This window comes from Amycolatopsis palatopharyngis, assembly GCF_003385185.1.
Taxonomy (GTDB): domain Bacteria; phylum Actinomycetota; class Actinomycetes; order Mycobacteriales; family Pseudonocardiaceae; genus Amycolatopsis; species Amycolatopsis palatopharyngis.
Window position 1 is genome coordinate 112503 of the sequence record NZ_PQHZ01000007.1, and the last position, 101801, is coordinate 214303.

The following is a 101801-nucleotide window of genomic DNA, read 5'->3' on the forward strand; positions in this document are numbered from 1 at the left end:
TGGCCGGCCTGGCGCGGCTGTACCCGGCCACGACCCGCGCCCTGGTTGGCGGGCGACGCACCTCATCCCTGCGTGCGGGCGTGGTTGTCCTCGGACCCACCACCGGTGCGGGCTCGAAGACGGGACGGCGAACTCGGCCACTTACGGGCACCCGACTCGGGCGCGCACGGTGCACGAGAACCGACATGACGGAACCTCCTCCAGGTTCAACTCCGCGCTCGACACGACCACTCGGATGCCGCCTGCCCCGCCCGCCAGCCGGCAGACCTGACTCGAACACCCGTTCTATCGAACGCCCGTGCGAATGTGTACCACCCCGGTCCGACAAAATCGAGTACTCGCGGCGTGTCGTTCGAACAGATGTTTGAAATCCCCCTGGTGGAGGGCTAACGTCGTTATCGGCACAGATCAACAAGTACTGCTGGCACACACCGCTGGCACACACCGCTGGCACACACCGCGGTGGGAACCGCGACAACGAACTTCGATGGCCTGGAGGAAGCACGGTGGCACGCGAGACGACACGGCAGAGCAAGAAGGAGCCGGCCGGAAAGGCAGGCGGTGCCACGCGGTCTCCGAAGGCCGAGGCCGGCCGGGAGGACCCGGGCGGCGCTGAGGCCGTAGCCGTCGTGCGTTCACTGCCCGAGGTGGAGGACGCCGACGATCGGCTCACCGCACGGCAGGAGCAGGTGCTGGAGGTCATCAGGGCGTGGGTGGAGCGGTTCGGCTACCCGCCGAGCGTGCGGGAGATCGGCGAGGCCGTCGGACTGAACTCCACGTCGTCTGTGTCGCACCAGTTGCGCGCCCTGCAGCGCAAGGGCTACCTGCGGCGGGACGCGAACCGGCCGCGCGCCGTCGGCGTGCTGACCGCCGCGGTGGATCCCGCTGCCGTGTCGGCGGCCGCGGAGGAGCTCGAGCAGCTGCCCAAACCCGCGTACGTGCCCCTGGTCGGCCGGATCGCCGCGGGCGGGCCGGTTCTGGCCGAACAGGCGATCGAGGACGTCTTTCCCCTGCCGAGGGACATCGTCGGCGAGGGTGATGTGTTCCTGCTGCGGGTCGCCGGTGACTCGATGATCGATGCCGCGATCACCGACGGCGACTGGGTCGTGGTCCGGCAGCAGCCGACGGCCGACAACGGCGAGATCGTGGCGGCCATGATCGACGGCGAGGCGACGGTGAAGACGTTCAAGCGCAAGGATGGGCACGTCTGGCTGATGCCACAGAACGAGGCGTACGAGCCCATCGCCGGTGACGAGGCGAGCATCCTCGGCAAGGTCGTGGCGGTGCTGCGCAGGCTCTGATCACGGCGTTGAACGGCTCAGCGCTCAACCAGTCAGCGCCGCTTCCTGCGCCTGGCGAGGCTGCCGGTGCCGAGTACCGCCACCGCCGCAACGGCGACGGCTATAGCGATTCCGGGCAGCACCGGCAGTCCGGAGGACTCCTGTCCCTCAGCGGACGCATCCGGGTCCGACCGGTCGGGGTCGCCCGCGGCCGTATCGCCTTCCGGCGCGGAGCCGTTCTCCCCCTGCGGTACGAGTCCGGTAGCGCCCGGTACCGCGCGCACCGGCTGCGCGGTGCCCTCGCCGGCCGAAAGCAGGGTGCCGCCGGGCTCGAACGCGATCGCCTCGCCCTGGTTCTCCCCCGGCAACGGCACCCGGACCGGCGCACCCTGAAGTGCCGCCGCGATGTCGCCGCCGGGGACCCGGTAGAGGTACGCGTCGGTGTAGGTACGCAGGGCCACCACGGTGCCGTCCGCGCTGACCGCACCTCCTGTGACCAGTACCGAGCCGGTACCTCCCACGGGGCCGCCCTTGGTGTCGGTCGACTCGAAGCGCAGCGAGCCGACGTTCTCCAACGGGGTGGGTCCCGGGCTGGTCAGCGGCCCGGCGGGGCGGTAGACCTCGGAGGTGCCCAGGACGTTCTTGGTGATCACGTACGGAACCCCGGCCGGGTCCAGCAGCAACGCCTCGGCGTCGTGTGGCCCGTCGGGGTAGGTCAGCCGGTAGAGGGTGGCGCCACCGTCCGGACGGACCTCGTGCAGCGCCACTGTGTCCCGCCGCTTGCGGTTGTCACCGGTGTCGGCCAGCCAGAGCGTGCCGTCGCCGGCGCGCGCCATGTCCTCGACGTCGTACGGATCGATGGGATCGGTGATGGTCCGCTCGACCGAGCAGTCCCGGTTCAGCACGAAGACCTGGATCCGCGTTCCGCCGTCGCTCACCGCGTACCAGTGCTCGTCGTCCGCGGCCAGGCCGGAGAGTTCGGCGAGCCGCTCATCCGAGATGGAACAAAGCGTCTCCGGCGCGGGGACGTCCACCGCTCCTGCTGACGGGGCCAGGACCACCGGACACAGCACCGTCACCAGTGCCGCGGCCGCCGCGCGTACGCCGAGAACTGCCGACCGGAGCCTGATCACGGCTCCACGCTACTGATCACGGCGGGGCCGGTGAGTCACCGGCCCCGGCGACCTCGCGATCCAGTCTTCTCGCCACGTCCGTTCAGGGCTCTAGTTGATCAGCCTCGCTCCGCTCGGCGTGCAGCGGGCTGAACGGTGTCTTACGTAATCGCCTCACCAGCGCGCATCCGACCGTTCAGGCCGAACCGTTCGTCGCGTACTGCTCCAGCGCGGCGGCGAGGTCCGGATGCACGCGAGCGCGCAACCTGGTTCCCTCCGCCACATGCTCCTCGGAGACCACCTCGCCGTCGGCGTGCGTCCTGGCCACCAGTTCGCCCCTGGTGTACGGCACCATCGCGTCCACCACGACCTGCGGCCTCGGCAGACGCTCGGCGATCGCCGCGATCAGTTCTTCCACACCCGTACCGGTACCGGCCGAGACCACCACGGCGCCCGGCAACAGATTACGAAGGCGGGCGAGTGAGAGCTCGTCGGCGATATCCGCCTTGTTGATCACCAGGAGTTCCTGGGGCAGCGGCTCGGACCGGCGCTCGGTGATCTCGGCGAGCACCTCGCGCACGGCGTTGACCTGTTCCTCGGGCGCGGGGTCGGATCCGTCGACCACGTGCACCAGCAGATCGGCGTCGGCGGCCTCGTCCAGCGTCGAGCGGAACGCGTCCACCAGCTGGTGCGGCAGGTGCCGGACGAACCCGACCGTGTCGGTGAGTGTGTACGTATGCCCGTCCGGGGTCTCGGCGCGGCGCGTAGTCGGGTCCAGCGTGGCGAAGAGTGAGTCCTCGACGAGGACGCCCGCGCCGGTGATGGCGTTCAGCAGACTCGACTTGCCGGCGTTGGTGTAGCCCACGATGGCCACACTCGGTACCTCGTTGGCCACCCTGCGCCCACGTTTGGTCTCCCGGATCGTGTCCATGGACGCGATTTCCCTGCGCAGCTTCGACAGGCGCTTGCTGATACGACGCCGATCGGTCTCCAGCTTCGTCTCACCAGGGCCACGCAGACCCACACCGCCGTTGCCGCCACCAGCGCGGCCACCGGCCTGCCGGGACAGCGACTCACCCCAGCCCCGCAGGCGGGGAATCAGGTACTGCAGCTGGGCGAGTTCGACCTGCGCCTTGCCCTCGCGGGACCGGGCGTGCTGGGCGAAGATGTCGAGGATCAACGCGGTCCGATCGACCACCTTGACCTTGAGTTTGGCCTCCAGCTGACGCAGCTGACCAGGCGAGAGTTCACCGTCGCAGATCACGGTGTCCGCTCCGGTCGCGCGAACGACATCCGCCAGCTCCAGCACCTTGCCGGAGCCAATGTAGGTGGCGGGGTCGGGGCGCTGCCTGCGCTGGACCAGCCCTTCCAGGACCTCGGATCCAGCGGTCTCGGCCAGTCTGGCCAGCTCGGCCAGGGAGGCCTCGGACTGGGCCGCGGTTCCCTCGGTCCACACCCCGACGAGCACAACGCGCTCCAGCCGGAGTTTCCGGTACTCGACCTCGGTGACGTCGTCCAGTTCGGTGGACAGCCCCGCGACCCTGCGCAGTGACGCACGGTCCTCGAGCTCCAGCTCACCGGTCGACAGTTCTTCGTCGAGCAGATCATTGTGTGTCAGTTCTGTCATCGTCCTTCCATCGTCCCACGATTCGCCCGGAACACCGAACGAGTTATGCGGCCGTCATCGGCTGGGATAGAGAGCCGTGTACACGGCCACGCTCGATTCACCCGGTTGCGGGGACCGGTTCTTGAACTCCTCGAGCAGGCCGTAGAGCCTGCGCTCGAACTCGGCGTGCTCCGCGGGGTGCAGTCGCAGCACGAGCCTGCTCTGCCGTAGTGCATCAGGGCCGACCTCGGCGACCTCGGCGAGATAGGCCTCGAGCATCGCCTCGGAGATTCCCGAGGTCGCCCCGGCATCGTCGAGTTCCCAGGACAAACCCGTCGACAGGTAGGGGATCTCCTTCGCACCCCGCGTACCTCTCCGCTCGGGCAGTGCCCTGAGGAATCCGGTGTCCACCAGCTTGCGGACGTGATGCAGGGTCGTCGCGGGATCACGGCCCAACCGCCGCGCGAGTTCCTTGTTCGTCAGCGCTTCGGTATATGTCAACCGAATGATGCGCAGGCGTATTCCGGAGGCCAGCGCGTTCGCCTCGGCCTCGGTCGCCCTCCGTCGCTCTGCCGTCACGGCGCCAGCCTACGACCGGGGAGTGATTGACACTTTCCAATCACTTACGCCACGATCTCCTCCATGGCGCGCGACTCCCTGTGGTTCCATCGCGATTTCCGCCGGTTGTGGTCCGGTGACACCGTCAGCCAGTTCAGCACCTTCGTCAGCATCACGGTGTTGCAACTGCTCGCCGTGACCGTGCTCGGGGCCGCGCCGTTCGAGATGGGCCTGCTCACCGCGGCCGAGCACGCGGCGTTCCTCCTGATCGGCCTGCCGGCGGGCGTGTGGGTGGACCGGATGCGCCGGAAGCCGCTGCTGATCAGTGCCGACCTAGCGCGCGGGCTCCTGCTGCTGACGGTGCCGATCGCCTGGTGGGCGGGCCTGCTGACACTGACCCAGCTGCTGGTCGTCGCCCTGCTGGTCGGTGTGTGCACACTGTTCTTCGACGTCGCCTACCAGTCATATCTGCCGTTTCTGGTCGGGCGGGGCAAGCTCGTCGAGGGCAACGCCAAACTGCAGGCCAGCCAGTCGGTCGCGCATGTGACCGGCCCAGGTATCGGTGGCGCGCTCGCCCAGCTCGCCGGAGCCGCCAACGCGGTACTCGCCGCGGGACTCGGCTATCTGGCCTCGGCCGCACTGCTGCTCCGCATCAGCGTCGCGGAACCGGTGCCGCGGCGAGCCGAGACCAGGAACCTGCGCGCGGAGATCGCCGAGGGTCTGCGCTTCGTGTTCGGCAACTCCACCCTGCGCTCGATCACCCTGTGCACCGCGACCGGGAACTTCGCGGGCGGAGCGTTCGCCGCCCTCCAGGTGCTGTTCCTGACCAGGGAGCTCGGACTGCCCGCCGCAGGGGTCGGGCTCGTGTTGGCGATCAGCGGCGTCGGCGGCATCCTCGGCGCTTTCACCGCATCCTGGTGGAGCCGCCGTATCGGCCAGGCCAGGGCGGTCTGGCTCGTGCCGCTGCTGACCTGGCCTGCCCAGCTGCTCGTGCCACTGGCCGTGCCGGGCTGGCGCGTCGGGCTCGCCGTGTCCGGCTTGGTGATCGTCAGCTACGGCATCATCGTCTACAACGTCGCGCAGGTGAGTTACCGCCAGGCCATCTGCCCGGACCGCCTGCTCGGCCGGATGAACGCCAGCGTGCGCAGCGTCGTGTGGGGCGCGATGCCAGTCGGCAGCCTGCTCGGTGGCGTGCTCGGCGAGTGGCTCGGTATCCGGGGTGGGGTCTGGGTGGCCACGACGGGGATGACTCTCGCCGTGCTCTGGGTGCTCTGCTCACCGCTGCGCACGATGCGCGACATGCCCGGCTCCGAGGCACGACCGCAGCCCGTCTCGAGCTGACCGAAAGGGGTCAGCCTTGGCCCGCGGCGGACCACCAGGCCTCGTCGAGCTCGCCTCGCGCCACGATCTCCGATGGCCCGGTCAGTGTCGACTCCCCTGGAGCGACGGTGACCGTGACCCTGCCGCCTGGAATGTCCACCACCGACTCACCGGTGTCCGTGCCCGCCAGGTGCAACGCGGCGGCCACGACGGCGACGGTGCCGGTGCCGCAGGCGCGCGTCTCCCCGACGCCTCGCTCGTGCACCCGCATCCGCAACCTGCCCGGCTCGAGCCTGTTGACGAACTCCAGATTCACCCCGGACGGGAAGACGTCACGGTCGAACGGAGGCTGTGTATCGAGATCGAGTTCGGCGACGTCGGAATCGACGAACGAAACCAGATGCGGGTTGCCGACGTCCACGGCCACCCCGGACAGCTCCCTGCCCGCCACCGCGGTGACCGAGCTGCCCGCGATCCGGGCGGGCCCCATGTGCACGGTCACCGAACTGTCGGGATGCACCCGCACGCCCCGATCACCCGCGCGGGTGCCGATGACGAACTCCGTCCCGTCCACCAGTCCCGCGTCAACCAGGTAGCGCGCGAAGACCCGTACGCCGTTGCCGCACATCTCGGCGATCGAGCCGTCGGCGTTGCGGTAGTCCATGAACCAGTCCCCCGTGGACTCCAGTCCGGCGGCCGCCGTACGAACCACTCGCAACACGCCGTCGGCACCGAGCCCGCGCCTGCGGTCGCACAGTGCCGCCACCCTGGCGGGGGTCAGATCCAGCCTGCCCTCGGGATCCGGCAGCAGGACGAAGTCGTTCTGTGTGCCGTGCCCCTTGAGGAACTCAATGCCACCCATGGCTTCAGATTACGGGGTGAGCGTGGCGAGCACCCGTTCGGTCAGGCCGGGGTCGGCACCGTCGAACCAGCGGATCCGGGTGTCCCGCCGGAACCACGAACGTTGCTTGCGCACAAACCGCCGCGTCGCCTGCGCCGTGGCGGCCGCGGCGGTGGTCAGATCGCCGTCACCGTCGAGGGCGGTCAGCACCTGCTGGTACCCGAGGGCGCGGGACGCCGTCCTGCCCTCGCGCAGTCCCCTGCGCTCCAGCTCCCGCACCTCCTCCACCAGTCCCGCCTCGAACATCCGCCGCACTCGCAGGTCCACCCGCTCGTCGAGGTCGCCGACGTCGCGGTCGACGCCGACGAGGACGGTGCCGTAGCGCGGCTCGCCGGGTGTGGGCAGGTTGGCCGAGAACGGCTGTCCGGTGATCTCGATGACCTCCAGTGCCCGCACGATCCGGCGCACGTTGGACGGCAGGATGGACGCGGCGGCCACCGGATCACGTTCGGCGAGCCGGGCGTGCAACGGTTCGGCGCCTCGCGCCGCTGCCTCGGCCTCCAGCTTCGCCCGAAGCTCCTGGTCGGTCCCGGGGAACCGCAGGTCGTCCAGTACGGCCTGCACGTACAGCCCGGACCCGCCGACGAGCACCGGCGAACACCCCCGCTCGAGCAACGACTCGATCCGCGCTCGCGCGTCCCGCTGATAGGCGGCCACCGACGCGGCCTCGGTCACGTCGAGCACGTCGAGCAGGTGGTGCGGTACCCCGCGCCGTTCCTCCGAGGTGGCCTTCGCGGTGCCGATGTCCATACCGCGGTAGAGCTGCATCGCGTCCGCGTTGACCACCTCACCGCCGAGTGCGAGCGCCAGTTCGACGGCGAGTGCGGTCTTGCCGGTCGCCGTGGGTCCCACAACGGCGACCGAGACAGCGGGCCTGTTCGTCATTCGCGCTCCCAAACGGCCACGTGGTAGCGCACCCCGAACGGCGCCGCGGAGTACAACATCCGCGCGCTCCAGCCGTCCGTTCCGGCGAAGGCCGCGAGCACCCGCCACGGCGCCAAGCCGCTCACCCCGAGTTCGGCGCCGAGTTCGGGGTCGAGGGTCCGCAACGCGTCTGTGTCCGCCGCCCCCAGCGCGGCGGCGACCGCGTCGTCGAACGCGGGTGCCCGGTCGTCCTGGCTGCCGGGGGACCGAGCGCCGTGGCGGTTCGATCCGTCCCCGAGGACGAGCAGTCCGACGCTGTCCTCCGCGCGGTCCAGCTCGGCCAGCCCGGCGACCGCGTCCGCCATCTCGCCGGTCTCCCGGGGTACCAGCCGGACGCGCACCGAGGCCGCACCCGCGCGCTCCCGGAGCCAGCCCGCGGTCAGCGCGGGAAGCGGCAGGTCGGCCCGCTCACCCCGCGCGTCCTTCGACAGCGCTACCGCGACGTCGACGCCGTAACCGGCATACGACCCCCTGACCTGCGCCTCGACGACGTGGGAACGCGGGCCGGGACCGATGGCGAACCACCGGTCGGTGACCGCCGCGAGTTCGCCAACAGCGGCAAGACACGCCGAACGCACGGCCTCGGTCGATTCGACCGAACCGGGCACCAGCTCGGGCACGAGCAGGGGAGGATGGGGTAGCACGACGGCACGCGCGATCACACTGCTCGACGTTACCGCGCGTACCGGAAGGGGCCCCGAACGAGGCATGGAGTTCCACCTGGGGCGCTGACCTGTTTGAATGCCGCGAGGGACGGACACCGCCGCGGCGGTGAACGCCCCCACCTCGAGCATCCGCTAGACCCGGCCCCACCGATGGTGGGGCGCCCGCCGGAGGACAGATCCGGCGGGCCGACAGGCGAGAAGGAGCCGGCCATGGCCGACCACAGCACATCCCACGGCGCGGACGTCCCGACGCCCACCGCGGTACCCCACGCGCACGCCCCCGCGAACGCCGCCCCCGCGGTGCCCCATGCGGAGTCGAACCCAGGGCGGTGGGGGCGCGTCGACGAAGAGGGCAACGTCTACGTCCGCACCGCCGACGGCGAGCGGCTTATCGGCGTCTGGCAGGCGGGCACGCCGGAAGAAGGGCTGCAGCACTACGCGCGACGATTCGACGACCTGCGGACCGAGGTGGAACTGCTGGAGACCCGGTTGCGTTCCGGCGCTGGTGACCCCAAGCACGCACTGAGCAGTGCCACCCAGCTGCGGGACGGACTCGCCGAAACGGCCGCCGTCGGCGATCTGGAGGCGCTGCGCTCCCGGATCGAAGAAGTGATCGCCCACGCGGAGCGGGCGCTGGCGACCGCGCGCGAGGAGCGAGAGCAGGTTCGGACGGCAGCGATCGCGCGAAAGCAGACGCTGGCCGAGGAAGCCGAGACGATCGCGGCGGAATCGACCCAGTGGAAGGCCGCGGGCGACCGTCTGCGGGCCATCCTGGACGAGTGGAAGACCGTCAAGGGCGTCGACCGCAAGACCGACGACGACCTGTGGAAGCGGTTCTCCAAGGCTCGGGAGGCGTTCAACCGCCGCCGGGGTTCACATTTCGCCGATCTGGACAAGCAGCGGGCCGCGGCCAAGACGCGCAAGGAGGAGTTGATCGCCGAGGCCGAGGCCCTCAGCGATTCCGAGGACTGGGGTCCCACAGCGGGCAGGTACAAGGACCTGATGGCGGAGTGGAAGGCGGCGGGGCGCGCCCCGAAGGACGCCGACGACGCACTCTGGCAGCGCTTCCGAGCGGCGCAGGACGCGTTCTTCGCCCGCAGGTCCGCGGTGTTCTCCGAACGGGACGCGGAGTTCGCGAGCAACGCGGCGCGGAAGGAGGAACTGCTCGCCGAGGCGGACAAGATCGACCCCGCCGCCAACCTCGACGCCGCGAAGGCTCAGTTGCGCAAGATTCAGGACGCCTGGGACGAGATCGGCAAGGTGCCGCGGGAGCGGATCCGCGAACTCGACGGCAGGCTGAAGGCCGTGCAGGACCGGATCCGCTCGGCTGAGGACACCAAGTGGCGGCGCACCGACCCCGAGGCACAGGCCAGGGCGGCGCAGTTCCGCGAGCGGGTGGAGCAGTTCGAGTCGCAGGCGGCGAAGGCACGGGCGGCAGGCGACGAGCGCCGCGCCAAGAAGGCCGACGCGCAGGCGGCGCAGTGGCGCGAATGGATGCAGGCGGCCGAGCAGGCCGTCGCGGAGCGCTAACCCGAACGGCCTAACGGGGAGGCTCGGCAGGATGTCCCCAATGTGGCATTGGGGACGTTGGAGTACCCCAATGCCACATTGGGGAACTCACACGGGCGGGAGGGATCAGCCGCGCGACCAGGCGGCGCTCATCCAGTTGCCCGCCAGGATCACCGTGGCGACTACGGCCAGGATCATTCCGGCTCCCGGTCCTTCGCCTGCTACGCCGGTGGCCGGCGTCGACTGCTGGGACCAGATGGCCAGCACCCCGTCGACGCTGGCGAACCAGCCACCGACCGCGCATACCCAGGCCAGCCACCATCGCTGGGTGGCCAGAGCGAGCGCCGAGACAACGATGCCGATCAGGGTGGACGTCGCGGCGAACAGCCGGGGGATGGCACCGCCGTCACCGGCCAGCACGCGCCAGCCCGCGACGTCGCCGACCCAGGGCAGGAGCAACGCGACGATGAGGGCGAAGATCGCCACCGCGATCACGAACCCGCGCCTGCCCAGGTCCACGGTTCGTGCCGCCCTGCTGACCACCGCGTCGACATCGGCGGCGAGCTCGTCCACGTTCCTGCCGTCCTCGGCACCATCAGCGTGCCCGGCCTGCCCGCTCACAGCCCACACCCGCCGGATACGGCAGCGGGCTGCTCGGGTGGCGTACCGAACGCGGGCAGTCCGAGCGTGACGCCGTTGGTCTTCGGCCGCAGCCCTGCCTCGGCGTTGTCGCCCGCGCGGGTGCGGCGGTGCGAAAGCAGGTCGCCGTCCGCGACCAGGTGGTGCGGTGCGCCGTAGGTGATGACGGCTTCCACGATGTCGCCTGGTCGCACGCTCCGGTCCACTGCCTTGCCTGACGGGGTGAAATGCACGAGCCTGCCGTCGCGCGCCCGGCCGCTCATCCGGTGCGTCGCCGCGTCCTTGCGACCCTCACCGCTGGCGACAAGCAGCTCCACCGTGCGCCCCACGAGCTTCTTGTTCTCCTGCCAGGCGACGTCGTTCTGCAGCTCGACCAGCCGGTCGTAGCGCTCCTGCACGACCTCCTTCGGCACCTGGCCCTCCATCTCGGCGGCGGGCGTTCCGGGGCGCTTGGAGTACTGGAAGGTGAACGCGCTGGAGAAGCGGGCCTGCCGGACGACGTCGAGGGTCGCCTGGAAATCCTCCTCCGTCTCGCCGGGGAACCCGACGATGATGTCGGTGGTGATGGCGGCATCCGGCATCACCGCGCGGACCTTGTCCAGGATGCCGAGGAAACGGGCCGACCGGTACGAGCGCCGCATCTCCTTGAGGACCCGGTCGGAGCCGGACTGCAGGGGCATGTGCAGCTGGTGGCACACGTTGGGGGTCTCGGCCATGGCGTCGATTACGTCGTCGGTGAACGCGGCGGGATGAGGCGAGGTGAACCGCACCCGCTCCAGCCCCTCGATCGAGCCACAGGAGCGCAACAGCTGCGAGAACGCATCGCGCTCGCCGAACTCCACGCCGTAGGAGTTCACGTTCTGCCCCAGCAGGGTCACTTCCAGCACGCCCTCGTCGACCAGCGCCTGCACCTCGGCCAGGATCTCTCCTGGCCTGCGGTCGCGCTCCTTGCCACGCAGTGACGGAACGATGCAGAACGTGCAGGTGTTGTTGCAGCCGACCGAGATGGAGACCCAGCCCGAGTAGGCGGAGTCCCTGCGCGCGGGCAGGGTCGAGGGGAAGGTCTCCAGCGACTCGAGGATCTCGACCTCGGCCTCCGCGTTGTGCCGCGCGCGATCGAGCAGCGTCGGCAGCGAGCCGATGTTGTGGGTGCCGAACACGACGTCCACCCAGGGCGCCCGGTTAACGATCTCGCCACGATCCTTCTGCGCCAGGCATCCACCTACGGCGATCTGCATGCCGGGATTAGCCTGTTTGGTGGGTCGCAGTTGCCCCAGATTGCCGTACAGCTTGTTGTCCGCGTTCTCCCGGACCGCGCAGGTGTTGAACACGACGACGTCCGGCGTGGCCTCCGGGGCCGCGGCGACGTAGCCCGCGTCCTCCAGCTGCCCCGCGAGCCGCTCCGAATCGTGGACGTTCATCTGGCAGCCAAAGGTGCGGATCTGGTAGCTCCGGGTCACCCAAACTCCTGGTCGCGTGCGGTTGCAATGCTGAGACCACCAGGGTAGGCCGAGGGGTCGGGACACCCGCGACGCGGGCTAGCGGGACCTACCCGGGCAGTGTGCGCGGAGGGTCACTAGAGTCTCGGCCACGGTTCGCGCGATCACCTGAATGGAGGCTGGTCACGTGCACCTAAGTTGCGTTTTGACCCAAACAGTGTCACTTATGGGCCGCTTCGGTGTTAGATCCCGTTGTTGCCCGTAGAGCCAGGTACCGAGCAGACCGCCAGCGATGGAGGCCCGATGACCGCTGCGACGCCCGCGCCGCCGATGATCAAGGCGGAGGCCGTGAACAAGTACTTCGGCGATCTGCATGTGCTGAAGGAAATCAACTTCGAAGTCCCGAGAGGACAGGTCGTCGTGGTGCTCGGCCCGTCGGGGTCCGGGAAGTCGACGCTCTGCAGGGCGATCAACCGGCTGGAGCCGATCAACTCCGGCGAGATCGCCATCGACGGAACCCCGCTGCCGGCCGAGGGCAAGGCGCTCGCCGCTTTGCGCGCCGACGTCGGCATGGTCTTCCAGCAGTTCAACCTCTTCGCGCACAAGACGATCCTGGAGAACGTCACGCTGGCCCCGCAGAAGGTCCGCAAGGCGTCCGCGGCCGAGGCCCGCAAGACCGCGATGGAACTGCTCGACCGGGTCGGCATCACCGACCAGGCCGGCAAGTACCCGGCTCAGCTCTCCGGCGGCCAGCAACAGCGGGTCGCCATCGCGCGGGCGCTGGCCATGCAGCCCAAGGTGATGCTGTTCGACGAACCGACCTCCGCGCTCGACCCCGAGATGGTCCAGGAGGTCCTGGACACGATGGTCGGCCTCGCCAAGGACGGGATGACGATGCTGGTTGTCACCCATGAGATGGGATTCGCGCGTAAAGCAGCACACCGGGTGGTGTTCATGTCCGATGGTGAGATCGTCGAGGACTCAACCCCCAACGACTTCTTCACCAACCCGAGGTCGGATCGGGCGAAGGACTTCCTCGGCAAGATTCTGACGCACTAGCTCCAGAATGCGACGCCGCTGCGTCGCACCGATGAAATAAGTCAGGAGAGGAACTCATGAGGTTTCGCACCCTCGCCGTAGGCCTGCTGATCAGCGGGCTCGCGTTGTCCGCTTGCGGCAAGGAAGGCGCTCCCACCGACTCCGGTAGCGGGGAAGGCAACGGCAGTGCCGCCCCCGAGATGCCGACGTACGAGGTCGCCAAGGACGTCAAGCTGGAAGGCTCCCCGACCTTCGACAAAATGAAGAGCGTGGGCCACCCGATCGTCGGTGTGAAGGAAGACCAGCCCGGACTTGGCTACAAGGACCCGACCACTGGCAAGTACAGCGGATTTGACATCGAGATCGCCAGGTACGTCGCGGCGAACCTCGGCTTCGAGCCGGAGTCGATCGAATTCAAGGCGGTTCCGTCCGCGGGACGCGAGCAGGCACTGATCAACGGTGACGTCCACTACTACGTCGGCACCTACACGATCAATGACAAGCGTAAGCAGCAGGTCTCCTTCGCGGGCCCGTACTTCGTCGCCGGTCAGGGCCTTCTCGTGCAGAAGGACAACACCGACATCAACGGCAAGGACGACCTGAAGGGCAAGAAGGTCTGCTCGGTGAGTGGTTCCACGCCGATCCAGAACGTGCGCGATCAGGGCATGACCGACCAGATCGTCGAACTGCAGACTTACTCGCAGTGCGTCAACCAGCTCGCCCAAGGCCAGGTAGACGCTGTCACCACTGACGACGCGATCCTGAAGGGCTACGCCGCGCAGGAGCCGGACAAGTTCAAGGTCGTGGGTGACACGTTCTCCGAGGAGCCGTACGGTATCGGACTGCCGAAGGACGACAAGGTCCTGCGCGACAAGGTGAACGACGCTCTGGAAGCATCCCTCGAAGAGGGCGGCGCCTGGCAGAAGATCTACGACGCCACACTTGGCAAGTCGGGATCGACCGCCGAGAAGCCGGCCATCGAACGGTACTGACATATCGCGCGGCCGGCGGTGGCATCTCATGCTGCCGCCGGCCGCGCCGTACCGCACCACCCGTCGCCGACGAGAGCACGTGGCGCCCGTCCGCGCCCTGTCGCTATGACCGCGGCCGGGCGCTCACAAGCACACTCCAAGGAAAACGATGGACGTCCTACTCGACAACCTTGACCTCTACGGTCCCGGGTTCCTCAACACCATCAAGCTGTTTCTCATTTCTGCGTTCGGCTCTCTGGTGCTGGGCACGATTCTGGCGATGCTTCGGGTGAGCCCCGTGCCGATCCTCAGGGCTGCGGGCACCACATACGTCGTGCTGTTCCGCAACACACCATTGACACTGATTTTCTTCTTCTTCGCGTTCGCTTTTCCGCTGCTGGACATCGTCGACATCTCGTTCTTCACCTCGGCGGTCGTCGCCCTGACGCTGTACACGACGGCCTTCGTCTGTGAAGTGGTGCGCTCCGGCATCAACACCGTGCCAGTAGGGCAAGCAGAGGCGGGGCGTGCGGTAGGCCTGACCTTCGGACAGATCCTTGGCAGCATCGTTCTCCCGCAGGCGGGCCGTTCGGTCGTTCCGCCGATGATGAGCACGATGATCGCGCTGTTGAAGAACACGACCGTGGCCGCAGGATTCTCCGTGGTCGAGGCCGGCGCAATCCAGAACTACCTGTCCGAGCGCGGATACAGCGTGATGGTCGGGCTGCTCTGGGTCGCTCTCGGTTTCGTGATCCTGGTTATTCCCATGACACTGTTGCAGCGCAGCCTCGAGAACCGATGGAGCGTCGCCCGATGAGTTCTGTCCTGTTCGACGTCCCCGGGCCGAAAGCGCGTCTGCGCCACCGGGGATACGCGGTGCTCGGTGTTGTCGCCGTCGCCGGATTCATTGCGTTCGTGGTCTACCAGTTCGCTTCCGAAGGCCAGTTCGAAGCCGACATGTGGAGCTGGATCCAGTACGAGCAAGTTCAACTCGAACTGCTGGCAGCCCTCGGCAACACCCTGAAGGCCTTCGCGGTCGGATCGGTGCTGGCGCTCGTATTCGGCGCGATCTTCGCGGCAGGCAGGTTGTCGGACCACGCGATATTCCGGGTTCCGTCGATCGCCATCGTCGAGTTCTTCCGCGCCGTGCCGCTCGTGGTGATGATCTTCTTCTTCCACTTCGGAATCAGCCTCGGTGCCCCGTTCTACTCCGTCGTTCTCGGGCTCACCCTCTACAACGGCTCGGTGCTGGCCGAGGTCTTCCGCGCTGGCGTACTTTCACTGCCAAAGGGGCAGAGCGAGGCCGCGTACGCGGTAGGGATGCGCAAGACCCAGGTCATGCAACTGGTGTTGCTGCCGCAGGCATTGCGGGCCATGTTGCCCGCGATCATCAGTCAGCTGGTGGTGCTGCTCAAGGACACGGCCCTCGGCTTCCTGATCACGTACGAGGAACTGCTGCGGTACGCCCGCTACCTCGGCGGCATCGTCGAGTTCGGCCGCCCCCTGGTGCCGATAACGATCGTCGTGGCCGCCATGTACATCACGATGTGCCTCGCGCTGGCCGGTGTCGCGAAGTACCTCGAAAGCCGCAACCGCCGGAACAAGAAGGGTGACCCCGAGGTCGCCCGGACGACGGAAGAGGTCGTGCGCGTGCACGAGCCGCTGGAGTGAGCCGAAGCTGAGCCGACAGCGGCGCCCACCTACTTAGGCGGGCGCCGCTGTCGTACGGGCTGCTATCCCCGCTTGAACAGTTTGTTGCCCAGCCAGACGATCGGGTCGTAGCGCTTGTCCGCCACGCGCTCCTTCATCGGGATGAGGGCGTTGTCGGTGATGTGGATGTTCTCCGGGCACACGTCGGAACAGCACTTGGTGATGTTGCAGTAGCCGAGCCCGTGTTCGGCCTGAGCGGCGTCGCGGCGGTCCGCGACGTCCAGCGGGTGCATCTCCAGCTCCGCGATCCGCATCAGGTACCTCGGCCCCGCGAAGGCCTCCTTGTTCTCCTCGTGGTCGCGGATCACATGGCACGTGTCCTGACAGAGGAAGCACTCGATGCACTTGCGGAACTCCTGCGAGCGCTCGACGTCCACCTGCTTCATCCGGTACTCGCCGGGGGCGAGATCCTTCGGTGGCGTGAAGGACGGGATCTCGCGGGCCTTCTGGTAGTTGAACGACACGTCGCAGACCAGGTCGCGGATCACCGGGAACGTCCGCATGGGGGTCACCGTGATGACCTCGTCCTCGGTGAACGTGGACATCCTGGTCATGCACAGCAGCTTCGGCCTGCCGTTGACCTCCGCCGAGCAGGAACCGCATTTGCCCGCCTTGCAGTTCCAGCGCACCGCGAGGTCGGAACACTGGGTGGCCTGCAGGCGGTGGAGGATGTCCAGGACGACCTCCCCCTCGTTCACCTCGACCGTGTAGTCCTGCAGTTCGCCGGACTCCGCGTCGCCGCGCCAGACGCGGAAGTTCGCCTTGTAGGTCATCTCAGGCCTCCTTCCGCGCGGGGTGCCCGCTGAGTTCGCCGCCGGTGTAGTACTTCTCCAGCTCCTCGAGTTCGAAGAGCTCGACCAGGTCCTGACGCATCGGCAACTGCTCCTGCACGGCGACCGTGATCGCCGGAACGGCCGAATCGCTGTCGGTGTCACTGACCGAACACACCAGCAGCTTGTTGCGCCACTCGGCGTCCAGCTGCGGGTAGTCGTCGCGGGTGTGCCCGCCGCGGCTCTCCGTTCGTTTCAGCGCCGCCTTGGCCACGCACTCGCTGACCATCACCATATTGCGCAGGTCCACCGCCAGGTGCCAGCCGGGATTGAACTGCCGGTGTCCCTCGACGGTGACGTTGCGGATCCGCTTCTTGATCTCGCCGATCTTGCCGAGTGCCTGCTCGATCTCCTCCGCCTTGCGGATGATGCCGACCAGGTCGTTCATCGCCTGCTGCAGCTCCACCTGCAACGTGTAGGGATTCTCCTCGATCCCTTCCTCCGGCGGATCGAACGGGGACAGCGCCAGCTTGGCTGCCGAGTCCACCGCGGCACCCGCCACGGCGGGCCGATCGGTCAAAGACTCCACATAGGACGAGGCGCCGAGACCGGCCCTGCGGCCGAACACGAGCAGGTCGGACAGGGAGTTCCCGCCGAGTCTGTTGGACCCGTGCATCCCGCCCGAGCACTCACCAGCGGCGAACAGGCCTGGCACACTCGACGAAGCCGTGTCCGGGTCGACCTCGATACCACCCATCACGTAGTGGCAGGTGGGACCGACCTCCATCGCCTCCTTCGTGATGTCCACATCGGCCAGTTCCTTGAACTGGTGGTACATCGACGGCAGCTTGCGCTTGATCTCCTCGGCGGGCAGCCGGCTAGCGATGTCCAGGAACACGCCACCGTGTGGCGATCCCCGGCCCTCCTTGACCTCGGAGTTGATCGCCCTGGCCACCTCGTCACGCGGAAGCAGGTCCGGTGTGCGCCGGTTGTTGTCCGCGTCGGTGTACCAGCGATCGGCCTCCTCCTCGCTGTCGGCGTACTGTCCTTTGAAGACATCCGGGACGTAGTCGAACATGAACCGGGATTCCTCGGAGTTCTTCAACACTCCCCCGTCACCGCGCACGCCCTCGGTGACCAGGATTCCCTTGACACTCGGCGGCCACACCATGCCGGTGGGATGGAACTGGACGAACTCCATGTTGATCAGCTTCGCGTCCGCCCGCAGTGCCAGCGCGTGTCCGTCCCCCGTGTACTCCCAGGAGTTCGAGGTCACCTTGAACGACTTGCCAATTCCGCCAGTCGCGAGCACGACGGCAGGTGCCTCGAAGAGGATGAACCGCCCCGTCTCCCGCCAGTACCCGAACGCACCGGCGATCCGGCCTTCTTCGGTGATCAGCTCGGTGATCGTGCACTCGGCGAAGACCTTGATCTTCGCCTCGTAGTCACCGTGTTCGGCGAAGTCCTCCTGCTGCAGCGACACGATCTTCTGCTGCATCGTGCGGATCAGTTCGAGGCCCGTGCGGTCGCCGACGTGCGCGAGCCGGGGATAGGTGTGCCCGCCGAAGTTGCGCTGGCTGATCCGGCCGTCCTCGGTACGGTCGAACAGCGCGCCGTAGGTCTCCAGCTCCCAGACCCGGTCCGGCGCTTCTTTGGCATGCAGCTCGGCCATCCGCCAGTTGTTCAGGAACTTGCCGCCCCGCATGGTGTCGCGGAAATGCACCTGCCAGTTGTCGCCGGAGTTCACGTTGCCCATCGAGGCAGCGCACCCACCCTCGGCCATCACCGTATGCGCCTTGCCGAACAGGGATTTGCAGACGACGGCGACGCTGAGGCCACGCTGACGTGCCTCGATCACCGCTCGTAGGCCCGCGCCGCCGGCACCGATCACCACGACGTCGTAGCCGTGCCGTTCGACCTCGGTCATGAATTGCCACCTCGAAGACTTCGTTGATTGAGTCGGGTTGAAGACGAGCGATCAGGGAAGGGCCGGCCGGCGTCAGTTGATGAAGCGCAGATCGGTGATCGTGCCACTGGCGACGAGCCACACGTAGAGGTCCGTGAGCACCAGCGTCCCGAGGGTGATCCAGGCGAACATCATGTGCCGGTCGTTGATTTTCGTGACCTGCGTCCACATCCAGTACCGCACCGGATGTTTCGAGAAATGCTTGAGCCTGCCGCCGACCGCGTGCCTGCACGAGTGACAGGACAGGGTGTAGCACCACAGCAGGACGACGTTGGCGAGCAGGACGATATTGCCCAGCCCGACGCCGAAGCCGGCTTCGCCACCGAACGCGAGGATCGCGTCGTAGGTGTTGATCAGGGTGATCACCAGCGCCACGTAGAAGAAGTAGCGGTGCGCGTTCTGGATGATCAGCGGCAGCCTGGTCTCCCCGGTGTAGCGCGAATGCGGCTCCGCCACAGCGCACGCGGGCGGCGACAACCACACCGAGCGGTAGTAGGCCTTGCGGTAGTAGTAGCAGGTGAGCCGGAAGCCGAGCAGGAACGGCAGCACGAGGAAGCCGAGCGGGATGAACCCGGGAAGTTCGCCGAACGGCGTGCCGAAATGGCTCGAGCCCGGGACGCAGGAGTCACTCAGGCACGGCGAGTAGAAGGGCGTCAGGTAGTGGTGTTCGGCGACCCAGTAGGACTCGCGCATGAAGGATCGGATCGTGGCGTAGATGACGAAGGTCGCCAGCCCGAGCGTCGTGAGCAGCGGGGGCAGCCACCATCGGTCGGTGCGCAGGGTCCGAGCGCCGATGCGGGCCCTGTTCGGGCCGCCGACACCGGCCGCTGTCCGGCTGGCCACGCTGCTAGCCGGGCGGCTCACCGCTGGTGACGCTGGTAGCCGCCGACACCCTCGTCATCTGCGCCCTGCCAGAGCGCGGGGTCGTACGGCGTGTCCGGCACCACCACGACGTTCGTGCGGTCTTGTGGCGTGTGCTGGGCGGGCACCGGCGGCGTCTGGTCCAGTTCGCCCGCGTCGATGTCCAGCCGCTCCACGTCGTTGACCAGTCGCCGGACCCCCGGCGCCTCGCCATACCTGGCCCGCAGCGCGCCCACGCACTGCCGCAACTGGCCGATCGTGCGCCGAAGTTCGGACATTTCGCTGGTGGTCATCGGATACCTCCGAGTCAGTTCGTTCGGCTGCGCCGAGTCGGGCGGTGGCGGCCTCGGCACCGCGTCACCGCCGACTCTGCCTTGCCGTGTGCAGTGTGACAAGTAGCACACCCTGCGTTTCGGCCGTGATCGGGGTCACTCCGAATGATCTTCTTGATCGATTTTGATAAGGCCGGGGTCTCGATGTACTGTGTCCGGAGTCACGACCGCGCGACGTCAGTGCCGCCGTACGCCGGGCCACCACCTCCTGATCCGACCGGAGAGGCCGTATGAGCGTTACCCGCACTGACCCTGACGTCCACCCCACCGTCGCCGAAGTGACCGCGCGGATCGTCGCCCGCAGCGCCCACACTCGTAGCGCCTACCTCGGCCGGGTCCATTCCGCGGCCGCCGAGGGCCCTGCCCGTGCCGGGATGGCCTGCAGCAACCTCGCACACGGTTTCGCCGCCTGCGAAGGCTCCGACCGGCTCGCCATCCGGGGGCTGCGCAAGCCGGGCATCGCCATCATCTCCGCCTACAACGACCTGCTCTCGGCGCACCAGCCGTTGCGGGAATTCCCCGAATGGATCAAGCCCGCGACCCGCGAGGCGGGCGGGGTCGCCCAGTTCGCGGGCGGCGTTCCCGCCATGTGCGACGGCATCACCCAGGGCCGGGCGGGCATGGAGCTGTCGCTGTTCAGCCGCGAGGTGATCGCCATGGCGACCGGCGTGGCGCTCTCGCACGAGATGTTCGATGGTGCGCTGCTGCTCGGTGTATGCGACAAGATCGTGCCGGGCCTGTTGATCGGTGCGCTCGCCTTCGGGCACCTGCCCGCGATCCTCGTGCCCGCGGGACCGATGAGCTCGGGGCTGCCGAACAAGGAGAAGGCGCGGATCCGCCAGCTCTTCGCCGAGGGCAAGGCCACGCGGGAGGATCTGCTGGACGCGGAGTCGGCCTCGTACCACTCGGCGGGGACCTGCACCTTCTACGGCACCGCGAACTCCAACCAGCTCGTGGTCGAGGTGATGGGCCTGCACCTGCCGGGCGCCAGCTTCGTCCACCCGGGCACGCCGATGCGCAAGGCGCTCACCGAGGAGGCCGGGCGGCGCATCGTGGAGCTGTCCAGGGGTGAGCAGTACACCCCGATCGGCGAGGTGATCGACGAGCGCGCCGTGGTCAACGGCCTGGTCGCGCTGCTCGCGACCGGTGGTTCCACGAACCACACGCTGCACCTCGTCGCGATCGCCGCGGCAGCCGGAATCCAGCTGACGTGGGACGACTTCGCCGACCTCTCGGCCGTCGTGCCACTGCTCGCCAAGGTGTATCCGAACGGCAGCGCGGACATCAACCACTTCCACGCGGCGGGTGGTGTGCAGTTCCTGGTCGGCACCCTGCTCGATGCCGGGATGCTGCACCCGGACGTGCGCACGGTGGCGGGAACCGGCCTGCACCACTACCGCAGCGAACCGGTGCTGGACGGGGACAAGCTCGTCTGGCGCGAGGTCGAGACCCGCAGCCTGGACGAGGACGTGTTGCGGCCTGCGGACAATCCGTTCGCCCCGGACGGCGGCCTGCGCATGGTGTCCGGCAACCTCGGCAGGGCCGTGATCAAGGTGTCGGCCGTGGAGCAGGCGAACCGGACAGTGCGTGCGCCCGCGCGGGTGTTCACCACGCAGCAGCAGTTCGACGACGCCTTCCGGGCGGGCGAGTTGGATCGCGATGTCGTCGTGGTGATCCGCAACCAGGGTCCGCAGGCCAACGGGATGCCCGAGCTGCACGGACTCACCCCGGCGCTGGGCGTGCTGATGGATCGCGGCCATCGCGTCGCACTGCTGACCGACGGCCGCATGTCCGGCGCGTCGGGCAAGGTTCCCGCCGCCATCCAGGTCACCCCGGAAGCGGCGACCGGCGGCCCGCTGGCGCGGGTCGCGGACGGCGACCTGATCACCCTGGACGCCGAGGCCGGACTGCTGGAAATCGCGGTGGAGGCCACCGAACTGGCGGCAAGGCCACTACTCGACGGCCCGCCCGACGAAAGCGAATGGACTGGAACGGGCAGGGAACTGTTCGGCGCGCTGCGCCGGGCGGTCGGCCCGGCCGACCAGGGGGCGAGTGTGTTCGGCGGGATGACGTCGGCCCACTTCTCCGCGCGGACCGACCTGACGGAGGTGCGAGGATGACCACGAGCGCCGAACTGCTCGAACTTTCGCCGGTGATGCCGGTGGTGGTCGTGGACGAGGTCCGCCACGCGGTACCGATCGCCGAGGCACTGCTCGCCGGCGGTATCGGCGTCATCGAACTGACCCTGCGCACCCCGGTCGCACTCGAGGCCATCGCGGCGGTGGCGGCGGAAGTGCCGGGAATCGTGGTGGGCGCAGGTACCGTCACCACACCGGAGCAGGCCGCTCGCGCGGCCGAAGCCGGCGCGGGCTTCCTGGTCACCCCGGGTTGCACCGATGCCGTGCTGGACGCCGCCTTCGCCACCGGGCTGCCGTTCCTGCCGGGCGCCTCCACTGTTTCCGAGGCGATGCGGCTGGCCGAGCGCGGGCTGGACACCCTGAAGTTCTTTCCCGCAGAGGCCGCGGGGGGTACCGCTTATCTGAAGTCCATCGGCGGTCCGCTACCAGGACTACGCTTCTGCCCTACGGGCGGAATCACCGCGGACAATGCGGCGGGCTACCTCGCGCTGGCGAACGTGGGTTGCGTCGGCGGTTCCTGGCTCACACCGAAGGACGCCGTGGCCGAGGGTGACTTCGTCCGGATCGAGGCGCTGGCGAAGGAGGCCGCCGCGCTGCCCCGGTAAGCACGAGGAGTACCTGCGGTGGGATGGGACTGGTTCGCCGACCCGGACTACTGGGCATCACGGCTGGTCTTCCAGCGGCTGCTGGCGGCCATCTACCTCGTCGCCTTTGTGTGTGCGGCGAACCAGTTCCGCGCCCTGCTCGGCACGAACGGCATCACGCCGATCCCCCGCTTCCTGGAGAAGACCTCGTGGCGCCGGTCGCCGAGTGTCTTCCATCTGTACTACTCGGACCGGTTCTTCGCCGTGTTGGCCTGGACCGGTGTGGCGATCTCGGTGGCGCTGCTGTTCGGTGCCGCCGACTCGGCGCCTGTGTGGGTCACGCTGCTGATCTGGGCCGTTCCTTGGGCGCTGTATCTGTCGATCCTCAACGTCGGTCAGGTCTGGTACGGCTTCGGCTGGGAATCGTTGCTGGTGGAGGCCGGGTTCCTGGCGATCTTCCTCGGGCCGGCCGATATGGCACCACCGGTGATCGTGCTGTGGTTGCTGCGCTGGCTGCTGTTCCGGGTCGAGTTCGGTGCCGGACTGATCAAGATGCGCGGTGACCGGTGCTGGCGGGACCTGACCTGTCTGAACTACCACCACGAGACACAGCCGATGCCCGGACCGCTGAGCTGGTACTTCCATCATCTGCCCCGGCCACTGCACAAGGTCGAGGTGCTCGCGAACCACGCCGCCCAGTTGGTGGTCCCATTCGCCCTGTTCGCTCCGCAGCCGGTGGCGACCGTGGCTGCCGCCATCGTGATCGGCACCCAGGGCTGGCTGATGCTGAGCGGCAACTTCTCCTGGCTCAACGCGCTCACGATCACCCTCGCGGTTCCCGCCGTCGACGGCAGGTTGCTGGAAGCGGTGCTGCCCGGCGACCGCCCCGAACTCACGCCGATCCCGTCCTGGTACGGCGCGGTGGTGCTCGCGCTAACCGTTCTGGTGCTGGCTCTGAGCTATCTGCCGGTTCGCAACCTGGTCGGGAAGCGACAGCTGATGAACGCCAGCTTCACGAGTCTGCGGCTGGTGAACACCTATGGCGCTTTCGGCACGGTCACCCGCACCAGACATGAGGTCGTGCTGGAAGGCACCGACGCGCCCATCCCCGGTCCCGGCGCCGAATGGCGGGAGTACGAGTTCAAGGGCAAGCCGGGCGACCCGATGCGCCGTCCGCGTCAGTTCGCGCCGTATCACCTGCGGCTGGACTGGATGATGTGGTTCGCAGCCCTCTCCTCGCGCTATGGCGCTTCCTGGCTGCCCGGCCTGGTCGCGAAGCTGCTGGCCGGTGACCGGCGGACGATCCGCCTGTTGCGCACGGACCCTTTCGCCGGAACCGCACCGACCTTCGTGCGGGCCCGCCTGTTCTCGTACCGGTTCTCCACTGCTCGGGAACGGACGGAGACCGGCGCCTGGTGGGTGCGCGAACCCGAACACACGGTCATCCCACCGTGCCGGCTCGCCGAGGACGGCACGGCGCAACGGGCCTGACCGCACGTCTCAGGCGGGCATGTGCGACCGCATCCCTGCGCTGCCGATCAGTCGGCCTGGGCGTCATCCAGCATCGTCGCCTCGGCGCCCGCGATCCGCAGCTCGTCCCGGATCACTGTGTAGGCGAGACCCTGCGGATAGCCCTTACGGCCGAGCATGCCGAGGAGCCGGCGAATCGCGGTCTGCTCCTCGACGTTGCTCATACTCCGCAACCGCTTGCGGACCAGCTCCCGCGCCCGTTGTTCCTCGGAATCGTGATCGACCTCCTCGGCCGCCTGTGCCGCGACCTCGCCGTCGACGCCTTTGCGCCGCAGCTCCGCGACCAGCGCCCGCCGCGCCAGGCCCTGATGAGCGTGTCGCGAGCGGACCCAGGATTCCGCGAACGCCGTGTCGTCGACCAGTCCGGCGTGATCCAGCTTGGCGAGCATGGTCTCCCGGGTCTCCTCGTCGAAACCCTTGCGGCGCAAGGCCTGACGCAGCTCGTCCTTACTGCGCGGCCGGACCGCGAGCAGGTCGAAGCAGACCTCCTTGGCCGCTTTCCTGGCCTCATCGGGCGACAACTCGTCCGGATTCAGCTTGGGCACGGTTCCACCTCGGACACAGTTCTCTCCTCACGCTGAGCCCGCACGCGCTCCCGAACTACCAAGTCGGGCGCCGAAACTGCCAACTCGGCCGCCAGAACTGCCAAGTCGGGTGCGAAACCTAGAACTCGACCGGAGCGGGGGCTACCGCCTCTGTCTCGTCGGCGTCGAGCTTGGCGCCGATCCCGAGTTTGTCCTTGATCCGCTTCTCGATCTCGTTGGCGATGTCCGGGTTGTCGCGCAGGAACTTCCGCGCGTTTTCCTTGCCCTGGCCGAGCTGGTCGCCCTCGTAGGTGTACCAGGCACCGGACTTGCGCACGATGCCCTGGTCGACGCCCATGTCGATGAGCGAACCTTCGCGGGAGATGCCGTGCCCGTAGAGGATGTCGAACTCGGCCTGCTTGAACGGCGGCGCGACCTTGTTCTTCACGACCTTGACGCGGGTGCGGTTACCGACCGGCTCGCCACCGTCCTTGAGCGTCTCGATACGACGGACGTCCAGCCGGACCGAGGCGTAGAACTTCAGCGCCTTTCCACCGGTGGTGGTCTCCGGCGAGCCGAACATGACGCCGACCTTTTCGCGGAGCTGGTTGATGAAAACCGCGGTTGTACCGGAATTGTGCAACGCACCGGTGAGTTTACGCAGCGCCTGGCTCATCAGCCGCGCCTGCAGACCCACGTGCGAGTCCCCCATCTCGCCCTCGATCTCCGCGCGGGGCACCAGTGCCGCGACGGAGTCGATGACCAGAATGTCGAGCGCGCCGGAGCGGATCAGCATGTCCGCGATCTCCAGTGCCTGCTCACCGGTGTCCGGCTGGGAGACCAGCAGCGCGTCGGTGTCCACCCCGAGCGCCTTCGCGTACTCCGGGTCCAGCGCGTGCTCCGCGTCCACGAACGCGGCGATGCCGCCCGCCCGCTGCGCGTTGGCGACCGCGTGCAGGGCGACCGTGGTCTTACCGGAGGATTCCGGACCGTAGATCTCCACCACCCGGCCGCGGGGCAGACCGCCGATACCGAGCGCGACGTCGAGCGCGATGGCACCGGTCGGGATCACCGCGATGGGCGCGCGCCCCTCGTCCCCGAGGCGCATCACCGACCCCTTGCCGTACTGCTTGTCGATCTGGGCAAGGGCCAGGTCGAGTGCCTTGTCCCTGTCCGGTGCTGCTGGAGCCATGAGAATCCACCTCGTTGGTCGGAAGCCTGTGGGGCTGCTGTGCTGTTTTCGAGTCGGGTCCGACGCTACGGGCGGGGACCGACAGTTCCAGGACTCGATGGCAATCTGTGGATCGTTCGCCCCGGCGCGAACAACACCATGCTTTATTCAAGAGTCGGGTGATGCACAGTCGCTGGTTCGCCTGCCCTTGGTGTCCCACCTGCATGCGCCCGCCACGAGCTGGCCTCCGCAAGCTCCGGCCAGCCCCTGTCGACCGCATTGTGCATAACCCTCATCGTAGCCGAACAAGTGTTCGAGCTCGTGAGCGACACGCCCTTGTCGCGGGATTCAGCGTCGTTCCGCGGGAATCCCGAAATCCGCGCACACCACCTGCCAGATCTGTTTCGCCTGGACACCTGCCTTGAGCGCCTGTTCGACCGTGCGCCCGTCGAGGCCGCTGAACACATGGTCGCTGACCAGCATCTCGGCACGTACCGAGCCGAACTCCTCCGCCATCTTCTGCCGGAACACCGTGGTACGCATCGTCAGCCAGCGTAGCCGGGCCGTCCGGTCGTATCGTGGAGGGATGTTGCTCACCCAGATGGAGATGCCCTCATGGGGCCCGACCGCGCTGACACTCGCCTCGATCGCGGTCGTGACCTCCGCACTCGTGGTCCTGGTGCGATTCTGGTGGTTCAACAACCGGCGTTGAATGCCGGTGCACCCGGATCCGCCGATCACTCCCCCGGCTGGATGTGCTGTTCGAAGTAGTCGGCCAGTTCCGCAGGTGCGGTCGCGGATTCCTGCCCGGTGCTGTTGACCTGGTAGATGAAGCCGGCGAGGGGACGGTCCGGCACCGAGAAGACCAGGACCGACGAATCCCGTCCACCCGCGGCCGAGTAGCTGCCCTCCAATGCGTTGCCGCGCCACCGCGCCCGCACCATGTCCGCGCCGCCTGTCCGGTTGAGCAGGCCGCTGGTGTAGCGCTCGAGCTCCGCGGGGGAACTGCCGTGCAGGTAGGTCACCTGTGCCCCGGCCAGACCCGGCGCCGAACAGGTGACCGAGACGCCGAGGCTCTCCTGGTCCGCCGCGGCGGCCGGACCCGTTCCCATTCCCGGCGTGCACGCGTTGTTCTCGGCGACCGCACCCGCCAGTTGTCGCAGGCAGCCGGTGAATCCCGCGTCGTCGACCTCGCCGGGCTGCCCGCACTCCTGGGCGGAGTAGGTCCGCACGGAGGGGGACCGGCTGAGCAGGTAGGTCGCGCCCGCCGCGACCAGCACCAGCAACACGGCCGCGATGCCGGCGAGCACCTTCCCCCTGGAACGCCCCGGTCCGGCCTGCCGCGGTGCCGGATACGCCGGGAAGGCACTGTGAGCCTGCTGCTGGGCGAGCGCGGGCCGCGGCCCGCTTGGCGGGAAACTCTGTCCTGATCCCGGCGGGCCGAGGTGGCCCCGCGCGCCGTACGGTCCGTGTGGTTGCCCCGCAGACGCGCCCGGTGGTGCCCCGCCCTGCCGGTGCTGGGTGGGGGCGCCGGACGCCGCCACCTGCCCCTCCACGTTCTGTGTCCGCATGCTGAGGCCGTCGGCCGAGACGTGGTGCGCACCGAACGCCACCGCGGTCTCCGGCTGGTCGAGACTCGTCGGCAAGACGCCCAGTTTCTCCGTGATCATCGTGGCCACGAGCGGAAGCCTGCTCGATCCGCCGACCAGGTAGATGCCGCCGAGGTGACTCGGCGAGACCCCGGCCGAGTGCAGTGTCCTGGTCACCAGCTCCACGCTGCGCAGCAGCGCGGGCCGCACGAGCGCCTCGAGTTCGCCCCTGGTGACCAGCACGTCGGTGAACGGCTCCGGCATCGGCACCTCGGTCTGCGGATGCCGGGACAACGCCTCCTTCGCGGCCCTGACGTCCTCCTGCAGGGCACGCCGGGTACGACGGTCCGCCGTGGACTCCGGCCGGAGCAGCCGTTGCCAGCGCTGCGGATCGCGGTGCGAGACCTCCCTGCCTACGTGCACCAGCAGCGCCTGGTCGACGTCGAGCCCGCCGAGATCGGGCAGCCCGTCCTCGGCCAGTACCGCGAACCCCGACCGCTCCGGGCCGAGAGCGCCGACGACAGCGACGTCGAACGTGCCCGCACCGAGGTCGTAGACCGCGAGTGCCTGCCCCTGCGCGAGGCCCTTGCCGGGGAAGGACGCGAAGTGGGCCGCGGCGGCCACCGGTTCGGGGACCAGCGAAAGGCCACTGTTCGCGCCGGCGAGCCGCGCCGCGGACAGCAGCACGTTGCGCCGCACCGGCCCCCACTGCGCGGGATGGGTCAGGCGCACCTCGTCGGGCTGATCGCCGCCGAGCTGGCGGGAGGTTTCTTCGAACACCCGGCGCAGCACCGCGGCCAGCGCCTCGGTCACCGGGACGATGTCGTCGCCGAGTAGCAGGGTCTGCTCGTCGACCCGGCGCTTGGGATTCGGCTCGAACCGGGTGGGATCGAGCCGCGCCCTGCGTTCGGCGTCCCTGCCGACCATGAGCGTGCCGTCGGAGTCCGCGAACACCGCGGAGGGCATGGTCGCCGAGCCGTCCACCTCGACGACCCTCGGCGGACGGCCGTGCGCGGACAGCACGGCGACGGTGTTCGACGTCCCGAGATCCACCGAAAGGATCCGCACAGCTCTCCCTGTCGCCCTGTTCCCACCCTGCTGGTATCCGCCGCAGATGCTGCCATGCCGGGCCGGGACCTGCGGACGGACCATCACAGATCGGGTCCCCGGGCTGAGAATGTCGGTACCTGGACCGATGATGGACCAGTGGGCGACGTACTTGACCTCTTCTCCCCCGCGACCAGGGACTGGTTCGCGGGGGCCTTCGCCGCACCCACCGCCGCCCAGGAGGGCGCGTGGCGTGCGGCGCACGGGCGGCAGCACGCCCTCGTGGTCGCACCGACCGGGTCGGGCAAGACGCTCGCCGCGTTCCTCTGGGCGCTGGACCGGCTCGCCGTGGAAGGGCCTCCCGAACAGGCCGCACACCGCTGCAGGGTGCTCTACGTCTCCCCGCTCAAGGCGCTCGCGGTGGACGTCCAGCGCAACCTGCGCGCGCCGCTGGCCGGAATCTCACAGGCGTCGCGGCGACTCGGGCTCGAACCGCCGGACATCACCGTCGGCATGCGCACCGGCGACACCCCGGCCGCGGAACGGCGTTCGTTCACCCGCACGCCGCCCGACGTGCTGGTGACCACCCCGGAGTCGTTGTTCCTGCTGCTCACCTCCGCCGCGCGGGAGTCGTTGCGCGGCGTCGAAACCGTGATCGTCGACGAGGTACACGCGGTCGCGGGCACCAAACGCGGCGCGCATCTCGCACTGTCGCTGGAACGCCTGGACGAGTTGCTGCCGAGGCAGGCACAGCGGATCGGGCTCTCGGCCACCGTCCGGCCGGTGGACGAGGTCAGCTCGTTCCTCGCAGGCGGCAGGCCGGTCACCGTGGTACAGCCGGAGACCGCGAAGACCATCGAGGTCAAGGTGGAGGTCCCGGTCGAGGACATGGCCTCGCTCGACGCGCCGTCGAGCGAGGCCGACCAGGAACTGGCGGAGACGCCAGGAGCCGAGGTGCGGCGGCCCTCCATCTGGCCCGCCGTCGAACAGCGAATACTCGAACTCGTCCTCGCGCATCGCTCCACCATCGTCTTCGCCAACTCCCGCAGGCTCACCGAACGACTCACGGCCCGGTTGAACGAGCTCGCGGCCGAGGCGGCCGAGATGTCTGCCGGGGCCGAGGCAGGCGAACAACGGGACCGGTTCCCCGCCGAAGCCGTCGGCCAGTCCGGGGTCAGCACCGGGGCCGCGGCCACCGTGGCCAAAGCCCACCACGGGTCCATGTCCCGCGAGCAGCGCACGCTCGTCGAGGAAGAGCTGAAGTCCGGCAGGCTGGCCTGCGTCGTCGCCACCTCGTCCCTGGAACTGGGGATCGACATGGGCGCGGTCGATCTCGTTGTGCAGGTCGAGGCGCCGCCCACCGTCGCCTCCGGCCTGCAGCGGGTCGGCAGGGCCGGCCACCACGTCGGTGCCGTGTCATCCGGGGTGATGTTCCCCAAGTTCCGCGGTGACCTCGTCTCCTGCGCGGTGGTGGCGGAGCGGATGGCCGCGGGGCGGATCGAGTCGCTGAAGTACCCTCGCAACCCGCTCGACGTGCTGGCCCAGCAGGTCGTGGCCATGGTCGCGCTGGAGCCGAGAACGGTGACGGATCTCGCGGCCACGGTCCGCAGGGCCGCGCCGTTCGCCGCACTGCCGGACGACGCGCTGCAGGCCGTGCTGGACATGCTGGCCGGGCGCTATCCCAGCGAGGAGTTCGGTGAACTGCGTCCGCGGATCACCTGGGACCGGGTCACCGGAGAGCTGAACGGGCGCCCCGGCGCACAACGCCTCGCGGTCACCTCCGGCGGCACCATCCCGGATCGGGGACTGTTCACGGTCATGACACCGGGCAGCGAGGGCAGGCCGGGCAGCCGGGTGGGAGAACTCGACGAGGAGATGGTGTACGAGTCCCGGGTCGGGGACACCGTGCTGCTGGGAACCTCGTCCTGGCGGGTCACCGACATCACCCACGACCGCGTGATCGTGGTGCCCGCGCCGGGCGAGCCGGCCCGGATGCCGTTCTGGAAGGGCGACACCATCGGACGCCCCCTCGAACTGGGGCGCGCACTCGGCGCCTTCGTCCGCGAGGTGTCCGATTCGGACACCGAAACCGCGATGCGCAGAGCCGCCGCGGCCGGCCTCGACGAACGCGCGCAGCGCAACCTCGTCAGCTACCTGGACGAGCAGCGCACCGCGACCCGGCACGTGCCGCACGACCGCACGATGCTGCTGGAGCGGTTCCGCGACGAGCTGGGCGACTGGCGCGTCGTGTTGCATTCGCCGTTCGGCGCGCAGGTCAACGCCCCCTGGGCGCTGGCGATCGCCGCGCGCCTGCGGGAGAACCGGGGAGTCGATGCCCAGGTGGCGCACTCCGACGACGGGATCGTGCTGCGCGTGCCGGACGCACTGGACCCAGACGGCGCCGAGGTCGTGATCGGCGCGGACGACGTGCTGCTCGACCCGGAGGAGGTCGAACAGATCATCGTCGCGGAGGTCGGCGGATCGGCCCTGTTCGCGGCCCGCTTCCGCGAGTGCGCGGCGCGGTCTCTGCTCCTGCCGCGACGGAACCCTGGGAAACGAAGTCCACTGTGGCAGCAGCGCCAGCGCTCCGCGCAGTTGCTCGGCGTCGCGTCGAAGTACGAGCGGTTCCCCGTCGTACTCGAGGCCATGCGGGAGTGCCTGCAGGACGTATACGACGTCGGTGGGCTGCGCGAGCTGATGTCCGATGTCCGCGCGCGCCGCATCCGGGTGGTGGAGGTCGAGACGCAGGCCGCTTCGCCCTTCGCGCGGAGTCTGCTGTTCGGCTACGTCGGCATGTTCCTGTACGAGACGGACGCACCGCTCGCGGAACGCAGGGCGGCGGCTCTGGCACTGGACTCAGCCCTGCTGGCGGAACTGCTCGGCACCGAGGCGATCCGCGAACTGCTCGACGCCGATGTGGTCGCTTCGGTGGAGCGCACACTGCAACGGCTGGAACCCGACCGCCACGCGCGCGACGCCGAGGACGCCGCCGACTTCTTGCGGCTGCTCGGCGATCTGACGGTCACCGAGGCCGCGGAGCGCGGGGTGGCCGAGGAGTGGCTGCTGGAGCTGGAGGCGACACGCCGGGCCATCCGGGTGCGGATCGGGGGCGAGGAACGTTTCCTCGCGATCGAGGACGCCGGCCGGGTACGCGACGCCCTCGGCACCGCGCTGCCGGTCGGCGTGCCGGAGGCGTTCACCGAGCCCGTGGACGACCCGCTCGGTGACCTGCTGTCCCGCTATGCCAGGACCAGGGCGCCGTTCCCCGCGGCGCGGGCCGCCCGGCGATTCGGCCTCGGCACCGCCGTCGTGGCCGGGGTGCTCGACCGGCTGACGGCGGAGGGCAGGCTGGTCAGGGGCGAACTCAGCCCGGTGAGTCACGAGCAGATGCCGGAGTCCGGGACCGAGTACTGCGACGCGGGGGTGCTCCGTCGGTTGCGGCGGGCATCACTGGCGCAGCTGCGGGCCGAGGTGGAGCCGGTGGAACCGGCCGCGCTGGGCCGGTTCCTGCCGAGCTGGCACGGCATCGGTGCGCGTGTGCGTTCGGCGCCGACCGCCGACGATGTACTGTCCGTTGTGGACCAGCTGGCCGGCGCCCCGCTGCCCGCCAGCGCGTTGGAGTCACTCATCCTGCCCAGCAGACTGCCGGGATACGCTCCGGCGCTGCTGGACGAGCTGACCACCGCGGGGGAGGTCACCTGGTCCGGGTGTGGCGCGCTGCCTGGCGGTGACGGCTGGGTGGCGCTGGCCGGTAGCGACATCGCCGATCTGCTGCTGCCCGAACTCGAGGAACCAGCGCCCGCGAGCCCGTTGCACGACGCCATCCGGTCCACACTGGAGGGTGGCGCGCTGTTCTTCCGGCAACTGGCCGATCGCGTGACGCCGTTGCTGGAATCCGCACCGGACGACGGGGATGTCGTCGCCGCACTGTGGGATCTCGTATGGGCCGGTGAGGTCAGCGGCGACACACTGGCGCCGTTACGTGTGCTGGTCTCCGGGCGCGGCGCGGCACACAAACCGCGACGTTCGGCGCCACGCGGCCGCTACGCGCGGATGCGGGCGGGCAGGCCCGCCATGCCGTCGCGCACCGGCCCGCCGACGGTCGCGGGCCGCTGGGCACTCACCCCGCGCCGGGAGAGCGACCCGACCCGGCGCACACACGCCAGGACAGAGGCGTTCCTCGAACGCCACGGCGTGCTGACCAGGGGCGCATTGGAGACCGAGCGGGTCGCCGGGGGATTCTCCGGGATCTACAAGGTGTTGCGCGGCATGGAGGACTCCGGGCAGGTGATCCGTGGGTACGTCGTCGAAGGACTCGGTGCCGCGCAGTTCGCGGCGCGGGGGGCGGTGGATCGGCTGCGCGCGGTGTCCGACACCGGTAGCGGAAGGCGCAACAGCACCCCGGCAGTGGTGCTGGCGGCGACCGATCCGGCGCAGCCCTACGGCGCCGCGCTCGCCTGGCCCCCGGTCGTCGGCGGTACGAAACACCGGCCCGCGCGCAAGGCCGGAGCACTCGCCGTGCTGGTCGACGGCTCCCCCGTGCTGTACGTGGAACGCGGCGGGCGCTCGCTGCTGTCGTTCACCGAGGACGAGGCCGGCCTGCGGGAAGCGGCGCACGCGCTGTCCACGGCCGTGCGCGAAGGCTGGCTCGGCCAGCTGTCGGTGCAGCGGGCCGACGGCGAGCAGGCACTGACCTCCGCCCTGGCCGAAGTCCTGCGTGACGCCGGTTTCCGCGCCACCCCCAAAGGCCTGCGCCTACGCGCCTAACCCCCGAGTTTGCAGTTCCCGTGCCCGACTTGGCAGTTCCGGTGCCCCGACTTGGCAGATCCCGCGCCCGACTTGGCAGTTCCGGCGCCCGAGTTTGCAGATCCCACAGATCAGTAAGCTGCCCGTGTCCCGCGGAAAGGATTTGGCGATCATGGCCCTGCGCGAACTGCGCTATTTCGGTGACCCAGTACTGAAGACCGTCGCCGACCCGGTGACCCGATTCGACAAGTCGCTGGAGGCCCTGGTTCAGGATCTGCTCGACACTGTCGAGCCGCAGGGCCGCGCCGGCCTCGCCGCGCCGCAGATCGGCGTCGGTCTGCGGGCGTTCAGCTACGACGTGCACGGCGAGCACGGCTACGTACTGAACCCGGAGATCGTGGAACTCTCCGAGGAGACCCAGGACATCGACGAGGGTTGCCTGTCCGTTCCGGAACTGTGGTTCCCGACCCCGCGTGCAGCCTACGCGGTGGTGCGCGGGGTGGACCTGCGCAACGAGCCGGTCACCGTGATGGGTAGCGGTGTCATGGCGCAGTGCCTGCAGCACGAGACCGACCACCTCGACGGAGTGCTCTACCTCGACCGTCTCGCCGCCGAACGGAAGCGGCAGGCAATGCGCCACGCACGGCAGAAAGACTGGTTCTGGAAGCGCTGATCGTGTCCGCATAACACTTCGCCGGACTGATGGCAATGGGCAGAAAGTCGGGTCTCGATGTCGAAACAGAACCCGCAATAGCTCGGTTGGACGCTAGCCAATATCCACATCGTCGATAACACTCCGTCACAGCCCGCTGCGCGTTCACCTGAACGGGGACGCGTGGCTGGCCGTTGCCTTCGGAGAGCCCTGTCGGGGCGAAGCGGGTTCGCCGAAGTCGCTCACCAACCCGTCGAGGAAGGACGTGGTATGACCCCACGTGGATGGCGCCGGCGCGGCCGGGCCGCCTTAGGGATGGCACTCAGCGCGGCGGTAGCCGGCGCGGTGCTCACCAGCCTGCCGGTCACGGCAGCCGCCGACCCGGCCCCGGCTGAAGAACCCGGCATCAGCAAGAAGGACGAGGAACTGCTCGCCAAGGCGAAGCAGGGCGGCAAGCGCACCGTCAGCGTGCTGGTCGCGACCGAACCGGGCCAGGCGGCCCGCGGCGCCGACGAACTGACGCGCGCAGGCGCCAAGGTGGAGTACCGGGCCGACGAGCTCGGCTACGTCCGCGCCGAGGTGCCGGTGGACGACGTCAAGCGAGTCGCGGCACTGTCCAGTGTCGACGCGCTCGACGTGGACGACGAGGTGCCGCTGCCCGACCCGCGCCCGGAGGGCGAGGTTCCCCCAGCGCCGCAGCCACAGCCCGGCGCGGACACCCCGAAGAACAACCCGTACATGCCGACCGGTGACACTGGCGCCGCCCAGTTCACCGACAAGCACCCGGCGTGGGACGGCCGCGGCACGACCGTCGGAATCATCGACACCGGCGTCGACCTCGACCACCCCTCGCTGAACACCACGAGCACCGGCGAGCGCAAGATCACCGACTGGGTGACCTACACCGACGGCCGGTTCACCGGGGGCGTCAACAACGACAACGACCCGACGTGGGTCAACATGAACACTGAGGTCGCGGGCGGTGCCTTCAGCGCGGCCGGCCAGGAGTACAACGCCCCCTCGGGCGACTACCGGTTCGGCGTCTTCGACGAGCGCGACCCCCGTCTCGGCGGCGAGGTCGGCAACGACGTCAACCGGGACGGCAACCCGGCGGGCAGCTCCGGCACCTTCGGCGTGCTCTGGGACTCGGCCACCGGAACCGTCTGGGTGGACGCCAACCAGAACCAGGACTTCACCGACGACAAGCCGATGACCGACTACAAGGTCAAGCACGACGTGGGCACGTTCGGCACGGACAACGAGGCCACTCCGGTTCGCGAGGCCATGCCGTTCGTGGTCCAGACCGACCCGGCCAACAACGTCGTCAATATCGGCATCGTCTCCGGCGCGCACGGTTCGCACGTCGGCGGCATCGTCGCGGGCAACAGCATGTTCGGCGGCGAGATGAGCGGCGCGGCTCCCGGCGCGAAGCTGGTGTCGGTGCGGGTCTGCCTGTTCGTCGCGGGCTGCACCAGCCACGCACTGCTCGAGGGCATGATCTACGCCGCGCGCGACGCGAACGTCGACGTGATCAACATGTCGATCGGCGGCCTGCCCGCGCTCAACGACGGCAACAACGCCCGCGCGGAGCTCTACGACCGGCTGATCGACACCTACGACGTGCAGATGTTCATCTCGGCCGGCAACTCCGGCTCCGGGGCGAACACCGTCGGCGACCCTTCGGTCGCGGGCAAGGTGATGAGCGTCGGCTCCTACATCAGCAAGTCCACCTGGCAGCGCAACTACGGCTCGGATTCCGCCGCCGTGGACAACCTGCACAGCTTCTCCTCGCGGGGGCCGCGGGAGGACGGTGGCTTCAAGCCGAACATCATCGCACCGGGATCGGCGATCTCGCCGGTGCCGACCTGGCAGGCAGGTGGTCCGGTCCCGGGCACCTATGCCCTGCCGCCGGGTTACGCCATGTTCAACGGCACGTCGATGGCCTCCCCGCAGGCCGCTGGCGCAGCGGCGCTGCTCGTGAGCGCAGCCAAGGCTCGCGGCGTGGAGCACAAGCCGGCGCAGCTGCGCTCGGCGATGAGTGGCACTGCCCGGTTCATCGACGGCTACCAGGCCTACGAGCAGGGCAACGGCCTGATCGACGTGAAGAAGGCGTGGAACCAGCTCAAGGCAGGCGTGGACACCGTCGACATCAGCTCCTCGGTGCCGGTGAACACCTCGCTGTCGGATTTCCTCGCCACTCCAGGTGTCGGCGTCGGCATCCATGACAGGGAAGGCGTCAAGGCGGGCGACCGTTTCGTCCGCGAGTACACCTTGACCCGTAACTCCGGCCCGGACCACCCGATCACCTATCGGGCGAACTGGGTGGGTAATGACGGCACGTTCAGCTCACCGAACACCGTCCAGCTGCGCAAGGGATACGCCACCAAGTTCAGGGTCACGGTGAATCCGCGTTCGGAGGGTGCCCATTCGGCGATCCTGAACCTGGACAGCCCGACCACGACCGGGCGGGACTTCCAGACGCTGAACACGGTGATCGCGGCGCAGGACTTCACCGCGGCCAACGGGTTCTCGTTGCGGCACGGCGGTGAGATCGGTCGTAACGAGACCAAGAGCTTCTTCGTCAGGGTCGAGCCGAACACCCCCGCGCTGAAGATCGACCTGGACGCGGGCGGTACGACGCCCGGTGCCGGACAGGTGCGCTTCCTGCGGTTCCACCCCTACGGTGTCGGCGTTGACAGCAACTCCTCGCTGAGCTGCTACAACCCGGTGGTCACGCCCAACGGGAGCTGTGCGGGCAACCCGACCAGCCGGACCGTCAGCAACCCGACTCCTGGTGTGTGGGAGATCGTGGTGGAGGCCCGCCGGACCTCCGACACCGCGTTCGCGCCCTACAGCCTGACGACGTCGGTACTCGGTGCCTCGGTATCGCCGAGCCCGGACACGATCGAGTCCGCGACGCTGGGCTCGCCCGTGGCACGGGAGTACACGCTGAAGAACCAGTTCGGCCCGATCACCGGCAGGGCGACCGGGACGAACCTGGGCAGCGCGAAGGTCGCCACCCCGAGCATCGGTGATGGCGAGCAGCAGCAGTACCAGGTGGCGGTGAAGGCGGGCGCGAGCCAGCTGAAGGCGCGCATCGGCAGCACCTCCGACGTCGGCGCGGATCTCGACCTGGCCGTGTACAACTGCACCAGCGGAAGCTGCAGCCTGGCCGGCCAGAGCGCCGACGGCGACTCGGAGGAGCAGGTTGTGATCAACAACCCGGCCGCCGGCAACTGGATCGTCCTTGTGCAGGGCTACGCGGTCCCCGCGGGCACCACCACGTTCTCCTACCTCGACGTGTTCAGTGGCGAGGCGTTCGGGTCGATCGCGGTGGACGACTCCGACGCACTGCGTCCCGGTGGTTCAGAGTGGACGGTGACCGGCACCGTGACGCCGAAGACGACGCCATCAGCGGGACGTGTCCTGCTCGGCAACGTCGAGGTGCGGACCGACGAGAACGTGCTCGTCGGTTCCGGTGACGTCATCGTCGAGAACGTCACCGCGTAGCGGTAGGCGCAGAACGCGGTACGAGTACGACCAGAACGGGGCTCCGCCGATCAATCCCGGCGGGGCCCCGTTCGTCGTCTCGCACTTTCCCGGGAAAGTGCGAGGCAGCCGGGATCAGGCGAGAAGGACGATGTCGTTGCCCTCCGGGTCCGCCGAGCCGATCGCGTCGTCGGTATCCCCGGCCAGCAGGACAGGGCGCAACCGGTTGCGTCCCTGCCGTACGGCGGGATCCCGGACGAACTCCAACCATGGTCCGCGCCCACTCGGCGCCCTGAGTCCCGCATAGTCGGCCGAGGCGTGCTCGATGGACCAGCCGAGCAGCGCGGCCCAGAATTCGGCCGCACCACCCGGATCGGGAACGTCGATCTCAATTTGCGCGAACCGGCTGGGCACGAACGGACCCTACCGGGTCGCCAGCCGCAGCAAGGCCCACAGCTGACCCGCCGCGTCGTAGTCACCGTCCACAGAGTCCAGTGACCACGGCCCTGCCCTGCCCCAGAGCCACAGGTAGACCTCGGCAGGCCGACCAGTGACGACGACGTCCGCGTTCTCCGTCTCCCGTTCCGAACAGCGCCAGGCGAGCGTCTCGGTAGTTCCGGCACGGGCGATCCAGCTGTGCCCCGCCGTTCGCACGGCGACCGTTCCGGTGCGGGTCCCGGTCATCCCGAGCATCGGCAGCCGCTGCCCGAACCACAGACAGAGCATCTCGTCCACCCCGTCGACCGCGACGTCATCCGGAATGTCGTCCGGTGTGTCCGCGAAGGGCGTCGCGGCGGCCCGTTGCAGATCGATCCGGTGCACGGTGGTCTCGTGTGCCATCCGCCTGCGCCAGAAGCCGTAGGTGGGGTCGGCAGGCCACCAGGACGCGGCCCGCTCGGCCGGGTCGTGCCGCTCCAGCTCGGCTCGCAGTGCCGCCAGCCCCTCCCGCAGGTACTCCTCCGCCGGCTGGCCTTCACCCGGCTCCCGCTGCCATCGCCGCGGACGCGCTCCCTCGGCGAGCCAGGCCAGCGTGGCCCGGTAAACGCTGCCCACGTGTCTGGTGAGTTCCCCCGTCGTCCAGCCGGGGCAGGCGGGCACGGCGGTGCCGTCCGGAGTCCGGTGGGCGAGATCGGCAAGCAGTTCGCCCTCGATACCGAGCACCTCGAGCAGCCTGCCGTGCTCGATCACTGACTGACCTGACATGTCTAGCCCCGCGTTCGCCTTCGCCCTGGTGCGGGGCACGGGGCGTTCCTGACCTGCTCGGCGGAACGCTCCGTTGGCTCCGGGTACACCGCGCGCCGTGCCAGTTCGAGGAACTGCCGTGTGCGCTGCACCAGCTCGTCGGCCAGTTCCTCGGTGACCTTTCGCGTGTTGCCCGCCTGCGCGGCCGCCTGTGTCGCCGAGTTGGCGGCGAAGTAGGTGGCCCACTCGCCGAGTTCGGGTGCCTCCGCCTCGAGCAGCACCCACACACTGGCCGGTCGGGCGCGGCCACGATGCGGGCGTCCCTTTGCCGAGAGCACCGCTGCCGCGGCACGCAGGGCGGAAAGGTACGAGGAGATGAACCGGTGGACCGGATCGGTCTCGCCGACGGCTTCGGCAAGACCACGCTGCGCCTGGGTCAGCAGGGACACCGCCGCCGGTGAGACAGGCGGCTGCCAGCGCATCGGAAGCGCCGGCTGCACAGCGCGGCCGGGGTGACCGGCACGGCCGGAACGACCGAGTTGCTCACGGGCCGTGATCGCGACGGACATGGCGGCCTCCTCCTGTTCGGCCTGCGCACCCTTGGCGGAATGCGCGGCGAGCACCGGGACGGTGAAGGGGCCCGGGGCAGAGACGCTTCCCCCGCCCCTGCCCCGGGCGCCCGACCAGTGAGCACTCACCGTACGTCGAACGTATGTTCGAACATAGCCAGACTAACCCGGGATCGCCCCGGACTCAACCCCGCGTCCATGCGATGCACATCGCACCCGCAGCGGTGTCCGTGGTCTCATAACCTCATGAGCACGCTCGACCATCCCGCCGTCGCGAAGGTCGCCGCCGCACTGGCCGAGGCCGGACAGCACGAGGCGGCAGAGGGAATCCAGATCCTGCCTGCCGAAGTACGCACGGCGGTGCAGGCCGCCGAGGCACTGGGCGTCGAACCGGGCGCTATCGCCAACAGCCTCGTGTTCCGGGCCGAGGGAGCCGCCGGTGAGTTCCCGCTGCTGGCGCTGACCTCGGGCGCCCACCGCGCGGACACCGGCGCACTGGCCCTGCTGGCCGGCGCCGACACGGTCGGCAAGGCCGACCCGGCGTTCGTCAAGGCCCACTCCGGTCAGGTGATCGGCGGAGTCGCCCCCGTGGGACATCCGCACCCCATGAAGACCCTCGTCGACAACGCACTGGAGCAGTACGACGTGGTCTGGGCCGCCGCGGGGCACGCCAAGTCCATCTTCCCGACCACCTACCGGGCGCTGCTGGAACTCACCAACGGCACGCCCGCGGACGTGGCGGGCGCCGCAGGTCTCGCGGCTGGCACGGACGGTGCGCGGCGGTGACCGCGATGCCGTCCGAGCGCACTCGGCTGGTCGAACTCTCGGCCGAGGACTTCCGGGTACGCCTGCGCGAGGCGCTGGGGCTCTACGTCGCGGCGATGAACTATCCGCAGGGCACAGCCGAGCAGCGGGCGCCGATGTGGCTGACCCACGTGCTGCGCGAGGGCTGGCGCTGTGTCGCGGCGCTGGACGGCGAGGGCAGGATGACCGGTCTCGCCTACGGCTACCGGGGCAGTCCCGGCCAGTGGTGGCACGAGCAGGTGCGGCGTGGCCTCGCGGAGGCAGGCAGCGCGGCCTCAGCGGGCAACACGGGCACGGCGGACCCCGACTGGCTGGATGACTACTACGAGCTCACCGAGATCCACGTGCATCCGGAGAACCAGGCGCGAGGCATCGGCGAGGACCTCCTGCGCATGCTGATGGAGGACGTGCCACACCGGCACGTGCTGCTGTCCACCCCGGAGGGCCCGACCAGAGCCTGGAAGCTGTACCGCAGGCTCGGGTTCGTCGACGTCCTGCGCAACTACCACTTCGTCGGGGACCCCCGCCCGTTCGCGATTCTCGGCCGCACTCTCCCACTCGACTGATCGGCCCTGCGACGCCTGGGCGCAGGGCGTGATGTCCCCAATGTGGCATTGGGGACGTTCAAGTTCCCCAACGCCACATTGGGGACATACCGGCACCAACCGTGAACCGTCTGCCGCGCAGCGGAGTGATCCGTGCGGGATCCGGAACGCGAACGGGCGTGTCCTTCGTTGGTCGCTGCATGACAGGCACAGAGACCACTCGCGTTGACCCGGCCACCTACGACAGGGTGGCGGTGCGGATCGAACGCCGCTCACTGCTGGTGGTCGGTGGCCTCCCCGGCGCGGGCAAGAGCACCTTGCTGCGCGGGCTGGAGGCGGATGTGCCGGTCACCGTCCTCGACGCCGACCAGGTACGGGCCCGGCTGCGCCGGCTGTTGCCCGCCGGGACGCCGTACTCCTGGTACCGCCCGTTCGTGCACCTGCTGCAACTGGCCCGGCTGGTGGCCGGGGCCTTCGGCGCCGCGGGGCCGCTCGTCGTCCACGATCCGGCCACCGGCCCACTGGCCAGGACGGCCTTTCGCGCGCTCGGCGCACTCACCGGCCGCACCCGCCACCTGCTCTGGCTCGACTGCACCCCGGAAGCCGCACTGGCCGGACAGCGCGCCAGGGGCCGGGTGCTGCTGGGGTGGTCGTTCACCCGTCATGCCCGCAACGCACCGCGGCTGCGGGGGCGGTTACTGGCGGGCGACACACCCTCTGGCTGGCACAGCGGCTCGATCATCGACAGGGCGGCGGCCCGCCGGGGTCTCCGGCTCCAGGTCCGCGAAGGCGTATCCGGAACCGGAGACCCGGCCCGCTCAGTGCCGCGGCCGCCAGTAACTCACCGCAAGGGCGAGAACCAGTAGCCCGGCACCGCACCACCCGGTCACACCGAGCCGCTCGTCGAGCAGCACCGCCGCCAGCAGGGCGGCGGTCAGCGGCTCGAGCAGGGCGGCCAGTGCCGCGAGTACCGGGTGGGCGCCGCGCAGCCCCCCGAAATACGCCGCATAGGCCAGTGCCGTCGGTACCGCACCGAGATAGAGCGCCAGTGCCACCACTTCGGGATCGACGGGCAACCACATCCCGAGCCACAGGGCGAACGGCAGCAACAGCAGGCCACCGGCGAGGCAGCCGAAAGCGGTGGTGCGCAGCGGATCCAGCCCGGCCACCGCATGCCGGGTGAACAATGTCAGCGCGGCGAACCCGCCACCTGCCAGCAATGCGAACACCAGCCCGGCCAGCAGCTGCGCCTGGTCGCCCGCCGCACCGGGCGACCAGGTGAGCAGCACCAGGCCGAGCAGTGCGGCGAGCAGGGAAGCGATGGCCGAGTTGGCCGGCCTGCGCCGCTCGGTCAACGCCGTGGAGACCGCGACGAACACCGGCACACTGCCGATGGTGACCATGGTCGCGACGCTCACGGAGGTCAGGACCATGGCGATGAAGTAGCTCGCCTGGAACACGGCGAGCAGTGAGCCGGCAAGCAGGATCCGGCGCAGGACCTCCGGGGTACGGACCAGCCCGCGCAGCCCACCGGTGGCGGCCAGCAACAGCACGGTGAGGAAACCGCCGAGCAGCAGGCGGTAGGTGGCGATCGACAGCGGATGCAGGCCGCCACGGGCGGCCAGCAGGGAACCCGCGAGACCACCTGTGCCCCAGAGCACCCCGGCGGCCAGCAGCATCGCGGCGGATTTCGCCTCGGGACGTGCGGATACAACGACAGCAGACATGAATGAACGCTCCAGCGTCGAAGGAGGAAAGGACTACGACGACGCGGGGCGTCCGCGGGTGAAGGATCACCGAAACGCCGTGCGGCATGGACGCCGCACGGCGGACTCACACAGCTACGCCCCGCTCAGGAGCGTGGCGGTGGGGTGGAAAGAAAAACTCGGCGCATGTTCCGCACTCTACCCAGGTCACGGTCCGTGCCCGCCGTCGGCGAACCACCTCGGGCGGGCACGGACTTCTCGTTCGGCTGGCTCCTACCTCATTCCAGCTCGGCTAGCTGCTCTCGCAACGTGTCCAGCCCCATCCCGCCGAGCCGGAGCGCCCTGGTGTGGAAGTCCTTGAGGTCGAAGGAATCCCCGGCCCTGTGCTCCGCCTCGTCACGCGCCGCGAGCCAGATCCGCTCACCTAGCTTGTACGCGGGCGCCTGGCCAGGCCAGCCGAGGTAGCGATCGATCTCGTCGCGCACATGGTCCGCGTCGGTGATCGTCCTGGTCAGCATGAACTCGAGACCGAGCTCAGGGGTCCACCGCTCGCCCTCGTGGAACCCGGTGCCCTCCGGGATCTCCAGTTCCAGGTGCATGCCGATGTCCACGACGACCCGTGCCGCGCGGAACAGGTGCGCGTCGAGCATGCCCAGCAGGTTGCCGTCGTCACCGAGGTAGCCCAGATCCTGCATGAGCCGCTCGGCGTAGAGCGCCCAGCCCTCGGCGTGCCCCGAGGTGAAAGCCATCAGCCGCTGGAACTTGTTCAGCGTCGCCGCCTGGTGCACGGAGGTCGCGATCTGCAGGTGATGACCTGGCACACCCTCGTGATAGACCGTGCTGACCTCCCGCCAGGTGGAGAACTCCTCCTTCTCCGCCGGAACCGACCACCACATGCAACCGGGACGGGAGAAGTCCTCGTTCGGCCCGCTGTAGTAGGCGCCGACGCCACCGCCGGGGGGCGCGATCTTGCATTCCAGCGCCATCAACTCGTCGGGAATGTCGAAGTGGGTTCCCCGCAACGACTTCAGCGCGTCGTCGGAGAGGTTCTGCATCCACTGCTCGAGTCCACGCTTGCCGTGGACGCTGTACCGGTCGTCGGCGTCGAGGGCTGCGGCTGCCTCGGCGAGGGTCGCTCCCGGTTTGATCCGCTCGGCGACCTCCTTGGCCTCGCGCTCGACCCTGGCGAACTCGGCCCAGCCCCACTCGTAGGCCTCCCGGAGATCGAGAGCGGCACCGGTGAAGTAGCGCGACCACAACCGGTAGACGTCCTCACCGACGGCGTCCTTGGTCGGAGCGAGCGGCGCGAGCTCGGCCCGGAGGAACCCTGCGAGCTCGGCATAGGCCTCCTGTGCGGCACCGGCTCCCGCGCGCAACTCGGCGCGCAGCGAGTCCGGCACGTCCGACGCACCCGAGACGAGATTGTCGAAGTAGCCGGTCGCACCATGCAGGCCAGCCCAGGTCTCGGCCTGCTCGGCGACCTTGCTCACCTGCCGCAGCGCGGGTGCGGTTCCGGCCTCCGCGGCTGCGAGCAGGGAAGCGCGTACCCCGTCCAGCGCCTCAGGCACCTTGCCCAGCCGTGCGGCGACGTTGCCCCACTGCTCGGCGGTGTCCAGGGGCATCAGGTCGAAGATCATCCGGATCTCCTGCACCGGGCTGGCGATCACGTTGAGCGAGCCGATTTCCAGCCCGGCCTCGTGGATCTCCACCTGGAGTCCGACCCGCTCGGTGAACACCGCCTTCGCGGCGCGTTCACCCGCGTCCCGCGGCTCGACCCCCTCGATCGCCCGCAGCGCGCGCTTGGCCAGCGCGGCGCGTGCGGCGTAGCCCTCCGGCGAGTAGTCGGTGAGCTGGTCGTCGTAGCCCGCGACGCCGATCGACGTCGCCGCGACGGGGTCTGCCGCCGCGTAGTCGTCGACGAACCGGTCGCAAATGTCGTGTACGCCCTCGGTAGAAGCCATATCGGCACGCTACCGCGCGCCCCCGCGCGAGCGCCCGCGAGTTACGCGCGAGCGGGCACCAGGCCCAGCCTGCTCACCAGTTCCCTGGTCGCCTTCGACCGGTTGAACGTGTAGAAGTGCAGATCCGGCACTCCCTCGGCGATCAGCCGCTCGCACAACTCGGTCACCGCGTCGAGTCCCTCCGCACGGAACGCCTTCGGATCGTCGGTGAGCGGCTCCAGCCGGTTCAGCAGGGCGGAGGGCGCGCTGGCCCCGGAAAGCTCGATTGTCTTGCGGAGCGTGCGGGGCGTGGTCAGCGGCATGATTCCGGGGATCAGCAATGCCTCACACCCGGCCGCGGCTACGCGGTCGCGCAGGCGCAGGAAATCCTCCGGCTCGAAGAAGAGCTGCGCGATCGCGAAGTCCGCGCCTGCGCGGAACTTGCGCACCAGGTGCAACGTGTCGGTGTCCAGGTCGGCCGAACGCGGGTGTCCGTAGGGAAAGGCCGACACGCCGACGCAGAAGTCGCCGAGTGAGCGCACCAGCTCGACCAGTTCCTCGGCGTAGTTCAGCCCGTTCGGATGCGGTACCCATTCCCCGTACGGATCTCCTGGCGGATCGCCGCGCAGCGCGAGAATGTTGCGCACGCCGACCGCGGCGTACGAACCGATCACGTGGCGCAGTTCGGCCACGGAGTGGCCCACCGCGGTGAGGTGGGCCATCGGAACCAGTGTCGTCTCAGTGGCGACCCTGGCGATGCTGCGGACGGTGCCGTCCCTGCTGGACCCGCCCGCGCCGTAGGTGATCGACATGTACGCCGGGTCGTACGGTTCCAGCTCCCGGATCGACCGCCAGAGGATCTCTTCGTCAGCGGCGTCCCGCGGTGGGAAGAACTCGACCGAGAACACGGTCGCGTCTCCCCGCAACCGATCCACCACCGTTGTCATATCGCTCATCGTAGTCGGCGGTCCGGTTACTGAGACACCGCTCCCAGCAGCTGAGAGCAGGAGGGCGGCGTCACAATCCGGCCATCAGATCCGTCTCGGTGATCCCCGGTCCCTGCCCCTCCCGGATGAACCATTCGGTGCCGAAGGCTTCGGTGAACGCGTCGTCCGGCATCGCGAGGAAGAACGACTGCTCGCTGATCTGGCTGGCGTGTGCGCGCATGGCGGCGCGCTTTTGCTCGGTGAAAGCCCGGACATCCACCGACGCGGTGAGCTCCGCCTCCGGCTTGCCGAACTCCTGGCCCTCGGCCTCGTCGAAGTCGGGCAGTTCGATTCCGGCCGCCGCGGCCGACTTCGCGAACTCGGCCATCCCGCGCAGCATCTTGTCGCGGTTCATGGTGCCCTGGTACACCCGGGGCGTTCCGGCGATCTCGGCGGCACGCAAGCCCACGCGGTGCACCTGGATGTGGTCCGGATGCCCGTAACCGCCGTTGTCGTCGTAGCAGGTCAGCACATCCGCCTGCTCCTCGCGCAGGATGGCGGCGAGCTTCTGCGCCGCCTCCTCCACCGACGCCGTCCAGAACGAGCCCGGCGCCTCGTTGGTCGGCTCGCCCATCATCCCGGAGTCCACATAGCCCAGGAACTCCACGCGCTTGGCGCCCAGAATCTCCGCCGCGGCCTGGGTTTCGGCGACCCGCCGCTGCCACAACTGCTCCCCATCGGTGAGAAAGCCCTCGTCCACCTCACCGTGCTCGCCACGGGTCGCGACGACGAGCACCACCCGATGCCCGTCCTCGAACGCCTTGCGCATGACACCGCCACAACCGATGCACTCGTCGTCGGGATGGGCGTGAAACGTGACCAGAGTTCCCATGCTCACGAACCTACGCGAATCCACCGACAGAATCCGCCGCGTGCCAGGTATCGCACTTTCCCGGGAAAGTGCGAGCTCCAGTCCCGCACTTTCCCGGGAAAGCGCGGGCTCTGGTGACGTTTCCGCCACATGCGCCCACCCCGAGATCGCGTCCCGCCAGCACAACCGTGACGATAGGGACATGACTGTGCCGGACTACGACGCCGACCTGCCCGTTCACGTCGAACGGGTCCTCGACGACTTCGTGCGCGAGGCCGGTGCGGCCATCCGGGACACCGAACCGGCCTTCGAGCCCGGCCTCGACGCCCTGTCCGCCTTCGTCCTCGGTGGCGGCAAGCGCCTGCGCCCGACGTTCGCCTGGTGGGCCTGGCGAGGAGCAGGCGGCGATCCGGCAGGGCCGCACGCCGAGGGAGTGCTGCAGGCCGTCGCCAGCCTGGAGCTGATCCAGGCGTGCGCGTTGATCCACGACGACGTCATGGACTCGTCGGACTCCCGCCGTGGCGCCCCGACCGTGCACATGGCCTTCGCCAAACGGCATGCCGACGCGGGGCTGCTCGGCTCGGCGGCCACCTTCGGGCTCTCGGCGGCGATCCTGATCGGTGACCTCGCACTGGCCTGGGCCGAGGACATGTTCGCAGGCGCGGCACTGCCCGCGGAGACGCTCACCGCGGCGCGGCCGGCATGGCGGGCGATGCGCACCGAGGTGATGGCCGGGCAATACCTCGACGTGCACACCCAGGCCGTCGGTGACACCTCCATCGAAGCCGCACTGCGGATCGACAAGCTCAAGACAGCCGCCTACACCGTGCAGCGGCCACTGCACCTGGGCGCGGCCCTCGCCGGGGCCGGCGAAACCACGGTCCGCACACTGCTGAACCTCGGCGGTGACCTAGGGATCGCCTTCCAGTTGCGCGACGACCTGCTGGGTGTGTTCGGCGATCCCTCCGTCACCGGCAAACCCGCCGGTGACGACCTGCGCGAGGGCAAACGCACCCTGCTGCTCGCACTCGCTTTGCGTGGTGCCGACGAACAGGGGCGAGACGCCGAGGGCAAACTCATCGCCGCGTCCGTGGGCAACGCGGAACTGACCGAGTCCGACGTGGACGACGTCCGGCAGGCACTCCTCGACGTCGGCGCCGTCGACGCCGTCGAACGGCGGATCACCGAACTCACCGACACGGCGCTGACCACTTTGGAGCAGGCCGCACTCACCGAACCGGCGGCCACCCGGCTCGCCGAACTCGCCGCGCGTGCGACCCAGAGGAACTACTGACCATGGCACGATCCGTCAGGGGGCGCACCGACCATGTGGTGGTGATCGGTGCTGGCCTCGCCGGACTGTCGGCCACCCTCCACCTGCTGGGTGCGGGCAGGCAGGTGACCCTCCTGGAACGTGAGCCGCATCCGGGCGGCCGGGTCGCACAACGCGACGGTGCCGACTACTCCGTGGACACCGGCGCCAGCGTGCTCACTATGCCCGAACTGCTCGACGAGGCGTTCGCCGCGGTCGGCGAGAACACTTCGGACCGGCTCCGGCTGACCCGGCTCGACCCGGCGTACCGCGCCCACTTCGCCGACGGCAGCACCATCCGGCTGCATACGGGGGCCGAGGCGATGGAGACCGAGATCCGCGCGGTCGCCGGAGCACGGGAAGCCGAGGGCTACCGGGATCTGCGGCGCTGGCTGAGTGCGCTCTACGCCGCCCAGCGCGATCACTTCATCGGAGCCAACTTCGATTCCCCGCTCGATCTGGCACGCCCGGAACTGGCCAAGTTGGCCGCTCTGGGCGGGTTCGGCAGGCTCGGCCCGCATATCGGTCGCTTCCTGCGGGACGAGCGGCTGCGCCGGTTGTTCTCCTTCCAGTCGTTGTACGCCGGACTCGACCCGATGCGGGCGATCGCCGCGTACGGCGTGATCTCCTATATGGACACCGTCGGCGGGGTCTACTACCCAATGGGTGGCATGGGCATGATCGCGCGAGCCATGGCCGCGGCCGCGGAAGACGCCGGTGCGCGAGTACGTCTCGGCACATCCGCCGCGTGGCTGGAGCGGATCTCGTCCCGGGTGCGTGCGGTTCGCACGGCAGCGGGCGAACGAATCGAGTGCGACGCCGTCGTACTGGCCACCGAACTCGCCACGGCACATCAACTACTCGGCGTCCGTCCCCGCAGGGCGCGCCCACTGAGGTACTCCCCATCGGCCGTCGTACTGCACGGAAGTACGGCACACAGCTGGCCCGAGCTGGACCACCACACGATCTTCTTCGGTGCGGCGTGGCGAAGGACCTTCGCCGAGATCATCCGGGACGGAACCCTGATGAGCGATCCCTCGCTGCTGGTGACCCGGCCAACCGCCACCGACCCGGGTCGTGGCGGGAACGGGCGTCAGTCGATCTCGGTGCTGGCCCCCGCACCGAACCTGATCACCGGCCGGATCGACTGGGCCAGGGTGGGGCCTCGCTACCGGGAGGAACTGCTTGGCACACTCACCGCTCGCGGTCTGACCGGCTTCGACTCGGACCTCGATGTGGACGAGGTCGTCACGCCCGCGAACTGGGCCGAGCGCGGGCTCAGCGCGGGCACCCCGTTCTCCCTGGCCCACACGTTCGCCCAGACCGGCCCCTTCCGGCCGCGCAATCTGGTTCGCGGCGTGGACAACGCGGTACTCGCCGGTTGCGGCACGACCCCGGGGGTCGGCATCCCGCCGGTACTCATCTCCGGCAGGCTCGCCGCTGCCCGCGTCACCAACTGAGCCACCGCATCGACCGGCTGAACCCACGCACACTCGATACCCTGCGCTCATGACCTCAGCAGGCAACAGGCCGATCAGAATCGGCCTGCAACTTCAGCCACAGCACGCCGACTACGCCACGATCCGTCGCGCGGCCGCGGAAGCCGAGGAACTCGGCGTGGACATCCTCTTCAACTGGGACCACTTCTACCCACTCTCCGGTGAGCCAGAGGGCAAGCACTTCGAGTGCTGGACGATGCTCGGGGCGTGGGCGGAATCGACCAGTCGAGTCGAGATCGGCGCTCTGGTCACCTGCAACAGCTACCGCAATCCCGAACTGCTCGCCGACATGGCCCGCACGGTCGACCACATCAGCGATGGCAGGCTCGTCCTCGGCATCGGCGCGGGCTGGTTCGAGAAGGACTACGACGAGTACGGCTACGAGTTCGGTACCGCGGGCAGGCGGATCGACGATCTCGGCGAGGCGCTGCCGCGAATCGAGAGCAGGTTCGCCAAGCTCAACCCGCCGCCGACCCGCAAGATCCCGGTGCTGATCGGCGGAAGCGGCGAGAAGAAGACCCTGAAGCTGGTCGCCAGGCACGCCGACATCTGGCACGGCTTCGGTGAGGTGGAGACCGCCACCCGCAAGGTGCGGATCCTTGACCAGCACTGCGCCGACGTCGGGCGCGACCCGGCCGAGATCGAGCGTTCGGTCGGTGTGGAGGGCTCCCCGGAGAAGTCCGCGGCGCAGCTGCACGATCTCGGGATCACCATGTTCACCGTGGCGACCGGCGGTCCGGACTACGACCTCGGCCAGCTGCGCGAATGGCTCGCCTGGCGCGACGAGCAGAACGGCTGAGGCACAGGGGGACCCGGCGAGCAGCAGGACGTCAGGTCCCCCGGCCTGGAAAGGTCCCGACGTACAGCGGGATGACACCGTGTGCCGGGCCAGCCAGACTGTCGCCCATGGTGGCCACCGGGATGGACACGCAGGCCGATCCGCCGCCCACTGTCCATGGCCGCGCTCCCCAGCTCGCCGGACTGACCGGCCGGCTCGACCTCGCCCGCGAAGGGCAAGGTAGCGCCGTCGTGATTCTCGGCGAAGCGGGAGCCGGGCGTACGACACTGCTGGACGCACTGCGGTCGGCCTGGCCCTCGGCGCGCCTGTTCGGCACCTGCGGGGCCGAATCCGAGTCCGCGTTGCCGTTCGCCGGATTGCATCGGCTGCTCCGGGCCGCACCGGCGGACATCGCGCGGCTGCCGGTCGCACATCGGACCGCTCTCGCTCCCGCGCTCGGCCCCACCTGCCCTGCCGGACCCGTCGTCAGCAGTGGCGATCTCGGCATGCACGCCGCCGTCCACCACCTGCTGACCGAAAGCGCGACAGCGCCGGAAGCCGCTGTGACCGTCTGCCTTGTCGACGACGCCCAACTGCTCGACCACGCGTCGCTGTCGGCGCTGGCGTTCACCGCCCGCAGGCTCGAGGGCACCCGGACGGTTCTCGTGTTCACCGCCGAGCAGGGCCCCGAGTGGCCCTGCGCCGACCTGCTGGACCGGATCCCCCGTGTCCACCTCCGGCCACTGGACGACGACGCGGCGGAGGCGATCCTGCGGGACCGTCTCTGCCGTGACCTCGGTACCGAGCGCAGTGGACAGCTGATCGACCTGTGCTGTGGGAACCCGCTGGCCCTGACCGAGGTCGCCGAGGCGCTGGGCGTCGAGGGCCCGGACGCATTCGCGGCCCTGCCCCGATCCCTGCCCGCGACCAGCAGGTTGCGCCGCTCGATCCGGCGCAGGCTGGTCCGGCTCTCCGCTGGTGCCCGCAGGATCGTGGCGATGACGGCCGTCGACGGTGCACTCGGCCTCGACGTCCTGCTCCGGGCCTGCGCCAGTGCGGGAATCGCACCGGACGGGCTCGACGAGGGACGGCGGGCGGGGCTGCTGGTGGTCACCGACGGGGTCGCCCGGGTACGCGGGCGCCTGCTGGACGGCGTACTCAGGGCGGAACTCGACCTTGGCGAGACACAGGAGGCGCACCGCCTGCTCACCGAAGTCACCGATCCCGAGACCGACAGGTACCGCTGGACCTGGCACAGGGCAGCGCTGGCGAATGAGGACACCAGGAGGATCGCGGCGGAACTCGACCACGCGGCCGCGTTGGCGCGACAGTCTCGCGACTATCTCGCGTCGTCCAGGGCGAGCGAGCGCGCGGCTGTCCTCGGCGCACCCGGCGAGGACAGGGCGCGGCGGCTGATCACGGCGTCGGCCGACTACTGGGCAGCGGGCCGTCCGCGCCGTTGCCGCGCACTGCTCACCGAGGCCGAACCCCTGGCCGGATCGGCCGAGCTGCGCGGCGCCGTCTCGCTGCTCAACGGCGAGATCGAACTACGCAGCGGGTTCCCAGCGGCCGCTGCCAGCGAGCTGCTCGTCATGGCACGGCAGTTCGCTGACACGCACCGCTCGCTGGCCGTCGAAACGCTCGTGCTCGCGGGCGAGGCGAGTTGCGTGGCCGGGGACAACGCGGGATATGTCGCCACGGCCGAGGACGCGGCGCGGCTGCGCACCGCCGAGCAGACACCGGCGACGGGACTGGTGCTCGACCACTTCGCGGGAATGGCGTCGACCTTCCGTGGCGAGCACGGCAAGGCCGAAGCGGCGCTGCGCAGGGTCGTCGCGTTCGCCGGTGTCACCGAGCATCCCGTCGCGAAGATCCTCGCGAGCCAGGCCGCCTACACCCTCGGCGAGTCCTCGACCGCACACGAACTCGCCCTGCGCGCCGTGACCCACGCACGAGCCAGCGGCAATCAGACCCAGGTGCCGTGGGCGATGGTCTACGCCTCGATGGCGGCGATGCTCGCCGACCGGTACTCGGCAGCGGTCAGCAGCTCGCTGGAGGGCCTGCGCACCGCACAAGCGCTGGGACAGCGCAACTGCGCGATCGACCACCTCTGCATCCTCGCACTGCTGTCCGCGATGCGGGGTGACCACGAGACCGCCACGATCCGGCTCGACGCGGCCGCGCACGGTGTCGCCGAGCGGGGGCTGGGCAGGCCGAGCGCGTTCGGTTCCTGGGCCGCGGCCTGCGCCGACCTCGCGGTCGGCCGTCCCGCCGACGCACTGGACCGGTTACGCCCGCTTTCCTCCGGCGAGAACCACCGCTACTCCTCGATCAGGGCGATGGCGGTACCGCAATTCGTCGAGGCCGCGGTGCGCTGTGGTCAGCGGCGCAGAGCGGAGCGCGCACTCGGCTCGTTCGACCGCTGGGCCAGCAGTACGGGAGGACCCGCGCGACGCGCGCTCGCGCACCGTTGTCACGCCCTGCTCGCGAACACCACAGCGGAAGCGACGGAGCACTACCTCGAGGCGATCCAGTTGCACCGCGAATGCGATACGAGTTTCGAACTGGCCAGAACCGAACTCTTCTACGCACATCAGTTGCGCCGGGACCGGAAACCGGGACAGGCGAGGGAGTATCTGCGGGAGTCACTGAAGATCTTCCAGGGAGCGGGTGCGCGGCACTGGGTCTCGCGCACCAAGGCGGAACTGCGGGCGTGCGGCGATCCCGTACGTGGCGAGAGTTCCACCGGCACCACCGAACTGACCCCGCAGCAATCGGAGATCTCCCGCCTTGTCGCCGAGGGCGCGACCAACAGGGAGATCGCGACCCAGTTGTTCATCAGCCACCGCACCGTCGATTACCACCTGCGCAACATCTTCACCAAACTCGGTGTCCGGTCCCGCGTGGAACTGGCCAAGCTGTTCCGCTGATACCTGCCGGAAGGCCGGGACTGGTGGTTTCACCGATACGCGCCTGCGGTGCTCCTGCGCAGAATCGGAAGCTCCCGGTGCTGGCACCCGCTCCCCCGCCGCTCCGGGTTGTCATGTCCCCTGTGAACAGGAGTACAACGACGTGTCTCCACGGACCACTTTCGCGGACCGAGTCCGCTCGTCCCGCCCCTCCCGCGGCACCAGAATCGTGGCCGCCATGTCCATGGCACTCGCCGTGGCAGGCGGCAGCCTCGCCGGCGCCTCGACGGCGCAGGGCGCCGAGAACCCGCACGAACGTGGCCCGGCTCCCACGGAGTCCAGCATCGAGGCTCCTCGCGGCCCCTTCGCCACTTCCGAGACCCGTGTCTCGTCGTTCTCCGTCCGCGGTTTCGGCGGCGGCACGATCTACTATCCGACCAGCACGAGCCAGGGCACGTTCGGCGCGGTCGCGATCGCCCCGGGCTTCACCGCGAGCCAGTCCAGCATGAGCTGGTACGGCCCGCGCCTGGCGTCCCAGGGCTTCATCATCTTCACCATCGACACCAACAGCCGTTACGACCAGCCCGGCAGTCGCGGCGATCAGTTGCTGGCCGCGCTGGACTACCTCGTTGAGGACAGCTCGGTCCGTGGCCGGATCGACGCGAGCAGGCTCGGCGTCATGGGCCATTCGATGGGTGGCGGCGGCTCGCTGGAGGCCGCGTCCGACCGGCCCAGTCTGCAGGCCGCCATCCCGCTCACGGCGTGGAACACCGACAAGACCTGGGGTGAGGTCCAGGTGCCGACCCTGATCGTCGGTGCCGAGAACGACTCCGTCGCCTCGGTGCGATCGCACTCGATCCCGTTCTACAACAGCCTTCCGTCCAGTTTGGACAAGGCGTACCTCGAACTGGACGACGCCAGCCACTTCGCGCCGAACTCGTCGAACACGACCATCGCGAAGTACAGCATCTCCTGGCTCAAGCGCTTCATCGACAACGACACCCGCTACGAGCAGTTCCTCTGCCCGGCCCCCGACGACCGCACCATCTCCGACTACCGCGACACCTGCCCGCACTCGGGCTGAAGCCGAACGCGATCAGCGCGGCCCACCGCCTTCCCTGCGGTGGGCCGCCACGCGTTCCCGGGTCGCACAGCGGGCGGAGCAGTAGCGGCGCGGCCCACCGCTGCCGGTGTCGACGAACGGCCTGCCGCAGCGCGGGGAGGCACACAGGCCACCCGGCACCTGCTGTCGTTCGGCGAGCAGCACGGCGAGCGCCAGGCTGGACGAGGTCAGAATCCATTCGTCCATCGGCGCGTCGTCGGTGCTGTCGACGTGCAGGTGCCAGGCATGGCTTCCGCCATGGCTGGTCAATCGGGGCGGGCACGCCCGTGCCAGCAGCGAGTTGAGCACTCGGGCCGCCTCGTCGGCGCCGGCGGCCCCGAACACCGGCAGGAGCTCCCGCGCGGTCGCCCGCAGGCGGACGATGTCGGCGGCGGCCAACTCCAGGGGCTCCCGCTCACCGTGGCTGAGCAGGACCTGCCGCACCGACTCGGCGGAGGTCTCCTCGAACAGCAACGCGCCGATCAGGTCCACCGCTCGCCGCGCGGTCGCGCGGGCCGTGCGACCGGACAGGAATTCTCCGGCAGGTTCGGGCATGCGGACAGTGTAACGTGCTGTTGATGATAGGCCGTTACAGGCTCGGGCAGTATCTGACGGGTGCCACGGCAGCGCGCACCGGCGACGAGTTGTCCGGTCCCGCGCTGCTTCTGCTGGGCCTCGCGGTCACCGGGTCCGTCGCCACCGCTGCCCTGCTGCTCGCCGCGTTGACCGTGTCCGCCGCGCTGGGCGGCCCCTTGCTCGGCGCGTTGCTCGACCGCAGTCCCAGGCCAGGACGACTGCTCGCCATGGCGCTGGCGGCCTACGCCACCGGACTCGCCCTGATCCTGCTCGGCACCGGGACCGTCCCGGTGCAGGTCGTGGTGACCGTCGCTGTCGTCACGGGACTGCTCAACCCCGCACTGTCCGGTGGCTGGACGGCACAGCTGCCCGCGGTCGTCCGGCCCGAGCGCTTCGCCAGGGCGAACGCCCTCGACGCGCTCACCTTCGGCGCGGCCAGCCTCACCGGCCCCGCATTGGCCGGGCTCATCGGCGGTCTCGCGGGCGCACCGGCCGCGATGGTCGTCGCCATCGTGCTGATCGCGGCGGCGATCCCCGTCGCGGTCAGGCTGCCCGGGAGCGGTTCACCGGCACCACGTGCCCGGACCTCACTGATCGCGGACCTGCGCGCCGGAGCCGTGGCGATCGGGTCCAGCAGGACCCTCCGCGCGGCCACGGCAGCCTCGACCGTGTCCTTCGCGGGGATGGGAATGCTGGTCGTCTGCGTGCCGTTGCTCGGCGCCCGGGATTTCGGCGACGCCAACCGCGGGGCGCTGCTGCTGTCCGTCCTGGCCGCGGCCGCGCTCGGGGCGAACGCGCTGCTGGCGCGCAGCCCGAGCCTGTTGTCCCCGGACACGATCGTGCTCGCCAGCACGCTGGTGATCGGGGTGGGTGTCCTGTGGGCCGCGCAGGCCGGTGGGGCCTTCGCCGCCGTGGCTGCCGTCGTCGTGGTCGGGATCGGGGAAGGGCCGCAGCTCACCGCCCTGTTCGCCATCCGCCATCGCGAGGCACCCGAGGGACTCAGGTCCCAGATCTTCACCACCGGCGCCAGCGTGAAGATAACCGGCTTCGCGGCGGGTTCCGCACTAGCCGGGCCACTGGCGGCGCGATCAGTCGGCACCTGCCTGCTCGTGGCCACATTCGTCGAACTAGCGGCCGCGCTGGTCTTTCTCGCCTGCCGTGGTCGCGCGGAGGGCGCCCAGAAGGCCCAGAAGGTCCAGAAGGCCTAGAAGGCCATTGCCTGCGCGCGCCGCTTGACCTCGGTGCCGTGGTTGGTGCGCAGCGCGTTGATCGGCGTGGTGCCGGGCAGCGTGTCATCGGCCTCGAAGAGCCAGCGCAGCATCTCGGTCCGGCCGTATCCGGCGTCGGACAGCACGGTCACCGTGCCCGCGAGGCCCTTCACCAGCCCGTCCTTACCGAGATTGCCCTCCATGAAGAAGTCGGCGGGTACGTACAGCTCACCGGCACGACGGATCGCGATCAGCTGACCGTCCCGCAGCAACTGCCGCACCTTGTTCATTGAGAGACCGAGGACCGTGCCCACCTCCGCCAGCGAAAGAACCGCGACGTCGGAGTCCAGCACATCATCAGCGACAGGGATCGCACTCACGGCTCCTACCTTGCCATATCCGGCCGCCATCGACCGAGTCGCGCTCCGCGGGCGGCCATGAGTCCTGCGCGCGTCGCTCGCCGTGCCAGGTCGGGTCCACAGATCCCGCCTCCATCCGTAGGATTCGCCCTGTGACACGCACGGACACGAGCCTGATCGGGGCCCTGCTGGACCGGCGCTACCGGGTGGACAGCCTGCTGGCCCGCGGCGGGATGTCCGCGGTGTACCGCGGCGTGGACACCCGGCTCGACCGGCCGGTGGCCATCAAGATCATGGATCGCCAGTTCGCCGACGACCGGTCGTTCGTCGATCGTTTCGAACGCGAGGCCCGTTCGGCCGCTCGCCTGCACCACCCCCACGTCGTCGCGGTGCACGACCAGGGCGTGGACAGTCCGGGCGGCTCGGAGCCCGCCCCGGACGGCGAGGGCTCGAGTCGCGCTTTCCTGATCATGGAACTGGTCGATGGCGGCACCCTGCGCGACCTGATGGACGATCAGGGCCCGCTTGACCTCCACCTGGCGCTGAGCGTCATCGAACCGGTACTGGCAGCGCTGGGCGCCGCGCACGCGGCCGGACTCGTGCACCGGGACGTGAAGCCGGAGAACGTGCTGATCGGCCGTTCGGGCACCACGGAGTCTGGCGTGGTCAAGGTCGGCGACTTCGGCCTGGTCCGCGCGGTGGCCAGCGCCGGAACCACGAGTTCCAGCGTCATTCTCGGCACCGTCGCCTACCTCTCCCCTGAGCAGGTCACCACCGGCTCCACCGGCGCGCGTGGCGACGTGTATTCCGCCGGAATCCTGCTCTACGAGATGTTGACCGGACAGGCGCCCTACACCGGCGACACCGCCATCTCCGTCGCCTACCGGCATGTCAACGACGACGTTCCGGCACCGAGCACCGTGCGTCCCGGCATCCCACCCGCGGTGGACAGCCTCGTGCTGCGCGCGACCCGCAGGGATCCGCAGTCCCGGCCAGCCGACGCCGCCGCCTTCCTTTCCGAGGTGAACCGCGTCCGGACCGAACTCGGCATCACGCCCGTGCCGGTCCCCGTGCCCGCGTCCGCGGAGGCACAGACGGTCACCGCCGCACCGGCGACACAGGCCGATCCTGAGGCCACCACCATCACCCCTGCGATCACACCGGACACCGAACGGACAATTCCCGCGTTCACGCCCGTGACGCGGCAGCCCGAGGCGGCGGGACCGCGCGGCACGATGGCGCTGAGCAGGGCTGAGGACGGCTTGCCCCCGGCGAGCCCGGCGACGCGGGAACACCGGGCACAACAGGCCACGCCGTCCTCCGGCGACACCAGGACCGAGGACCGCCCGCGCAGGAGGAACCGCTGGATCGCCCTCTGGGTGGTCGTCGGCCTGCTGCTGGTCGGTGGAATCGGGACCGGCATCTGGTGGTTCAACGGCGGTCGCTGGGTCGCCGTACCCGAGGTCGTGGGTATGCAGGAGGCAGCGGCCGAGAGCGCGATCCGCGATGCCCAGCTGGTCCCGACCATCAGCAGGCAGCGGCACAACACCGCACCGATCGGCACGGTCGTCCGCACGGACCCGGAGACCGGGACCGACGCGCTGATCGATGACACGGTCACCCTCGTGGTCTCCGCGGGACGGCCGACCGTGCCCGCCATCGAGCCGGGAACGCCACCCGAACAGGCCGAGCAGGCGATCCGCGAGGCGCAGCTGGAACCGCGCAAGGACCCGAACGCCGACGCTTACAGCGCGGACGTGCCGGCTGGCACGGTACTGACCCTGTCGCCGAAACCCGGCACCCCCGCCAACATCGGTGACTCCGTCACCATCGGCCTGTCCAAGGGGCCACCCCCGACACCGGTGCCGGACGTGCGGGGGCAGAGCAAGGACGATGCCTTCAAGGCCCTCAAGGACGCCGGGTTCGAACCGTTCGAGGCTGGCAAGGAGTTCTCCGAGGACGTGCCCGCGGGCAGTGTCATCCGGACGGACCCCGGCCCCGGCACGACCGGCGAACAGCGGGTCGGGGTGTACGTGTCCAGCGCGGTGGAGGTGCCCATGGTGCTGGGCCGGTCGCTGGAGGACGCGGTACGGATTCTCGGCGACGCCGGTCTCGAGCCCGAGGTCAAGGGCAGGGGCAACCGGGAAGGCAGAGACCGCAGGGACTTCGGTTTCGTGGTCGGCCAGGATCCGTCCCCCGGCAAGATGGTCAAGCAGGGCAGCAAGGTGAAACTCCGCACCATCCCGTAACTGCGACTGGTTGCGCGAACGGTAGCGCGCTCCCGTTCGGGTGAAACGAGCCGACGTTAGCTGGGAGGTAACACGGCGACCACGTTACGGTCATCTGGTTCTGTTGCAGTGAGGGAGATTCCTGGCGCCGCGGCCGAACATTCAGATACCCCTCCCGGAGGCCCGACGATGCACGGTGAGCGATTGAGCCCGTTGGACGTGGCGTTTCTGTGCATGGAAAGCACGACCACGCCCATGCACATGGGCGCGGTCGCGGTGTTCCGGTCCCGCGAGCAGGTCGACCCGGAACGGTTGTCGGCGTTACTGACCGCACGAGCGATGCGGATTCCGCGGTTACGCGTACGGGTGAAGCACAGCCGCTCACCCATTGGCGGGGCCAGCTGGGCCGACGATCCCGGGTTCGACCCAGCGCAACACATCGAGACCCACCGGCTGTCCACTCTTTACGAGGAGGACCCGCTGGCCGCACACGCCGCGCGCTGGCTTGCGACACCGCTGGATCTGAGCCGCCCGCTGTGGCGGCTACAGCTGGTCACGGGGCTGCCCGGCGACTCGTTCGCGCTGCTGCTCAAGCTGCACCACGCGCTCACCGACGGCACCGGCGCCGTGGCGGTGGCACTCGGCCTGCTCGACGATGTCCCCGCGCTGAGCCGTACGTCGACGGCCGAGCGCGAGCCGGCCAAGCGGAAATCCTTTGTGGACCACCTGCTGGAGAATCCGTGGGCAAGGGCTTCGTCGACGATGGGCAAGGCCGCCGAGTCCGCGGGCATCGCGAGCTCGGTACTGCTCGCCGCACGGCCGTACCCGATGTCACCGATCGCCACCGCCAACTCGACGAGCCGCGAGCTCGGATTCACCACCATCGACTCGGCCGACGTCCGTCGGGTTCGTAGCGTTCACGGCGGGACGACCAACGACGTCGTGCTCGCCGTGCTCGCGGGAGCGCTGCGGACGTGGATGCGCAACCGAGGCAGGCGCCCGGAGAACGGGCCGCTGCGCGCACTCGTGCCGGTCAGCGTCCGAGCACGCGAGGGCGGCGGACAGGGCGGCAACCTGCTTTCCGGATACCTGACCGACCTGCCCGTGGAGCTCGACGATCCGGTCGAGCGGCTGTGCGCCGTCCGGCGCTCGATGGACCGGAACAAGGCAGCGGGCTCGGTCCGGGGAGCCGGTGCGCTGCCCGTACTCGCGGGTCGCGTCCCCGCAGGGGTGCACAAGCTGGCCACACGGTTCGCCGGGCAAGCGGCACCACTGCTGTTCGACACAGTGGTGACCAACGTCCCCCTGCCGGGGATCTCGCTCACTCTCGACGGGGCGAGGATGCGGCAGATGTACCCGTTCGTGCCACTCGCACCGCACCATTCGGTCGGTGTGGCCATCTCCAGTTACCGCAAGTCCATCCACATCGGACTACAGGCGAACGGCGACGCGGTGGCCGACATCGGCTCGCTGACCGACGCGGTCGGCAAGTCCCTCGCCGAACTCCTCGGCACCTGCCCCTGACAGCGCTCCGTATCGCACTTTCCCGGGAAAGCGCGGGGGGTGGGTCAGGCGCGCAGCATCTCCGCGACGAGGAAGGCCAGCTCGAGGGACTGCTGGGTGTTCAGCCTGGGGTCGCAGGCGGTCTCGTAGCGGCCGGACAGGTCCAGGTCGGAGATGTCCTGCGCCCCGCCGAGGCATTCGGTGACGTCCTCACCGGTGAGCTCGACGTGGATGCCGCCGGGGTAGGTACCCAGCTTGCGGTGCACCTCGAAGAAGCCCTGCACCTCGTCCACGATCCGGTCGAAATGCCGGGTCTTGTAGCCGGTGGAGGCCTCGTGGGTGTTGCCGTGCATCGGGTCGCACTGCCAGATGACCTTGTGCCCCGAACTCTCCACCTTCTCCACGATCGCGGGCAGCACCTCGCGCACCTTGCCGTTGCCCATGCGCGAGATCAGCGTGAGCCTGCCCGGCTCGTTACGCGGGTCGAGCCGCTGCACGTACTCCACGGCCTGCTCGGGCGTCGTGGTCGGGCCGATCTTCAACCCGATCGGGTTGGACAGCAGCTCGGCGAACGCGATGTGCGCTCCGTCGAGCTGGCGAGTGCGCTCCCCGATCCAGAGGAAATGCGAGGAGAGGTTGTACAGCTTCGGGTTCGCCGCGTCCGCGTTGTCCAGCCGCAGCATCGCGCGCTCGTAGTCGAGCAGCAGCGCCTCGTGGCTGGAGAAGATCTCGGTGGAGTGCAGGGACGTGTCCGTGACTCCACAGGCGGACATGAACCGCAGGCCCCGGTCGATCTCCCCCGCCAGCGCCTCGTAACGCTCACCCGCCGAGGACGTCGCGACGAAGTCCTTGTTCCAGTCGTGCACCTGCGCAAGGTCGGCCATGCCGGCACCGGTCAGGGCACGGACGAGGTTCATCGCCGCGCCCGCGTTGGCGTACGCCCGGATCATCCGGCCCGGGTCGGGCACGCGCAGCGCCGGCTCGGCGGCCAGCGAGTTCACGATGTCACCTCGGTAGACCGGCAGGCCGAGCGCATCGGTGGTGTTCGATCGCGGCTTGGCGTACTGGCCCGCGATCCGGCCGACCTTGACAACCGGCAGGCTCGCGCCGTAGGTGAGCACGACCGCCATCTGCAGCAGAGTGCGCAGGTTCGCCCGGATGTGCGGTTCCGTGTTGGACTCGAACGTCTCCGCGCAGTCGCCGCCCTGCAGCAGGAAGGCCTCACCACGGGCGACCATGGCCAGCCGGTCGCTGAGCCTGTCGATCTCCGGCGGCACCGTGATCGGCGGCACACTCTCCAGCACCGTGCGTACACGGGCGGTGGCATCTGCATCCGGCCACTCCGGCTGCTGCGCGGCAGGCCTGGACAGGGCATCGTCCAGGCGCGTGCGCAACTCCGGCGGCAGCGGCGGCAACTCGGGAAGGGCATCGATGGGGACGTCCACAGTCCAGTTCACAGGACCCAGGATAGGGTGCGTCCCCCATCACCGGTGACTGGGACGCACCTCCCAGTGGGTGGACGCCGAAACCGCGCCGGGCGGCCTACGCCACCTGCGCCTCCTCGTAAAGATTCTGCGCGTCGGCCCCGAAGTAGGGACCGAACATCACACCGGGCAGGAACGTGTACCCGAAGCTGTTCACCGAGTTCTGCATTCCGGTGCCCGTGGCCTCGTCGAAGCCGAGAAACCACGGTCCGCCACTGGAGCCGCCGGTCATGTCGCAGTCCATACCGTGATCCTGGGTGAGCAGGAAATCGGTGAATGTACTGCCACTGCAGTAGATCAGCCGAGATCCGTCATAAGGATCAGCCGCGGGATAGCCGAAGGTGTACATGTCCTGGTTGCGTTGCTGGTTGAACGCGATGCCCTGCGCACCCACCACGTCGGTCAGGTACGCACCGTCGAGCGGGTTCAGCACCGCGGCCCCGACGTCGTAGTTCATGTCCTCGCTCGCCTCCCACTGCGGGGTGGTGAGCGTGCTGGCCGCCGCCCACTCGCCGAACGGGGCCGCGCCGTTGTCATATCCCGGAACGAAGATCCAGTTCGTGTGCCAGCTGCCCTGGTACTTCACGCAGTGCCCCGCCGTCATCACCACACTGCGGTTGGCGCTGGTCACGGCGTTACCGCTGCAGGAGGCCCGTTGCCCGTCGAAGCTGAAGAACACCCGGCCCGCCGTCGACGTCACGGCCCCGCCACCGGTCCACTGGTCGCCGGTACTCGGCATCGCCGCGGCACCCGCGCTCGCGGGGGCGGCGGTCGGCCGCACAGTCGCGGCCGGGCCTCGGGCGACCTCGCTCAGTTTGCCCACCGCAGAGGACAACAGCTGCCGCATCGGTATCGCGGAACGCATGTCCTCCGCGGTCCAGAAGTCGGTCGCCGCCTGTGCCGTCGCGGCATCCGGCGCCGCGCTGTGCACCACCGGCCCCGCCACCTCAGCGGCGCCGGCAGCGGGAACGAGAACGGTGCTCGCCAGGGTGGCCGCCGCCAGCGCGGCCAGTGATGCCCGGAACGGTCGCTTCATGACGCCTCACCTCTGACCGGCACCACGATCACCGCCGGCCGATTGCAGGGAAAAGTGAATTGTCGAGAGTCGGGATCTACTGACCGTAATTAACCGACTACCGACGAACAATCGGCCATTTGGCAGCTCAATCGCGTCCCGGACTGCGCCGGACGGACCAACGCGAGCTCCGGAACTGCGAACTCGGGCGCGGAATCTGCGAACTCGGGCCCCGGAACTGCCAAGTCGGGCGCGGGAACTGCCAAGTCAGACGACGGCTAGGGGGAGGGCTGTGGGGTGGACCGGGGACGGGAGGTCTGTCGTGCCGGTCAGGTGGCGGTCTACGGCCGCGGCTGCCGAACGGCCCTCGGCTATCGCCCAGACGACCAGGGAGGCGCCGCGGTGGGCGTCGCCACAGACGAAGACGTCCGGTGCGCTCGTCTGCCAGTCGGTGCCGCAGGAGAGGGCGCCCCTGGTGGTCGTCGACAGGCCGAGATCGTCGAGCAGGCGCATCCGCTCGACCCCTTCGAAACCGATGGCGAACAGCACCAGGTCGGCGGGCAGGACCTCGACCTCGTCGCTGACCGGAACCACCTCGCGCAGTCCCGTCGCCGGGTCCTTTCGCACACGCACGTGCTGCAGCTCGATCGCGCGTACGCGGCCGTCCTCGTCGCCGACGAACCGCTTCACCGCGACCCCGAAGACGCGCTCCCCTGCCTCCTCGTGCACCGGGTAGGTGCGCAGCACGTACGGCCACGTGGGCCACGGTGACCGCTCATCGTCCCGTGTGGACGGCGGCAGTGGGTACTGGTCCAGCTGTGTCACGGAAAGGGCGCCCTGCCGGATCGCCGTGCCGTAGCAGTCGGCGCCGGTGTCCCCGCCGCCGATGATCACCACATGCTTGCCCTCGGCGTCGATCGACGGCGGCCCGTCCCCCTCGCACATCTTGTTCGCCGGAACGAGGTGCTCCATCGCCAGGTGGATCCCCGCGAGCTCGCGGCCCGGTGTGGTGGTGTCGTCGCGCCCGCGCAAGGCGCCGACGGCCAGCACCACCGCGTCGTACTGGGCCCGCAGGTCCTCGACGGTGAGATCGACGCCGACCTCGCAGCCGGTGACGAACCGGGTGCCCTCCTCCCGCAGCTGTGCCAGCCTGCGGTCCAGCACCTTCTTCTCCATCTTGAACTCGGGAATGCCGTAGCGCAGCAGCCCGCCGAGCCGGTCGTCCCGTTCGAACACGGTCACGTCGTGCCCCGCCCGCGTCAGCTGCTGTGCGGCGGCGAGCCCGGCGGGCCCCGAGCCGACCACGGCGACACACTGCCCGGTGGACAACGACGGCGGCTCAGGACGCACGTCACCGGATTCCCACGCCTGATCCGCGATCGTCGCCTCGACCCGTTTGATCGCGACCGGCCCACCTGACTCCGGCGAGATCGACAGCACGCACGCGGCCTCACAGGGGGCGGGACAGAGCTTCCCGGTGAACTCCGGGAAGTTATTGGTGGCGTGCAACCGGTCCCCCGCCGCCGTCCAGTCGCCGCGACGCACCAGATCGTTCCACTCCGGAATCAGGTTGCCGAGCGGGCAACCCGCGGAATCGGAGTGACAGAAGGGAATTCCGCAGTCCATGCACCGCGTCGCCTGCACCCGTACGGATTTGTTCCGCTCGGCCGGATCGAGCTGGGCGTAGACCTCGCCCCAGTCGCCGACGCGTTCGTCCGTGGGCCGCTTGGGTGGTTCCTGCCTGTCGTGCGCGAGGAAGCCGGTCGGGTCAGCCACGAGCGGCCTCCATCATCGCCTCGTCGACGTCACGACCAGCCGCCCTGGCCGCCGACGCCGCGGCCAGCACCCGTTGGTAGTCGCGGGGCATGACCTTGGTGAACCGCGCGCCACGCCGTGTCCAGTCGCCCAGCAGGGAGGCGGCAACGGCAGAGCCGGTCTCGTCCCGGTGCCGTTCGACGATCTCCTTGAGCCAGATCAGGTCCTGGGCCTCGGGAGTGAGTAGCTCGACCATCTCCCCGTTCACCTGACCGGGATCGAGTTCGAGCACGTAGGCCACACCGCCGGACATCCCGGCCGCCAAGTTTCGGCCGGTCGGGCCGAGCACGACCGCCCTGCCGCCGGTCATGTACTCGAACGCGTGGTCCCCGACGCCTTCGGCGACAACCACCGCCCCGGAGTTACGGACGCAGAACCGCTCGCCGACCTTCCCGCGCAGGAACATCTCGCCGCTGGTCGCCCCGTAGGCGATCGTGTTGCCCGCGATCACCTGCTGTTCGGCCGCGAAGGGGGCCCGCGGGTCCGGCCGGACGATGACCCGGCCGCCGGAGAGGCCCTTGCCGACGTAGTCGTTGGCGTCGCCGATCAGATCCAGGGTTACCCCCGGTGGCAGGAACGCCCCGAGAGACTGGCCTGCCGAGCCGGTGAGCGTCACGCGGATGGTGTCGGTGGGCAACCCGGCACTGCCGAATCGCCGGGTGATCTCCGACCCCAGCAGCGTCCCCACCGTCCGGTTGACGTTGCGCACGGGAAGTTCGACGGTCACCGGGTGGGCATCCTCCAGTGCGGCCTCGGCCAACTGGATGAGCGTGCGATCCAGCGCGTGGTCGAGGCCGTGGTCCTGCGCCCGCACTCTGCGCCGGGATCCGCCGTAGGGGCTGGCAGTCGGCAGGTCGAAGATCGGCGCGAGGTCCAGGCCCTGGGCCTTCCAGTGCTCGACGGCCTCGTCGATATCGAGTACGTCCGCCCGCCCGACGGCCTCGTCCAGGCTGCGGAATCCCAGTGACGCCAGGGTTTCGCGGACCTCCTGGGCAACGAAACGGAAGAAGTTCACCACGTGCTCGGCCTGCCCGGTGTAGCGCTTGCGCAGGTCGGGGTTCTGTGTGGCGACACCGACGGGGCAGGTGTCGAGGTGACACACCCGCATCATGATGCAGCCGGCGACGATCAGCGGCGCGGTGGCGAAGCCGTACTCCTCGGCCCCGAGCAGCGCCGCGACCACCACGTCCCGCCCGGTCTTCATCCCGCCGTCGACCTGGACGGTGATGCGGTCCCGCAGCCCGTTGAGCAGCAGGGTCTGCTGCGTCTCGGCGAGACCGATCTCCCACGGGGTACCCGCGTGTTTCAGCGAGTTCATCGGCGAAGCCCCGGTACCGCCGTCGTGTCCGGAGATGAGCACGACATCGGCGTGCGCCTTGGACACCCCGGCCGCCACGGTGCCAACGCCGAGCGAGCTGACCAGCTTCACGTGGATCCGGGCCTGCTCGTTCGCGTTCTTCAGGTCGTGGATCAGCTGCGCCAGGTCCTCGATGGAGTAGATGTCGTGGTGCGGCGGCGGGGAGATCAGGCCGACACCAGGTGTGGAGTGCCGGGTGCGGGCGATCCACGGGTACACCTTGTTCGGCGGGAGCTGCCCACCCTCACCCGGCTTGGCGCCCTGAGCCATCTTGATCTGGATGTCGTCGGCGTTCACCAGGTACTCGCTCGTGACTCCGAACCGTCCACTCGCGACCTGCTTGATCGCGCTGCGCCGCTGCGGGTCGTAGAGGCGCTCCGCGTCCTCTCCGCCCTCGCCGGTGTTGGACCGGCCGCCGATCTGGTTCATGGCGATGGCCAGCGTCTGGTGCGCCTCCATCGAGATCGATCCGTAGGACATGGCACCGGTGTTGAACCGGCGGCAGATCGATTCCACCGACTCGACCTCGTCCACCGGGATCGGCGGACGCTGACCGGTACGGAAGGAGAACAGCCCGCGCAGGGCCCCGCCCTCCCGGTTCAGCCGATGCACCTCGTCCACATAGGCCCGGTAGGCCTCGTCCCGCCTGGACTTACTCGCGTGCTGCAGGAGGAACACGGTTTCCGGGGAGAACAGGTGCAGTTCTCCCTCTCGCCGGTAGGCGTACTCGCCACCGGTCTCCAGTCCGCGATACGGGCGGGAACCCGGATTGTCGGAGTAGGCCACCCGGTGGCGCCGCGCGACCTCCTCGGCCAGCACCTCGAGGCCGACGCCGCCGAGCTTCGAGATCGTGCCGGTGAAGTACTCGTCGAGCACGTCCTGCGCGAGCCCGAAGGACTCGAAGGCCTGCGCGGCGGTGTACGCCCCGACCGTCGAGATGCCCATCTTCGACATGATCTTCAGGACACCCTTGACCAGTGCCGTGACATAGTTGCGGATCGCCTTGCCCGCATCGATACCGGTGATCGCATCCTGGGCGATCAGGTCCTCGATGGACTCGAACGCGAGGTAGGGGTTCACCGCGGCGGCGCCGTAACCGAGCAGCAGGGCGATGTGGTGCACCTCGCGGGCGTCACCGGTCTCCACCACGAGCGCGACCCGAAGCCGTTCCTTGGTCCGTACCAGGTGGTGGTGCACGGCGGAGACGAGCAGCAGCGAGGGGATCGGCGCGAGCCGATGATCGGAGTCCCGGTCGGACAGGACGAGTATGCGGGCACCGCCCGCGATGGCCTCGGAAGCCTCCCGCCGGATCCGTTCTACCGCCGCGGCCAGTGCCTCGGCTCCACCATCCACTTCGTACAGTCCAGGGAGCACCGCACAGGAGAAACCGGGCAGATCGCCGTCGTCGTTGATGTGGATGAGCTTCGCGAGGTCGTCGTTGTCAATCACCGGGTACGGCAGCTGGATATGCCTGCAGGATGCCGGAGCCGGCTCGAGGAGGTTCTGTTCCGGACCCATGATGCGGCTCATCGAGGTGACCAGTTCCTCGCGGATCGCGTCCAGCGGCGGATTGGTCACCTGGGCGAAATGCTGTTTGAAGTAGTCGTAGAGCAGTCGCGACCGCTTGGACAGCACGGCGGGTGGCGTATCGGTGCCCATCGAGCCGATGGGCTCGGCGCCACGCTCGGCCATCGGCCCGAGCAGGATCTTCAGTTCCTCCTCGGTGTAGCCGAAGGAAAGCTGACGGCGCAGCACCGAGGCGTGGGTCTGCACGATGTGGTCGCGCTCGGGCAGTTCGGACAGGGAGAGCAGCCCGGCGTGGACCCACTCGTCGTAGGAGCGCTCCGCGGCGAGGCCCGCCTTCACCTCGTCGTCGTCGACGATGCGGCCCGCCTCGGTGTCCACCAGGAACATCCGGCCCGGCCGCAGCCTGCCCTTGGCGACCACGTCGCCCGGCTCGATGTCGAGTACACCTGCTTCGCTGGCCAGCACCACCCGATCGTCGGCGGTCTGCCACCAGCGTGCGGGGCGAAGGCCGTTGCGGTCGAGTACGGCGCCCACCAGAGCTCCGTCGGTGAAGGTGACACAGGCGGGGCCGTCCCAAGGCTCCATCAGGCTCGCGTGGAACTGGTAGAACGCCCGGCGGCCCGGGTCCATCGTGGCGTGGTTCTCCCACGCCTCGGGGATCATCATCAGCACGGCGTGAGGCAGCGACCGGCCCCCGAGGTGCAGCAGTTCCAGTACCTCGTCGAAGGACGCGGAGTCGGACGCCTCCGGCGAGCAGATCGGGAACAGCCTGTTCAGGTCACCGGGAATCCATCCGGAGGCGAGCAGTGCCTCCCTGGCCCGCATGCGGTTGCGGTTGCCACGGATCGTGTTGATCTCGCCGTTGTGCGCGACGAACCGGAACGGGTGGGCGAGCGGCCACGACGGGAACGTGTTGGTGGAGAACCGGCTGTGCACCAGGGCGATGGCACTGGTCAGCCGGTCGTCGCCGAGGTCTGGGAAGAACCTGGCGAGCTGAACCGGCGTCAGCATGCCCTTGTAGACCAGCGTCCTGGCCGACAGCGAGGGGAAGTAGACACCCTCGGCATGCCCGCCCGCCCTCGGTGTGCCCGGCAGCTCCGCGTGCTCGACCCGCTTGCGCAGGCAGAAGGCCAGCCGGTCCAGTTCGAGGCCGGCCGGGCGCGATCCGTCGGCCCCCGGTGCACCCGCGACGAACAGCATCGCGAAATGCGGCATCACGGATCGGGCGGTGGGACCGATGTCGGCACCCTCGGTGTCGGTCGGGACATCGCGCCAGCCGAGGACGTCGAGTCCCTCCTCCCCGGCGATGCGTTCCACCAGCTCGACGGCCGCGGCGCGCAGTTGCTCGTCGGCGGGCAGGAAGGCGATACCCGCGGCGTAGGAGTGCGACCCTGCGTCGTCCGGCTCGGGCAGGTCGAACGGCACCTCGGCGCGCAGCAGGGCGTCCGGCAGCTGGAGCAGGATGCCCGCACCGTCACCGCTGGTCGGTTCGGCTCCGGAAGCCCCGCGGTGGTCCAGATTGATCAGCGCCGCAAGGCCGTCGACCACGATCGCGTGTGACCGGCGGCCGCGAACATCGGCCACCATCGCGACACCGCAGGAATCCTGTTCGGTGCCGGGATCATAAAGGCCGCGCCTGCCCGGGTTCGCGGAGAAGATCATAGGGACCTCCTGCGTCGTCTTCGTGCTCGTTCCACTGTGCACGGGACGACGATGGCCCGCTCGTGAGCGCGACCTTAACACCCCGGAAACACAGCGGCACCTACTCAGACTACGGATTCAGCCGCGTGATCTGTAACGATCTGGATCGCTGGTAGCGTCCACCTGACGCGAAACGGCAGCGAAGTCCGGTGTGACTCCGGCGCTGTCCCGCAACTGTGATGCCCCGGCCACCCTTCGTGAGCCAGGGCCGAGCCAGGTCGCCTGCCGTTCGCCGACGCCACCCGCCTCCGGCGCAGGGGTGCGGCGTCCAGGACCGTTTCGACGGTAGGGCGCGGTCCCGCGCCACCGATCAGTCGAGGTCACCATGCCTGTTTCCGTTCCGCGAAGGCGCATGTTCCGGCAACGTCCGCACGCGGCCGCCGCACTCGCCGCGCTCCTGCTCGGTGTGACCGGCCTCGCCGGCTGCGCCGACCGAGAGGACAGCGCCCCTCAGGAGGCGGCGGACAGCAGCTTCCCCGTCACCGTGCAGGCCGAAGGCGCACCCGCGGTGACCATCGAACAGCGCCCCGAGCGGATCGTCTCGCTCTCGCCCTCCGCCACCGAGACGCTGTACGCGGTGGGCGCGGGAGAACAGGTCGTCGCGGTGGACGATCAGTCCACCCATCCGGAAGAAGCCCCGCGCACCGACCTCTCCGGGCTGAACGTGGATCCGGAGGCGATCCTCACGCACAATCCGGACCTCGTCGTGGTCTATGCCGATGCGGACAACAAACTGACCGAGACACTGGGCAAGGCGGGAACGCGGACGCTGGTGCTGCCCGACGCAACCTCCCTGGACGACGCGTACGCGCAGTTCGAACTGGTCGGCAAGGCCACCGGACACGCGGCGGAAGGCACCGAACTGGCCGCGCGAACCAAGGAGGATCTCGAAAAGATCGTCGCGGACACCCCGAAACCCGAGCAGCCCCTGACCTACTTCCACGAACTGGACCCGACCTACTACACCGTCACCTCGGCGACCTTCATCGGCGGCGTGTACGAGAAGTTCGGTCTGGTCAACATCGCCGATGGTGACGACCCCACCGCGTCGAGCGGTTATCCGCAACTGTCCGCCGAGACGATCGTCGAGGCCAATCCCGACCTCGTCTTCCTCGCCGACGCCCAGTGCTGCGGCCAGACCCCGGAGACGGTCGCTGAGCGGCCCGGCTGGGACACGCTGAGCGCCGTGCGGAAGGACCGGGTCATCGTGCTGGACGCCGATGTCGCCTCGCGCTGGAGCCCGAGGGTCGTCGACTTCGCCCGCACGGTGTCGGCGGCTATCGCTCCGGCGAGCAACTGACTTGAGTTCCACCCGCGCTCGCACCACCACCCGGCTGCGGCCACGGACCCTGCTGATCGGCCTGCTGGTCCTGGTCGCGGTCATGCTGCTGGCGCTACTGATCGGCGCGGGCGATCTCGGTTGGCGCAGGGTACTGGCCGAGATCGTCGCCCAGCTCAGCGGCGGCACATCGCCGCTGTCCGAGCGAGAGGCCGCGATCGTCTGGCAGATCCGGTTGCCGCGAGTGGTGCTGGCCGGGCTGGTCGGCGCCGCACTGGCGAGTTCCGGAGCGGCCTTCCAGGGCGTGTTCCGCAATCCGCTGGCCGATCCGTACCTGCTCGGTGCCGCGGCGGGAGCCGGGATGGCGGCGACCATGGTGGTAGTCCTGGCTCCCGCCGTGAGCGACTGGGTGATCGGACCACTCCAGCTGGCCGCGTTCGCGGGTGCGCTCGGCGGCGTGGGGCTGAGCTGGATGCTCGGGCGTTCCTCCGGTGGCACCGGCACGGCGACGCTGTTGCTCGCCGGGGTGGCCGTCGCCTCGTTCCTCACCGCCGTGCAGACCTTCGTGCAGCAGCTCAACACCGAGACGATCAGACAGGTCTACACGTGGACGCTCGGCGGGCTGAACATCAGCAGCTGGCATGAGGTCTGGCTCGCGCTGCCTTACATCGCCGCATCCGCGGTCGTGCTCTGCGTGTGCGCACGCCTGCTGGACGTGCTGACCCTCGGCGACGCCGAGGCTTCCTCGCTGGGGGTACGACCTGGCCGGGTGCGATTGCTGCTGCTCGTGGCCGCGTCGCTGGCGACAGCAGCGGCGGTGTCGGTGAGCGGGCTGATCGGGTTCGTCGGCATCGTCGTACCTCACCTCGTGCGCATGCTGGCCGGCGCCTCCTACCGCGTCATCATCCCGATGTCGCTGATCGGAGGCGCCGCCTTTCTCGTCGTGGCCGACCACGTCGCCAGGACGATCATGCCCGGCGAGCTCCCACTGGGCGTGGTGACCGCGTTCGCCGGTGCGCCGTTCTTCGTGCTGGTGCTGCGCACAGCCAAGGTGAGGTCGCTGTGACCGCGCTGCGGCTGCGGGGCGTACAGGCGGGCTACTCCGGAAAACCTGTGGTGCGCGGGGTTTCCCTGGACGTTCCGGTCGGCGGCTGGCTCGCGATCATCGGTCCGAACGGCGCGGGAAAGTCCACTTTGCTCAAGGCGATCGCGGGCATCGCGGACTTCACGGGCGACATCGTCCTGCACGACAAACCGGCAGCCGAGCTGTCCCACAGGGAACGGGCTCGCGAGGTCGGCTACTCGCCGCAGAACCCAGCGCTGCCCGACGGCCTGACCGTCACTGACTACGTTCTACTCGGTCGCACCCCGCACCTCGGCAGACTCGCAAGGGAATCCTCCCACGACCTGTCCACTGTGGACGAAGTTCTGCATCGGCTCGATCTCGGCGACCTCGCGGGACGGCCGCTGCGCACACTGTCCGGCGGGGAACGGCAGCGTGCCGTTCTGGCACGGGTACTCACCCAGCAGACCAGGCTGCTGCTGCTCGACGAGCCGACCACCGGGCTGGACATCGGTCACGCGCAGGCGCTACTGGAGCGTCTCGACCGGCTACGCCGCGAGGACGGGAGCACGGTCGTGACCACACTGCATGACCTCACGTTCGCCGCGCAGTACGCCGACCAGTTGCTGTTGCTCGACGGTGGTGACGTGGTGGCGGCAGGGCCACCGGCCGAGGTGCTCACCGCCGAGCGGCTCGCCCGGCATTACGACGCTACGGCGGAGGTGCTGACATCCGGCCATGGCCATCCAGTGATCACCCCCGTTCGCCCCTTCCATAAAAACTAGAACCTGTTACATTTCCAGGCATGATCCTGGACCGTTTCCGGCTCCCCGGCTCCGTCGCCGTCGTCACCGGTGCCGGGCGCGGCATCGGCGCGGCGACCGCGATCGCCCTGGCCGAGGCGGGCGCGGACGTCGTGCTCTCGGCTCGCACCGAGGACCAGCTCGGCGAGGTGGCCGAACGCATCGCCGCCACCGGCCGCAAGGCCCACGTCGTGGCCGCCGACCTCACCGACACCGAGGCCGCAGCCGGGCTCGCCGACGCCGCGATGAGCGCCTTCGGCAGGCTCGACGTGGTGGTCAACAACGTCGGCGGCAGCATTCCGTGCCCGCTGGCAGACACCTCTGTGCAGTACCTGGAAGAGGCCTTCCACTTCAACGTCTCCACCGCGCACGCCCTGACCAAGGCCGCCGTGCCACTCATGCTCGATGGCGAACGGCCCGGCGGTTCGGTCGTGAACATCTCCTCGGTCATGGGCCGGGTGGCCGGACGCGGCTTCCTCGCCTACGGCACGGCGAAGGCCGCGCTCGCGCACTACACGCGGCTCGCCGCGGCCGATCTCGCGCCCCGAATCCGGGTCAACGCCATCGCGGTCGGCTCGGTCGCGACCTCGGCCCTCGACGTGGTCCTGAACAACGACGAGGTGCGCACCAAGATGGAGTCGTCGACGCCGATGCGCGCCATCGGTGAACCGGAGGACATCGCGGCGACCGCGGTGTTCCTCGCCTCCCGAGCGGGTGGCTACCTCACCGGCAAGGTGCTGGAGGTCGACGGCGGCCTGCAGGCACCCAACCTCGAACTGGGTCTGCCCGATCTGTAGGAGGTTTCGTGACAAAGCCCTATCGAGTGGTGCAGTGGAGCACCGGCAACGTCGGCCGCAACGCCATCGCCGGTATCGATGCCCGGCCCGATCTCGAACTGGTCGGCGTGTGGGTATCGGATCCGGCCAAGGCGGGCAGGGACGCGGGTGAGCTCGCCGGGCTCGGTCGCGATCTCGGGGTGCCGGCCACCGACAACGCCGACGAACTGCTGGCGCTGCGGCCGGACTGCGTCGTCTACACCGCTATGGCCGACGACCGGATTCCCGAGGCGATCGAGGATCTGCGACGCATCCTGCGCGCTGGAGTCAACGTCGTGTCCAGCAGTCCGGTGTTCCTGCAGTTCCCGGATGGCGTCGTACCGGACGAGGTCAGCGGGCCGGTCCGGGACGCGGCAGCCGAGGGCGGCGTGTCCCTGTGGGTGAACGGAGTGGACCCCGGGTTCGCCAACGACTGGCTGCCGCTGGTCCTCACTGGAGTGTGTGAGCGCATCGACGAGGTGCGCTGCCTGGAGATTCTGGACTACAGCACCTATGACAACGCTACGCCTTACGAGTAGCACCAGGGTTGACCTGCGGTGAGGGAGTCAGACTAGCGGCGCGCATCGTCGGGAGACAGAAGCGCCGCCGCTCCTCACCGAGGAGCCCCCCATGCGCATCCGCGCCTACCTGTGGCCCGCCGCTGGCCAGTCAACCCACGCCCGCGTCGTCGACTCTCGCGGTTGGCGAATCGCCCGCATCTTCGCCTACCCGATCCTCGCCGGTCTCGCCGTCGTGATCTTCACGGGCTTCATCAACCCCACCCTGATGCACTCGGACGTCACGCCCGAGGGCGCACAGGTGGTGGAGGTCCGATGATCGAGGAAGAGTACGCGCGACTGGCTGGCCAGGTCGCTTTCCTGGTCGGGTACTACGACTACCGGGGGTCTGTGCCTGTCGAGCTGCTCCAGGTGGCGCTCAACGATGGCGACGTGCGCCAGGCAGTGAAGGACCACGCGAAGGCGGAGGGCACATGATCCGCCGGTTCTTCCGCACCGTCGCCGACGTGGTCGTGACGATCGGCGTGCACCTTGGCATCGTCCGCTGGCCACGGGAGAGGCCACGGTGGCCACGCTCCGACCACGACAGGCGCTGAAACGAGAGCGGCCCCCTGGAGTGTGTGTCCAGGGGGCCGCCGCATTGGTGTGGCTAGGCGCGCTTCACGCTCGCAGTGAACGATCGCCAAGCGGCCGATGTGAGCGCCAAGGAGCCACCGGTACGGTCCTTCGTGTCGCGAACCATGGCGGAGTGGCTATATGCGACCTCGACGCAGTTGGTTTCGGTGCTGCTGTAACTCGACTTGCGCCACGTGTCGGGGTCGCGCGGTATGGTCATGTCGTCGTCTCCAATTCAGTGATGACATCGGCGATGAGCCCCTTGGATGCGGTGGGGCTCATCGCCACTTCTTTCACCCTATCCACGGCATCCCGGTACGCGTTCACGTCGTCCGGTTCGTGGAAGAACAGTCCAGCGCGGCGGTTCTCGAGGTGCACGATCGGCGGCTGGTGATCAGAGTCGACCAGCACGAACGGGCCCTCGACTGCAGGCGACCATCCCGCGGTGGCGGGCACCACCCGCAGGTCCACATTCGGCAGGTCCGCGAACTTCACCAGATGGTGCAGCTGGTCGAGCACCACCAGACGTCCGCCGATCTCCTGCCGAAGCGCGGCCTCACCGATGAGCGCCAACAGCCTCACCGGGTCGCGGCGGGTCAGCACTTCCCGCCGGCCGACGCGCACCGCTACACGCGTCTCGATCTGGCTCGACGCGACACCACCGGCGATCATGATGGCCCGGGCGTAGTCCGCGGTTTGCAGCAGCCCGGGGATCAGCAGCGGGGACACGTCGGTGATCTGGGTGGCGGTGCGTTCGAAGTCCAACAGTGCCGCCATTTGCCGTTCACGGTCCGCGCTCCTGATCGACAGCCAGTGCGGGTCGTCGCTACCGCGGGCCAGCTCCAGGAGCTCGGCGCGCTCGTCGCCGTTGACACCCAGCACTCCGAGGACGGAGGCGACGTCTTCGGTTTGAGGTGAGCGTGAGCCGGTCTCCCACCTAGACAGCGCACTGTGGGAGATGCCCATCTGCTCGGCCAGGCCACGCACGGAGTAGCCAGCGGCTTCGCGCTTTTCACGGAGTCTCGCTCCGAGCGCGCGGGCCTTCGGGGTGCCAGTGGTGCCAGACATGCACCACATCATAGGGGAACCGAAACCAGGTGGTTGCGTGTCACTCGGATGGTGCATTGCCCTGCACGGTGACAGCGGTGACACTAGTGTGGCACCGCGGCACCACTGGTCAGCCAGAGACAGCCTACCGGGGAGGCGATCACATGGGCACACCAGAGTGGAAGTCCTTCACGGTCACCAACGCGCGCACCGGATCCGGGCGACGTATCGCGATCAAGACCGGTGTCGCCGTAGTCGGCAACGCGGAGCATTTCGCGGTCGCGATCGACGACGCACCCCCCGTCCTGGTCGACCTGGAAGACGGGAAACGTCTGGCCGCGAACATCTATGTGGGGCTGGCCGAGAAGGACAAGCGCGACCGGGAGCAGCGATGACTCTCCGATGGCAGCAGGCCGAAGGCAAACGGCACGCACTCGACATCAACAGTGGCCACCCCCAGCCAGGCGTGGAGTTCCGGGCACTGTGCGGAGCGGAGGTCACCCCGAAACGGGGGGACTGCCACCGAGCCCGGCGGGAAGTGGTTGGACCCCACCTGCTGGGACTGCGACCGGGTGTGGCGGGAGATAGAGCACTTCCCGAAGTTGGTGGCGCCATGAGCGTGTGGATCAACGACAAGGGCGAGGTCCGCGACATCGACGCGTCCGGGTGGCCCATCGAAGACGAAGACGACTAGATCTCCCGGTCGGCGCGGGTGAGCGCCGCCAGCCTCCAATCCCCCAGAGCTGGCAGCGCATTCCCCTCCCCCGCCCCCGCGCCGACCGGGGTACCAGCCTCACCCCGAGGGACCGGTCACGCGCCGCCGGTCAGGAGCCCCGGAGCAGCCTCCCTTCCCGCAGGAGGCGCCCGGGGCTCCCCTATGACCACCCCGTTACAGAAACGGGGCGAACCAACTACCATCCGACACACACAGGAGGACCGCCCATGTACCGACGTCTACTCGCCCTGCTCCGTTACGACCACGCCTGCGTGCCCAGCAAGAGCGGCTCCGACCACTTCTGCCAGGTGTGCGGCTCGCCCTGTCACTGCTGATGGCACGCCGCTACCGCACCGCACCCCGCCGGAACTGGCGCCCGTTCATCATGTTCGGCACGTGGGGTCTGTTCTTCGGCGGGATGATCGTGGCCTCACTCATCGCCCAGTGGACCCAGGACCCGGCGGCGGTCATCGAGAAGCTCAAGTCGCTCGGGTACGGCGGCACGTTCCTACTCGTGACCCTCGGGCCGTACTTCTGGTGGCTGCAGTACCGGCACCCCGACGAACTCTGACTACCGCTACGCCAGACGGGTGACAAATCCGGCGCGAGATCACAACCCAGCATCGTGCGTTACGACACAACAGACCGCGACGATGCTCACAAAGAACAGCGCGCCGCAATGTCACGAGTCAGTATCGAACTGTAGTGGAGGGTTATGTCGCCGGAGAAACCTGCCGATCCTGAGTTGCCCAGCGTCCTCAACCAGACCACTGCCGTGAAGCTCCTGAAGCGGCACGGATGGGAGAAGACGCAAGGCACGAGGCACATCAAAATGATCAAACCAGGACACCGGCCCATCACACTTCCGCGTCACACGAAGGACTACTCAGTACGGCTCAGCAGGGCGATAATGAAACAAGCGGGCATCATCGCCGGAGGGACACCATGAGCGATCAGGAGACAGTGAAACTAACCGTCCGTATCCACCCAGACTCGGACGGGCTGTGGGCCGAAGTCGTCGAGCTTCCCGGATGCTTCGCGACGGGCGACGACCTCGACGAGCTGTGGCAGTCCGTGGAGGAGAACATCAGCCTCTACCTCTCCGACGACGACAAGCAGGTGTCCGCCCACATCGAAAACGACGGCGACGTGCTCGAGGAGCCGCGCGAGTTCCGACTCTGCAGCGCCTGACCCCCCGCACGCAAAGGAAGCCCCCCGCTCAACCATCCATCAGGACGGGAGCGGGGGGCACTTTATGTGATCCCGTAAAGTTGCTGGTCAGCGCATGGTTCTACCGTTCCTGCACATGGATGGTGATGGACCGATCGTCGGTGCGGCCGAGGTTGGTGGTGACGCGGTTCGTCACCCGGTACTCCTGGCCGACCGTGCCACCAGACAGCCAGATCGTGGCATCCGTGGTGGTGTTCGACGGCGCTGGCGTGGCCTGAACAATGCCGTCCGGGACAATCCACGTCGACGTGGAAATGGTCTCGGCTTCTTCCAGCCACTTCGCCCACGACATGCGGTAGTCCAGTACAGCGTTCGGGTCGTGCACATACGACGACACAGAGTTCCCCCCTCAATCCACGGACAGTGTTCGTTCCCCAGCGGGGACGCTTGTGGCTCGTGACTCGGTAGCCACGGTTGTGGTGCGGATGCTGGCAGGCACGATGTGCGTCCTCGTCTCGGCAGGGACCGTGTGGGTGCGTTCGAGAGGTGTGACAGCGATCTGCCCGCCAGTAACCTCGACGGTGCCGAACACTTCACCGGAAACAATTCCCTCAGGGGTGATGCTCGCCCCGCCCACTGTGAGCGTGGGTGCGCCGAACGTCTCCGACGACCCGATACCCGCAGGATGCAGGGTGAGGACGAGTGTGGGTGTGCCCCACTGCTCCCCTGATGTGATGCTGTCGGGTGCGATGGTGGCGCCGCCACTGGACACCACCGGAGTCCCGAACGCCTCGACTGAGGCGATAGCCCCCGGCGAGACGGCGACCTCTCCAGGGGAGAGCGTGGCAGCGCCGAACACCTCGCCCGTGGCAATCCCCGCGGGCTGGATGGTGAGGCTCGCCGAAACCGCAGGGTTCCCGAACGCCTCAGCTGAGGCGATGGAGGTGGGCGTGACGACCTGTGCGCCGCCACCACCGGACGGAGCGTCATCGGCCACCACTGTGTCGACGTAGAACGTCGTGCCAGCGGTGTTGTCGCCGGTGATCTCGCAGTACAGCCTGGTCGTGGTGGCGGGGGAAGTGGATAGCTTCGCCGCCGACCTCCACTCGAGCTGACTCGTGGAGATGGCCATCGGCTCCTCGAGCAGTACTGTGCCACCGTCATTGCGCCACATGAACGTCAAGGTCGCGGTTGACCCGGTCAGGGGTCCGCCTTTGACGTTCCATTCCAGCCCGTAGTCGTGGCTGGCGACCACGCCAGAGGACCAGCCGGGCCAGTTGTTGAGGTTGACGCCCCACGCGCCCCCGGAACAGCTGATCTTCAGCGACCCGGTGCCGAGGTTGGCGTCTTCCGTGGTCTTGGCGACGGTGCAGCCGTACCAGGCGGCCCAGTTGCCCGTCCCCGCATCCTCGAGCTCGGCTGATTGGGCCGGGATGATGTTGGCCACGGCTCACCTCCGAGCAGGTAGAGCGGTCAGAGCTTGAAGATGAAGTTCGGAGATCCGCCCCACGCCACGGTTATGTCGCCACCATTCGGGGTGACCGGAAGGCCTGTGGCTGAGTCGATGTAGGCCACCAGGCGGGCCGACGTTTCCGCCAGCGCCGCCCCACCCACCGTCAACGCGTGCTGGTAGATGACCAGCGCCTCCGACGGATCCCCCGACACCGCGGTGAACGTGATGTCGGCGGCGTCCGCCACTCCTGCGGTGACGGTGGTTGATCCCAGCGCCGCCGAGGTGGCGACACGGGCAGCGGCAGGAACCGCAGAGAGGAACTGGTCCGTCGCGAGGTTCACCGCGTAGTCGAGGGTGTCGACCAAGATCACGCGGAACTCGTGGGTGTTCCAGTCCAGATCACCGGCGAGGAACGACTCCCTGGCCTTGTCGTACAGGGCGTTGGCCACGGGTTACTCCTTTGCCAGCGACGCGGTGTTCGGGTCGCCTACCTTGCGGGCGGCCAGGGCCTTGAGTAGCGACACCAGTGCCGTGCCACCGCCGACACCGAGAGCGGCTTTCCAGTCCAGGGTGAGGACGTTCACCGCGTCCAGGCCGGTGACGGTGAGAGCGCCACCAGCGAACGACGCGATGACCCGCTCGGTGAGGTCCTTGAAGTAGGTGTTCATGCTGTCTGTCCTTCCGGTCCGGTGATGTCGATGTCGACGGTGACGGTGCCCTCAGTGAGGGCCTTGCGGGTGCCGCGCTCGGCGGCTGCTGCGACGGCGTCCAGGTCCCGGGCCTCCCCGGCCTCGTCCTGCCTGTGTGCCTCTTCGAGGCCGGCGACCATGCCCCGGGTGGCGAGGGCTTCGGTCTTGGCGTCGGCGAGCTCTTGGATGGCGGGGATGTGCTTGCCGTCGCGGAACACTTTCCGGTCGATCCACACGGCACGCTCAACCCACGCGCGCACCTTGTCGTCCATGAGTGCCTTCAGGACGCCGTTCTTCACCCAGAACTCGAACTCCTGACGGTCGGGCATGTCGTCCTCCTGTCCAAACCCCGCCTTGATGCGGGGGATCACGATGTCGACCAACTGCCGGATGCGGACGTCACCGGGGCAGGTCTTGCCCAGGGACCGGGACCAGCGGCGCCCACCGGGAACGCGCCACGCGTCGTACGGCCAGCCACGGGGCCGGTACGAGCTGGAGTGGTCGCAGCCCTGCCGGTGGTAGCCGATCCCCCGCCGACCCGGTTTGGTGTCGGGAATGAGCACGGGCGGGATGCCGTATTCGAGGCACACCCAGATCCCGAGCTCGACCAGCGAGTCGATCTGCTTCGGCGACCACGGCTGGTCCGAGTCGGCACCATCCGAGGTTTCGATGGAGATGACCTCGTGCTTGCCGTCCAGGTTGGCGTCCGCGCCGTAGTCGGTGTCCTGCCACTGGATGACATGCCCATCTCGGGCACCGTCAGAGCTGCCCCCAACCCCGAAGTGGGATTCGGTGCCGTAGTAGCCGTCGTCGTCGAAGTAGTTGTCAGTGCCCATCAGGGAACCGACCATGGTGTGGAAGCAGAGGATGTTGTGCTCGGTCATGCGCGGCTCGGTCTGCTTGCCGAGCGGACGACGTTCGGCCCCTGAGTACCACGCCATGTCAGCCTCCGGTGTTATATGGCTTCGTAGGAGCCGTGCAAGAAATAGGTGTAGGTGTCGGTCCCGGACTGGTACATCAGCACCATTCGCCCATCAGGCCACACACCCAGAACGCCCTCACCGGCCGACGCGTTGGAACCCTTCAACATGGACACGGTGGTGAGCACCGATGGCCGCGCGATAGACGGCAGGACGGAAATGATGGTGCGCTGGCTCGCGGACTTGGGGATCACACCACCCCGGAAATGCACCGTGTCGCCGTCCACCATGTACTCCGGCGGATAGGTGGTGTTCGCGGTGAAATCCTCACCCAAAGGGAGGGGCCGCCAGTTCTGGAACGGAACGTTGTTGCTGCCGATCCGGGTCTTACCGCGGTCGTAGTAGTTCGCGACCAGGGCATCGTCGCCGTAGCCGATGATGTGATTCCCCACCACTGTCCCGTCGGCAGGTGTGTTGGCGATCCCACCGAGCAGCACACCCTCCCGCACGGTCTGCCTCGATCCACGGGAGTCGACGAAGTTCCCAGACACCATGCAGTTCTCCGGTGCAGTGACGCGGGTCGAGTTGCCGGTTACGAGCGCAATCCCCCGCGGGGATGCAGTGACGGTGTTACCTGCGATAGTGATCCCATCCCCGCCGTGGGTGTCGATTGCCTCCCAGTCAATCAAGTGCACCCGGTTCCCGGTGATGGTGATGTTCCTCGACCGTGCGGCCACCGTGTTGTCCGCGTCCGTGACGGCGATGCCGTAGCAGTTGAGCTGCCCAATCAGTGGGGAGTCCCAGATGTTGTTGCCGTTGACGACCACACCGTCACAGGAGATCTGCATGACCCCGGAGTACAGGAACCTCTTGATGATGTTGTCGTTGACGTAGGCGTCCCTCACCCACTCCAACCACACGTTGTCCGCTCTGGAACCGGACATGAAGGAGTCGTGGATGGAGATGTTCTCCAGAGGAGCGGCAGACGTACCTTGGACGTGGATGAGTTTCTGCGCCGAGTCGAAACCCCCAGAGTAGGACCAGCCCCCGCCGATCTTGATGCGGTTGAACTCCACGTTCGAACTGGTGACGTGGAAGCCTGTCCCGTCAGGAACGGAGTAGGACCCTCCGATGATCCTCACCGGAACATCGACCACCACTGGGGATGACAGGGTGATGGTGGTCCCGGTGTCCACATACACCTCGCCGCCTGCGGCGATCGCTGCACGCAACTCGGCCTCAGTGGTGACCAGTTCGTTTGTCTTCATGTCATGCCCCCATTGCCGTGTTGAACGCTTGCACGATTCCTCCGCTTGCTGCGGCCGCAATCCCCGCTGCGAGCCACACTTTCCGTTCGAGTGACCGGAGACGGTTTTCGTGGTCGGCGATGTCCTTAACTTCGCTGCGCATGTCACGAACCTCGTCGTGCAGTGACCGCAACTCGCCGTAGATCTGGTCCATCGTCACCACCGCCACCAAGCCAGGCATCGGTTCAGGCATCAGTAATTCCTCCGTTGTCAGCCGAGCCCGTACAGGGTGAAGACGCTCCCGACTTGGAACGACCCGGATTCGCTGAACACGTGCAGATCGTCCACGGCGCTTGAACTGCCCGACCCGTACCAAATGCCGCCGTTGCTGACCACGGTGAGACCACCGGACCCAGCCAGGTGTGAACCTTGGCTCGACACGGATTTCCCCACCTGACCGGTCTTCGAGTAGTGGGCAATCAGAACTTCGTACGCCGAGTGGGAACTCACACCGGTGGGGGTGGAATATCCGATCTCGATACTGCTGGCGGCGTTCAACCGGTTCCCTGTCACCGATGTGCCGCCGGCGGCGAGAGTCTGCCGGTCGTAGCTCGCACTGGTGTCGCTGTTCAGTTGCAGCAGGACCCGGGTTCCACCGGCGGCGGTGACCCTGCTGGAAAAGATCAACCGGAGATGCTTGAACGTGTTCGGGAGGCTGGAGAACTTCACGAACGTCGCCTGCGCCGTCAACACCTTCTGCTCGAGCATCGCGCCCGGCCCGTGATCGGTGTACACGTAGCGGGTGCGGTCATCGGTCACATCCGATGAGGTGATCCCGGTCGCCCCGGCCGCCACGGACACCTGTGCCAGCGACACCTCCCACACGGAGGTGTTGGTCGTCAGCGTCGGCAACACTGGCGTGGTGGCCGCCGTCCCCGTGAGGACATCGACCTCCACGCGGTTGTTCACGAAGTCAGCGCGGATCACCACCCTGTCCAGGCGTGCGAGTGTCGCGTGCGCGGCCGCGATCGGGAGAGTCTTGACCGACGCGTTCTCGCCGTAGTGGCCCTGGATCCAGCACTCCCCGGTGTCGACCTTCACCTGCATCCCGGAGGAGTCGCCGAAGGCGTTGAACCGGTTCCCAGCGGTGCGGATGATGCCGGTCTCCAGCATGTAGCGGGCGAACTTCCGCCACGTGCTTTCCATGGTGTTGGCACCGGGGCCATCATCGAACGGTGCGTACACGTCGAGTGACGTAGGCACAACTCACCTTCTCTCGTCGTGTCAGCGGGCCTCGAGGCTCCGCACCTGCTGCTTGAGTCGACGTATCTCCCGGAAAATCCGGAACACATCGGCTTTCGCGGGAGTAGCCACCACCGGGGTGATGCGAGTCGAACTGCGGGTCACGGAGAGCTTCACCTCACGAATCAACTCCTGCACCGCCCCACCACCGGTGGGGGATTCGGATCCCACAAACACGGCGGTGACCTTGTCGCCCAGGCCGTAGTCCCGGCCGAACATCTGACCCTGGGTGTCGAGGATCGCGATCTCGAAATCCGTCTGCTCGGACTTCTCCGCCAAGGTCTCCGTGATCTTCTGGTCGAGCTCGGTGGTGTCGGCAGTGTCGCGCCGGTCCTCAAAGGTCTCCCGCCGGCCCCACGTCGCGTAGTGCCCGGCGTCCTGCCCCTCGCGGATGGTGCGTGCCGTCCCCTCGCCCTGCCCACCTACGAACACGTAGGTCGCCTCGGGAGACTTCGACTTGATCCGACCACCGGTGAGATTGCCCAACGGGACGGAGAACTTCACGTCCTCGCTGCGGTCGACTGGTTGATACACCTGGAACTCGATTCCGGCGTCAGTGGCGACGCACCGGAACCCCACCCCGCCGGCGAGGGCGAGCCCCTGCAGATCCGTGAGGAGTTGCGTCCAGCGCACCTTCCCCGACACCGTCGTCCCCACACCTGGGTCGGCCGCGAGAATCAGCCCGGGCTCTCGCCTGGCCGCCACAGCACCCGGGCCGAGGTTCACGTCCACGTACTGACGCAGCACCGTGGAACACACCCCGCTCCGCACGTCGTACGCCGTCGAGTTGTACGGCGGCGCCGACTGCGCGGGGGAAGGATGCGACACCCGCCACGACAGGTACACGTTGTCGTCCCACCCCGACAGGTTCAGGGTGTCGGTGTTGCGGTCGTAGATCTGCTCCCGCTCGTCGATCGGCCCGGAGAACAGGGTTTCTTTCGTGTCCGCGTTGACCACCACGATCCCGTAGCCGGGGGTGGTGAGTTCGACGAGCTTGTTCGACTTGCGGGACACGGACAGGCGCCACGTGCCGATGTCGTTGAACCGCAACGTCGCCTCGAGTTGGCGGAACCCGTCGACCAGCCCGACTCGTTCACGGTCGCGGTCGCGGACATACACCTCCCAGTTCATGTGGTGAGGTAACGAGGCCGGAACCGGAGGTCCACGGACGAAGTGGAGTCCGAGCTGGACATCTGCACCCGGACCGTGTTCATGCCCTTCTGTAGCGCCCACAGAGACGACTCGTGACTGACGTAGCGGAACGCGTTAGACCCGTCCCCCAACGTCAACGTCTTCTTCTGCTCCCGGGTGTCGACGATGAGGGATTCCCCAATGCCGAGAGTCAGACCCCCGTTCCGCGACAGTTCGATCTTCTCCCCCGTGGTGAGGTTGTCCAACACGATCACCGCCCCCGGGCCTTGAACAGTCCACACCGGCCACGTCTGCACATCCCCGGCGTTGTCAATCGTGTTCTCCGCAAACACCTCGGAGGACGTCAACCGGAGAGGGAAGAACGGGAAGAACGACGGCGCCTCACCCGTGGTGAACGTGAACGCGGTGTCCGATGTGGCCTGCCAGTACGGCTGCACCGCCCGCACCACCACCGCGATCCGCTGATCCGTGGGGGTAGCGGTCTCGCCGAGGATCTCGTCCACACCCATGCCACCAGACACCCGGCACACGAGCTCCCGCACATCACCGATGGGTGTGGTGACCCGCAGAACACCTTCACCCCGGTTGGGGTCCATCGCGTACGCCAAGTCCCGCAGCGCGGTCCGCAACTCCCCCGCCGTATCGCGAGACACGAGGATCGGGACCGTCATCTCCCGCACCCCGTGCAGGCTCTGCCGCAACACCGCACCGGCCTGACCCGGAAGGGTGTCCTCGTCGAACTCCACCGGCGGCGCGAACCTGCCCCGCACAGCGAACTCCACCCTCAACGGAGTGACTACACCATCCGGGTCGACCCACTCGACAGACTCGGCCACGTCACACCCCCGACATGTGCTCGAGTCGCTGGAACTGCGCGACGAGGTCAACCCTGGTGTTCCCCGCGTCGGTGACAGTGAGGTTGTAGTTCTTCACCACCGTGGTTCCCGGCAACCCGGCGATGCCGCGTTTGGTGTCGAGGATCCGCACCAGACGCTCAAACGAGTCGGTCTGCCGCGGCGACAGAACCCGCTCCGGCCGGCCAGACATGTTCCGCCCTGTCTGGCCGTGGTTGAGGATTCCGCCGGTGTCATAACCACCGGCACGGTTCCAGCCGATCGGCGCGGCCCCGTATCGGGCGTTGGCGTAGCGGATGGACGCCACGATGTTCGCGAACGGGTCCCACACCCCCCGCCCCCTCAACTCCCTCGCGTAGGCGTTGAAGGTGGGGTCGATCGTCTGCATGAGCCCCTTGGACGGGATACCCCGCTTGGCGTTGATGTCCCACAGGTTGATCGCCCGAGGGTTACCGCCGGACTCCTGGTTCATCCTCCGCAGGAGAGACCCGATCCACGACAGCGGGGACCCGGTGTACGCCAGGGCCTGCATCGCGACAGCACGCCACCGAGCCACACCGGCACCGCCACCAGCCCCGCCCACGGACGACAGCAGGTCCAGGATGTTGCGCTCGGCGTGCTGCTGGATCCCCCGCAACAGGGCAGCTTTGGTGTTTCCCATGCTGCCGGTTGCCTTGAGGTTCACCATGCCGCCGCGCGCATACCCCTCGGGGAGACGCCCGTTGTTGATCGCCTCCAACAGGGGGAGGTTCTTCCCGACCTGGCTGGCCCGCACCACGTACTCGCCGGACGCCATCGGCACCAGCATGTTGTCGCTGTTCGACGGCGGCCCGGGCAGTCGCCCGCCCTGCGCCTTACCGGTGGACGACAGCAACCGGTTGGTCGCGGTCCCACCGGTGCCGGCCCCACCGAACCGGAGCTTCGCGTTGACGACGACGTCTTCGTTGTCGATCGAGTTCAGCAGCCGGTTCGCGTTGTTCTTGAAGAACTTCAGCCGGTCCATCGCGGGCTTGTCGTTCGCGCGAACATCGACGATCCGGGGTCGGTTGATGTCCACGCCCTCGTCGATGTTCAACCCCTGGCGGCGAGCCTCTTCGAATACTGTGGATCCGCGCTCGGCCATGCCCTGCGCGATCTTGTTGGCCGCTCCTTGGCCGATCTGGTTGGCGATGGCCGCGAGGATCGGCCCCGCCTCCGCCAGCCGTTGCGCGGCGCCGTCCGTGGCCTCCTTGCTTCGCTGGCTCCACAGGGTGACGACCTTCTTCAGCTCGGCGTCGGTCATCGTCGCCATCAGCGCGACCTGCGCCGCTCCCTCCGGGCCCATCTTCGCGAGCTCGTTGAGCATCGCCGGGGGCACGCGCGCCGCCAGCAGGATCAGGTTGTCCGACCATTCCCGCTGGGCATCGACCTGCTTCTGCAGTTCCGCGATGAAGTCCTGGGCGGTGACCTTGACGTCACCGATGTAGTCCGCCCACGAATCCGACGCGTCCTTCGTGGACTTCGCGGTGGCCTCCGCCAACTCGCGGGCCTTGTCCTCTTTGCCCTTCAGGGCATCGTTGTAGGCGGCGCCGAGGCCGACGAAACTGGCGAACGCCTCACTCCAGGCGTCCAGCATCTCCTGGGCGGCCTTCTCCGCCTCATCCCCGGTGACCCCGTAGGCCTCGGCCAACGCCGCCAAAGAGTTCTCCAGGCCCCCAGCGGAGGCCGCGGTACCGTCCAACGCTTCCGCGACGACCTTCTGCGCCTCAGCACCGTGCAGCCCAGCTTCGGCTTCCTGCTTCCACTTCGTCGTGGCCTCGTCGATGGCCTCGTTCTGCCCACCGATCACGCCAGTCAACTTGTTGACGTCCTTCGTCAACTGGCCCGTCGTGGACGCCACACCACCGGAAAGCGTCGACTCCCAGTTCTCGGTCGTTACCCGAGCCTCGTCGAGCCGGGCGTTCACCCTTTGCAGAGGACCGGGGAGGCCCATTGCTGCACCCAACAGGTCCTTCTGGGAGATCCCCAGCCTTTCAGCGGCATCCGCCGCACCCTCGGACTGCAGCTTGTTGAAGATCAGCGCCCCTGACTCCAGGGTCAGGGCACCGGTCTGCTCGTCGAGCGAGGTGGTGAGGTCGTCCACGTGCGCCGCGGCCTTGGCCTGCTGAGCGACGAAGAACCCCAGCGCGGTCACGGCTAGACCCAGCCCGAGCCCGAACTTTCCCGTCAGCAACCCGCCAGCGATGCCCAATCCACGGTTGACCCTCGACGCGCTCTTGCCCATGGTGTCCAGGGCGCCGCGGAACTCGACGATCTTCGGGACGGCCAGCAGCGCCGCTCCACCGACGAGACCGACGACGCCGACGAGTCCACCGAAGATCCACAACGCGGTCTTCAACGGGCCCGGCATTTTCTGCACCACGCCGATGAGGCCGGCGACGCCATCCGCGAACTCCCCCAGCACGGGCAGGACGGCCTGCCCGATCGTAATCCCGAGGTCGTTGATGTTGTTCTTGGCGATCTCCAGTCGCGCCCCGGTGGTTTGGTACTTTTTCGCTGCCTCCTCAACGAGGGCAGTGTTCTCCTCCCATGCCTGGCTGCCCATGTCCAGCGACTCCGACAGCAGATCCGTCGCGCCCTTGAGGCTCAGGACGGTGCGCAGGTCTTCGCTCGAGCGGATCCCCAGGTCCTTCAGAACACCGATGACGTTGCCACCGGAGGACTCGACACCGTTCAACCCCACGATGAAGTCGTTGATCGCACGCACAGGGTCGTTCCGGAACGCCTCAGCAAAGTCCTGGGCGGACATGCCCGCGACTTTCGCGAACCCCGCGACAGCGTCTCCGCCTTCGCTGACCGCCTCGTAGATCTTCTGCATGACCCGCGACATCGACCCGCCACCGGCTTCAGCGGAGATGCCGATCGACGCCATCGCGTTCGCCATGGCCAGAATGTCGGTCTCGGACGCCCCGATGAGCTTTCCCGCGCCCGCGAGACGCTTGGTCATCTCGAGGATCTCAGCCTCGGTGGAGGCACCGTTGTTGCCGAGCTCCACCAGGGCAGCGCCGAACCTGTCGACGTCCTTCTGGGAGGTGCCCATGATGTTCGCGATCTGGGCGATCGACGTGGCAGCTTCCTCAGCGGTGAGGTTCGTCGTGTTCCCGAGATCGATCATGGTGCGAGTGAACTCGGCGACCGCTTCCCGTTTGATCCCCAACTGGCCAGCGGCCTCGGCCACCGCCGCGATCTCCTTGTGGGAAGCAGGGAGGGTCCTCGCCATCGAACGCAGTTGACCCTCGAGCACGGCCATCTGCTCCGCGTTGCCGTCCACAGTCTTGGCCACACCGGTCCAGGCTGTCTCCCAGTCCATCGCCGCCTTCACCGCCAAGCCCGCGGCGGCGGCGACACCCACACCGACCCCCAGCATCGCCCGTCCAGCAGACTCCCGGAACCGCTCGATCTCGGCGTCCTGCTTCTTCAGCTCCTTCTCGAAGACCTTCGCCGACGCAGCAGCGGACCTCATGCCCTTTTCGAACTTCGAGGAGTCCGCAGACACCTGGACGTTCAGGTCACGCCGGGATTCCAGAGCCATCAACCCACCCCTTCGGACCTATCGCACGTAACGGAACCGGCGGACAATGCGACTGCCAAACCGATCAGAAAGAGGAGACGATGAGCGAAACTCCAGAAGAGCAGAGCAACCCCTACGCCATAACGTTGGTCGTTATCGCAGGGGCAGCCACATTTTTCGGGCTGATCATGATGCTGGGCACCGAACCGGGTTATGACGGGGCAATCTCACCAGTCCAGCTGGCTGGGTCGGTCATCTTCGTTGCCGGACTGCTGAGCGGGGTAGCCTGGCTCGCGGTATCCGCCATGCTCTGGCGGCCGAAGGTCAAGCAGAAGACTGAGGACTCGATCGCCTCTTAAGCACCACGTGCAGTCCGCGGCCGTCGTCGTCCCGGATGGACGCCTCGGTACGCTGCCGCACCTCACACCCCCGGCAGCGAATCACATCACCGATGAAGGCGTTGTGGTCGTGTTCCCAGTCCTCATGCCGTGTCCCACACCCAGGGCACTTCTCCGCCTCGCGGATGTGCCACCAGATCGCCTTGTCCCGATCTCCCTGGTCCCACTCGAGGAACTGGGAATGGGGGATCTTGTAGCTGGCGCACACAGCCATCTCTAGAGCGAGCTGAGAATCCGCTCCCAGTCTTTTCCCACTGCGCTCGACGGGGCACGCAGGTTCAGGTCAGTGACGGTGCGGAACAGGTCCACCAACTCCCCCGCCGTGACCTGCCCGGACTCGCAGAACGAGGCCCAGTCCTTTTCCGTCATGTCCCCGTCGATGCAGGCGGCGAACAGAGCGGGCCGGAACGTGTCGACGTTCCAGATCGCCTCAGCCTCCTCCTGCTTCTTCGTCGGCGGATGCGCGTCGATCAGCGCCTCCATCTCGGCGGGCTTCAACGCGGTGATCTTCAGCGTCTCGTAGCACTCCTCGAGTTTCGCCTCAAGCCCATCGACCTTCGCCTGCAGTTCGGTGAGGTCTTCCCCGCGTTTCTTCGCCAGCCCCAGCGCGTAGCGGGCCGCGACGAGTTCCGCCTGCGTCTCCGAATCCTCGGAGATACGCAGGCGGAACTCAGCCGTGGGAAGGGCGCGGGACTTGAGGCGCTTACGGAGACTCACGCCGGGACCGTGACATTTTCTGCTGGTTCACTGGTGATACTAAATTGAATTTGGATGCGGGCGGCCTCGTTCGACAGGGACCGCATCTTGCCGTTGGAGCGGACCCGGATGGGGTAGACGTCCATCTTGTTGTTGGCCGTGTCCCCACCGTCGAGCCAGACGATGAACCCGTTCGTCCCTCGGGGGAGGGTGCCACGCACGTCCACACCGGCCTTGTCGGCGTAGAACGTCAGGGACGAGTCGTCCGAGGTGGTGCGGCCCGGGATCTGGGAGGTGAACAGCGCCCCCAGGTCGGGGGTGGGGATCTGCTCACCGGTGACGTTCCAGCCGGTGATGTCGGCGACCTCTGGGGACAGATCCGTGCCGGCGTTCAACTCGAGGCGGGTCGGGGCGGACTTGCTCGCGATGGAGGCGACGTAGTAGACCTTCGTGGTCTCCGGGTCGAAATACCTCGTGGACGCCGTGATGGCAGGTGCAGCCATGGTCAGGACTCCTTACCGGGCTTACGAGCCCTTCGGGGGGATTTCTCAACGTCGTCCTCGACGACGAGAGACGGAGGGGAGGTCTTCACGACGGGAGGCGGAGGAGGGTCGCACTCATCCCACCCCGACAGGCGAAGTTGCATGAGTGCGGAATCGGCGACCTCGACCTTGCGGTCCAGTTCCGGGTGATAGATCCACATGTCAGACCTTCAATGCCGCGAACGTCATGGCCGTGGTGCCCGACCAGGTGATGGAAGCGAACCCGTCCGATGCCCGGTAGAGCGTTGCGGGCACGTAGATCCACCGCTCCCCGGCGTTGGGGACGGTCACGGTGCGGTCGGCGATCGCCAGCCCGTCCACCGTCCCCGGGGTGACGATGACGCAATCCTGCGCGGCCGTGTGCGCGTTTTTGACGTGCAGGAACGTTCCCGCCCCGGGGATGATTTTGTCCCCGCCTACCGACGCGGGGGAGTACGTGGGAGCGACTCCCCCGGTGGTGATCTGTTGGACACTGACGGTGGCCATGTGGCTCTCCTATTTCCATCCGTGGATACGGGCGGCCTTCTCGACGGCCTGGGCGACGGCTTCACGTGCCGATTGACTGTTCGCTCGGACCGCGGGCCAGATGTACGGGCGCTTCTTCTGCTCGGCCCACTTGTCGTGCGAGTGGGCGCCGCGCCGGTCACCGGTGCCGAACACCGGATGGCGGAACGTGTTGCCCCTGGTGCCGATGCCCTCGAACGGCCGACCGTGAGGCGCCCGATCCTGATTGACCCTGATCGAGAAGCCCTGCCGCTTCTTCGACAACGACGCCCGAACACCGATCGCACCTGGGATACGCGACGACCACGAGGCGCGTTTCTTCGCGTCCTGCACAACGGAGTCCGCGGCCCTCTTCAGCTCCGGCCTCACCTGCTGGCGGAACTCGAGCGGGATCTTCCCGAAATCCTCGACCAGCCTCGCGACGATCTCGCTGGAGTCGCTCACTTGAACGCCTGGCACTCGATGGCGAACACCATGACACCCCAAGCGCCTTCGGCGTTCTGCTGTTGATCGAAGTCCATGAACCGCACCTGGGCGCGCGCAACCGCCCCGCCCATTGTGGTGCCCTTCAGCTTCACGCCGATAGCGGCCAGTGCCTCGAAGCACCGGTCCCGGACGGGTTTGACGTCCTCATCCCCGCGGTATGACCACATCAGACAGTTGATGTCGTACACCTCGAGCCGCCCACCCCCGAGATCAGCGGTGCCCTCCTTGGACGTCACCGACATCTCTTCGGGGACGTAGCCGATGGAGAGTCCGTCCGCTTCGAAGTCCACGATCGGCGGCCCGTCGAGGACCTCCCACCCCGTCAGCACCGGGGGAAGGTTCGCGACCAGCCAGTCACATGCGGCGGGGACGGAGCTCACGCGATCCCCCCAGCGGTGTTGTCCGGCCGCAACAGTTCCAGTGCCCTACGGGGAACGGCGTAGGAGATACCCGATGCGACGGGGACGTTGTCGATGCCCCCGCCGATGGGGAGTTTCGCCATCTGGCCCCGCTGGGTTTCCCACAGATGTTTCACGATGATCTTCGTGGCTAGTTTGATGTTCCCTGGGACGGTGGTTCTCCCCGCGGTGTAGGTGACGTTCCACGGGCCGCCAAACAACGCGAGCCCGTCGGCCCGCTCAACGATGCCTGTCACCTTGTCGACGACGAGGTCAGCGACTTCCCACGATGTCCCCGACGAGAACACCGCCGTCACCGAGTCCAGAGACAGCACTGGCGGCTCGAAGAGCGCGATGAAGCTGGTGTGGCGCTCGGTGATGACTTGGGTGACGACCGGTCCCGCGTAGTACTCGACAACGGGAACAGCCGAGTCGATGAAGCCCTGGATCTCAGCGTCGTCCTTTGACGACGTCTTGTTGAGATACTCCTTCATCTCGTCGAGGCCGATGATCTCGGTGGCCATTCAGACCTCCCTCGATCCGACAGCCCTGACGTCATCGCCGGTCTGGTCAACGTTGATGTCGGAGAACCCACAGGACACCAGGACCTCCCGCAGGGTTTCGGGGCGAATGTTGCTGTAGTACTCGCCGTCGCGAAGTAGGCCCCCGTCGATTGCGGAGTGCGGAGCCCTTCCAGGGCCTGCCATGGTTGCGATGAACACCCCCCGCACAGCATCGAACGCGGTCCGGCAGATCGCCGGCCACACGTCGGTGTGCTCGAACACTTCTGCGCAGATGACTACGTCGTACGTCTTGCGGGGGCTCCACGTTGCGGCGTCCGCGACGATGTCCACGCCGGGCCCGTCGAGGATGTCCAGGACCGTGTATTCGGCGTTCGGAAACAGCGTCCGGGGTGAGCCGTTGATGTTCCTGCCGCCGATGTCCAGCACCGTCACCCGGTCGTTGGTTCGATAGCGGGCGAGCCAGTCCATCGCTGCGGTGTGCATCAGTCCTCAGTGGTGTCCCGGGCAGGACGCGACCGGCCCTTGCGCTTCGGCTCCGCAGGGGCTTCCGGCTCCGTCGGCTGGTTCGCGGTCTCCAACGGCCTCGCTGAGCGCCCCTGGGGTGGCGCGGTCTCCGGGCGCTCGTTCTTGTAGCCGCGCAGCTGGAGCTGTTCGTCTACCGCGGCGACCCGGTCCAGCTTCCCGTACTGCAGGTACCCGTCACGTTCGCGGAGCAGCGCCGCGATCTCGCCGTCTCTGGACATGTTCATCCCTTCGCTTGGTAGCCACGGACGGCCAGTTGTCGATCGATCTCGGCGACGTTCTCGTGCTTCGACCGGCGAGCAGCGTGCACCCTTTCGGCCAGGAGCGCGTCGATCTCCCGTCGCCGCTGAGGATCCGCCAGCCACGCAGCCCGTGCGGGGTCTTGCGGATTGATAGGCCGTTCGTTGGGCCGGGGCCGCGGTATCGGAGGCAACCCCGCGAGCTTGCGCACGTCGTAGTGCAAGTGCACGGGTCGGACGTCCCACACGATCGGCACCTCGTGCGTCACGTTGTTGCGGTGCCAGCCGGAGAACGAGCCGTCCGAGAAGTGCCCCTGCCAGCTGGCGCGGAACGCCTGGACGATCTCCCGGGGGAAGTAGGTCAGGCCGAAGCCGAAGAACGCACACGTCGGCTCGTTCTCGTCGACATGACTGCCATCCGGCCGCCGGTGCGCCCACACCGGTTCTTGGAACGGCCGCTGCGACTCGGTGGTGAGGTACAGCCGGTACGGCGCCACCACCACCCGGCCTGGGTCGTCCCGTACCGCGTCGGCGAAGCGAACGAAGTCTTCCTCGCTGGCTGCAAGGTCCCACTCGATCAGGATCACGTCGTCATCGAGTTCGCAGAGCGGGCTGAGGTCATAGTCCTCGAGCACCAGCCTGGGGAGATCGTCGACAACATAGCTTCGGTTGTCGGGGACCTGGGCAGGCCAGGACCGAACGATCTTCACAGGTTGTTCGCGAGAACTGAGACGAAGATGGTGGCCTTCGCCGATGCCCACAGTTCCTCGTCGCGCTCGAGCACGACCTGAACCGTCTCCCCCGCGCTGAGCTCAAAGCTGGTGGACGACACATCTGATCCACCAAGACCCACGTTGCCCGAAGTGCTGGACTTCACGACGACATGAGTCTGGTTGCGGTTCACCGCACTCACCAGCAATGTTGGCGCGGACGAACTCAACTGAACGGTCTTGCCTTGAACGGCCACGATCATCCTCCTTTTGAGTCACGGGGGGTGGCCCGGCGACGTACCACCGGGCCACCCCTACACCTGAGGCTGGGGTCAGGCGCCGAACACCGGGGTGACGAGCCCGGTGCCGGAGATCTTCTGCATGCCGTTGGTGTATCGGCCGAAGGTGTAGGCGAAGTAGCCGTACACCACCATCAGCACACCCAGACTTGCCGCCTTGGCCTGCTCAGCCCTGATGAACACCGGGGCGTTGGGGTCCTCCCACAGGTGGCACTCACTCGCGGGAACGACGTACAGTTCGTCCTCATTCGTGCCCGCACCAAGGTTCGTGGCGATGTTGTTGTCCACCACGACCTTCAGGCCGTTCGGCAGCACACCGCGGACGCCCGCGCCGTACTGGATGCCGGAGTTCGTGCCGCCAGTCTGGGCCGGGACGTTCGGCTGGGCGATGAGCGGCCACTTCGCCGACAACTGGCTGGACAGCCAGTACCACCGACGCGAGTGCATCACCGCGTGCGACGGGGTGCCCATGGCGAGCATGTTCGCCTCCACCGCCGATGCGGCACCCAGGATCTTCGGGTACAACTCCTCGGCGGTGGGGGTGGTGTCGGTGTAGCTGTTGGCCTGCGCCGACGCCGACAGACCCGTCGTCGCCTGCGTGATCAGGGTCGAGTCCAGCCGGGTGGCGTACCGGTTGAACAGATCCTGGAACACGACATCCTCGATGCCGGTGCCGCGGTCGATCGCCTGGCGGGAGATCGTCTGCTGACCGGCAGCGGTACGAACTGGAACCGACAGGAGGGTGTCGTCGACGTTGGTCTCGTTCACCGCGGCGTTCTCTGTCGCCTGCAGGTCCACGCCCGTAGCGGTGGTGATCCGCGAGATCTCCACCGACATGCCCGATGCGGGGAGCGGGTGCTGGTTGCACACGTCCGCGAACGGGCGAAGCTCCGCGGTGGCGGGGGCGTACATGTCGGTGAGGTACTGCGGGACCACGAGCCCCTCGAACGCAGACGTACCGACCGCTCGGGTCAGGTACTGAGCGCGCTCCACGCGCTCCTCGTGCATGTGCCGCGCCAGCCTGGACGACGCCTCCACGTCGTTGTACATGAACTGGCGGGACAGGTCCCGCAGGAACCCAGTGCCGTACGGGTCCTCGTCCTTGCGGTAGGTCCGCTCCTCCTGGCCGATACGGCTGACCTGGTCGTAGGAGGGCTTACGAACCTCGGTGGTCTTGATTTCCTTCGCGGCCCGCTGCGCCTCCACCTCCTCGGCCTTGACCTTGTTGGCGTTGCCGAGCTTGACCCGGATACCGTCCTGGTCCGCCTTGGCCTGGTCGCGCGCGGCGAACAGGTCCGTGACGCGCTGGTCCTCCTCGGGGGTCAGGTTCGACCGACCCTCCTGGCTTGCGGCTGCGAGGATCGTCTGAACCTCAACGGAAGCCTTCTTGGCGCGCTTCTCAGCGGCCTCGAGCTCCACCTCGATACCAGCGATCAGTTCGTCAATGGTCGATGCCATCGAATCGCTCCGTTTCTTGAGTGATGGGGGTGCGTGCCACCCGGGCCGGTGTGATCTGTCGACGCGCGCGGGCACCGCCATCGGTGCGATCTGCCGATGGCGTAAAGGGGGGTTGGGTGCAGCTATTCGTCGTCTGCGAGCAGCTGCGTGCGAATCAGGGCCAGCGAACGACCCTTTGGTTCCTCCCGCTTGACGGGAGCCGGCTCCTGCGGTGCAGGCGCCGAAGTTTCGGTGGGGCGCAAGTCGCGGCGCCCGTTGAGCTTGTCCAGCGCGGCGCGTGCGGCGCCGGCGGGGAGCTTGTCGAGACAGTCGATGATCTCGTGCGAACGAGCCGCGATCGACGTGTAGGGATTCGCCCCGTAGTTCACCGCGGACGTGTCGCCGCGGTCGAGGTCGACCTCCTGGATCCGGAACTCCATGTAGTCCGGGGACCACTGCCCCCGCGTGATCATGAACGCGAACGACATCTCGGTGATGTTGCCGTCCTCAATGGCGATCACGAGGTCCTTCACGTCCTGCCGCTTCGGGTTCAGGAACGCCACCGACTTCAGGCCCGTGTCGTCCACCGACAACTCCAGGCTTCCGTTCGTGGTGCGAGCCATCGTCATGCCGCGATGGTTGAGCAGGAACGCCACATCGGGGTTCGCGTCCAGGGTCTTGTCGAACGCACCCGCCGACACGATCTCGGTGTACGGGCCGAACATGTCCCACATGTCGTAGCCACGCTCGGTGACAGACGCGTAGCCCTCCACCTGAACGAACGACTGGCCGTCCTTCTCGACCTTCTTCGCTCGCAGGGTGCTCGGGAAGGGCTGGGATCGAGCCACGCCACAGGGGATCAGGCCCGGCTGCGCACGCACAGCGGCGGCGCGCAGGTCACGGATCTCTTCGGTCATTGCTCCACTCCGGTCTTCGCGGGGGTCTGTCGTTGCGGGAACAGCGCGTCGAACTCGTCTTTCTGGCCATCGGTGAGCGGCGCCAACTCGTCGAGCTCCCGGGCCTCGTTCGGGGTCCTGACTCGCGAGTCGATCTGCAGTTTGAGCATCTCCGCCCGCGATTTCGGGTCCATCCGCAGCAGCGCGTCGGTGTTGAGCTTCACGTACCGCGGCTTCGGGGTGAGTTTCCCCAGTGCCGTCTCCCGGCGGATGATCGCCGGACCCAAGTGCATGACCAGGAACTGCAGGTTTCGCTGCGTGACCGACGCGTACGTGATGCTGTTCGAATGCACCGCGGCATCGATCAGATCCCCCGGCACGTCGAAGAACCTGGCGATGTCCGCGATCGAGTACTTTTTCGCCTCGATCCAGTCCGTGGCGGCCTGCTCGACGGTCATCATGTTGTACTCCCAGTCCGACCCGGAGACGAACACGTCCCCGCCTTGGACGGACTGCTTGAACTTCGTCTTGATCGCGTCGGCTTCCTTGGGCTGCAGCGTCTTCGCGGTGTTCTTCAAATGGCCCTTTGGGGTGGCGCCGTTGCCGAACCACTCGCTGGCGAACTCCTGAATCGACAGGTACTCCCCGATCGCCCACGCCGCGTACGCCACAGGAGACAAACCCACGTGCAACCCGGCGACGGTGTACTGCCGCTCATGCCACACGTCCCGGGGTTCGTACTCCAGGCGCCCGATCTTGTACTTGTGGACGTCGCCGTCCTTCACCCGCACGGAAACCTCGGAGAACGGCTGCAGATCGATACGGGCTGGCAGGCCAGTTTCGCTCCGCTCCGTGATCAACCCGAACGCGTTACCGGCGCGGTCGAGGTCGAACTGGCTGGAGTACATCCACTCCAACACGTCGACCCGCTCACCGCCGGGGTTCACGAGCACCGGGGGCTTCGGAACCTCCACCTGGACACCGTCGAATCGCCGGTACACGTCGATGGGCAGCGTCGAGATGAGATTCGCCCGAAGCCGGAGGCACGCCCACACCGCAGAGTGCCGGAGAGCGCTCTCGTTCGTCACCACACCCGCCGCTGAGGAGCGCAGTGTCCGGTCATGCCGGATGTGCTCCTCAGCGGTCATGCCCTGGAACGAGCGGCGGAAAAGGCTCACGTGTCACCACGCTTCTGCGGACGCTCATCGAGCCACGCGGACACACCCGATCCCGCAAGGATGACAACACCAGCCAGCGCCAAGCCCCACCAACCGAGCAAGGTTCCTGCGCCAAGCCCAACACCCGCGGCGAAAGCGAGCAGCCCAATCGCGTCCAGGAGAGTCGTCGCGATCCCTCGCATCTCGGCTCCCCTCATCAGTAAACGGAATCCAGCACGTCGTAGTCCGCGGTGACTAGGTCAACGCGGGTGGTGTAGGACCAGCGGGCCATCGTCACCGACACGAGCGGGCTGATGTCGGTGGACGTGTCCAGCCGATGCCAGGCGATGGTGTCGCCGGTCTGCCGGGTTTTCGCCCCAGACACAGCGGCATCAAGTGGGTTTTCCCCGAGGTGACGGATCGTTCCCTGCTTTACCGCGTCGATGATCTGGCCGCACGCCGCGGCCATCTCGACCCCGTTGGTGACCGCCAGCTCACCCCTGAGGGGTTCCTCGGGGTTTTCCGGGACTGTGACACCAACCTTCTCCAGGTCGGTCACCAGCGACGCGTATGTGCCTCTGCCCATGCCGATCGCGACCGGGTCCAGCGTGTCCCGCAGCTCCACGATGCGATCCACCAACCAGCCCACACCAGGCCGGTAGTCCAACAGTTGCGTGTGACCCAACTCGTCCCCACGCAGCCCGTACACGGCGATCGCCGCATAATCCCGCAGTGGGGCGATATCCACCCCAATCGCCACGTCACCCTGACGCCGCGAGTCCTTATCGGTCAGGTCGTCCCACTGCTTGACGTCGATCGCGCCGCCACCCTTGTTCTGGCGCGGCCAGATACCGAGGATCTCTCGGGCGAACCCCACATCCGACATCGAGCGCCGGTTAAATGCGAGCGTCTCCAGGCTCACACGCATACCCAGGGCCGGATTGGTCGCGGCCCAAGACTCCTGGTTGTCCAGGTCGACCCGGTCCAACTCGTCGAGGAGACCCTCCAGCCCCCAGTCACGCCACCCCAGGGCGTCATCCCCGCCAGCCTCGGCCCGCTCCCGAAGGTCGAACATCGGCTCACCGGAGAACGAGTCCAACGGCGGAGAGGACGTGTAGATGATCTGCGGGTTCGGGCGGGCGTTCATCGTCGGCAGCAGCGCGTCATGCATGACGTGCGTGTAGGCGAACGTCTCATCGATGATGACCAAGTCGCCCGAGAACCCTCGTCCCGATCCCTTCGACCTGGCGATGAAGCGAATACGCTGCCGAGTGTCGAGCCGCTCGAACCCTTCCGCCCCACTCGAGTTGTTGACCTTGATGACAGTCTCGCCAACCTGAATCAGGTTCGGCCCGATTTCTTCACCAAGCCCGATCAGCAAATCCTGGCAGCGGCGGAACGCCTCCAATGCCGTCTTCACCTCGTGCGCAGACCACATAACGAGCCGCTCGCCGAGAACCAAGAAGCCCGTCAACGCGCGTGCCTCGAGGATCCCGCCCTTGCCGTTCTGCCGGGCGACGATCTCCCCGTACTCGCGGCATGCCCACTTGCCGTCCGGCTTGACGGACATCAACAGGTCAAGCGCGTCCGACTGCCACGAGTCCATCACCTGGCCAGCACGACGCATCAACTCCGCCGCAACGTCGCCATGACTGAAGGCGACCTCGCAAGTCGGCCGTGACTCAACCCGCGGGCGACGCGCCCCGCGAAGCTGCGAAGGCGGCAAGGTCGGAGATGTTTGCACCCGCGCCTCCCGAAGACTTCACCTTTCCCTGAACTGCTGACGCAGGCTTCCGGCCCGGCCTTGAGATCGTCTGAGACTGCCTCAATTCCGCGACGATCTGCTTGAAAGCCAACGCCTGCTGCCGCGACTCCGCCAAAACCCGATCAACTACGACCGTGACCTGACCCGAGTCGTTGTCGGCGTCGAACGTGAGCCAATCCCCGCCGTACAACTGCCGATCCAGACGGTCAAGCCGATCGGCGATACGGCACGCCTCCAGTAGAAGCCGTGACTGCAACGGTGGAAGCTGCCCTTCCTTGGTCATCTCCTGCCACAGCGCCCCGCCAGCGACACCTAAGGGCGTCTCCCGGTCGTCGGAAGCTGTCTCCGGAGGCCGAACCTCTTCGCAGTGCTCCGGTCGGCAAAGCGAGTGGTCCCCGCGCTTGTGCATCCGCGACCGACGCGCACGCAACGTCGAAGTAGAGGCCATCGCTCAACCCACCAATGCCAACTGCTGGGGCCTGCCCCACACGCCCTTGCGCGAGTTGCACACGAAGTGCGCGAGCTGCACATTCGCCTTCACATCATCACCACCGTCGGCCAGTGGAATCACGTGATCGATACTCGGCGACTTCGGGTCGGGGTACTTCCTCTGCATCGGCACGCGATGGCCGCACAAACCGCACCGGTTCCGATCCCGTTTCGCGATCTCAGCCAAGGTGTAGGGCTCGCTTGCCCTGCTCAGCTTCTCAGCGCGCCGGCGCCGACACTTGGCCTGCAACCGCAGGCGCTCCGCAGCCCGCAGCTCATCCGGGGACTTACCGCTTGGCCGGGCGTAGGCACACCGGGTCGAGCAGGCCTTCTGTCGCCTGCCCTGGGGCACGAACTCCGTACCGCACGCTTCACAGGCGCGAGGCGTCATCCTCGCGGTTGCCCGGCACCGATGGCACCGACGTTGCCCGACGGGCAGCGACTTCGACGTGGACCATACGAGTTTGCCGCAAACGGAACAGGGCGTGTCCGGCTTCCTTGGCAACGCGCCCACCTCCCGTTGCAGCAAGCGTCGCGTTTCCGCAGGTCAGACCGTGCAGCGGCCGTAGCGATCTCGATTCGTGCAAAGAAATGATCGCGGCGGACGGGTGGACATGTGGATCTTCTCCCAAAAAACCGAACACCCGTTCGAACGTCCCGGCGGTCGAACACTCGTTCGGTCAGATCGTGCTCGGGTCCACCATGATCACGGCACCCCTGTCGATGGCGCGTCGTCTCGCTCGGATCTTGTTCGACTTCGCGCTGTTGCAGGCTCGGTGCATGAGGGTCACGTTGTCCCTATCGAGTGGATGTCCGCCCTCGTGGACTTCGTGCTTGTGGTCCGCTGTTCGGCTCATGCGGTGAGTGGGCGGCAGGGTCTGGTCGACGTACTGCCCGCACCAGTAGCAGTGGGTCTCCTCGGTGTACACCTGCTGGCAGAGGGCCCGCCACTTGCGGCCGGCTTGGCCGTGCCACTTCGCCATGGCGTTTAGATCGGGACCTTGGCGTGCATCTGGGCTACCTTCCGCACCCCGGCCAGGATGGTGTCATCAGTGGGTGTGGTGGTGGCCCGGTCGTCGGAGGCCAGGGCCCAGGCGAACTTCGCTCCGTAGATCTCGGGCTGCTCCAGTACCTCACGGTAGAAGCGGATCAGTGCCTTGTCCGCTGGGGTGCTGTCCTGCTGCAGGTACAGCTTGACCCCGTCCTCCATCGCTACTCGCATGAGTGCGGCGGTGGCCTTGCCAAGGAACACCGTGTCGGTGGCGAGGGCCTTGACGCTGCCGAGGTCCATCACTCCACCTCCGTAGTTACCGACTGGTACGGGTGCGACCTGCGGGTTAGCCGGTAGTTTGATCTTTCGACTAGGGCAGGAGCCAGCCGAACCAGTGCCGCAGCCACCCATGCGTGGTGTAGCCCCGACATGCCCGACGTGGACATGTGTTGAAGCGGGCCATCGCGTCCATGTACCCCCTGAGGGCCAGCAGACGGCGCACTGTCAGGTCCTGCGACCCTCGGCGAGGAGCTTGGCGATGCCGTCCCAGCCGATGACCGTGACGTCTGCCCAGCCCTTGATCCGTACCGGCCAAACGAGGCCGAGCGTGAGGCTGATCGCGATGTGCGACCCGTCTGCCCACTCGTCGGGGCTGTCCGTCCCGTCGTCCTTGTAGAACACCACTGGCGTACTCGGGTCGAACTGGCTGTACCAGGCGCCGAGCCACTGCTTCCAGGCGTCCGGGAGCTCAGACAGCATCACGAGCCACCCAGCAATGGATTCTTCACGATGCCTGCCTCTTGAGGTCCCTCAGCAGCATGGCCAGCTGCTTGAACGTGCGGTGGTCCTTGCGGTCCAGGGCGTTGTCGATGCGCTGCATGGTGGCCCTGATGCGGCGCTGCTGTGTCTCGGTCACCGTCGCCACCAGCCTTTCGCCATGTGGCAGGCCAGCCAGCCGCACCACCCGAGGAACGCGGGGACCAGCAGGAAGCGGCGCCAGTGCAGCGGGTCGACACCCAGCCACAACCGGAACACGGTGGACAGGGTGCCCGACGGCTTGTCGGGGGCGCGGTCACGAAGGGCGGGGAGTTCGAGCCAGGCGAACGAGGCGAGGACCCCGATCAGCCACATCAGCCAGCGAAGAGGAGGGGTCACTTTCGCCTCCCTGCAGGAGAAAACCCCCGTGACCTGCTGGTCTACGGGGGCTCTCGGGATCGTCCTCTAGAGACAGATCACCAACATGACCAACCATACGTTGGCTGCTGGTCGTGAGCAAGACGGGGTGATCTACGGCGTGTCACAGCGGCCAGGGAGCGGCGTAGGGGACGGTGACGATCTCGCGCTTGAACTGGTCAGGGTTCTCAGGGTTGAGGACCAGGTCACCGCCCTCGTTGCGGACGAGCCGTTCGATGTGCCAGTTCCCGCCGTCGAGTTCGACGTCGAAGTCTTCCGGGATGTCGTTGGGGTCGAGGCCGTGCGCGCGGATGAACTCGCAGAGCTTCTCGCGGCGGGCGACCATTGCGGTGTCGGTGTCCATCTGCTTTGCCTCCTGGGTGTGTCGTTGATCGTACGATGCTTGCGCTTCGAGCAGGTTCCACTGCCGGTGTCGGCGGGTGCCGTACGGCGTCCACCGGTCCACGCTCGCCCAATACCGCACGGTTCCGGGTGCGACCCGGAACAGTGAGGCGATAGCTGCGGTGTCGGCCAGCCGTAGGCGGGGTTTGATCATCCGGTGTCCTCCAGCAACAACCCGAGCCACAGCCAGCGGTCGCGGGGCCACGTGCTGTCGCACGGCACGCAATGCACCTCATCCGCGTCGAGGGACGCGTACAGCTTGGTGCCGCACGTGTCGTCGCCGACGGGGGTGCGGCAGCGGCCGATGAACCGCTTCCGCTCGCCCAGCGGGGACAAACCCCGTGCTTGGCGGTGCAGGTCGGCGATGTCGTCGGCGACCTCCCCGATCCAGTCGTGCTGCGCGCACCAGTCCAGGTGGGCACGCAGGAACCGCACCTCGCCCGTGATGGTGGGTTCGCTGCTGTAGGTGATGCCGCGTTCGGCCCGCACCCACTGGGCGATGCCGTGCAGGGAGCCGACGAGCGAACGGATGGGGGTGTCCGACTCGTCCCGAGGGTCACGCAACCGATGCACCCCTGCCCCACCGGCGGACCGGTAGTCCAGGGCGACGATGACGTCGTCTCGCCCGGGTGAGCCCGACCCGAAGCCGGGGGCGCGGCGGCCGCCACCGCTGGAGCCTTTCATCACGGAGAGGGTGGCGGCGTAGTCCTCGATCTCCCCGAGGTGCTGCAAAACGCGGTTGACGCAGGGGAAGCAGGCGTAGCCGCGGTCGGGTTGGCGTTTGTTCTTACCCGGGCACAGCACGCACTGGGCGGTCACGCTGCCCTCACTTTCGGGCATGGGGTGTCAGGACCACAACGGGTCATGCACCCGGTGGGGGTGGGTTTGCCGCACTGGGTGCAGTGGCCGTGCTCGTTGCGTTCCAACTCCCCCACACGCTTCTCCAGGGCGCGAACCGTGGCTTCAAGTTCGGTCAGGACTTCGCCGGTCAGTA

At 68.0% G+C, this 101801-nt stretch carries 105 protein-coding genes and 1 riboswitch (1 of these 106 only partly in view); of the genes, 39 read left to right on the forward strand and 66 right to left on the reverse strand.

Annotation, left to right across the window (positions count from 1 at the left end; all coding sequences use genetic code 11):
• A protein-coding gene (locus tag D0C15_RS07610) for a hypothetical protein (RefSeq protein ID WP_245975623.1) crosses the window boundary here: on the reverse strand, positions 1-31 show its beginning. Its footprint begins 326 nt before the window's first position; the window shows 31 of its 357 coding nt (coding positions 1-31); its start codon is at positions 29-31; its stop codon lies off the left edge, out of view.
• Between the two features lie 598 nt (positions 32-629).
• Here D0C15_RS07610 and lexA point away from each other — a divergent pair.
• Positions 630-1301, forward strand: coding sequence for a transcriptional repressor LexA (gene lexA, locus D0C15_RS07615; protein ID WP_211323119.1), 672 nt, complete (start codon positions 630-632; stop codon positions 1299-1301).
• Between the two features lie 32 nt (positions 1302-1333).
• Here lexA and D0C15_RS07620 read toward each other — a convergent pair whose 3' ends face one another.
• From D0C15_RS07620 to D0C15_RS07630, 3 genes are all read right to left on the reverse strand, one after another.
• Positions 1334-2413 (reverse strand): hypothetical protein, encoded by a 1080-nt coding sequence (locus D0C15_RS07620; protein ID WP_425455367.1) that lies wholly within the window; start codon positions 2411-2413, stop codon positions 1334-1336.
• Positions 2414-2588: 175 nt separating this feature from the next.
• A complete protein-coding gene (hflX, locus tag D0C15_RS07625; protein ID WP_116042068.1) occupies positions 2589-4019 on the reverse strand; it encodes a GTPase HflX in 1431 nt (476 codons plus the stop codon).
• Between the two features lie 54 nt (positions 4020-4073).
• Positions 4074-4577 carry an ArsR/SmtB family transcription factor gene (locus tag D0C15_RS07630; RefSeq protein ID WP_116042071.1) on the reverse strand — a complete coding sequence of 168 codons (504 nt, stop codon included), beginning with the start codon at positions 4575-4577 and terminating at the stop codon, positions 4074-4076.
• 63 nt (positions 4578-4640) lie between these two features.
• On the opposite strand from D0C15_RS07630, the gene D0C15_RS07635 reads away from it, so the two are divergent.
• A complete protein-coding gene (locus D0C15_RS07635; RefSeq protein WP_116042074.1) occupies positions 4641-5897 on the forward strand; it encodes an MFS transporter in 1257 nt (418 codons plus the stop codon).
• Positions 5898-5907: 10 nt separating this feature from the next.
• Here the strand turns inward: D0C15_RS07635 and dapF are convergent, their stop codons facing one another.
• The 3 genes from dapF to D0C15_RS07650 are packed head-to-tail and all read right to left on the reverse strand — an operon-like array spanning position 5908 to position 8363.
• Positions 5908-6738 carry a diaminopimelate epimerase gene (gene dapF / locus D0C15_RS07640; RefSeq protein WP_116042077.1) on the reverse strand — a complete coding sequence of 277 codons (831 nt, stop codon included), beginning with the start codon at positions 6736-6738 and terminating at the stop codon, positions 5908-5910.
• Positions 6739-6747: 9 nt separating this feature from the next.
• Entirely contained in the window at positions 6748-7662 is a 915-nt protein-coding gene (miaA, locus tag D0C15_RS07645) for a tRNA (adenosine(37)-N6)-dimethylallyltransferase MiaA (protein WP_116042079.1), read from the reverse strand.
• On the reverse strand, positions 7659-8363 hold the full coding sequence (locus tag D0C15_RS07650; RefSeq protein ID WP_116042082.1) for a class III extradiol ring-cleavage dioxygenase family protein: 705 nt from the start codon (positions 8361-8363) through the stop codon (positions 7659-7661). The genes miaA and D0C15_RS07650 overlap by 4 nt, the downstream gene beginning before the upstream one ends.
• Positions 8364-8576: 213 nt before the next feature.
• On the opposite strand from D0C15_RS07650, the gene D0C15_RS07655 reads away from it, so the two are divergent.
• Positions 8577-9896, forward strand: a complete 1320-nt coding sequence (locus tag D0C15_RS07655) for a DUF349 domain-containing protein (protein ID WP_116042085.1) — start codon at positions 8577-8579, stop codon at positions 9894-9896.
• Positions 9897-10001: 105 nt separating this feature from the next.
• Here the strand turns inward: D0C15_RS07655 and D0C15_RS07660 are convergent, their stop codons facing one another.
• Together D0C15_RS07660 and miaB are read right to left on the reverse strand one after the other, a co-directional pair.
• Positions 10002-10496 (reverse strand): Rv2732c family membrane protein, encoded by a 495-nt coding sequence (locus tag D0C15_RS07660; RefSeq protein WP_245975624.1) that lies wholly within the window; start codon positions 10494-10496, stop codon positions 10002-10004.
• On the reverse strand, positions 10493-11974 hold the full coding sequence (gene miaB, locus D0C15_RS07665; RefSeq protein ID WP_116042088.1) for a tRNA (N6-isopentenyl adenosine(37)-C2)-methylthiotransferase MiaB: 1482 nt from the start codon (positions 11972-11974) through the stop codon (positions 10493-10495). The genes D0C15_RS07660 and miaB overlap by 4 nt, the downstream gene beginning before the upstream one ends.
• Before the next feature lie 309 nt (positions 11975-12283).
• On the opposite strand from miaB, the gene D0C15_RS07670 reads away from it, so the two are divergent.
• The 4 genes from D0C15_RS07670 to D0C15_RS07685 all read left to right on the forward strand — a co-directional run bounded on the left by D0C15_RS07670 (position 12284) and on the right by D0C15_RS07685 (position 15633).
• Positions 12284-13012: an amino acid ABC transporter ATP-binding protein gene (locus D0C15_RS07670; RefSeq protein WP_211323120.1), complete on the forward strand. Its 729-nt coding sequence runs from the start codon at positions 12284-12286 to the stop codon at positions 13010-13012.
• Positions 13013-13068: 56 nt separating this feature from the next.
• Entirely contained in the window at positions 13069-13983 is a 915-nt protein-coding gene (locus tag D0C15_RS07675) for a glutamate ABC transporter substrate-binding protein (RefSeq protein ID WP_116042093.1), read from the forward strand.
• Between the two features lie 148 nt (positions 13984-14131).
• Positions 14132-14779 carry an amino acid ABC transporter permease gene (locus D0C15_RS07680; protein WP_116042096.1) on the forward strand — a complete coding sequence of 216 codons (648 nt, stop codon included), beginning with the start codon at positions 14132-14134 and terminating at the stop codon, positions 14777-14779.
• Complete coding sequence (locus D0C15_RS07685) at positions 14776-15633, forward strand: amino acid ABC transporter permease (protein ID WP_116042099.1); 858 nt, start codon at positions 14776-14778, stop codon at positions 15631-15633. Before D0C15_RS07680 ends, D0C15_RS07685 begins: the two co-directional genes overlap by 4 nt.
• A gap of 62 nt (positions 15634-15695) precedes the next feature.
• Here D0C15_RS07685 and D0C15_RS07690 read toward each other — a convergent pair whose 3' ends face one another.
• The 4 genes from D0C15_RS07690 to D0C15_RS07705 form a co-directional block, all read right to left on the reverse strand.
• On the reverse strand, positions 15696-16445 hold the full coding sequence (locus D0C15_RS07690; RefSeq protein ID WP_116042101.1) for a succinate dehydrogenase/fumarate reductase iron-sulfur subunit: 750 nt from the start codon (positions 16443-16445) through the stop codon (positions 15696-15698).
• 1 nt (position 16446) lies between these two features.
• Positions 16447-18369: a fumarate reductase/succinate dehydrogenase flavoprotein subunit gene (locus D0C15_RS07695; protein ID WP_116042104.1), complete on the reverse strand. Its 1923-nt coding sequence runs from the start codon at positions 18367-18369 to the stop codon at positions 16447-16449.
• 72 nt (positions 18370-18441) lie between these two features.
• Positions 18442-19272: a hypothetical protein gene (locus D0C15_RS07700; protein WP_116042114.1), complete on the reverse strand. Its 831-nt coding sequence runs from the start codon at positions 19270-19272 to the stop codon at positions 18442-18444.
• Entirely contained in the window at positions 19269-19562 is a 294-nt protein-coding gene (locus D0C15_RS07705; RefSeq protein ID WP_116042116.1) for a hypothetical protein, read from the reverse strand. Before D0C15_RS07705 ends, D0C15_RS07700 begins: the two co-directional genes overlap by 4 nt.
• A 269-nt stretch (positions 19563-19831) precedes the next feature.
• Between D0C15_RS07705 and edd the strand changes: the two genes are divergently transcribed.
• From edd to D0C15_RS07720, 3 genes are read left to right on the forward strand one after another with little or no spacing between them, the layout of a single operon-like run.
• Positions 19832-21721, forward strand: a complete 1890-nt coding sequence (edd, locus tag D0C15_RS07710; RefSeq protein ID WP_116042119.1) for a phosphogluconate dehydratase — start codon at positions 19832-19834, stop codon at positions 21719-21721.
• Positions 21718-22344 (forward strand): bifunctional 4-hydroxy-2-oxoglutarate aldolase/2-dehydro-3-deoxy-phosphogluconate aldolase, encoded by a 627-nt coding sequence (gene eda / locus D0C15_RS07715; protein ID WP_116042122.1) that lies wholly within the window; start codon positions 21718-21720, stop codon positions 22342-22344. The genes edd and eda overlap by 4 nt, the downstream gene beginning before the upstream one ends.
• A gap of 18 nt (positions 22345-22362) precedes the next feature.
• Positions 22363-23814 carry a lipase maturation factor family protein gene (locus D0C15_RS07720; protein WP_116042124.1) on the forward strand — a complete coding sequence of 484 codons (1452 nt, stop codon included), beginning with the start codon at positions 22363-22365 and terminating at the stop codon, positions 23812-23814.
• A 47-nt stretch (positions 23815-23861) separates the two neighbouring features.
• Here the strand turns inward: D0C15_RS07720 and D0C15_RS07725 are convergent, their stop codons facing one another.
• From D0C15_RS07725 to D0C15_RS07735, 3 genes are all read right to left on the reverse strand, one after another.
• The gene (locus tag D0C15_RS07725) at positions 23862-24389 is read right to left on the reverse strand and encodes a regulatory protein RecX (RefSeq protein WP_211323121.1); all 528 of its coding nucleotides are present in this window, start codon (positions 24387-24389) and stop codon (positions 23862-23864) included.
• 127 nt (positions 24390-24516) lie between these two features.
• Positions 24517-25569: a recombinase RecA gene (gene recA / locus D0C15_RS07730; RefSeq protein ID WP_091674165.1), complete on the reverse strand. Its 1053-nt coding sequence runs from the start codon at positions 25567-25569 to the stop codon at positions 24517-24519.
• Positions 25570-25896: 327 nt separating this feature from the next.
• Positions 25897-26091, reverse strand: a complete 195-nt coding sequence (locus tag D0C15_RS07735; protein WP_116042129.1) for a DUF3046 domain-containing protein — start codon at positions 26089-26091, stop codon at positions 25897-25899.
• Positions 26092-26134: 43 nt separating this feature from the next.
• Between D0C15_RS07735 and D0C15_RS35420 the strand changes: the two genes are divergently transcribed.
• A complete protein-coding gene (locus tag D0C15_RS35420; protein WP_281270674.1) occupies positions 26135-26260 on the forward strand; it encodes a hypothetical protein in 126 nt (41 codons plus the stop codon).
• 25 nt (positions 26261-26285) lie between these two features.
• Here D0C15_RS35420 and D0C15_RS07740 read toward each other — a convergent pair whose 3' ends face one another.
• Complete coding sequence (locus D0C15_RS07740) at positions 26286-28205, reverse strand: Hsp70 family protein (protein WP_116042132.1); 1920 nt, start codon at positions 28203-28205, stop codon at positions 26286-26288.
• 138 nt (positions 28206-28343) lie between these two features.
• Between D0C15_RS07740 and D0C15_RS07745 the strand changes: the two genes are divergently transcribed.
• The 3 genes from D0C15_RS07745 (at position 28344) to D0C15_RS07755 (ending at position 37092) form a co-directional block, all read left to right on the forward strand.
• Positions 28344-32951 carry an ATP-dependent helicase gene (locus D0C15_RS07745; protein WP_162829942.1) on the forward strand — a complete coding sequence of 1536 codons (4608 nt, stop codon included), beginning with the start codon at positions 28344-28346 and terminating at the stop codon, positions 32949-32951.
• A 151-nt stretch (positions 32952-33102) separates the two neighbouring features.
• Positions 33103-33603 (forward strand): peptide deformylase, encoded by a 501-nt coding sequence (def, locus tag D0C15_RS07750; RefSeq protein WP_116042137.1) that lies wholly within the window; start codon positions 33103-33105, stop codon positions 33601-33603.
• Between the two features lie 249 nt (positions 33604-33852).
• Positions 33853-37092 (forward strand): S8 family serine peptidase, encoded by a 3240-nt coding sequence (locus D0C15_RS07755; protein ID WP_211323113.1) that lies wholly within the window; start codon positions 33853-33855, stop codon positions 37090-37092.
• A gap of 114 nt (positions 37093-37206) precedes the next feature.
• Here D0C15_RS07755 and D0C15_RS07760 read toward each other — a convergent pair whose 3' ends face one another.
• From D0C15_RS07760 to D0C15_RS07770, 3 genes are read right to left on the reverse strand one after another with little or no spacing between them, the layout of a single operon-like run.
• On the reverse strand, positions 37207-37485 hold the full coding sequence (locus D0C15_RS07760) for a VOC family protein (RefSeq protein ID WP_116042142.1): 279 nt from the start codon (positions 37483-37485) through the stop codon (positions 37207-37209).
• A gap of 9 nt (positions 37486-37494) precedes the next feature.
• Complete coding sequence (locus D0C15_RS07765) at positions 37495-38274, reverse strand: maleylpyruvate isomerase family mycothiol-dependent enzyme (protein WP_116042388.1); 780 nt, start codon at positions 38272-38274, stop codon at positions 37495-37497.
• Positions 38275-38276: 2 nt separating this feature from the next.
• Positions 38277-38951: an SAV_6107 family HEPN domain-containing protein gene (locus D0C15_RS07770; protein WP_245975625.1), complete on the reverse strand. Its 675-nt coding sequence runs from the start codon at positions 38949-38951 to the stop codon at positions 38277-38279.
• 117 nt (positions 38952-39068) lie between these two features.
• On the opposite strand from D0C15_RS07770, the gene D0C15_RS07775 reads away from it, so the two are divergent.
• The 3 genes from D0C15_RS07775 (at position 39069) to D0C15_RS07785 (ending at position 41037) form a co-directional block, all read left to right on the forward strand.
• On the forward strand, positions 39069-39608 hold the full coding sequence (locus D0C15_RS07775) for a YbaK/EbsC family protein (RefSeq protein ID WP_116042145.1): 540 nt from the start codon (positions 39069-39071) through the stop codon (positions 39606-39608).
• Complete coding sequence (locus tag D0C15_RS07780; protein WP_162829943.1) at positions 39605-40192, forward strand: GNAT family N-acetyltransferase; 588 nt, start codon at positions 39605-39607, stop codon at positions 40190-40192. The genes D0C15_RS07775 and D0C15_RS07780 overlap by 4 nt, the downstream gene beginning before the upstream one ends.
• 179 nt (positions 40193-40371) lie before the next feature.
• The gene (locus tag D0C15_RS07785; protein WP_116042148.1) at positions 40372-41037 is read left to right on the forward strand and encodes a P-loop nucleotide/nucleoside kinase family protein; all 666 of its coding nucleotides are present in this window, start codon (positions 40372-40374) and stop codon (positions 41035-41037) included.
• Here the strand turns inward: D0C15_RS07785 and D0C15_RS07790 are convergent.
• The 4 genes from D0C15_RS07790 to D0C15_RS07805 all read right to left on the reverse strand — a co-directional run bounded on the left by D0C15_RS07790 (position 40990) and on the right by D0C15_RS07805 (position 45635).
• Positions 40990-41898: a DMT family transporter gene (locus D0C15_RS07790; protein WP_116042151.1), complete on the reverse strand. Its 909-nt coding sequence runs from the start codon at positions 41896-41898 to the stop codon at positions 40990-40992. The two genes, D0C15_RS07785 and D0C15_RS07790, sit on opposite strands and share 48 nt — an antisense overlap.
• Positions 41899-42155: 257 nt before the next feature.
• Complete coding sequence (locus D0C15_RS07795) at positions 42156-43838, reverse strand: DUF885 domain-containing protein (protein WP_116042153.1); 1683 nt, start codon at positions 43836-43838, stop codon at positions 42156-42158.
• 41 nt (positions 43839-43879) lie between these two features.
• Entirely contained in the window at positions 43880-44764 is an 885-nt protein-coding gene (locus D0C15_RS07800) for a methylenetetrahydrofolate reductase (RefSeq protein WP_116042156.1), read from the reverse strand.
• 70 nt (positions 44765-44834) lie between these two features.
• Positions 44835-45635, reverse strand: coding sequence for a PIG-L family deacetylase (locus D0C15_RS07805; RefSeq protein WP_116042159.1), 801 nt, complete (start codon positions 45633-45635; stop codon positions 44835-44837).
• Positions 45636-45816: 181 nt separating this feature from the next.
• Here D0C15_RS07805 and D0C15_RS07810 point away from each other — a divergent pair, with 181 nt between their 5' ends.
• The 5 genes from D0C15_RS07810 to bdeA all read left to right on the forward strand — a co-directional run bounded on the left by D0C15_RS07810 (position 45817) and on the right by bdeA (position 53196).
• Positions 45817-46908: a polyprenyl synthetase family protein gene (locus D0C15_RS07810; RefSeq protein WP_116042161.1), complete on the forward strand. Its 1092-nt coding sequence runs from the start codon at positions 45817-45819 to the stop codon at positions 46906-46908.
• A 2-nt stretch (positions 46909-46910) separates the two neighbouring features.
• Entirely contained in the window at positions 46911-48386 is a 1476-nt protein-coding gene (crtI, locus tag D0C15_RS07815; protein WP_116042164.1) for a phytoene desaturase family protein, read from the forward strand.
• Positions 48387-48435: 49 nt separating this feature from the next.
• The gene (locus D0C15_RS07820) at positions 48436-49224 is read left to right on the forward strand and encodes an LLM class F420-dependent oxidoreductase (protein ID WP_116042166.1); all 789 of its coding nucleotides are present in this window, start codon (positions 48436-48438) and stop codon (positions 49222-49224) included.
• Between the two features lie 107 nt (positions 49225-49331).
• Positions 49332-52133, forward strand: coding sequence for a helix-turn-helix transcriptional regulator (locus D0C15_RS07825; protein WP_162829944.1), 2802 nt, complete (start codon positions 49332-49334; stop codon positions 52131-52133).
• 142 nt (positions 52134-52275) lie between these two features.
• On the forward strand, positions 52276-53196 hold the full coding sequence (gene bdeA / locus D0C15_RS07830) for a bis(hydroxyethyl) terephthalate hydrolase (RefSeq protein ID WP_483964185.1): 921 nt from the start codon (positions 52276-52278) through the stop codon (positions 53194-53196).
• A 12-nt stretch (positions 53197-53208) separates the two neighbouring features.
• Here bdeA and D0C15_RS07835 read toward each other — a convergent pair whose 3' ends face one another.
• A complete protein-coding gene (locus tag D0C15_RS07835) occupies positions 53209-53769 on the reverse strand; it encodes a CGNR zinc finger domain-containing protein (protein WP_116042173.1) in 561 nt (186 codons plus the stop codon).
• A 23-nt stretch (positions 53770-53792) separates the two neighbouring features.
• Here D0C15_RS07835 and D0C15_RS07840 point away from each other — a divergent pair, with 23 nt between their 5' ends.
• Positions 53793-54998 (forward strand): MFS transporter, encoded by a 1206-nt coding sequence (locus tag D0C15_RS07840; RefSeq protein WP_116042175.1) that lies wholly within the window; start codon positions 53793-53795, stop codon positions 54996-54998.
• On the opposite strand, the gene D0C15_RS07845 is transcribed toward D0C15_RS07840, so the two are convergent.
• Complete coding sequence (locus D0C15_RS07845; protein WP_116042394.1) at positions 54995-55378, reverse strand: Rv2175c family DNA-binding protein; 384 nt, start codon at positions 55376-55378, stop codon at positions 54995-54997. The genes D0C15_RS07840 and D0C15_RS07845 overlap by 4 nt on opposite strands.
• Before the next feature lie 131 nt (positions 55379-55509).
• Here D0C15_RS07845 and pknB point away from each other — a divergent pair, with 131 nt between their 5' ends.
• Positions 55510-57606 carry a Stk1 family PASTA domain-containing Ser/Thr kinase gene (pknB, locus tag D0C15_RS07850; RefSeq protein WP_116042177.1) on the forward strand — a complete coding sequence of 699 codons (2097 nt, stop codon included), beginning with the start codon at positions 55510-55512 and terminating at the stop codon, positions 57604-57606.
• A gap of 168 nt (positions 57607-57774) precedes the next feature.
• Entirely contained in the window at positions 57775-59109 is a 1335-nt protein-coding gene (locus D0C15_RS07855; RefSeq protein ID WP_116042180.1) for a wax ester/triacylglycerol synthase family O-acyltransferase, read from the forward strand.
• 44 nt (positions 59110-59153) lie between these two features.
• Here D0C15_RS07855 and D0C15_RS07860 read toward each other — a convergent pair whose 3' ends face one another.
• From D0C15_RS07860 to gltB, 4 genes are all read right to left on the reverse strand, one after another.
• A complete protein-coding gene (locus D0C15_RS07860; RefSeq protein ID WP_245975627.1) occupies positions 59154-60545 on the reverse strand; it encodes a class II 3-deoxy-7-phosphoheptulonate synthase in 1392 nt (463 codons plus the stop codon).
• A gap of 85 nt (positions 60546-60630) precedes the next feature.
• On the reverse strand, positions 60631-61608 hold the full coding sequence (locus tag D0C15_RS07865) for a trypsin-like serine peptidase (protein WP_116042184.1): 978 nt from the start codon (positions 61606-61608) through the stop codon (positions 60631-60633).
• Between the two features lie 246 nt (positions 61609-61854).
• Positions 61855-63363, reverse strand: coding sequence for a glutamate synthase subunit beta (locus D0C15_RS07870; RefSeq protein WP_116042187.1), 1509 nt, complete (start codon positions 63361-63363; stop codon positions 61855-61857).
• Complete coding sequence (gene gltB, locus D0C15_RS07875; RefSeq protein WP_116042189.1) at positions 63356-67948, reverse strand: glutamate synthase large subunit; 4593 nt, start codon at positions 67946-67948, stop codon at positions 63356-63358. The genes D0C15_RS07870 and gltB overlap by 8 nt, the downstream gene beginning before the upstream one ends.
• A gap of 132 nt (positions 67949-68080) precedes the next feature.
• Positions 68081-68231: riboswitch (cobalamin riboswitch) on the forward strand.
• A 108-nt stretch (positions 68232-68339) separates the two neighbouring features.
• On the opposite strand from gltB, the gene D0C15_RS07880 reads away from it, so the two are divergent.
• From D0C15_RS07880 to D0C15_RS35425, 8 genes are all read left to right on the forward strand, one after another.
• Positions 68340-69287, forward strand: coding sequence for an ABC transporter substrate-binding protein (locus tag D0C15_RS07880; RefSeq protein ID WP_211323122.1), 948 nt, complete (start codon positions 68340-68342; stop codon positions 69285-69287).
• Between the two features lies 1 nt (position 69288).
• The gene (locus D0C15_RS07885; RefSeq protein WP_245975628.1) at positions 69289-70332 is read left to right on the forward strand and encodes a FecCD family ABC transporter permease; all 1044 of its coding nucleotides are present in this window, start codon (positions 69289-69291) and stop codon (positions 70330-70332) included.
• Positions 70329-71114, forward strand: coding sequence for an ABC transporter ATP-binding protein (locus tag D0C15_RS07890; protein ID WP_116042197.1), 786 nt, complete (start codon positions 70329-70331; stop codon positions 71112-71114). The genes D0C15_RS07885 and D0C15_RS07890 overlap by 4 nt, the downstream gene beginning before the upstream one ends.
• A gap of 20 nt (positions 71115-71134) precedes the next feature.
• Positions 71135-71929 (forward strand): SDR family oxidoreductase, encoded by a 795-nt coding sequence (locus D0C15_RS07895; protein ID WP_116042200.1) that lies wholly within the window; start codon positions 71135-71137, stop codon positions 71927-71929.
• Positions 71930-71937: 8 nt separating this feature from the next.
• The gene (locus D0C15_RS07900; protein ID WP_245975629.1) at positions 71938-72486 is read left to right on the forward strand and encodes a hypothetical protein; all 549 of its coding nucleotides are present in this window, start codon (positions 71938-71940) and stop codon (positions 72484-72486) included.
• A gap of 91 nt (positions 72487-72577) precedes the next feature.
• Positions 72578-72784 carry a hypothetical protein gene (locus D0C15_RS07905; protein WP_116042203.1) on the forward strand — a complete coding sequence of 69 codons (207 nt, stop codon included), beginning with the start codon at positions 72578-72580 and terminating at the stop codon, positions 72782-72784.
• Positions 72781-72942, forward strand: coding sequence for a hypothetical protein (locus D0C15_RS33990; protein ID WP_162829945.1), 162 nt, complete (start codon positions 72781-72783; stop codon positions 72940-72942). The genes D0C15_RS07905 and D0C15_RS33990 overlap by 4 nt, the downstream gene beginning before the upstream one ends.
• Entirely contained in the window at positions 72939-73061 is a 123-nt protein-coding gene (locus D0C15_RS35425) for a hypothetical protein (RefSeq protein ID WP_281270675.1), read from the forward strand. Before D0C15_RS33990 ends, D0C15_RS35425 begins: the two co-directional genes overlap by 4 nt.
• Before the next feature lie 53 nt (positions 73062-73114).
• Here D0C15_RS35425 and D0C15_RS07910 read toward each other — a convergent pair whose 3' ends face one another.
• On the reverse strand, positions 73115-73300 hold the full coding sequence (locus tag D0C15_RS07910; protein ID WP_116042205.1) for a DUF397 domain-containing protein: 186 nt from the start codon (positions 73298-73300) through the stop codon (positions 73115-73117).
• Complete coding sequence (locus D0C15_RS07915) at positions 73297-74148, reverse strand: helix-turn-helix domain-containing protein (protein ID WP_116042207.1); 852 nt, start codon at positions 74146-74148, stop codon at positions 73297-73299. The genes D0C15_RS07910 and D0C15_RS07915 overlap by 4 nt, the downstream gene beginning before the upstream one ends.
• Before the next feature lie 143 nt (positions 74149-74291).
• Here D0C15_RS07915 and D0C15_RS07920 point away from each other — a divergent pair, with 143 nt between their 5' ends.
• From D0C15_RS07920 to D0C15_RS07940, 5 genes are all read left to right on the forward strand, one after another.
• On the forward strand, positions 74292-74522 hold the full coding sequence (locus tag D0C15_RS07920) for a hypothetical protein (protein WP_116042210.1): 231 nt from the start codon (positions 74292-74294) through the stop codon (positions 74520-74522).
• Positions 74519-74821, forward strand: a complete 303-nt coding sequence (locus tag D0C15_RS07925; RefSeq protein WP_342768559.1) for an HC3 family zinc finger protein — start codon at positions 74519-74521, stop codon at positions 74819-74821. The genes D0C15_RS07920 and D0C15_RS07925 overlap by 4 nt, the downstream gene beginning before the upstream one ends.
• A gap of 331 nt (positions 74822-75152) precedes the next feature.
• Positions 75153-75413, forward strand: coding sequence for a hypothetical protein (locus D0C15_RS07930; RefSeq protein WP_116042212.1), 261 nt, complete (start codon positions 75153-75155; stop codon positions 75411-75413).
• 144 nt (positions 75414-75557) lie between these two features.
• Complete coding sequence (locus tag D0C15_RS35655) at positions 75558-75791, forward strand: type II toxin-antitoxin system HicA family toxin (RefSeq protein ID WP_116042215.1); 234 nt, start codon at positions 75558-75560, stop codon at positions 75789-75791.
• On the forward strand, positions 75788-76033 hold the full coding sequence (locus D0C15_RS07940; RefSeq protein WP_116042217.1) for a type II toxin-antitoxin system HicB family antitoxin: 246 nt from the start codon (positions 75788-75790) through the stop codon (positions 76031-76033). The genes D0C15_RS35655 and D0C15_RS07940 overlap by 4 nt, the downstream gene beginning before the upstream one ends.
• 100 nt (positions 76034-76133) lie before the next feature.
• Here D0C15_RS07940 and D0C15_RS07945 read toward each other — a convergent pair whose 3' ends face one another.
• From D0C15_RS07945 to D0C15_RS07995, 11 genes are read right to left on the reverse strand one after another with little or no spacing between them, the layout of a single operon-like run.
• On the reverse strand, positions 76134-76409 hold the full coding sequence (locus D0C15_RS07945; RefSeq protein ID WP_116042220.1) for a phage fiber-tail adaptor protein: 276 nt from the start codon (positions 76407-76409) through the stop codon (positions 76134-76136).
• A 12-nt stretch (positions 76410-76421) separates the two neighbouring features.
• Positions 76422-77459 (reverse strand): hypothetical protein, encoded by a 1038-nt coding sequence (locus D0C15_RS07950; RefSeq protein WP_116042222.1) that lies wholly within the window; start codon positions 77457-77459, stop codon positions 76422-76424.
• 26 nt (positions 77460-77485) lie between these two features.
• A complete protein-coding gene (locus D0C15_RS07955) occupies positions 77486-77914 on the reverse strand; it encodes a hypothetical protein (RefSeq protein ID WP_116042225.1) in 429 nt (142 codons plus the stop codon).
• Positions 77915-77917: 3 nt separating this feature from the next.
• Positions 77918-78133 (reverse strand): holin, encoded by a 216-nt coding sequence (locus D0C15_RS07960; protein WP_116042227.1) that lies wholly within the window; start codon positions 78131-78133, stop codon positions 77918-77920.
• The gene (locus D0C15_RS07965; RefSeq protein ID WP_116042229.1) at positions 78130-79095 is read right to left on the reverse strand and encodes a peptidoglycan recognition protein family protein; all 966 of its coding nucleotides are present in this window, start codon (positions 79093-79095) and stop codon (positions 78130-78132) included. Before D0C15_RS07965 ends, D0C15_RS07960 begins: the two co-directional genes overlap by 4 nt.
• Positions 79096-79109: 14 nt before the next feature.
• Positions 79110-80342, reverse strand: coding sequence for a right-handed parallel beta-helix repeat-containing protein (locus tag D0C15_RS07970; RefSeq protein ID WP_116042232.1), 1233 nt, complete (start codon positions 80340-80342; stop codon positions 79110-79112).
• Position 80343: 1 nt separating this feature from the next.
• Complete coding sequence (locus D0C15_RS07975; protein ID WP_116042234.1) at positions 80344-80574, reverse strand: hypothetical protein; 231 nt, start codon at positions 80572-80574, stop codon at positions 80344-80346.
• Positions 80575-80591: 17 nt separating this feature from the next.
• Positions 80592-81584: a hypothetical protein gene (locus D0C15_RS07980; protein WP_162829947.1), complete on the reverse strand. Its 993-nt coding sequence runs from the start codon at positions 81582-81584 to the stop codon at positions 80592-80594.
• Positions 81585-81605: 21 nt separating this feature from the next.
• Positions 81606-82754, reverse strand: coding sequence for a siphovirus ReqiPepy6 Gp37-like family protein (locus D0C15_RS07985; protein WP_116042240.1), 1149 nt, complete (start codon positions 82752-82754; stop codon positions 81606-81608).
• On the reverse strand, positions 82751-83611 hold the full coding sequence (locus tag D0C15_RS07990) for a phage distal tail protein (RefSeq protein WP_162829948.1): 861 nt from the start codon (positions 83609-83611) through the stop codon (positions 82751-82753). Before D0C15_RS07990 ends, D0C15_RS07985 begins: the two co-directional genes overlap by 4 nt.
• Position 83612: 1 nt before the next feature.
• The gene (locus tag D0C15_RS07995; protein ID WP_116042245.1) at positions 83613-87200 is read right to left on the reverse strand and encodes a phage tail tape measure protein; all 3588 of its coding nucleotides are present in this window, start codon (positions 87198-87200) and stop codon (positions 83613-83615) included.
• Between the two features lie 80 nt (positions 87201-87280).
• On the opposite strand from D0C15_RS07995, the gene D0C15_RS08000 reads away from it, so the two are divergent.
• Positions 87281-87538 (forward strand): hypothetical protein, encoded by a 258-nt coding sequence (locus D0C15_RS08000; protein WP_116042248.1) that lies wholly within the window; start codon positions 87281-87283, stop codon positions 87536-87538.
• Between the two features lie 255 nt (positions 87539-87793).
• Here D0C15_RS08000 and D0C15_RS08005 read toward each other — a convergent pair whose 3' ends face one another.
• The 23 genes from D0C15_RS08005 to D0C15_RS08120 all read right to left on the reverse strand — a co-directional run bounded on the left by D0C15_RS08005 (position 87794) and on the right by D0C15_RS08120 (position 101626).
• Positions 87794-88294 carry a hypothetical protein gene (locus tag D0C15_RS08005; protein ID WP_116042250.1) on the reverse strand — a complete coding sequence of 167 codons (501 nt, stop codon included), beginning with the start codon at positions 88292-88294 and terminating at the stop codon, positions 87794-87796.
• Positions 88291-88776: a phage tail tube protein gene (locus D0C15_RS08010; RefSeq protein WP_116042253.1), complete on the reverse strand. Its 486-nt coding sequence runs from the start codon at positions 88774-88776 to the stop codon at positions 88291-88293. Before D0C15_RS08010 ends, D0C15_RS08005 begins: the two co-directional genes overlap by 4 nt.
• 201 nt (positions 88777-88977) lie before the next feature.
• Positions 88978-89301, reverse strand: coding sequence for a hypothetical protein (locus tag D0C15_RS08020; protein ID WP_116042258.1), 324 nt, complete (start codon positions 89299-89301; stop codon positions 88978-88980).
• Positions 89302-89310: 9 nt separating this feature from the next.
• Positions 89311-89763 carry an HK97 gp10 family phage protein gene (locus D0C15_RS08025; RefSeq protein ID WP_116042261.1) on the reverse strand — a complete coding sequence of 151 codons (453 nt, stop codon included), beginning with the start codon at positions 89761-89763 and terminating at the stop codon, positions 89311-89313.
• Positions 89760-90185 carry a hypothetical protein gene (locus D0C15_RS08030; protein WP_116042263.1) on the reverse strand — a complete coding sequence of 142 codons (426 nt, stop codon included), beginning with the start codon at positions 90183-90185 and terminating at the stop codon, positions 89760-89762. Before D0C15_RS08030 ends, D0C15_RS08025 begins: the two co-directional genes overlap by 4 nt.
• Positions 90182-90727: a head-tail connector protein gene (locus D0C15_RS08035; protein WP_116042266.1), complete on the reverse strand. Its 546-nt coding sequence runs from the start codon at positions 90725-90727 to the stop codon at positions 90182-90184. Before D0C15_RS08035 ends, D0C15_RS08030 begins: the two co-directional genes overlap by 4 nt.
• Positions 90728-91210 (reverse strand): methyltransferase domain-containing protein, encoded by a 483-nt coding sequence (locus tag D0C15_RS08040; RefSeq protein WP_116042269.1) that lies wholly within the window; start codon positions 91208-91210, stop codon positions 90728-90730.
• Positions 91210-91476 carry a hypothetical protein gene (locus D0C15_RS08045; protein ID WP_162829930.1) on the reverse strand — a complete coding sequence of 89 codons (267 nt, stop codon included), beginning with the start codon at positions 91474-91476 and terminating at the stop codon, positions 91210-91212. Before D0C15_RS08045 ends, D0C15_RS08040 begins: the two co-directional genes overlap by 1 nt.
• The gene (locus D0C15_RS08050) at positions 91473-92198 is read right to left on the reverse strand and encodes a hypothetical protein (protein WP_116042275.1); all 726 of its coding nucleotides are present in this window, start codon (positions 92196-92198) and stop codon (positions 91473-91475) included. Before D0C15_RS08050 ends, D0C15_RS08045 begins: the two co-directional genes overlap by 4 nt.
• On the reverse strand, positions 92195-92461 hold the full coding sequence (locus D0C15_RS08055; RefSeq protein WP_116042277.1) for a hypothetical protein: 267 nt from the start codon (positions 92459-92461) through the stop codon (positions 92195-92197). Before D0C15_RS08055 ends, D0C15_RS08050 begins: the two co-directional genes overlap by 4 nt.
• Before the next feature lie 69 nt (positions 92462-92530).
• On the reverse strand, positions 92531-93955 hold the full coding sequence (locus D0C15_RS08060; protein WP_116042279.1) for a phage major capsid protein: 1425 nt from the start codon (positions 93953-93955) through the stop codon (positions 92531-92533).
• 122 nt (positions 93956-94077) lie between these two features.
• Positions 94078-94851, reverse strand: coding sequence for an HK97 family phage prohead protease (locus tag D0C15_RS08065; RefSeq protein ID WP_116042281.1), 774 nt, complete (start codon positions 94849-94851; stop codon positions 94078-94080).
• Positions 94848-96008 carry a phage portal protein gene (locus tag D0C15_RS08070; RefSeq protein ID WP_211323114.1) on the reverse strand — a complete coding sequence of 387 codons (1161 nt, stop codon included), beginning with the start codon at positions 96006-96008 and terminating at the stop codon, positions 94848-94850. The genes D0C15_RS08065 and D0C15_RS08070 overlap by 4 nt, the downstream gene beginning before the upstream one ends.
• 196 nt (positions 96009-96204) lie before the next feature.
• Complete coding sequence (locus D0C15_RS08080; protein ID WP_116042288.1) at positions 96205-97593, reverse strand: terminase; 1389 nt, start codon at positions 97591-97593, stop codon at positions 96205-96207.
• A gap of 76 nt (positions 97594-97669) precedes the next feature.
• The gene (locus D0C15_RS08085; protein ID WP_162829949.1) at positions 97670-98035 is read right to left on the reverse strand and encodes a hypothetical protein; all 366 of its coding nucleotides are present in this window, start codon (positions 98033-98035) and stop codon (positions 97670-97672) included.
• A 168-nt stretch (positions 98036-98203) separates the two neighbouring features.
• Positions 98204-98632: an HNH endonuclease gene (locus tag D0C15_RS35430; RefSeq protein ID WP_116042293.1), complete on the reverse strand. Its 429-nt coding sequence runs from the start codon at positions 98630-98632 to the stop codon at positions 98204-98206.
• A 289-nt stretch (positions 98633-98921) separates the two neighbouring features.
• Positions 98922-99224 (reverse strand): HNH endonuclease, encoded by a 303-nt coding sequence (locus D0C15_RS08095; protein ID WP_116042295.1) that lies wholly within the window; start codon positions 99222-99224, stop codon positions 98922-98924.
• A gap of 5 nt (positions 99225-99229) precedes the next feature.
• Positions 99230-99532 (reverse strand): hypothetical protein, encoded by a 303-nt coding sequence (locus tag D0C15_RS08100; RefSeq protein WP_116042297.1) that lies wholly within the window; start codon positions 99530-99532, stop codon positions 99230-99232.
• Between the two features lie 204 nt (positions 99533-99736).
• Positions 99737-99991, reverse strand: a complete 255-nt coding sequence (locus tag D0C15_RS08105; RefSeq protein ID WP_116042300.1) for a hypothetical protein — start codon at positions 99989-99991, stop codon at positions 99737-99739.
• Between the two features lie 25 nt (positions 99992-100016).
• Positions 100017-100148, reverse strand: a complete 132-nt coding sequence (locus tag D0C15_RS34000; protein WP_162829951.1) for an IDEAL domain-containing protein — start codon at positions 100146-100148, stop codon at positions 100017-100019.
• Positions 100145-100387, reverse strand: coding sequence for a hypothetical protein (locus D0C15_RS34005; protein ID WP_162829952.1), 243 nt, complete (start codon positions 100385-100387; stop codon positions 100145-100147). Before D0C15_RS34005 ends, D0C15_RS34000 begins: the two co-directional genes overlap by 4 nt.
• A gap of 142 nt (positions 100388-100529) precedes the next feature.
• Positions 100530-100961 (reverse strand): hypothetical protein, encoded by a 432-nt coding sequence (locus tag D0C15_RS08115; RefSeq protein ID WP_116042306.1) that lies wholly within the window; start codon positions 100959-100961, stop codon positions 100530-100532.
• The gene (locus D0C15_RS08120; RefSeq protein ID WP_116042308.1) at positions 100958-101626 is read right to left on the reverse strand and encodes a hypothetical protein; all 669 of its coding nucleotides are present in this window, start codon (positions 101624-101626) and stop codon (positions 100958-100960) included. Before D0C15_RS08120 ends, D0C15_RS08115 begins: the two co-directional genes overlap by 4 nt.
• Between the last annotated feature and the right edge of the window lie 175 nt (positions 101627-101801).

Coding starts and splice junctions, on each gene's coding strand:
- D0C15_RS07865 (WP_116042184.1), bottom strand. CDS start 61,608: ATGAAGCGACCGTTCCGGGCATCACTGGCCGCGCTGGCGGCGGCCACC.
- D0C15_RS07905 (WP_116042203.1), top strand. CDS start 72,578: ATGCGCATCCGCGCCTACCTGTGGCCCGCCGCTGGCCAGTCAACCCAC.
- gltB (WP_116042189.1), bottom strand. CDS start 67,948: ATGATCTTCTCCGCGAACCCGGGCAGGCGCGGCCTTTATGATCCCGGC.
- D0C15_RS35420 (WP_281270674.1), top strand. CDS start 26,135: ATGTTGCTCACCCAGATGGAGATGCCCTCATGGGGCCCGACCGCGCTG.
- D0C15_RS07910 (WP_116042205.1), bottom strand. CDS start 73,300: ATGACCATACCGCGCGACCCCGACACGTGGCGCAAGTCGAGTTACAGC.
- D0C15_RS08095 (WP_116042295.1), bottom strand. CDS start 99,224: ATGGCGAAGTGGCACGGCCAAGCCGGCCGCAAGTGGCGGGCCCTCTGC.
- D0C15_RS35425 (WP_281270675.1), top strand. CDS start 72,939: ATGATCCGCCGGTTCTTCCGCACCGTCGCCGACGTGGTCGTGACGATC.
- D0C15_RS08065 (WP_116042281.1), bottom strand. CDS start 94,851: ATGACCGAAGAGATCCGTGACCTGCGCGCCGCCGCTGTGCGTGCGCAG.
- D0C15_RS08080 (WP_116042288.1), bottom strand. CDS start 97,593: ATGGACTCGTGGCAGTCGGACGCGCTTGACCTGTTGATGTCCGTCAAG.
- D0C15_RS08010 (WP_116042253.1), bottom strand. CDS start 88,776: ATGGCTGCACCTGCCATCACGGCGTCCACGAGGTATTTCGACCCGGAG.
- miaA (WP_116042079.1), bottom strand. CDS start 7,662: ATGACGAACAGGCCCGCTGTCTCGGTCGCCGTTGTGGGACCCACGGCG.
- D0C15_RS07985 (WP_116042240.1), bottom strand. CDS start 82,754: ATGAACTGGGAGGTGTATGTCCGCGACCGCGACCGTGAACGAGTCGGG.
- D0C15_RS07835 (WP_116042173.1), bottom strand. CDS start 53,769: ATGCCCGAACCTGCCGGAGAATTCCTGTCCGGTCGCACGGCCCGCGCG.
- D0C15_RS08045 (WP_162829930.1), bottom strand. CDS start 91,476: ATGAACATGTCCAGAGACGGCGAGATCGCGGCGCTGCTCCGCGAACGT.
- D0C15_RS07705 (WP_116042116.1), bottom strand. CDS start 19,562: ATGACCACCAGCGAAATGTCCGAACTTCGGCGCACGATCGGCCAGTTG.
- D0C15_RS08040 (WP_116042269.1), bottom strand. CDS start 91,210: ATGCACACCGCAGCGATGGACTGGCTCGCCCGCTATCGAACCAACGAC.
- D0C15_RS07855 (WP_116042180.1), top strand. CDS start 57,775: ATGCACGGTGAGCGATTGAGCCCGTTGGACGTGGCGTTTCTGTGCATG.
- D0C15_RS07765 (WP_116042388.1), bottom strand. CDS start 38,274: ATGTCAGGTCAGTCAGTGATCGAGCACGGCAGGCTGCTCGAGGTGCTC.
- D0C15_RS07670 (WP_211323120.1), top strand. CDS start 12,284: ATGATCAAGGCGGAGGCCGTGAACAAGTACTTCGGCGATCTGCATGTG.
- D0C15_RS07675 (WP_116042093.1), top strand. CDS start 13,069: ATGAGGTTTCGCACCCTCGCCGTAGGCCTGCTGATCAGCGGGCTCGCG.
- D0C15_RS07755 (WP_211323113.1), top strand. CDS start 33,853: ATGACCCCACGTGGATGGCGCCGGCGCGGCCGGGCCGCCTTAGGGATG.
- D0C15_RS07635 (WP_116042074.1), top strand. CDS start 4,641: ATGGCGCGCGACTCCCTGTGGTTCCATCGCGATTTCCGCCGGTTGTGG.
- crtI (WP_116042164.1), top strand. CDS start 46,911: ATGGCACGATCCGTCAGGGGGCGCACCGACCATGTGGTGGTGATCGGT.
- D0C15_RS07825 (WP_162829944.1), top strand. CDS start 49,332: ATGGTGGCCACCGGGATGGACACGCAGGCCGATCCGCCGCCCACTGTC.
- D0C15_RS08085 (WP_162829949.1), bottom strand. CDS start 98,035: ATGACCAAGGAAGGGCAGCTTCCACCGTTGCAGTCACGGCTTCTACTG.
- D0C15_RS07810 (WP_116042161.1), top strand. CDS start 45,817: ATGACTGTGCCGGACTACGACGCCGACCTGCCCGTTCACGTCGAACGG.
- D0C15_RS35655 (WP_116042215.1), top strand. CDS start 75,558: ATGTCGCCGGAGAAACCTGCCGATCCTGAGTTGCCCAGCGTCCTCAAC.
- D0C15_RS07960 (WP_116042227.1), bottom strand. CDS start 78,133: ATGAACACCTACTTCAAGGACCTCACCGAGCGGGTCATCGCGTCGTTC.
- D0C15_RS07790 (WP_116042151.1), bottom strand. CDS start 41,898: ATGTCTGCTGTCGTTGTATCCGCACGTCCCGAGGCGAAATCCGCCGCG.
- D0C15_RS07895 (WP_116042200.1), top strand. CDS start 71,135: ATGATCCTGGACCGTTTCCGGCTCCCCGGCTCCGTCGCCGTCGTCACC.
- D0C15_RS07795 (WP_116042153.1), bottom strand. CDS start 43,838: ATGGCTTCTACCGAGGGCGTACACGACATTTGCGACCGGTTCGTCGAC.
- D0C15_RS07800 (WP_116042156.1), bottom strand. CDS start 44,764: ATGACAACGGTGGTGGATCGGTTGCGGGGAGACGCGACCGTGTTCTCG.
- D0C15_RS07680 (WP_116042096.1), top strand. CDS start 14,132: ATGGACGTCCTACTCGACAACCTTGACCTCTACGGTCCCGGGTTCCTC.
- D0C15_RS35430 (WP_116042293.1), bottom strand. CDS start 98,632: ATGACGCCTCGCGCCTGTGAAGCGTGCGGTACGGAGTTCGTGCCCCAG.
- D0C15_RS07880 (WP_211323122.1), top strand. CDS start 68,340: ATGTTCCGGCAACGTCCGCACGCGGCCGCCGCACTCGCCGCGCTCCTG.
- hflX (WP_116042068.1), bottom strand. CDS start 4,019: ATGACAGAACTGACACACAATGATCTGCTCGACGAAGAACTGTCGACC.
- D0C15_RS08105 (WP_116042300.1), bottom strand. CDS start 99,991: ATGCTGTCTGAGCTCCCGGACGCCTGGAAGCAGTGGCTCGGCGCCTGG.
- dapF (WP_116042077.1), bottom strand. CDS start 6,738: ATGGGTGGCATTGAGTTCCTCAAGGGGCACGGCACACAGAACGACTTC.
- D0C15_RS07995 (WP_116042245.1), bottom strand. CDS start 87,200: ATGGCTCTGGAATCCCGGCGTGACCTGAACGTCCAGGTGTCTGCGGAC.
- D0C15_RS07685 (WP_116042099.1), top strand. CDS start 14,776: ATGAGTTCTGTCCTGTTCGACGTCCCCGGGCCGAAAGCGCGTCTGCGC.
- D0C15_RS08000 (WP_116042248.1), top strand. CDS start 87,281: ATGAGCGAAACTCCAGAAGAGCAGAGCAACCCCTACGCCATAACGTTG.
- D0C15_RS07775 (WP_116042145.1), top strand. CDS start 39,069: ATGAGCACGCTCGACCATCCCGCCGTCGCGAAGGTCGCCGCCGCACTG.
- def (WP_116042137.1), top strand. CDS start 33,103: ATGGCCCTGCGCGAACTGCGCTATTTCGGTGACCCAGTACTGAAGACC.
- D0C15_RS07970 (WP_116042232.1), bottom strand. CDS start 80,342: ATGAAGACAAACGAACTGGTCACCACTGAGGCCGAGTTGCGTGCAGCG.
- D0C15_RS07965 (WP_116042229.1), bottom strand. CDS start 79,095: ATGGCGTGGTACTCAGGGGCCGAACGTCGTCCGCTCGGCAAGCAGACC.
- D0C15_RS07820 (WP_116042166.1), top strand. CDS start 48,436: ATGACCTCAGCAGGCAACAGGCCGATCAGAATCGGCCTGCAACTTCAG.
- D0C15_RS08035 (WP_116042266.1), bottom strand. CDS start 90,727: ATGGCCACCGAGATCATCGGCCTCGACGAGATGAAGGAGTATCTCAAC.
- D0C15_RS07735 (WP_116042129.1), bottom strand. CDS start 26,091: ATGCGTACCACGGTGTTCCGGCAGAAGATGGCGGAGGAGTTCGGCTCG.
- D0C15_RS07975 (WP_116042234.1), bottom strand. CDS start 80,574: ATGCCTGAACCGATGCCTGGCTTGGTGGCGGTGGTGACGATGGACCAG.
- D0C15_RS07690 (WP_116042101.1), bottom strand. CDS start 16,445: ATGACCTACAAGGCGAACTTCCGCGTCTGGCGCGGCGACGCGGAGTCC.
- D0C15_RS08100 (WP_116042297.1), bottom strand. CDS start 99,532: ATGGACCTCGGCAGCGTCAAGGCCCTCGCCACCGACACGGTGTTCCTT.
- D0C15_RS07925 (WP_342768559.1), top strand. CDS start 74,519: ATGACTCTCCGATGGCAGCAGGCCGAAGGCAAACGGCACGCACTCGAC.
- D0C15_RS07655 (WP_116042085.1), top strand. CDS start 8,577: ATGGCCGACCACAGCACATCCCACGGCGCGGACGTCCCGACGCCCACC.
- D0C15_RS08060 (WP_116042279.1), bottom strand. CDS start 93,955: ATGGCATCGACCATTGACGAACTGATCGCTGGTATCGAGGTGGAGCTC.
- D0C15_RS07840 (WP_116042175.1), top strand. CDS start 53,793: ATGATAGGCCGTTACAGGCTCGGGCAGTATCTGACGGGTGCCACGGCA.
- D0C15_RS07785 (WP_116042148.1), top strand. CDS start 40,372: ATGACAGGCACAGAGACCACTCGCGTTGACCCGGCCACCTACGACAGG.
- D0C15_RS07695 (WP_116042104.1), bottom strand. CDS start 18,369: ATGACCGAGGTCGAACGGCACGGCTACGACGTCGTGGTGATCGGTGCC.
- D0C15_RS07915 (WP_116042207.1), bottom strand. CDS start 74,148: ATGTCTGGCACCACTGGCACCCCGAAGGCCCGCGCGCTCGGAGCGAGA.
- D0C15_RS08020 (WP_116042258.1), bottom strand. CDS start 89,301: ATGGCCACCGTCAGTGTCCAACAGATCACCACCGGGGGAGTCGCTCCC.
- D0C15_RS07940 (WP_116042217.1), top strand. CDS start 75,788: ATGAGCGATCAGGAGACAGTGAAACTAACCGTCCGTATCCACCCAGAC.
- D0C15_RS08115 (WP_116042306.1), bottom strand. CDS start 100,961: ATGATCAAACCCCGCCTACGGCTGGCCGACACCGCAGCTATCGCCTCA.
- D0C15_RS07920 (WP_116042210.1), top strand. CDS start 74,292: ATGGGCACACCAGAGTGGAAGTCCTTCACGGTCACCAACGCGCGCACC.
- D0C15_RS08055 (WP_116042277.1), bottom strand. CDS start 92,461: ATGATCGTGGCCGTTCAAGGCAAGACCGTTCAGTTGAGTTCGTCCGCG.
- D0C15_RS07805 (WP_116042159.1), bottom strand. CDS start 45,635: ATGGGAACTCTGGTCACGTTTCACGCCCATCCCGACGACGAGTGCATC.
- eda (WP_116042122.1), top strand. CDS start 21,718: ATGACCACGAGCGCCGAACTGCTCGAACTTTCGCCGGTGATGCCGGTG.
- edd (WP_116042119.1), top strand. CDS start 19,832: ATGAGCGTTACCCGCACTGACCCTGACGTCCACCCCACCGTCGCCGAA.
- D0C15_RS33990 (WP_162829945.1), top strand. CDS start 72,781: ATGATCGAGGAAGAGTACGCGCGACTGGCTGGCCAGGTCGCTTTCCTG.
- recA (WP_091674165.1), bottom strand. CDS start 25,569: ATGGCTCCAGCAGCACCGGACAGGGACAAGGCACTCGACCTGGCCCTT.